At 51.7% G+C, this 115,343-nt stretch carries 96 protein-coding genes, 1 other RNA gene, 11 pseudogenes and 12 other annotated features (4 of these 120 running past the window's edge); of the genes and pseudogenes, 52 read left to right on the top strand and 56 right to left on the bottom strand.

The features are described 5' to 3' along the window. Both polA and spf read left to right on the top strand, forming a co-directional pair. On the top strand, positions 1 to 799 hold the final stretch of the coding sequence (gene polA, locus SF3934) for a DNA polymerase I (RefSeq protein NP_709662.1). Its footprint begins 1,988 nt before the window's first position; the window shows 799 of its 2,787 coding nt (coding positions 1,989–2,787); the start codon falls outside the window, past its left edge; it ends in the stop codon at positions 797 to 799. 147 nt (positions 800 to 946) lie between these two features. Then, positions 947 to 1,055, top strand: a non-coding RNA gene (gene spf, locus SF4562) — spot 42 RNA. Between the two features lie 125 nt (positions 1,056 to 1,180). Here the strand turns inward: spf and yihA are convergent. Then, on the bottom strand, positions 1,181 to 1,777 hold the full coding sequence (yihA, locus tag SF3935) for a hypothetical protein (protein NP_709663.4): 597 nt from the start codon (positions 1,775 to 1,777) through the stop codon (positions 1,181 to 1,183). A 617-nt stretch (positions 1,778 to 2,394) separates the two neighbouring features. On the opposite strand from yihA, the gene yihI reads away from it, so the two are divergent. Then, a complete protein-coding gene (yihI, locus tag SF3936; protein ID NP_709664.1) occupies positions 2,395 to 2,904 on the top strand; it encodes a Der GTPase activator in 510 nt (169 codons plus the stop codon). A 188-nt stretch (positions 2,905 to 3,092) separates the two neighbouring features. Beyond that, entirely contained in the window at positions 3,093 to 4,466 is a 1,374-nt protein-coding gene (gene hemN, locus SF3937) for a coproporphyrinogen III oxidase (protein NP_709665.2), read from the top strand. A gap of 450 nt (positions 4,467 to 4,916) precedes the next feature. Here the strand turns inward: hemN and glnG are convergent, their stop codons facing one another. From glnG to glnA, 3 genes are all read right to left on the bottom strand, one after another. Next, positions 4,917 to 6,326, bottom strand: coding sequence for a nitrogen regulation protein NR(I) (gene glnG, locus SF3938; protein ID NP_709666.2), 1,410 nt, complete (start codon positions 6,324 to 6,326; stop codon positions 4,917 to 4,919). Positions 6,327 to 6,337: 11 nt separating this feature from the next. Beyond that, positions 6,338 to 7,387, bottom strand: a complete 1,050-nt coding sequence (gene glnL, locus SF3939) for a nitrogen regulation protein NR(II) (RefSeq protein ID NP_709667.1) — start codon at positions 7,385 to 7,387, stop codon at positions 6,338 to 6,340. Positions 7,388 to 7,559: 172 nt separating this feature from the next. Then, complete coding sequence (gene glnA, locus SF3940) at positions 7,560 to 8,969, bottom strand: glutamine synthetase (protein NP_709668.1); 1,410 nt, start codon at positions 8,967 to 8,969, stop codon at positions 7,560 to 7,562. Between the two features lie 372 nt (positions 8,970 to 9,341). Between glnA and yihK the strand changes: the two genes are divergently transcribed. The 6 genes from yihK (at position 9,342) to insB (SF3946) (ending at position 14,966) form a co-directional block, all read left to right on the top strand. Then, positions 9,342 to 11,165, top strand: a complete 1,824-nt coding sequence (gene yihK / locus SF3941) for a GTP-binding protein (RefSeq protein ID NP_709669.1) — start codon at positions 9,342 to 9,344, stop codon at positions 11,163 to 11,165. Positions 11,166 to 11,381: 216 nt separating this feature from the next. Beyond that, positions 11,382 to 12,092, top strand: coding sequence for a transcriptional regulator (gene yihL, locus SF3942; RefSeq protein NP_709670.1), 711 nt, complete (start codon positions 11,382 to 11,384; stop codon positions 12,090 to 12,092). Between the two features lie 7 nt (positions 12,093 to 12,099). After that, positions 12,100 to 13,080 carry a hypothetical protein gene (yihM, locus tag SF3943; protein NP_709671.1) on the top strand — a complete coding sequence of 327 codons (981 nt, stop codon included), beginning with the start codon at positions 12,100 to 12,102 and terminating at the stop codon, positions 13,078 to 13,080. A gap of 101 nt (positions 13,081 to 13,181) precedes the next feature. Next, the gene (yihN, locus tag SF3944) at positions 13,182 to 14,240 is read left to right on the top strand and encodes a resistance protein (protein ID NP_709672.2); all 1,059 of its coding nucleotides are present in this window, start codon (positions 13,182 to 13,184) and stop codon (positions 14,238 to 14,240) included. Next, positions 14,214 to 14,980, top strand: a mobile genetic element. (Overlaps the previous gene by 27 nt.) Then, positions 14,269 to 14,544, top strand: coding sequence for an insertion element IS1 protein InsA (gene insA, locus SF3945; protein ID NP_709673.1), 276 nt, complete (start codon positions 14,269 to 14,271; stop codon positions 14,542 to 14,544). Its footprint overlaps the feature before it by 276 nt. Continuing rightward, a complete protein-coding gene (gene insB / locus SF3946) occupies positions 14,571 to 14,966 on the top strand; it encodes an insertion element IS1 protein InsB (protein ID NP_709674.1) in 396 nt (131 codons plus the stop codon). It lies within the feature at positions 14,214 to 14,980. Here insB (SF3946) and SF3947 read toward each other — a convergent pair. From SF3947 to yihU, 8 genes and pseudogenes are all read right to left on the bottom strand, one after another. Further along, positions 14,960 to 15,346, bottom strand: a complete 387-nt coding sequence (locus SF3947; protein ID NP_709675.1) for a hypothetical protein — start codon at positions 15,344 to 15,346, stop codon at positions 14,960 to 14,962. The two genes, insB (SF3946) and SF3947, sit on opposite strands and share 7 nt — an antisense overlap. 31 nt (positions 15,347 to 15,377) lie before the next feature. Beyond that, complete coding sequence (gene yihO, locus SF3948; RefSeq protein ID NP_709676.2) at positions 15,378 to 16,781, bottom strand: permease; 1,404 nt, start codon at positions 16,779 to 16,781, stop codon at positions 15,378 to 15,380. Positions 16,782 to 16,977: 196 nt separating this feature from the next. Beyond that, positions 16,978 to 18,198, bottom strand: a pseudogene (locus tag SF3949). 45 nt (positions 18,199 to 18,243) lie between these two features. After that, positions 18,244 to 20,280, bottom strand: a complete 2,037-nt coding sequence (gene yihQ, locus SF3950; protein NP_709678.1) for an alpha-glucosidase — start codon at positions 20,278 to 20,280, stop codon at positions 18,244 to 18,246. A gap of 198 nt (positions 20,281 to 20,478) precedes the next feature. Further along, positions 20,479 to 21,381 (bottom strand): aldose-1-epimerase, encoded by a 903-nt coding sequence (gene yihR / locus SF3951; protein NP_709679.2) that lies wholly within the window; start codon positions 21,379 to 21,381, stop codon positions 20,479 to 20,481. A 137-nt stretch (positions 21,382 to 21,518) separates the two neighbouring features. Beyond that, entirely contained in the window at positions 21,519 to 22,760 is a 1,242-nt protein-coding gene (gene yihS, locus SF3952) for a hypothetical protein (protein ID NP_709680.2), read from the bottom strand. Positions 22,761 to 22,776: 16 nt separating this feature from the next. Continuing rightward, positions 22,777 to 23,655, bottom strand: a complete 879-nt coding sequence (gene yihT / locus SF3953; protein ID NP_709681.1) for an aldolase — start codon at positions 23,653 to 23,655, stop codon at positions 22,777 to 22,779. 23 nt (positions 23,656 to 23,678) lie between these two features. Further along, positions 23,679 to 24,575 carry a 3-sulfolactaldehyde reductase gene (gene yihU, locus SF3954; RefSeq protein NP_709682.1) on the bottom strand — a complete coding sequence of 299 codons (897 nt, stop codon included), beginning with the start codon at positions 24,573 to 24,575 and terminating at the stop codon, positions 23,679 to 23,681. Positions 24,576 to 24,742: 167 nt separating this feature from the next. On the opposite strand from yihU, the gene yihV reads away from it, so the two are divergent. The 6 genes from yihV to yiiD all read left to right on the top strand — a co-directional run bounded on the left by yihV (position 24,743) and on the right by yiiD (position 29,442). Next, positions 24,743 to 25,639 (top strand): kinase, encoded by an 897-nt coding sequence (gene yihV / locus SF3955; protein ID NP_709683.2) that lies wholly within the window; start codon positions 24,743 to 24,745, stop codon positions 25,637 to 25,639. 33 nt (positions 25,640 to 25,672) lie between these two features. Continuing rightward, positions 25,673 to 26,458 (top strand): DeoR family transcriptional regulator, encoded by a 786-nt coding sequence (gene yihW, locus SF3956; protein NP_709684.2) that lies wholly within the window; start codon positions 25,673 to 25,675, stop codon positions 26,456 to 26,458. Positions 26,459 to 26,556: 98 nt separating this feature from the next. Next, positions 26,557 to 27,156, top strand: coding sequence for an alpha-D-glucose-1-phosphatase (gene yihX / locus SF3957; protein ID NP_709685.2), 600 nt, complete (start codon positions 26,557 to 26,559; stop codon positions 27,154 to 27,156). After that, positions 27,150 to 28,022, top strand: coding sequence for a hypothetical protein (gene rbn, locus SF3958; RefSeq protein ID NP_709686.1), 873 nt, complete (start codon positions 27,150 to 27,152; stop codon positions 28,020 to 28,022). Before yihX ends, rbn begins: the two co-directional genes overlap by 7 nt. Further along, positions 28,019 to 28,456 carry a D-tyrosyl-tRNA(Tyr) deacylase gene (yihZ, locus tag SF3959; RefSeq protein ID NP_709687.1) on the top strand — a complete coding sequence of 146 codons (438 nt, stop codon included), beginning with the start codon at positions 28,019 to 28,021 and terminating at the stop codon, positions 28,454 to 28,456. Before rbn ends, yihZ begins: the two co-directional genes overlap by 4 nt. Continuing rightward, positions 28,453 to 29,442, top strand: a complete 990-nt coding sequence (yiiD, locus tag SF3960) for an acetyltransferase (RefSeq protein NP_709688.1) — start codon at positions 28,453 to 28,455, stop codon at positions 29,440 to 29,442. The genes yihZ and yiiD overlap by 4 nt, the downstream gene beginning before the upstream one ends. Positions 29,443 to 29,968: 526 nt before the next feature. Further along, positions 29,969 to 30,736 (bottom strand) — a mobile genetic element. Here yiiD and insB (SF3961) read toward each other — a convergent pair. After that, the gene (insB, locus tag SF3961) at positions 29,984 to 30,379 is read right to left on the bottom strand and encodes an insertion element IS1 protein InsB (RefSeq protein ID NP_709689.1); all 396 of its coding nucleotides are present in this window, start codon (positions 30,377 to 30,379) and stop codon (positions 29,984 to 29,986) included. It overlaps the preceding feature by 396 nt. Continuing rightward, on the bottom strand, positions 30,406 to 30,681 hold the full coding sequence (gene insA, locus SF3962; RefSeq protein ID NP_709690.1) for an insertion element IS1 protein InsA: 276 nt from the start codon (positions 30,679 to 30,681) through the stop codon (positions 30,406 to 30,408). (Lies within the feature at positions 29,969 to 30,736.) Positions 30,737 to 30,739: 3 nt before the next feature. On the opposite strand from insA (SF3962), the pseudogene SF3963 reads away from it, so the two are divergent. The 3 genes and pseudogenes from SF3963 to yiiF all read left to right on the top strand — a co-directional run bounded on the left by SF3963 (position 30,740) and on the right by yiiF (position 33,738). Continuing rightward, positions 30,740 to 32,381, top strand: a pseudogene (locus SF3963). Positions 32,382 to 33,032: 651 nt separating this feature from the next. Continuing rightward, positions 33,033 to 33,278, top strand: coding sequence for a hypothetical protein (gene yiiE / locus SF3965; protein ID NP_709693.2), 246 nt, complete (start codon positions 33,033 to 33,035; stop codon positions 33,276 to 33,278). A 217-nt stretch (positions 33,279 to 33,495) separates the two neighbouring features. Continuing rightward, positions 33,496 to 33,738, top strand: coding sequence for a hypothetical protein (gene yiiF / locus SF3966; RefSeq protein NP_709694.2), 243 nt, complete (start codon positions 33,496 to 33,498; stop codon positions 33,736 to 33,738). 329 nt (positions 33,739 to 34,067) lie between these two features. Here the strand turns inward: yiiF and fdhE are convergent, their stop codons facing one another. The 4 genes from fdhE to fdoG are packed head-to-tail and all read right to left on the bottom strand — an operon-like array spanning position 34,068 to position 39,591. Further along, positions 34,068 to 34,997 carry a formate dehydrogenase accessory protein FdhE gene (gene fdhE, locus SF3967; RefSeq protein NP_709695.1) on the bottom strand — a complete coding sequence of 310 codons (930 nt, stop codon included), beginning with the start codon at positions 34,995 to 34,997 and terminating at the stop codon, positions 34,068 to 34,070. Further along, entirely contained in the window at positions 34,994 to 35,629 is a 636-nt protein-coding gene (fdoI, locus tag SF3968) for a formate dehydrogenase-O subunit gamma (RefSeq protein NP_709696.1), read from the bottom strand. Before fdoI ends, fdhE begins: the two co-directional genes overlap by 4 nt. Further along, a complete protein-coding gene (gene fdoH, locus SF3969) occupies positions 35,626 to 36,528 on the bottom strand; it encodes a formate dehydrogenase-O iron-sulfur subunit (RefSeq protein NP_709697.1) in 903 nt (300 codons plus the stop codon). Before fdoH ends, fdoI begins: the two co-directional genes overlap by 4 nt. 12 nt (positions 36,529 to 36,540) lie before the next feature. Then, the gene (gene fdoG / locus SF3970) at positions 36,541 to 39,591 is read right to left on the bottom strand and encodes a formate dehydrogenase-O major subunit (protein NP_709698.1); all 3,051 of its coding nucleotides are present in this window, start codon (positions 39,589 to 39,591) and stop codon (positions 36,541 to 36,543) included. Between the two features lie 193 nt (positions 39,592 to 39,784). Here fdoG and fdhD point away from each other — a divergent pair, with 193 nt between their 5' ends. Then, a complete protein-coding gene (fdhD, locus tag SF3971; RefSeq protein NP_709699.1) occupies positions 39,785 to 40,618 on the top strand; it encodes a formate dehydrogenase accessory protein in 834 nt (277 codons plus the stop codon). A 56-nt stretch (positions 40,619 to 40,674) separates the two neighbouring features. Beyond that, positions 40,675 to 41,442, bottom strand: a mobile genetic element. Here the strand turns inward: fdhD and insB (SF3972) are convergent. The 10 genes and pseudogenes from insB (SF3972) to rhaB all read right to left on the bottom strand — a co-directional run bounded on the left by insB (SF3972) (position 40,690) and on the right by rhaB (position 49,455). Next, a complete protein-coding gene (gene insB / locus SF3972; RefSeq protein ID NP_709700.1) occupies positions 40,690 to 41,085 on the bottom strand; it encodes an insertion element IS1 protein InsB in 396 nt (131 codons plus the stop codon). It overlaps the preceding feature by 396 nt. After that, complete coding sequence (gene insA / locus SF3973) at positions 41,112 to 41,387, bottom strand: insertion element IS1 protein InsA (RefSeq protein NP_709701.1); 276 nt, start codon at positions 41,385 to 41,387, stop codon at positions 41,112 to 41,114. Its footprint lies within the feature at positions 40,675 to 41,442. After that, positions 41,421 to 42,071, bottom strand: a sequence feature (Similar to Escherichia coli K12 frv operon regulatory protein gi: 1790331 (583 aa). BLAST with identity of 99% in 209 aa. This CDS has been truncated. The sequence has been checked and is believed to be correct.). Further along, positions 41,421 to 42,071 (bottom strand): annotated as a pseudogene (frvR, locus tag SF3974). Its footprint overlaps the feature before it by 651 nt. After that, positions 42,071 to 43,141 carry a peptidase gene (frvX, locus tag SF3975; RefSeq protein ID NP_709702.2) on the bottom strand — a complete coding sequence of 357 codons (1,071 nt, stop codon included), beginning with the start codon at positions 43,139 to 43,141 and terminating at the stop codon, positions 42,071 to 42,073. Before frvX ends, frvR begins: the two are co-directional and overlap by 1 nt. Then, positions 43,131 to 44,582, bottom strand: coding sequence for a PTS system transporter subunits IIBC (gene frvB / locus SF3976; protein NP_709703.2), 1,452 nt, complete (start codon positions 44,580 to 44,582; stop codon positions 43,131 to 43,133). Before frvB ends, frvX begins: the two co-directional genes overlap by 11 nt. Positions 44,583 to 44,592: 10 nt before the next feature. Then, a complete protein-coding gene (gene frvA, locus SF3977) occupies positions 44,593 to 45,039 on the bottom strand; it encodes a PTS system fructose-family transporter subunit IIA (RefSeq protein NP_709704.1) in 447 nt (148 codons plus the stop codon). A gap of 300 nt (positions 45,040 to 45,339) precedes the next feature. Continuing rightward, positions 45,340 to 45,654 (bottom strand): hypothetical protein, encoded by a 315-nt coding sequence (gene yiiL, locus SF3978; RefSeq protein ID NP_709705.1) that lies wholly within the window; start codon positions 45,652 to 45,654, stop codon positions 45,340 to 45,342. A gap of 9 nt (positions 45,655 to 45,663) precedes the next feature. After that, positions 45,664 to 46,488: pseudogene (gene rhaD, locus SF3979) on the bottom strand. 241 nt (positions 46,489 to 46,729) lie between these two features. After that, positions 46,730 to 47,989 (bottom strand): L-rhamnose isomerase, encoded by a 1,260-nt coding sequence (gene rhaA / locus SF3980; RefSeq protein ID NP_709707.2) that lies wholly within the window; start codon positions 47,987 to 47,989, stop codon positions 46,730 to 46,732. Further along, positions 47,986 to 49,455: a rhamnulokinase gene (gene rhaB / locus SF3981; RefSeq protein NP_709708.1), complete on the bottom strand. Its 1,470-nt coding sequence runs from the start codon at positions 49,453 to 49,455 to the stop codon at positions 47,986 to 47,988. The genes rhaA and rhaB overlap by 4 nt, the downstream gene beginning before the upstream one ends. A gap of 287 nt (positions 49,456 to 49,742) precedes the next feature. Here rhaB and rhaS point away from each other — a divergent pair, with 287 nt between their 5' ends. Next, positions 49,743 to 50,579, top strand: a complete 837-nt coding sequence (gene rhaS, locus SF3982) for a transcriptional activator RhaS (RefSeq protein ID NP_709709.1) — start codon at positions 49,743 to 49,745, stop codon at positions 50,577 to 50,579. Next, the gene (gene rhaR / locus SF3983; protein ID NP_709710.2) at positions 50,563 to 51,501 is read left to right on the top strand and encodes a transcriptional activator RhaR; all 939 of its coding nucleotides are present in this window, start codon (positions 50,563 to 50,565) and stop codon (positions 51,499 to 51,501) included. The genes rhaS and rhaR overlap by 17 nt, the downstream gene beginning before the upstream one ends. Here rhaR and SF3984 read toward each other — a convergent pair. Next, positions 51,498 to 52,532 (bottom strand): annotated as a pseudogene (locus SF3984). The gene rhaR and the pseudogene SF3984 overlap by 4 nt on opposite strands. Before the next feature lie 284 nt (positions 52,533 to 52,816). Between SF3984 and sodA the strand changes: the two are divergent. Both sodA and kdgT read left to right on the top strand, forming a co-directional pair. Beyond that, complete coding sequence (sodA, locus tag SF3985; protein ID NP_709712.2) at positions 52,817 to 53,437, top strand: superoxide dismutase; 621 nt, start codon at positions 52,817 to 52,819, stop codon at positions 53,435 to 53,437. Positions 53,438 to 53,696: 259 nt separating this feature from the next. Beyond that, positions 53,697 to 54,680 (top strand): 2-keto-3-deoxygluconate permease, encoded by a 984-nt coding sequence (gene kdgT / locus SF3986; RefSeq protein NP_709713.2) that lies wholly within the window; start codon positions 53,697 to 53,699, stop codon positions 54,678 to 54,680. Positions 54,681 to 54,698: 18 nt separating this feature from the next. Beyond that, positions 54,699 to 56,029 (bottom strand) — a mobile genetic element. On the opposite strand, the gene SF3987 is transcribed toward kdgT, so the two are convergent. Continuing rightward, positions 54,710 to 55,615, bottom strand: coding sequence for an IS2 transposase TnpB (locus SF3987; RefSeq protein NP_709714.1), 906 nt, complete (start codon positions 55,613 to 55,615; stop codon positions 54,710 to 54,712). Its footprint overlaps the feature before it by 906 nt. Continuing rightward, positions 55,573 to 55,983 (bottom strand): IS2 repressor TnpA, encoded by a 411-nt coding sequence (locus SF3988; RefSeq protein ID NP_709715.3) that lies wholly within the window; start codon positions 55,981 to 55,983, stop codon positions 55,573 to 55,575. It lies within the feature at positions 54,699 to 56,029. Before SF3988 ends, SF3987 begins: the two co-directional genes overlap by 43 nt. A 135-nt stretch (positions 56,030 to 56,164) precedes the next feature. Here SF3988 and yiiM point away from each other — a divergent pair. Then, positions 56,165 to 56,839, top strand: a complete 675-nt coding sequence (gene yiiM / locus SF3989) for a 6-N-hydroxylaminopurine resistance protein (RefSeq protein ID NP_709716.2) — start codon at positions 56,165 to 56,167, stop codon at positions 56,837 to 56,839. Positions 56,840 to 56,944: 105 nt separating this feature from the next. Here yiiM and cpxA read toward each other — a convergent pair whose 3' ends face one another. Continuing rightward, complete coding sequence (gene cpxA, locus SF3990; protein NP_709717.1) at positions 56,945 to 58,318, bottom strand: two-component sensor protein; 1,374 nt, start codon at positions 58,316 to 58,318, stop codon at positions 56,945 to 56,947. Beyond that, entirely contained in the window at positions 58,315 to 59,013 is a 699-nt protein-coding gene (gene cpxR, locus SF3991; RefSeq protein ID NP_709718.1) for a DNA-binding transcriptional regulator CpxR, read from the bottom strand. The genes cpxA and cpxR overlap by 4 nt, the downstream gene beginning before the upstream one ends. Positions 59,014 to 59,159: 146 nt before the next feature. On the opposite strand from cpxR, the gene SF3992 reads away from it, so the two are divergent. From SF3992 to cdh, 5 genes are all read left to right on the top strand, one after another. Next, positions 59,160 to 59,663, top strand: a complete 504-nt coding sequence (locus SF3992; protein ID NP_709719.5) for a hypothetical protein — start codon at positions 59,160 to 59,162, stop codon at positions 59,661 to 59,663. A 147-nt stretch (positions 59,664 to 59,810) separates the two neighbouring features. Further along, positions 59,811 to 60,713: a ferrous iron efflux protein F gene (gene fieF, locus SF3993; RefSeq protein NP_709720.2), complete on the top strand. Its 903-nt coding sequence runs from the start codon at positions 59,811 to 59,813 to the stop codon at positions 60,711 to 60,713. A gap of 198 nt (positions 60,714 to 60,911) precedes the next feature. Continuing rightward, positions 60,912 to 61,856, top strand: a complete 945-nt coding sequence (gene pfkA, locus SF3994; protein NP_709721.2) for a 6-phosphofructokinase — start codon at positions 60,912 to 60,914, stop codon at positions 61,854 to 61,856. A gap of 319 nt (positions 61,857 to 62,175) precedes the next feature. Next, the gene (sbp, locus tag SF3995; protein ID NP_709722.1) at positions 62,176 to 63,165 is read left to right on the top strand and encodes a sulfate transporter subunit; all 990 of its coding nucleotides are present in this window, start codon (positions 62,176 to 62,178) and stop codon (positions 63,163 to 63,165) included. A gap of 106 nt (positions 63,166 to 63,271) precedes the next feature. Continuing rightward, on the top strand, positions 63,272 to 64,027 hold the full coding sequence (gene cdh, locus SF3996; RefSeq protein ID NP_709723.2) for a CDP-diacylglycerol pyrophosphatase: 756 nt from the start codon (positions 63,272 to 63,274) through the stop codon (positions 64,025 to 64,027). A 54-nt stretch (positions 64,028 to 64,081) separates the two neighbouring features. On the opposite strand, the gene tpiA is transcribed toward cdh, so the two are convergent. Then, on the bottom strand, positions 64,082 to 64,849 hold the full coding sequence (gene tpiA / locus SF3997; RefSeq protein NP_709724.1) for a triosephosphate isomerase: 768 nt from the start codon (positions 64,847 to 64,849) through the stop codon (positions 64,082 to 64,084). Between the two features lie 107 nt (positions 64,850 to 64,956). Further along, positions 64,957 to 65,556, bottom strand: coding sequence for a hypothetical protein (yiiQ, locus tag SF3998; protein NP_709725.1), 600 nt, complete (start codon positions 65,554 to 65,556; stop codon positions 64,957 to 64,959). Positions 65,557 to 65,656: 100 nt separating this feature from the next. Then, positions 65,657 to 66,097 (top strand) — a sequence feature (Similar to Escherichia coli K12 conserved hypothetical protein gi: 1790355 (147 aa). BLAST with identity of 99% in 147 aa. This CDS ontains frameshift. The sequence has been checked and is believed to be correct.). Here yiiQ and yiiR point away from each other — a divergent pair. From yiiR to yiiT, 3 genes and pseudogenes are all read left to right on the top strand, one after another. After that, positions 65,657 to 66,097: pseudogene (yiiR, locus tag SF3999) on the top strand. It overlaps the preceding feature by 441 nt. Before the next feature lie 211 nt (positions 66,098 to 66,308). After that, the gene (gene yiiS, locus SF4000) at positions 66,309 to 66,608 is read left to right on the top strand and encodes a hypothetical protein (RefSeq protein ID NP_709726.1); all 300 of its coding nucleotides are present in this window, start codon (positions 66,309 to 66,311) and stop codon (positions 66,606 to 66,608) included. 26 nt (positions 66,609 to 66,634) lie between these two features. Further along, positions 66,635 to 67,063 carry a universal stress protein UspD gene (yiiT, locus tag SF4001; RefSeq protein NP_709727.1) on the top strand — a complete coding sequence of 143 codons (429 nt, stop codon included), beginning with the start codon at positions 66,635 to 66,637 and terminating at the stop codon, positions 67,061 to 67,063. A 4-nt stretch (positions 67,064 to 67,067) separates the two neighbouring features. On the opposite strand, the gene fpr is transcribed toward yiiT, so the two are convergent. From fpr to SF4005, 4 genes and pseudogenes are all read right to left on the bottom strand, one after another. Further along, positions 67,068 to 67,814 (bottom strand): ferredoxin-NADP reductase, encoded by a 747-nt coding sequence (gene fpr / locus SF4002; protein ID NP_709728.1) that lies wholly within the window; start codon positions 67,812 to 67,814, stop codon positions 67,068 to 67,070. Between the two features lie 96 nt (positions 67,815 to 67,910). Next, positions 67,911 to 68,921, bottom strand: coding sequence for a fructose 1,6-bisphosphatase II (glpX, locus tag SF4003; RefSeq protein ID NP_709729.1), 1,011 nt, complete (start codon positions 68,919 to 68,921; stop codon positions 67,911 to 67,913). 229 nt (positions 68,922 to 69,150) lie between these two features. Further along, entirely contained in the window at positions 69,151 to 70,509 is a 1,359-nt protein-coding gene (glpK, locus tag SF4004; RefSeq protein ID NP_709730.1) for a glycerol kinase, read from the bottom strand. Positions 70,510 to 70,680: 171 nt separating this feature from the next. Next, positions 70,681 to 71,526, bottom strand: a pseudogene (locus SF4005). A gap of 425 nt (positions 71,527 to 71,951) precedes the next feature. Between SF4005 and yiiU the strand changes: the two are divergent. Beyond that, complete coding sequence (yiiU, locus tag SF4006) at positions 71,952 to 72,197, top strand: septal ring assembly protein ZapB (protein ID NP_709732.2); 246 nt, start codon at positions 71,952 to 71,954, stop codon at positions 72,195 to 72,197. 84 nt (positions 72,198 to 72,281) lie between these two features. Here yiiU and menG read toward each other — a convergent pair whose 3' ends face one another. The 7 genes from menG to priA form a co-directional block, all read right to left on the bottom strand. After that, positions 72,282 to 72,767, bottom strand: a complete 486-nt coding sequence (gene menG, locus SF4007) for a ribonuclease activity regulator protein RraA (protein NP_709733.1) — start codon at positions 72,765 to 72,767, stop codon at positions 72,282 to 72,284. Between the two features lie 92 nt (positions 72,768 to 72,859). Beyond that, positions 72,860 to 73,786, bottom strand: coding sequence for a 1,4-dihydroxy-2-naphthoate polyprenyltransferase (menA, locus tag SF4008; protein NP_709734.2), 927 nt, complete (start codon positions 73,784 to 73,786; stop codon positions 72,860 to 72,862). A gap of 66 nt (positions 73,787 to 73,852) precedes the next feature. Beyond that, positions 73,853 to 75,184, bottom strand: a complete 1,332-nt coding sequence (hslU, locus tag SF4009) for an ATP-dependent protease ATP-binding subunit HslU (protein NP_709735.1) — start codon at positions 75,182 to 75,184, stop codon at positions 73,853 to 73,855. A 9-nt stretch (positions 75,185 to 75,193) separates the two neighbouring features. Next, the gene (gene hslV / locus SF4010) at positions 75,194 to 75,724 is read right to left on the bottom strand and encodes an ATP-dependent protease subunit HslV (protein ID NP_709736.1); all 531 of its coding nucleotides are present in this window, start codon (positions 75,722 to 75,724) and stop codon (positions 75,194 to 75,196) included. Between the two features lie 92 nt (positions 75,725 to 75,816). Next, complete coding sequence (gene ftsN / locus SF4011; RefSeq protein NP_709737.1) at positions 75,817 to 76,776, bottom strand: essential cell division protein FtsN; 960 nt, start codon at positions 76,774 to 76,776, stop codon at positions 75,817 to 75,819. 91 nt (positions 76,777 to 76,867) lie between these two features. Then, a complete protein-coding gene (gene cytR, locus SF4012) occupies positions 76,868 to 77,893 on the bottom strand; it encodes a DNA-binding transcriptional regulator CytR (protein ID NP_709738.2) in 1,026 nt (341 codons plus the stop codon). Between the two features lie 155 nt (positions 77,894 to 78,048). Further along, positions 78,049 to 80,247, bottom strand: a complete 2,199-nt coding sequence (gene priA, locus SF4013; RefSeq protein NP_709739.2) for a primosome assembly protein PriA — start codon at positions 80,245 to 80,247, stop codon at positions 78,049 to 78,051. 202 nt (positions 80,248 to 80,449) lie between these two features. Between priA and rpmE the strand changes: the two genes are divergently transcribed. After that, a complete protein-coding gene (gene rpmE, locus SF4014) occupies positions 80,450 to 80,662 on the top strand; it encodes a 50S ribosomal protein L31 (RefSeq protein NP_709740.1) in 213 nt (70 codons plus the stop codon). Between the two features lie 60 nt (positions 80,663 to 80,722). On the opposite strand, the gene yiiX is transcribed toward rpmE, so the two are convergent. Beyond that, positions 80,723 to 81,331 (bottom strand): hypothetical protein, encoded by a 609-nt coding sequence (gene yiiX, locus SF4015; RefSeq protein ID NP_709741.1) that lies wholly within the window; start codon positions 81,329 to 81,331, stop codon positions 80,723 to 80,725. 183 nt (positions 81,332 to 81,514) lie between these two features. Beyond that, positions 81,515 to 81,832: a transcriptional repressor protein MetJ gene (metJ, locus tag SF4016; RefSeq protein NP_709742.2), complete on the bottom strand. Its 318-nt coding sequence runs from the start codon at positions 81,830 to 81,832 to the stop codon at positions 81,515 to 81,517. 276 nt (positions 81,833 to 82,108) lie between these two features. Here metJ and metB point away from each other — a divergent pair, with 276 nt between their 5' ends. The 5 genes from metB (at position 82,109) to SF4021 (ending at position 90,451) form a co-directional block, all read left to right on the top strand. Then, the gene (gene metB / locus SF4017; protein ID NP_709743.2) at positions 82,109 to 83,269 is read left to right on the top strand and encodes a cystathionine gamma-synthase; all 1,161 of its coding nucleotides are present in this window, start codon (positions 82,109 to 82,111) and stop codon (positions 83,267 to 83,269) included. Positions 83,270 to 83,271: 2 nt separating this feature from the next. Continuing rightward, positions 83,272 to 85,704, top strand: coding sequence for a bifunctional aspartate kinase II/homoserine dehydrogenase II (metL, locus tag SF4018; RefSeq protein NP_709744.1), 2,433 nt, complete (start codon positions 83,272 to 83,274; stop codon positions 85,702 to 85,704). Positions 85,705 to 86,052: 348 nt separating this feature from the next. Next, a complete protein-coding gene (gene metF, locus SF4019; protein NP_709745.1) occupies positions 86,053 to 86,943 on the top strand; it encodes a 5,10-methylenetetrahydrofolate reductase in 891 nt (296 codons plus the stop codon). A 328-nt stretch (positions 86,944 to 87,271) separates the two neighbouring features. After that, positions 87,272 to 89,452: a catalase/hydroperoxidase HPI(I) gene (katG, locus tag SF4020; RefSeq protein ID NP_709746.2), complete on the top strand. Its 2,181-nt coding sequence runs from the start codon at positions 87,272 to 87,274 to the stop codon at positions 89,450 to 89,452. A 60-nt stretch (positions 89,453 to 89,512) separates the two neighbouring features. Then, positions 89,513 to 90,451 (top strand): hypothetical protein, encoded by a 939-nt coding sequence (locus SF4021; RefSeq protein NP_709747.1) that lies wholly within the window; start codon positions 89,513 to 89,515, stop codon positions 90,449 to 90,451. 26 nt (positions 90,452 to 90,477) lie between these two features. Further along, positions 90,478 to 91,085: a sequence feature (Similar to Escherichia coli K12 conserved hypothetical protein gi: 1790380 (206 aa). BLAST with identity of 95% in 202 aa. This CDS ontains frameshift. The sequence has been checked and is believed to be correct.), on the bottom strand. Here SF4021 and yijF read toward each other — a convergent pair. The 4 pseudogenes from yijF to ptsA all read right to left on the bottom strand — a co-directional run bounded on the left by yijF (position 90,478) and on the right by ptsA (position 95,281). Next, a pseudogene (gene yijF, locus SF4022) lies at positions 90,478 to 91,085 on the bottom strand. Its footprint overlaps the feature before it by 608 nt. Positions 91,086 to 91,359: 274 nt before the next feature. Beyond that, positions 91,360 to 92,500: a sequence feature ('Similar to Escherichia coli K12 glycerol dehydrogenase, (NAD) gi: 1790381 (381 aa). BLAST with identity of 97% in 380 aa. This CDS contains an in-frame stop codon. The sequence has been checked and is believed to be correct.'), on the bottom strand. Further along, positions 91,360 to 92,500 (bottom strand): annotated as a pseudogene (gene gldA / locus SF4023). (Overlaps the previous feature by 1,141 nt.) Then, positions 92,472 to 93,134: pseudogene (locus SF4024) on the bottom strand. The pseudogenes gldA and SF4024 overlap by 29 nt, the downstream one beginning before the upstream one ends. Positions 93,135 to 93,145: 11 nt before the next feature. Then, positions 93,146 to 95,281: a sequence feature (Similar to Escherichia coli K12 PEP-protein phosphotransferase system enzyme I gi: 1790383 (712 aa). BLAST with identity of 97% in 711 aa. This CDS contains an in-frame stop codon. The sequence has been checked and is believed to be correct.), on the bottom strand. After that, positions 93,146 to 95,281, bottom strand: a pseudogene (ptsA, locus tag SF4025). (Overlaps the previous feature by 2,136 nt.) A gap of 674 nt (positions 95,282 to 95,955) precedes the next feature. On the opposite strand from ptsA, the gene frwC reads away from it, so the two are divergent. From frwC to frwD, 5 genes are read left to right on the top strand one after another with little or no spacing between them, the layout of a single operon-like run. After that, entirely contained in the window at positions 95,956 to 97,035 is a 1,080-nt protein-coding gene (gene frwC, locus SF4026) for a PTS system fructose-like transporter subunit IIC (RefSeq protein NP_709749.2), read from the top strand. Positions 97,036 to 97,049: 14 nt separating this feature from the next. After that, positions 97,050 to 97,370, top strand: a complete 321-nt coding sequence (frwB, locus tag SF4027; RefSeq protein NP_709750.1) for a PTS system fructose-like transporter subunit IIB — start codon at positions 97,050 to 97,052, stop codon at positions 97,368 to 97,370. A 50-nt stretch (positions 97,371 to 97,420) separates the two neighbouring features. Then, positions 97,421 to 99,718: a formate acetyltransferase 2 gene (gene pflD, locus SF4028; RefSeq protein ID NP_709751.1), complete on the top strand. Its 2,298-nt coding sequence runs from the start codon at positions 97,421 to 97,423 to the stop codon at positions 99,716 to 99,718. Next, positions 99,684 to 100,562 (top strand): [formate-C-acetyltransferase]-activating enzyme, encoded by an 879-nt coding sequence (gene pflC / locus SF4029; protein NP_709752.2) that lies wholly within the window; start codon positions 99,684 to 99,686, stop codon positions 100,560 to 100,562. Before pflD ends, pflC begins: the two co-directional genes overlap by 35 nt. Before the next feature lies 1 nt (position 100,563). Then, positions 100,564 to 100,905, top strand: coding sequence for a PTS system fructose-like transporter subunit IIB (gene frwD / locus SF4030; protein ID NP_709753.1), 342 nt, complete (start codon positions 100,564 to 100,566; stop codon positions 100,903 to 100,905). Here frwD and yijO read toward each other — a convergent pair. The 4 genes from yijO to argE form a co-directional block, all read right to left on the bottom strand. Beyond that, positions 100,892 to 101,743, bottom strand: coding sequence for an AraC family transcriptional regulator (gene yijO, locus SF4031; RefSeq protein NP_709754.1), 852 nt, complete (start codon positions 101,741 to 101,743; stop codon positions 100,892 to 100,894). The two genes, frwD and yijO, sit on opposite strands and share 14 nt — an antisense overlap. 148 nt (positions 101,744 to 101,891) lie before the next feature. Next, positions 101,892 to 103,625, bottom strand: coding sequence for a hypothetical protein (gene yijP / locus SF4032; protein NP_709755.2), 1,734 nt, complete (start codon positions 103,623 to 103,625; stop codon positions 101,892 to 101,894). A 182-nt stretch (positions 103,626 to 103,807) separates the two neighbouring features. Then, positions 103,808 to 106,459 (bottom strand): phosphoenolpyruvate carboxylase, encoded by a 2,652-nt coding sequence (gene ppc, locus SF4033; RefSeq protein NP_709756.1) that lies wholly within the window; start codon positions 106,457 to 106,459, stop codon positions 103,808 to 103,810. 351 nt (positions 106,460 to 106,810) lie between these two features. Next, on the bottom strand, positions 106,811 to 107,962 hold the full coding sequence (gene argE / locus SF4034; protein NP_709757.2) for an acetylornithine deacetylase: 1,152 nt from the start codon (positions 107,960 to 107,962) through the stop codon (positions 106,811 to 106,813). 153 nt (positions 107,963 to 108,115) lie between these two features. Here argE and argC point away from each other — a divergent pair, with 153 nt between their 5' ends. The 7 genes from argC to insB (SF4042) form a co-directional block, all read left to right on the top strand. Continuing rightward, positions 108,116 to 109,120: an N-acetyl-gamma-glutamyl-phosphate reductase gene (argC, locus tag SF4035; protein NP_709758.1), complete on the top strand. Its 1,005-nt coding sequence runs from the start codon at positions 108,116 to 108,118 to the stop codon at positions 109,118 to 109,120. A 10-nt stretch (positions 109,121 to 109,130) separates the two neighbouring features. Next, positions 109,131 to 109,904, top strand: coding sequence for an acetylglutamate kinase (gene argB / locus SF4036; RefSeq protein ID NP_709759.2), 774 nt, complete (start codon positions 109,131 to 109,133; stop codon positions 109,902 to 109,904). A gap of 60 nt (positions 109,905 to 109,964) precedes the next feature. Next, positions 109,965 to 111,338, top strand: coding sequence for an argininosuccinate lyase (argH, locus tag SF4037; protein NP_709760.1), 1,374 nt, complete (start codon positions 109,965 to 109,967; stop codon positions 111,336 to 111,338). A gap of 116 nt (positions 111,339 to 111,454) precedes the next feature. Continuing rightward, positions 111,455 to 112,882 (top strand) — a mobile genetic element. After that, entirely contained in the window at positions 111,522 to 112,868 is a 1,347-nt protein-coding gene (locus tag SF4038; protein NP_709761.1) for an insertion sequence IS4 transposase InsG, read from the top strand. Its footprint overlaps the feature before it by 1,347 nt. A 393-nt stretch (positions 112,883 to 113,275) precedes the next feature. Further along, positions 113,276 to 114,490 (top strand): bifunctional D-altronate/D-mannonate dehydratase, encoded by a 1,215-nt coding sequence (locus tag SF4039; protein NP_709762.1) that lies wholly within the window; start codon positions 113,276 to 113,278, stop codon positions 114,488 to 114,490. 66 nt (positions 114,491 to 114,556) lie between these two features. Then, positions 114,557 to 115,343 (top strand) — a sequence feature (Similar to Escherichia coli O157:H7 transport protein ref: NP_313343.1 (453 aa). BLAST with identity of 59% in 687 aa. This CDS has been disrupted by insertion. The sequence has been checked and is believed to be correct.); it runs 1,275 nt beyond the window's last position. Then, positions 114,923 to 115,343: a mobile genetic element, on the top strand; it runs 347 nt beyond the window's last position. (Overlaps the previous feature by 768 nt.) Continuing rightward, positions 114,978 to 115,253 (top strand): insertion element IS1 protein InsA, encoded by a 276-nt coding sequence (insA, locus tag SF4041; RefSeq protein NP_709763.1) that lies wholly within the window; start codon positions 114,978 to 114,980, stop codon positions 115,251 to 115,253. It overlaps the preceding feature by 276 nt. Continuing rightward, a protein-coding gene (gene insB / locus SF4042; protein NP_709764.1) for an insertion element IS1 protein InsB crosses the window boundary here: on the top strand, positions 115,280 to 115,343 show its start. Its footprint extends 332 nt past the window's final position; the window shows 64 of its 396 coding nt (coding positions 1–64); it begins with the start codon at positions 115,280 to 115,282; the stop codon falls past the right edge of the window.

Genomic DNA, 115,343 nt, shown 5'->3' on the forward strand with positions numbered 1-115,343 from the left:
AACTGCAACGGGACGTTTATCGTCAACCGATCCTAACCTGCAAAACATTCCGGTGCGTAACGAAGAAGGTCGTCGTATCCGCCAGGCGTTTATTGCGCCAGAGGATTATGTGATTGTCTCAGCGGACTACTCGCAGATTGAACTGCGCATTATGGCGCATCTCTCGCGTGATAAAGGCTTGCTGACCGCATTCGCGGAAGGAAAAGATATCCACCGGGCAACGGCGGCAGAAGTGTTTGGTTTGCCACTGGAAACCGTCACCAGCGAGCAACGCCGTAGCGCGAAAGCGATCAACTTTGGTCTGATTTATGGCATGAGTGCTTTCGGTCTGGCGCGGCAATTGAACATTCCACGTAAAGAAGCGCAGAAGTACATGGACCTTTACTTCGAACGCTACCCTGGCGTGCTGGAGTATATGGAACGCACCCGTGCTCAGGCGAAAGAGCTGGGCTACGTTGAAACGCTGGACGGACGCCGTCTGTATCTGCCGGATATCAAATCCAGCAATGGTGCTCGTCGTGCAGCGGCTGAACGTGCAGCCATTAACGCGCCAATGCAGGGAACCGCCGCCGACATTATCAAACGGGCGATGATTGCCGTTGATGCGTGGTTACAGGCTGAGCAACCGCGTGTACGTATGATCATGCAGGTACACGATGAACTGGTATTTGAAGTTCATAAAGATGATGTTGATGCCGTCGCGAAGCAGATTCATCAACTGATGGAAAACTGTACCCGTCTGGATGTGCCGTTGCTGGTGGAAGTGGGGAGTGGCGAAAACTGGGATCAGGCGCACTAAGATTCGCCTGAACATGCCCTTTTTTCGTAAGTAAGCAACATAAGCTGTCACGTTTTGTGATGGCTATTAGAAATTCCTATGCAACAACTGAAAAAAAATTACAAAAAGTGCTTTCTGAACTGAACAAAAAAGAGTAAAGTTAGTCGCGTAGGGTACAGAGGTAAGATGTTCTATCTTTCAGACCTTTTACTTCACGTAATCGGATTTGGCTGAATATTTTAGCCGCCCCAGTCAGTAATGACTGGGGCGTTTTTTATTGGGCGAAAGAAAAGATCCGTAATGCCTGATGCGCTATGTTTATCAGGCCAACGGTAGAATTGTAATCTATTGAATTTACGGGCCGGATACGCCACATCCGGCACAAGCATTAAGGCAAGAAAATTATTCGCCGTCCTGCGTTTCTTCTACAGGCTGCATCTCGCTAAACCAGGTATCCAGTTTCTGCCTCAGCTTGTCTACGCCTTGTTTCTTCAACGAAGAAAACGTTTCAACCTGCACATCACCGTTAAACGCCAGTACAGCTTCACGCACCATATTCAATAGCGCTTTACGTGCGCCGCTTGCCAGTTTGTCCGCTTTGGTCAGCAGCACCAGAACGGCGATATTGCTGTCTACCGCCCACTCAATCATCTGCTGATCCAAATCTTTCAGCGGATGGCGAATATCCATTAGCACCACCAGACCTTGCAGGCTCTGACGTTTTTCGAGGTATTCGCCGAGCGCACGCTGCCATTTGCGCTTCATCTCTTCCGGGACTTCCGCATAACCGTACCCAGGCAAGTCAACCAGACGCTTGCCGTCAGCCACTTCAAACAGGTTGATAAGCTGGGTGCGCCCTGGGGTTTTTGAGGTACGAGCCAGGCTTTTCTGGTTAGTCAGCGTGTTCAGCGCGCTGGATTTACCTGCGTTGGAACGGCCTGCAAAAGCCACTTCAATTCCGGTATCGGAAGGTAGGTGGCGAATATCAGGCGCACTCATCACAAAATGCGTCTGTTGATAATTCAAATTAGTCAAAGCGGTCGTCTCCGTCAGTCAAAGCTTTGTGGCGATTATACCTGAACCATAATAAAAGGCGGATTTTTCGGCGTGAGCGTTGTAAGTAAAAGCCATACGCTTTGTGAGACATTGCCGATAGTCTTTATGCGAAATAGCAGAGAAAATTCTGCGATGCATGTCAAATAAGCTATATAAATCAGTGAATTGCTTTTATATAAAACTCTGAAAATGTGCAAATACTGATGGCGGTTGATTGTTTGTTTAAAGCAAAGGCGTAAAGTAGCACCCATAGAGCGAGGACGCTAACAGGAACAATGACTCAGGATGAGGGTCAGGAGCGCCAGGAGGCGAAGACAGAGGATTGTCAGGAAGACAAACGTCCGGAGACGTAATTAAACGGAAATGGAATCAACACGGATTGTTCCGGCTAATGGAAAAACAGGGTGTGTTGGCGGCCTGCAAGGATTGTAAGACCCGTTAAGGGTTATGAGTCAGGAAAAAAGGCGACAGAGTAATCTGTCGCCTTTTTTCTTTGCTTGCTTTCTGTTAGATTCCGCCGCAAATCTATACTGAATAAAACGGCTAAAAGACGAACCATTATGAAACCATCATCTTCAAACTCACGCAGCAAAGGTCATGCAAAAGCGCGTCGAAAAACACGCGAGGAGCTGGATCAGGAAGCTCGTGACCGTAAGCGTCAGAAAAAACGTCGTGGTCATGCGCCGGGCAGCCGCGCAGCGGGCGGAAACACCACGTCAGGCAGCAAAGGCCAGAACGCACCAAAAGATCCACGTATTGGCAGTAAAACCCCTATTCCATTGGGAGTGACTGAAAAAGTCACCAAACAGCACAAACCGAAGAGTGAGAAACCTATGCTTTCACCGCAGGCGGAGTTGGAATTACTGGAAACGGATGAGCGTCTGGATGCGCTGCTGGAACGTCTGGAAGCAGGCGAAACCCTGAGCGCCGAAGAGCAATCCTGGGTGGATGCTAAACTGGATCGTATTGATGAGTTGATGCAGAAACTCGGCCTCTCTTATGACGATGACGAAGAAGAGGAAGAAGACGAGAAGCAAGAAGACATGATGCGTCTGCTGCGGGGCAACTAACGGATTGCCGCCGTGGGCCTTCCCGTTCTGCTGATAACCCTTCCGGTTATATGTTATCTGGTGTGGTTATTCGTTAAACTACAGCGGTTGTCGCGGCGACAAAAGTGGCTGCGCAACCGGCTGATGACCCGAAACGGGCATCCGCCGGTACGCCGTAGCCGCCAGAGACGCCATCGGAAGGAGTGAGCATGTCTGTACAGCAAATCGACTGGGATCTGGCCCTGATCCAGAAATATAACTATTCCGGGCCACGATACACCTCGTACCCGACCGCGCTGGAGTTTTCAGAAGACTTCGGCGAACAGGCGTTTTTACAAGCCGTGGCGCGCTATCCTGAGCGTCCATTATCTCTCTACGTACATATCCCGTTCTGCCATAAGCTTTGTTACTTCTGCGGTTGCAATAAGATTGTTACTCGCCAGCAGCACAAGGCCGATCAGTATCTGGACGCGCTGGAGCAAGAAATCGTCCATCGTGCACCGCTGTTCGCCGGGCGTCACGTCAGCCAATTGCACTGGGGCGGCGGAACGCCGACGTATCTGAATAAAGCGCAAATCAGCCGTCTGATGAAGCTGCTGCGCGAAAACTTCCATTTCAATACCGATGCGGAGATTTCGATCGAAGTCGATCCGCGGGAAATCGAACTGGATGTACTCGATCATTTACGCGCCGAAGGCTTTAATCGCCTGAGCATGGGCGTGCAGGACTTCAACAAAGAAGTGCAACGTCTGGTTAACCGCGAGCAGGATGAAGAGTTCATCTTTGCACTGCTTAACCATGCGCGTGAGATTGGTTTTACCTCCACCAACATCGACCTGATTTACGGCCTGCCGAAACAGACGCCGGAGAGTTTCGCCTTTACCCTGAAACGTGTGGCGGAGCTGAACCCCGATCGTCTGAGCGTTTTTAACTACGCGCATCTGCCGACCATTTTTGCTGCTCAGCGCAAAATCAAAGATGCTGACCTGCCGAGTCCGCAGCAAAAACTCGATATCCTGCAGGAAACCATCGCCTTCCTGACGCAATCGGGCTATCAGTTTATCGGTATGGATCACTTTGCCCGTCCTGATGACGAGCTGGCGGTGGCCCAGCGTGAAGGCGTGCTGCATCGTAACTTCCAGGGCTACACCACTCAGGGCGATACCGATCTGCTGGGGATGGGCGTTTCCGCCATCAGCATGATTGGCGACTGCTACGCGCAGAACCAGAAAGAGTTGAAGCAGTACTATCAGCAAGTGTATGAACAAGGCAATGCGCTGTGGCGTGGTATTGCGCTAACGCGTGATGACTGTATTCGCCGCGATGTGATTAAGTCGCTCATCTGCAACTTCCGTCTGGATTACGCCCCTCTTGAGAAACAGTGGGATTTGCACTTCGCTGATTACTTTGCGGAAGATCTCAAGCTGCTCGCCCCGTTAGCAAAAGATGGGCTGGTGGATGTGGATGAGAAGGGAATACAGGTGACGGCGAAAGGTCGCTTGCTGATCCGCAACATTTGCATGTGCTTTGATACCTATCTGCGCCAGAAAGCGCGGATGCAGCAGTTCTCACGGGTGATTTAAAGAGTGAATGGCGCTTCGTTTACAAAGTAGAAAACGAAAGCGCCATCAATGTGCTGAGAACAAGATTGCCTGATGCGCTGGGCAACAAAACCTGTTGAAATTATTGCTTTTGTAGGCCGGATAAGGCGTTTACGCCGCATCAGGCATCTGAGCATGATGCCTGATGCGACGCTGGTCGCGTCTTATCAGGCCTACGACTTTCTCCGCATCCGGCATAAACAACGAGCTTCAGCTAAACAGCCCAATCATCGCGGCACACAGCACGGCAGCAACGGCAGTTTGCGGTGTGTGGCTGTCAACTGCGCCACTCGATACCAGATTAATTATTGATTCCAGCATAATGACTCTCCCCGTTTTCCGGGCAAGATCATACTGAACTTATCGGAACAGTAAAGCGCAAAATACCAGCAATTTGCGCTCAATAATCAATCTTTACACACAAGCCGTGAATCACTCCATCCCCAGCTCTTTTAACTTACGCGTCAGAGTGTTGCGGCCCCAGCCGAGTAGCCGCGCCGCTTCCTGTTTATGCCCCTGCGTATGTCGCAACGCGGTCGTCAGTAACGTCCGCTCCAGCTCTGGCTGCGCTTCGGAAAGCAGATTTTGATGACCGGAACGCAGCGCTCTGTCTGCCCACTGCGCTAAAAGTGTCGCCCAACTGTCCGGTTGCATTTGCGAAGTACTCTCCGCAACCGTTGATTCAAACAGTTCGCCGGGCAAATCCTGAATCAACACTTCCTGCCCGGCGGCCATCACCGTTAGCCAGCGGCAGGTGTTTTCCAGCTGGCGCACGTTGCCTGGCCACGCCAGACGCGTCAGAGCAGCTTCGGTTTCCGGATGCAGCAACTTCGCTTCTACGCCCAGTTCGCGCGCGGCAACCTGTAAAAAATGGCGCGCCAGACGGGGAATATCTTCCCGACGTTCGCGCAGCGGCGGCAGATGAACGCGGATAACGTTCAGGCGGTGGAACAGATCCTCACGGAACTTACCTTCCTGCACCCGCTGTTCAAGATTCTGGTGAGTGGCAGCGATAATCCGCACATCCACTTTCACCGGCGCATAGCCGCCAACGCGATAAAACTGACCGTCTGCCAGCACGCGCAGCAAACGCGTCTGCACATCCAGCGGCATATCACCAATTTCGTCGAGAAATAACGTGCCGCCATCGGCCTGTTCAAAACGCCCCTGACGAATGGTATTCGCGCCAGTAAACGCGCCTTTCTCGTGGCCAAACAGTTCTGATTCGATCAAATCTTTTGGGATAGCTGCCATATTCAGCGCGATAAACGGCGCTTTGGTGCGCGGACTGTGGCGATGCAGGGCATGAGCGACCAGTTCTTTACCGGTGCCGGATTCGCCGTTAATCAGCACGCTAATAGAAGAACGCGAAAGCCGACCGATAATACGGAACACGTCCTGCATGGCTTGCGCTTCGCCGATGATATCGGTCGTTGGGCCGTTAAGCTGAATATTACGCGGCTGCTGCTGTTCCTGGTAATGACTGATAGCGCGCTCAACCAGCGCCACTGCTTCGTCGATATCAAACGGTTTGGGCAGATAATCAAACGCCCCTTGTTGATAGGCGCTGACGGCAGCATCCAGATCGGAATGTGCGGTCATAATGATGACCGGAAGCATTGGATGGCGCTGTTTAATCTGCTTGAGCAGCGCCAGCCCGTCCATTCCCGGCATACGGATATCTGAAAGCAGCACATCCGGCGTTTTGCTCGCCAGCGCCTCCAGTACTTCCGCGCCGTTCTCAAATGTCGTACAGGTTAAACCCGCTCCAGCGAGCGCACGTTCAAGCACCCAACGGATGGAACTATCGTCATCGACTACCCAGACTATCCCTCGTTGCATAAACGTCACCTTTATTTCCTGATAGGCAGGTAAACCGAGAACTCGGTATGACCTGGCCAACTGGTAAATTCAATTTTGCCTGAATGCTGATCAATCAAATTACGGGCGATGGATAAGCCAAGCCCGGTGCCACCTTCGCGGCCGCTGACCATCGGGTAAAACAGCGTATCCTGCAAATGAGGCGGAATGCCCGGCCCGTTATCTTCCACATCAATCCGCGCCGCCAGCCGGTAGCGCTCGCCGTGTAAGGTCAGTTGAAACGCGGTGCGGGTACGCAGAATGATTTCACCGCCTTCCGGCCCCAGCGCCTGTAGCGCATTGCGCACAATATTCAGCAAGACCTGTTCAATTTGATCCGGGTCGTGCGCCAGTTCCGGCAGGCTGGGATCGTAATCACGAATCAACCGCACGTTGTCCGGCAGTTCCATCGACACCAGCGTTACCACGCGTTCAGCCACTTTGTGAATACTTTCGGTAACGCGCGTACCGGGCAGCTGCGGCCCCAACAGACGGTCGACCAAATTTCGCAGCCGGTCCGCCTGTTCGATAATCACTTTGGTATATTCGAGTAGTGATGGGTCAGGTAACGCTTTGCTGAGTAACTGCGCCGCGCCACGTAAACCGCCAAGCGGATTTTTAATCTCATGTGCCAGGCCGCGCACTAAATCACGGGCAGCTACTTGTTGAGCATGTTGTAGTTGTTCCTGGCTTAAGCGGCGCTGGTTATCCATCGGTGCCATCTCCAGCAGGATCATGCCGTCCGGCATACGCTGGGCCGTCACAGAAAGGATATGCGAGCGACCATCGATGACCAGCGTCACTTCGTTATCGGTAAAGCCTTGCCCCGCCTCCAGACTTTCTTGCATCAGCTCGATATTTAATGAGAAGTAGCTCAACAGTTCCGGTAACGGCGTACCAAACAATTTGCGGGAGCTTTGGGCGAGCAGTTGTTGCGCGGCGGGGTTGGCGTAATGGATCGCCAGATTGTCATCAATTAACAAAATACTGTTAATCAGCGAGTTGAGGATCTGCCCAGCATCGGGCTGCGTGCCTGTTGCCATAAAGCAGTCTCCTGAACAGGTTGCACCATTTTAGTGCATTATAGCTTTTTACGGATAAAAAGCGCGAAGCATCAGAGAATTGACGGAGAAAAAAGCCCATGCAGAGATGGGCTGAAAGTTTCCACGGCAACTAAATCCCGGCGTTGTGCGCCGGGTAGTACAACTTCAACTATTAGACGCTGTAGTACAGCTCAAACTCTACCGGATGCGGAGTCATACGCACGCGGTCATCTTCTTCGCGACGCAGAGCGATGTACGCATCGATCGCTTCATCCGTGAACACGCCACCGGCTTTCAGGAACTCGCGGTCCAGATCCAGTTCGTTCAGTGCTTCTTCCAGAGAGCCTGCAACCTGTGGGATCTCTTTCGCTTCTTCTGGCGGCAGGTCATACAGGTTTTTGTCCATGGCTTCGCCCGGATGGATCTTGTTCTTGATACCATCAAGACCGGCCATCAGCAGGGCAGCAAAGCACAGGTACGGGTTAGCTGCCGGATCTGGGAAACGTACTTCGATACGACGTGCTTTCGGAGAAGAAACCACCGGAATACGGATAGACGCAGAACGGTTACGCGCAGAGTAAGCCAGCATTACCGGTGCTTCGTAGCCCGGGACCAGACGCTTATAAGAGTTGGTGGTCGGGTTTGCCAGGGCGTTAATCGCTTTAGCGTGTTTGATTACGCCGCCAATGTAGTACAGCGCCTGCTCAGACAGACCTGCGTATTTGTCGCCTGCGAACAGGTTAACGCCGTTTTTAGACAGAGACATGTGGCAGTGCATACCGGAGCCGTTATCACCGAACATCGGTTTTGGCATAAAGGTCGCGGTTTTACCGAAGCGGTGCGCTACGTTATGCACGACATATTTGTAGATCTGAATTTCGTCAGCTTTTTTGGTCATGGTATTGAAGCGGGTAGCCACTTCGTTCTGACCAGCAGTCGCTACTTCGTGGTGATGGGCTTCAACCACCAGACCCATCTGTTCCATCACCAGACACATTTCAGAACGAATATCCTGAGCAGAGTCTACCGGCGGAACCGGGAAGTAACCGCCTTTCACTGCCGGACGGTGACCTTTGTTACCACCTTCGTATTGGGTGGAGGAGTTCCATGCGCCTTCGATATCGTCGATAGCAACGTGGGAACCGGAGATAGATGATCCGAAACGGATGTCATCGAACAGGAAGAATTCAGGTTCTGGCCCGAACAGTACGGTGTCGGCAATGCCAGTGGAACGCAGGTAATCTTCGGCGCGCTTCGCAATAGAGCGCGGGTCACGGTCATAGCCTTGCAGGGTGCCAGGTTCAAGGATGTCGCAACGGATAATCAGGGTGGAGTCGGCGAAGAACGGGTCAATCACTGCAGTGGATGCGTCTGGCATCAGCACCATGTCGGATTCGTTAATGCCTTTCCAGCCGCCAATCGAGGAGCCGTCAAACATTTTGCCTTCTTCGAAGAATTCAGCATTCACCTGATGAGCAGGGATAGTGACGTGTTGTTCTTTACCTTTGGTATCGGTGAAGCGCAAATCAACAAACTTCACTTCGTGCTCGTTCAGCATCGTCAGTACGTGTTCAGCGGACATACTTTAACTCTCCTGGATTGGTCATTGTCGTCGTGGTAACGAAATCTGCAATTATTTTGGCCGTGTCGCCGTAAAAAAGATAAAGCGAAATCTGTGCCAACTTTTAAATTGCCCCTAAAAGGCGTTATCATGCTTAACATCGTGCAAAAGGGCTGCACCATGATGTGAATGTTGCACCAATATAGTGCTTCAATGGAAACATTAAGCACCATATTGGTGCAATGACCTTTGGATAACCCTTTTTATGCTCCGTGAAAGCGATCACAAAGGGACTCTGCAATACTTGTTTGCGGAGGATGTTTGTGATCCTGTTTTGTAGTGCGATTAATCCGTGTACAATAACGCGCTATTTCTAATGCCTGAGGCAAAGTTGTGATCGAAAAATTGCGTAATATCGCCATCATCGCGCACGTAGACCATGGTAAAACCACCCTGGTAGACAAGCTGCTCCAACAATCCGGTACGTTCGACTCTCGTGCCGAAACCCAAGAGCGCGTGATGGACTCCAACGATTTGGAGAAAGAGCGTGGGATTACCATCCTCGCGAAAAACACCGCTATCAAATGGAATGATTACCGTATCAACATCGTTGATACCCCGGGGCACGCCGACTTCGGTGGTGAAGTTGAACGTGTAATGTCCATGGTAGACTCAGTGCTGCTGGTGGTTGACGCATTTGACGGCCCGATGCCGCAAACGCGCTTCGTAACCAAAAAAGCGTTTGCTTACGGCCTGAAGCCGATTGTTGTTATCAACAAAGTTGACCGCCCTGGCGCGCGTCCTGATTGGGTTGTGGATCAGGTATTCGATCTGTTCGTTAACCTCGACGCGACCGACGAGCAGCTGGACTTCCCGATCGTTTACGCTTCTGCGCTGAACGGTATCGCGGGTCTGGACCACGAAGATATGGCGGAAGACATGACCCCGCTGTATCAGGCGATTGTTGACCACGTTCCTGCGCCGGACGTTGACCTTGACGGTCCGTTCCAGATGCAGATTTCTCAGCTCGATTACAACAGCTATGTTGGCGTTATCGGCATTGGCCGCATCAAGCGTGGTAAAGTGAAGCCGAACCAGCAGGTTACTATCATCGATAGCGAAGGCAAAACCCGTAACGCGAAAGTCGGTAAAGTGCTGGGCCACCTCGGTCTGGAACGTATCGAAACCGATCTGGCGGAAGCTGGCGATATCGTGGCGATCACGGGCCTGGGCGAACTGAACATTTCTGACACCGTTTGCGACACGCAAAACGTTGAAGCGCTGCCGGCACTCTCCGTTGATGAGCCGACCGTTTCTATGTTCTTCTGCGTTAACACCTCGCCGTTCTGCGGTAAAGAAGGTAAGTTCGTAACGTCTCGTCAGATCCTCGATCGTCTGAACAAAGAACTGGTACACAACGTTGCGCTGCGCGTAGAAGAAACCGAAGACGCCGATGCGTTCCGCGTTTCTGGTCGTGGTGAACTGCACCTCTCTGTTCTTATCGAAAACATGCGTCGTGAAGGTTTCGAACTGGCGGTATCCCGTCCGAAAGTAATCTTCCGTGAAATAGACGGTCGTAAACAAGAGCCGTATGAAAACGTGACGCTGGACGTTGAAGAACAGCATCAGGGTTCTGTGATGCAGGCGCTGGGCGAACGTAAAGGCGACCTGAAAAACATGAATCCAGACGGTAAAGGCCGCGTACGTCTCGACTACGTGATCCCAAGCCGTGGTCTGATTGGCTTCCGTTCTGAGTTCATGACCATGACTTCCGGTACTGGTCTGCTGTACTCCACCTTCAGCCACTACGACGACGTACGTCCGGGCGAAGTGGGTCAGCGTCAGAACGGTGTACTGATCTCTAACGGTCAGGGTAAAGCTGTCGCGTTCGCGCTGTTCGGTCTGCAGGATCGCGGTAAGCTGTTCCTCGGTCACGGTGCAGAAGTTTACGAAGGTCAGATTATCGGTATTCATAGCCGCTCTAACGACCTGACTGTAAACTGCCTGACCGGTAAGAAACTGACCAACATGCGTGCTTCCGGTACTGACGAAGCTGTTGTTCTGGTTCCGCCTATCCGCATGACTCTGGAACAAGCTCTGGAGTTCATCGATGATGACGAACTGGTAGAAGTGACTCCGACCTCTATCCGTATTCGTAAACGTCACCTGACGGAAAACGATCGTCGCCGCGCCAACCGCGCACCGAAAGACGATTAATTTCGTTTTTTAGTCATAAAAAACCTGCCAGCGATGGCAGGTTTTTTTTTACCTGTCGTGAGCGCACACCAATGCGAGTATCTCCCTTATAAGTCTGTGATTACGTCAATAGAGAGCTTTGTCACAATTATCTGCAAAGTCATACACCGTTAATTGCTTTCTTTTTTGGCGTAAGCGTAAGATGCTTCATCTGGTTTAAACCAAAAGGATTAAACAATGGCGGAGAATCAATCCACCGTAGAAAATGCAAAAGAGAAACTGGATCGGTGGTTGAAAGATGGCATCACCACGCCGGGTGGAAAACTCCCTTCAGAAAGAGAGCTGGGAGAACTGCTGGGCATTAAACGTATGACGCTGCGCCAGGCGTTGTTGAACCTCGAGGCAGAATCCAAAATCTTCCGTAAGGATCGTAAGGGGTGGTTCGTGACCCAGCCGCGATTTAATTACAGTCCGGAGCTGTCGGCGAGCTTTCAGCGGGCCGCAATTGAGCAAGGGCGAGAGCCTTCTTGGGGGTTTACCGAGAAAAACCGTACCAGCGATATTCCCGAGACGCTCGCGCCACTGATTGCAGTGACGCCATCAACTGAACTCTATCGCATCACCGGCTGGGGGGCGCTGGAAGGACATAAAGTTTTCTATCACGAAACATATATTAATCCTGAAGTTGCTCCGGGTTTTATTGAACAACTTGAAAACCACTCATTTTCTGCAGTCTGGGAAAAGTGCTACCAAAAAGAGACGGTAGTAAAAAAATTGATTTTCAAACCCGTCAGAATGCCGGGCGATATCAGCAAGTATCTTGGCGGTTCTGCGGGTATGCCAGCGATCTTAATTGAAAAGCATCGCGCCGACCAGCAAGGCAATATTGTCCAGATAGATATTGAATATTGGCGATTTGAGGCCGTAGACCTCATCATTAATCTGTAGGTGTTTTATGGTGACAATAAATAACGCAAGAAAGATTCTACAACGTGTCGACACTCTTCCTCTTTATTTACATGCTTATGCCTTTCATTTAAATATGCGGCTGGAAAGAGTGTTGCCTGCTGATTTACTTGATATCGCAAGTGAAAATAATCTACGTGGCGTCAAAATCCATGTTCTGGATGGCGAGCGTTTTTCTCTTGGTAATATGGACGATAAAGAACTCTCTGCCTTTGGGGATAAAGCCCGCCGTCTGAACCTTGATATTCATATTGAAACCAGCGCTTCAGATAAGGCATCTATTGACGAAGCCGTCGCCATCGCGTTGAAAACTGGGGCAACGTCCGTACGTTTTTATCCACGTTATGAAGGTAATTTGCGCGACGTATTATCGATTATCGCTAACGACATTGCCTATGTACGGGAAACGTATCAGGACAGCGGCCTGACTTTTACGATTGAGCAGCATGAAGATTTAAAAAGTCATGAGCTGGTGTCGCTGGTCAAAGAAAGTGAGATGGAGTCTCTTTCCTTACTGTTTGATTTTGCTAACATGATCAATGCAAATGAGCATCCCATCGACGCCTTAAAAACGATGGCACCGCATATTACCCAGGTCCATATTAAAGATGCCTTGATCGTTAAAGAACAGGGTGGCCTGGGTCATAAAGCCTGTATTTCAGGTCAGGGTGATATGCCATTCAAAGCGTTATTAACGCACCTTATCTGCCTTGGCGATGATGAGCCGCAGGTGACGGCATATGGCCTGGAAGAAGAGGTTGATTACTATGCGTCGGCGTTCCGCTTTGAAGACGAAGATGATAATCCGTGGATCCCTTATCGCCAGATGAGTGAAACACCCCTACCAGAAAATCATTTACTGGATGCGCGGTTACGTAAAGAAAAAGAAGATGCAATTAATCAGATAAATCATGTGCGTAACGTACTACAACAAATCAAACAAGAGGCAAACCATCTTCTGAACCACTAATAAGTTTTAACTCATACGCAGTTAATAAAACCATTCCATATGAATGGTCGGTATCTTATTGCCTTTAAAACAGTGATTTTAAAAATCGCTTAGGGGATGTTATGCTCACGAAAAAGAAATGGGCGTTATTTAGTCTATTAACACTGTGTGGCGGTACAATTTATAAATTACCGTCGCTGAAAGATGCGTTTTATATCCCGATGCAGGAATATTTCCATTTGACCAATGGTCAAATTGGTAATGCTATGTCGGTAAACTCATTTGTCACCACAGTGGGCTTTTTTCTGTCTATTTATTTTGCCGATAAACTACCGCGCAGATACACCATGTCATTCTCACTCATTGCGACAGGATTACTGGGTGTTTATTTGACGACAATGCCGGGGTATTGGGGCATCCTCTTTGTCTGGGCGCTATTTGGCGTTACTTGCGACATGATGAACTGGCCGGTCTTGCTCAAGTCGGTAAGTCGATTGGGCAATAGCGAACAACAAGGTCGGTTGTTTGGCTTCTTCGAAACAGGGCGTGGCATTGTCGATACCGTGGTGGCATTTTCTGCGTTGGCAGTATTTACCTGGTTTGGCAGTGGCTTATTAGGTTTTAAAGCAGGCATCTGGTTCTATTCCCTTATTGTGATTGCCGTAGGCATTATTATTTTCTTTGTCCTGAATGACAAAGAAGAGGCACCGTCCGTTGAGGTGAAAAAAGAAGACGGAGCATCGCAAAACACCAGTATGACCTCAGTGCTGAGAGACAAAACCATCTGGCTTATCGCTTTCAACGTCTTCTTCGTTTACGCGGTTTACTGTGGCCTGACATTCTTCATTCCATTCCTGAAAAACATCTATCTATTGCCCGTTGCGCTGGTGGGGGCTTACGGCATCATTAACCAATACTGTCTGAAAATGATTGGTGGACCGATTGGTGGCATGATTTCAGATAAGATCCTGAAATCGCCGAGTAAATATCTATGCTACACCTTTATCATCAGTACCGCTGCGCTCGTACTGTTGATTATGCTGCCGCACGAAAGTATGCCGGTCTATTTAGGGATGGCATGTACGCTGGGCTTTGGCGCGATAGTCTTTACACAGCGAGCCGTATTTTTTGCACCTATCGGCGAAGCAAAAATTGGTAATGCTGCCAACTTACTGATTTAGTGTATGATGGTGATTTTAAGGTGCTTGCGTGGCTTCCATTTCCATCAGATGTCCTTCCTGCTCCGCTACTGAAGGCGTGGTGCGTAACGGCAAAAGCACTGCCGGACATCAGCGCTATCTCTGCTCTCATTGCCGTAAAACATGGCAACTACAGTTCACTTACACCGCCTCTCAGCCCGGTACGCACCAGAAAATCATTGATATGGCCATGAATGGCGTCGGATGTCGCGCCAGTGCACGCATTATGGGCGTTGGCCTCAACACGGTTTTACGTCACTTAAAAAACTCAGGCCGCAGTCGGTAACCTCGCGCATACAACCGGGCAGTGATGTGATTGTCTGCGCTGAAATGGACGAACATTGGGGCTACGTCGGTGCTAAATCACGTCAGCGCTGGCTGTTTTACGCGTATGACAGGATACGGAGGACGGTTGTGGCGCACGTCTTCGGGGAACGCACTCTGGCCACACTGGAGCGTCTTCTGAGCCTGCTGTCGGCCTTTGAGGTCGTGGTATGGATGACGGATGGCTGGCCGCTGTATGAATCACGCCTGAAGGGAAAGCTGCACGTTATCAGCAAGCGTTACACTCAGCGCATTGAGCGACATAATCTGAATCTGAGACAACATCTGGCAAGGCTGGGACGGAAGTCACTGTCGTTCTCAAAATCGGTGGAGCTGCATGACAAGGTCATCGGGCATTATCTGAACATAAAACACTATCAGTAAGTTGGAGTCATTACGACGTCCAGATACACTGCACCACCCGAACTGATACTCTTATCATTAATTAAGCCACCGGGCTGGATGGTTAATTTATCGGTTGGTTTGAATAAAGGATACCAACCTTCAATTTCATTATAGCCATGTTTTAGTTCATCTTCTCGCTGAAAGGTGTAGGTATTGGTTAACATAATACCCGCGCCCATATCGAAGTTATAACCCACACGTAGCATAACCTCGCCCTGATCGGAGGCAAGATTATATGCCTCCCTGTTTTCGACGTATGCGCCAGCAAATACCGAGGCAGAGGTCAGAGAAGATAATAAAATTATTGCATTAATCTTTTTCATAATAAGTCCATTTTTTAAACGTAGGGAGGCCGCCACCCACCAGGATGGAAATAGCGGCTATTGACATTTATAACGTTACGGAAGCCGTTTTTTTTTCTGTCGCCATCTCTTTATTTTTGCGTTGGTTGATTTCCTCAATAATCAATGCAAACCGTTTTTCATTGAGTGTGTAAAAGAATCCCATCGTCAATGCAGCAATAATTGCCAGTGCACAAGGCCAGATAAAAATGAGCTGACGCAAACCCTGTAATGTCGCATCGCTTTGCGCGATGTTGGGAACATAACCAATTTGCGTCAGCATAATGCCTGGCAAGAAGCCAGCAAGTGCGGCAGAAATTTTACGAAAGAAGGTATAACCGGTATAAACAGAACCTTCGGCACGAATACCGGTTTTCCATTCACCGTAATCTACGGTATCTGGTACCAGTGCCCAGTTCAGGCTGTTTACAAAGGCCGTGCCAAAAAAGGCGACACAAGAGAACATGACGAAAGTGAAAGAGTTACTTCCCCAGAAATAATTCAGTATATCACCCACCGCCCATAGCACCATGCCAGCTAAATAAACCTGTTTTTTACCAAAACATTTTACAGTTACTGGCACCAGTAATACGCCGACGAGGATGCATCCCATACTGAAGAATCCCATCCACGACAATAAATTAATATCATTCAGCACATACTGGGTGTAATAGACCTGAATCGCCAGTTTGATATTAAATGCCGCCAGAGTACACAGGTTAGCAATGCATAAAACCAGCAATGGTGGATTACGAAATATCGCGCAAAAAGATTTGAGAATACTGGCTTTATGTCCGGTTGGCGCTGTGTCCACATAATGCTCTTTGACGCCTCTGTAGCACAGCATCATAAAAATAAAGCCGCCAATGGAGAACATAAGTGCCGCACAGGCATAACCGACGGTTGAGTCAGAAAAAAGCGACTGCAACGGAATAAACGCCACGGTACAAATCAATAGCCCTATGGTTGCACCACCCTGGCGGTAAGCCGCGAGCTGCGCGCGCTCATTCGGGTTTTTGGTAATTGCCGGGATCATCGCACCATACGAGCAGTTCATCAGACTGTATGAAAGTCCAAACATCATAAACAGCGTGGTGGCAATCGTCGTTTTAACCGGCAAACAAAAGGTGGTGGCGATAAACTGGAGCGTTGCAATTAACGCCGCCGGAACTGCTGCATATAAAATAAAGGGACGAAATTTGCCTTTAGGCCCAATATTTTTCCGCGAGTCGAGTAAAAATCCGGTGAGCATATCGGTAAACGCGGTAAAAAACTTCGCGACCAGAAAGATAATCCCGCCATAGTAAGCAGGCATCCCTAATTCATCGGTATAAAGTTTGAGGAGATACAGAGTACCGATGCAGAGCATTAAATTCGAACCGACGTCGCCCATACCATAGGCGATTTTTTCCCGCAGATTCAGTTTTAATGTCAGTGGATTATGGTCAGACATAATCACTCCTTATAACGCCCCGCAGGGCGTCGTTTATTATTATTACGCCGTGCGTTTACGGGCTTCTATCTCTTCCACAATGCGGACATACATCTTCTCGTTCAGGCTGTAGAAGCAACCCATCGCCACAATGGTGACTACCGCCAGTGCGCTTGGGTAGATGAAGATCAACTGGCGTAACCCTTCAATGGTGTGGTCAGCCTGTGCGACGTTCGGCACATAGCCAATTTGCGTCAGCATCCAGCCGGGGAAGAAACCAGCCAGCGCCTGAGACACTTTGCGAAAGAAGGTGAAGCCGGTGTAGACCGTGCCTTCCGAACGCACGCCGGTGCGCCACTCGCCGTACTCGACGGTGTCGGAAACCAGCGCCCAGTTCAGGCGCTGAGCCGAAGAACGCCAGGCAGGAGAACGCCACAAAGCTGACCGAGCCGCCGCCGAAGAAATAGTTGAGCAGATCGCCCAGCACCCAAATCAGCAGGCCGCCGATATAGACCTTCTTCTTACCAAAACGTCTGACTGCGCCAGGCATCAGGAACACGCCGATGAAAATACAGCCCATGCTGAAAAATCCCATATACGACAACAGGATGGGATCGTTAAGTACGTACTGGGTGTAATAGACCTGAATGGCGAGCTTGACGTTAAACGCCCCTAAGGTGCAGAGGTTGGCAATACACAGAATGAACAGTGGGCGGTTACCGGCAATTGCGCGGAAAGATTGCAACAGGCCAGGCTTTTGCGCCGGATTGGTTGGTTGGGTTTCGACATAACGCTCTTTCACGCCTGAGTAGCAGATCCACATAAACAGCAGGCCGAACAGTGAAAACAGCGTGGCGGCGAAGATATAGCCAAGTTTCTGATTACCTTCGATAAGATTCATAACTGGCACGAATCCCACCGTGCACAGCAGCAGGCCCAGCGTAGCGCCGCCCTGACGCCATGCCGCCAGTGAGGCGCGTTCGTTGGGGTTTTTGGTGATTGCCGGGACCATTGCGCCGTAGGAGCAGTTCATCATGCTGAAAAACAGTCCGTAAAGCATAAACAGAATAGTGGCCATCACCGTTTTACCGGTGACATCAAACGGTGTGCCGACAAAGTTGGCGATCGCCAGTAAGGTGACCGGGAATGACGCATACAGAATAAAAGGACGGAACTTACCTTTTGGACCGATCTTGCGTCGGGAATCCAACATAATGCCGGTACCCATATCGGTAAACGCAGTAAAGAATTTTGAAATCAAAAAGATAATGCCGCCATAGGTGCCTGGCAGCCCCAGAACGTCGGTATAAAACTTCAAAAGATAAAGCGTACCGATATCCAGCAGGATGTTAGAGGCCAGGTCGCCAATACCGTAAGAGAGTTTCTCTTTAAAGGGCAGGCGTAAAGTTGCTGGATCTTCCGTTGTGATGTGACTCATCGATGTTCTCCCTTTGCCCATGAGTTTCCCCACGGGCGGATGTGATTAGATGCTGTTTAACGACGCGAACAGTGCCGCCCATTCGCTATAGGCGCGATAAAAGACCGGCGGCTTGCCGATGGGCGCATTAACGGTAACTTCCCCGCCCCGGAACGCTTCACCCGTCCAGGCATGTACCCAGTTATCCTCCGGCAGATAGAGCGTCCAGTCGCTGCGACCTTCTTCGTGTACCGGAGCGACCAGAATGTCGCGGCCTAACAGGTACTGATATTTCAGGGAATAGGTATGTGCATCGTCTTCGTAATGCAGGAACAGCGGGCGCATGACCGGCAGACCGGACTTCGCATTCAGCGCGACGGCCTCTTTCAGATAAGGTTTCAGGGTGGTGAAAACGGTAGTCATACGGGCAAAATGGGCGATAGTTTCCGCATCGCCGTCAAACTGCCAGTTGTCGCCAGGACGGTTACCTTCGTGGGTGCGCATCATCGGCGTGAAGGCGCTGAAATCGCACCAGCGCAGCAGCAGCTCTTTGCTGCGCTTCATCTCAAACAGGGTGGTGTAACCGCCAATGTCGCTGTGATGCAGACCATGTCCGGTCATTGCCAGCGACAGCGCCGCCGGGACTACGGACGCCAGGCCATCGTCGAGACTCCAGTCCACGTTCTGGTCGCCCGCCCACATCATGGTGGAGTATTTCTGGCTACCGGTAGAACCGGCGCGCATAAAGAAGAGGATCTCGCCGAGCTTGCCCGTTTCTTCAAGGGCTTCGTAGTTACACTTCGCCCACAGCGCAGGCCAGGCGTTATGCATAATTTCGGCACTGACGCCGTTATGCAGGTACGTGTCGGTGGGCAGATACTCGCCGAAGTCAGCCATCCAGCCGCCGCAGCCGAGTTCAATCATGTTCTTTTTGATCACTTCCTTGAACCAGGCGTAGGCTTCTGGATTAGTGAGATCGACAACGCCGCCGTAAAACTCGCCAAACTCCACCAGATAGTCACCGCCAGAGGCATCTTTTGCTAGATAGCCGTGTTGTGCCGCTTCTTCGCAGAGATCTTTATCGCTGGCAACATACGGGTTGATATAGGCCAGGAACTGCACGCCCTCCTGATACCACTGCTTAATGCGTGAATCCAGTTGCGGGTAGTTTTCGCTGTTCCACTTCCAGTTCCACATCACGCGCTTGCCAAAAGAGGTTATACGGATCCCAGACCAGTCCTGCGCCCAGATGCCGTTAACCTTCACGCCCGCGTTACGCATGGTGTCCAGTTTCTTCTGGCACACTTCCGTCCCGCCCTGAATGCCGAGCGTTACCCCGTCATAAATCCAGTCGGGCAGTTCTGGCTGGCGTCCCAGCAGGGCAGTTAATTTTTCCAGCAGGGAGATGTATGTGTCAGCACATTCAAAACGTAGCGTAGCTTTGTCTTCCCACAGCGCCAGTTCATGGTATTCCGGGGCGCTAAAGTCGAAGTTCATGTAGCAACTGTTATCAACATGGCAGTAATACTTCTGCGTGCTGACAAACGTAGGCTGTGGGAAGAAAGTCCAGTAATAGTCGCCGCCCGCATTTTCTTTGCAGTCGGCCTGCCAGGTGACATAGGTTTGTTTGTTGCGACCAACGCCTTGTTCACTGGTCCATAGCGGGAACGGTTTGCCGCGCAGATCGAAGTAGGAAAACTGTTCGCCGCAGCCGTAGATATGGTCCTCTGGTTGAGCGGCAAGGCGCAGCCAGATACGGTTGTGGTTAAGGTTGTCGTTTTGTAGTTCCAGCAATAAACGGCCCTGATCGTCGGCAGAGATATTCAGCGTGGCGCTAATGTCAGAACCACGGCTGAAATGAATTAACCAACCATCCGGTGACTGGCTGACGATGGCGTCGGTAAGCGCAATTTTCTCCTGTAGTTTATCTTTAATGCTGAAATTACCGCGGAACATATCGATATCCGCTATACCTGAGCCAATCCATAAACAAGGATTATCTTTGTTATGGGTTAAAATAAGACGTTGTTGAAAATGTAGGGTAAAACTGTCGTTATTCTGATGAAATTGAAAATCTAATAACTGTGGACGTGGCGTATCCATAACTAATCTCCATAGAGTTGAGAACGAGATTGTTGCCTTCCTGTTATTACAGGCTTATGTAAAATGATTCTCATAAAACTGATATATAAAAACTTTACAGAAGCTGAGCTGTTTTTAACTTAATAAATTGAAGATACATAATGTTGCCTTTAGCGAGTGAAATGTTCTTCAATGATTTTGACTGCTAATCAATACAAGTTATTTTCTCTGTCCGTAAATATTAAAAAACAGGCGGTGCGGTTTTCCTGGTTCCAGTAATAATAAGTCGATACCTGAATTAAAGGCGTTAGGCGGGCAACTCATAGGTTCAACTGCCAGTCCCTGACGCTGTAATTTTTCACCGCTATAAACCTGCACCCAGGGTTGATCGGAACAAAGGCTTACCGAAAGCGCCTGCTGTGGATGGGTAATGGTCATTTCCCACAAATCATTAGCGGTTTTAAAGGTGTGGTCGATTTTTGTCGCGGCTATTTTTTTCGCCTGCGTGAAATTTAAATCCAGCTCATCAACGTGGTGAAGCGTTGTCGGATTTACGTGTTCATCGACGGCATAAACCTGGTTTGCCGGAAGCTGGAACAGATATTCATCAACAGATGTTAAGTTGCAGGTTAAATAAGGATGAATACCCACGCCATAAGGCGCTGCGACAGTGCCGATATTCTGGCTTGCGATCTCAACGGAAAGACCCGTGTGTGCGTTGAGCGAATAAACAACTTGTGAAGCCAGCATAAACGGATAGCCGTAACTGGGCGGCAGAAAAGCTGTCAGGGTAACGCTGGTGGTGGTTAATTCACTAATTTGCCAGTCTCGCCAGGCAAGCAGCCCGTGAATAGCGGCTTTTGAACTATGTTCATTAATGGGTAACTGATATTCCTGCCCCTGATAACGGTAACAGCCGTTGGCGATCCGGTTCGGCCACGGAATAAGCACTTTACCCAGATGCGCCAGCGGCATCTCTTCGGGTTTGTGCGGGATGACTAAATGACAACCCTGAAAGGTTAATTCAGCCAGACCAGCACCGACGGTCACAATGGTCGCGTGATAATCCCCCGCGGCAAGTGAAACGGTCTGTCCACTGCAATGCATATTGGTGATTTGCATACAAGGCACCTTAATTAACGACATACAGCCTCCCGTGAGGCTGATGTCAAACCCAAAAACTGCACCGGACGGTCCCCTCGCCCCTTTGGGGAGAGGGTTAGGGTGAGGGGAAAACCCGCACCCTATTTTCAGATCAGTTATTTCGCATTAATATCCAGCAGACCCGCTGCAACCGCTGGAGCCATGCCGGGCGCTAACGGGATACGCGGGATCACCAGGCAATGCAGCAGGTGATAAATATCCTGTTTGCCGTCCCAGACTTTGGTGATGACCTTATTGTCCGCATCCAGCTCCTGCCACCAGGAACCATTTTCATAGTCCATCAGGTACTTAATGCAGTACTCCCACCATGTTTGATACCAGGTTTCATACTGGCGATCGCCAGTGACGGTGTAGAGCGCGTAGGCCGTACCCATTGCTTCGACGATAGGCCAACGTACACGTTCGCGGACCACCGGTTTTCCTTCCCAGTCAACGGTATAAACAATCCCGTCCGCTCCATCGGGTGCCCAGGCATCGCGCACGGTGGCGTTAAACAGACCTTTGGCATCTTCTAGCAGCCATGCTGGTGGTTGTTCGCAACGGGCTTCCAGGGCAGCATGGATGTGCAGCATTAAACGGCCCCATTCGATCCAGTGGCCTGGTGTACCTCCGAACGCGCGGAAGCGATGCGCCGGGTTATCTTTGTTGTAATCCGGCAGCGGATTCCACTGGGTATCGAAGTGTTCGTTAACGCGATAATGATTATTTCTGGCGACGTCGTGGATAATCACGGAAGCCACGCGAATCGCGCGATCCAGCCATTTTTTGTCGTGAGTGACGTCATAAACAATCAAGAAAGCTTCCACCGCGTGCATATTGGCATTGCCGCCGCGGTACTCTTCGGTTTTGCTGAAGGCTTCGTCCCAGGACTCCAGGCACATCTGCTCTTCTTCGCTCCAGAAATATTTCTCGATAATCTCAATGGTGTAATCGAGCAGCTTGCGCGCTTCCGGGTGACCCGTTGTGACGGCGCTGGCGGCACCCAGCAGAGCAAAGAAGTGTTGATAGCCCTGTTTGGAGGCATCCACCACGCCCTCGTCATTCACGCAGGCATACCAGCCGCCATATTTTTTATCACGCAGTGCGCCGTTCATGGCTTTAATACCGTGATCAACCAACGCGTAAGCGCCAGGTCGACCCATCGCCGCAGCAACGGAATAAACGTGCAACATACGAGCTGTGATCCACAGATGGGTGCCCATCTCTTCTTTGATTTGCCCTTTATTGCCTAACCAGCCAAAACCAGTCGGCACTACGGAATTTTTACCAAAATCAAAGATGCGGTCGGTTTCCTGTTCCAGCCAACGGTTGTGGCTTAGGGTGTTAAACCATTTCATTCCTTTTATCCTCATCTTAGCGGCGTTTAGCCATCATTTCGTCGACGATATCGCCAAGTTGTTGTAATTTCGGTGCGCAAACGTCACGGAGCATCAGCTCGTTGTCTGGTAAACCGACGACCGATGCCCAGACTGCACGGCCTGCCAGGAATCCCGATGCGCCCGCCGTCATTGCCACGCGTACGGCACGCGGGAACAGTTTTTCGTCGACACTGGAAGAGAGGATCACCCATGGCATATTGATATGGTCATTCAGACGTTGTGAAGCACAGAGAAGCTCTTGTTGCGGACCTTTGCCATAAAGCGGCATTTCAACTTTGTAGAGGTCAGCGCCACTGTCGCCCAGCTCTTTGGCGGCATCGATGATCGCTTGTTCGCGATCGAATTTATCGCCACGACGCGGTGGGCGGACGACTGGCTCAATGATGCTTACCAGACCGTGTGAGTGGCACAGTTCGTTGAACTCTTTCACCATATCCAGACGTTGCTGCGCATCTTCATCACTACGCCACAGCACCAGCAGTTTTAAGGCTTTGCCACCGTCTTGTTTGATCTGTAGCGGATTGATTTTGCGGTCAATAACCACGCTATCGACCGGAATACCGTTGCCAGGAATGAACTCATCGGCGGCGACAATCATGGCGCAACTTTTGGCAATCGCGTTTTGCTCAACCACCTGGCGGTAGCAGAATTGTTGATCTACCAGAATCGCCGAGGCATAAGGCGAGAGGGCCTTTGCAGCGTTAACTTTGAAATCAGTTAAAACGCTATCGGCTACCGGAGCGGGTGCCCCAGCCGCGGCAAACATCATGCGCATGGCTTCGCGCTGATCGACCGCCAGCATGGCAAAACCGCCCGATGCGCGCGTAATGTCGTTGATGGTGTACTTATTCATTCATTTATTCCTTTATCCAGTCGTTACATTTTTACTTTGGCAGTCATCCCGGCACTGACACGGACCTGTTCCAGAATGGCGGACCAGTCCTGGCGACCGCGACCCGCTGCGCGCGCCTGGCTATAAACCTCCCGTGAGGCGGCCCCCAGCGGCATTGGCACATGCAGCTGGTTGGCGACATCAAGGGCGATGCCAAGATCCTTATGGGCAAGATCGATCATGAAGGCGGGAGAAAGATCTCCGCTGAGGACTTTGTTTGGCCAGGAAGTGGTGAAGTGACCTTTACCGGCGGCGGTACCGCTCATCACTTTGACGGCAACATCGAAGGGAAGATTCAGGGCTTCGCACAAAACGGCGGCTTCTGCCGAAAGCGCATTGAGCGCGATGCTCATGTAGTTGTTGATGAGCTTAACGCGGATCCCCATGCCCGGACCGCCAGCGTTGATCAACTCACTGCCCATCGCCATCAGGATCGGTGTGGCACGTTCAACTTGTTCAGCGGTGCCGCCAGCCAGCAGTAACAGAGTACCGGTAATGGCATTTGCAGAAGTACGGCCTACCGGAACATCCATCATGCTGAAGCCTTTGGCTTGCATATCGGCAATCAATTTATCGGTTTGCAGCGGATGGATGGTGGACATATCAATGACCAGCGCATCGGTAGATAAGCCTTCGCAAACGCCGTTTTCACCGAACAACACGTTGCGCACCAGATCGCCATTCGGCAACATGGTAATGATAAATTCGGCATCTTTAGCGGCCTGCGCCGGGTTGGCGGCGGGAGTCGCACCTTTGTCTACCAGATGCCGCACAGCTTCGGCGTTCACATCAAAGACGCGAAGTTGATGCCCTTGCTGCAATAAATTGCTCGCCATTGGCGAACCCATTTGTCCTAAACCGATAAACGCGATTGCTGCCATAACCCTCTCCTGAATACAGTGATGTCACTTTTTGTCATTTATGACATGCTTTGCTTGTCTGTTTTTGATCGAATTTGTAATTTATCGTCAAAAAATTGACAGCCGTCACTTTTTAAACAATTGGTGAAATTAAAATGAACGCATCCCAAAATGTTTAAGGAATGACCATGATTCGTGTTGCTTGTGTAGGTATAACCGTGATGGATCGCATCTATTACGTGGAAGGGTTACCGACGGAGAGCGGTAAATACGTGGCGAGAAATTATACGGAAGTTGGTGGCGGGCCAGCGGCGACGGCAGCGGTTGCGGCGGCAAGGCTGGGGGCGCAGGTCGATTTTATTGGTCGCGTAGGTGATGACGACGCGGGCAACAGCCTGCTGGCAGAGCTGGAATCCTGGGGCGTTAACACCCGTTACACCAAACGGTATAACCAGGCGAAATCTTCGCAATCCGCCATCATGGTGGATACCAAAGGCGAGCGGATAATCATTAACTACCCCAGCCCGGATCTGCTGCCTGACGCAGAGTGGTTGGAGGAAATTGATTTCTCTCAGTGGGATGTTGTGCTGGCAGATGTACGCTGGCACGACGGCGCTAAAAAAGCCTTCACCCTGGCCCGTCAGGCGGGTGTGATGACCGTTCTGGACGGGGACATTACGCCGCAGGATATCAGTGAGCTGGTGGCATTAAGCGATCACGCGGCCTTTTCAGAACCGGGTCTGGCGCGCTTAACGGGCGTGAAAGAGATGGCCAGTGCGCTAAAACAGGCACAAACGCTCACAAATGGTCATGTCTATGTGACCCAGGGTAGCGCAGGCTGCGACTGGCTGGAAAATGGTGGGCGTCAGCATCAACCGGCCTTCAAAGTTGATGTGGTAGATACCACAGGTGCGGGTGATGTTTTTCACGGCGCTTTGGCGGTGGCGCTGGCAACAAGTGGGGATTTAGCGGAGTCAGTCCGCTTCGCCAGCGGTGTAGCGGCGTTAAAATGCACACGTCCCGGTGGACGAGCCGGGATCCCTGACTGTGATCAAACCCGATCTTTTTTGTCACTTTTTGTATAAAATGCCAGGGTGATGGTTTTTCGAGGAATTTTCATGAGCCTTACCGAACTAACCGGTAACCCGCGGCACGACCAACTCCTCATGCTGATCGCCGAGCGTGGGTATATGAATATTGATGAGCTGGCAAATCTGCTGGATGTCTCCACGCAGACGGTCCGCCGGGATATTCGTAAATTAAGCGAGCAAGGCCTGATTACGCGCCATCACGGTGGCGCGGGTCGGGCTTCCAGCGTCGTTAATACGGCGTTCGAGCAGCGTGAGGTTTCGCAAACCGAGAAAAAAAAAGCGATTGCCGAAGCGGTGGCAGACTATATTCCTGATGGTTCAACAATATTTATCACCATTGGTACGACTGTTGAGCATGTTGCCCGGGCGTTACTTAACCATAATCATTTGCGGATAATCACCAACAGCCTGCGTGTGGCGCATATTCTTTACCACAACCCGCGCTTTGAAGTGATGGTGCCCGGCGGTACGTTGCGCTCTCATAATAGCGGGATCATTGGCCCTTCAGCGGCGTCCTTTGTGGCTGATTTTCGTGCTGATTATCTGGTAACAAGCGTTGGGGCGATTGAGAGCGATGGCGCGTTGATGGAGTTTGATGTAAACGAAGCTAACGTGGTGAAAACGATGATGGCGCACGCGAGAAATATTCTGCTGGTCGCCGATCACACTAAGTATCATGCTTCGGCGGCGGTTGAAATTGGTAACGTGGCACAGGTCACTGCGCTCTTTACCGACGAGCTGCCGCCCGCTGCGCTAAAATCACGCTTACAAGACAGCCAAATTGAAATCATTCTTCCCCAGGAAGACGCGTAGATTTTTGTGACCGTTAACCTGGCTTCATACCTTGCCACATAGCCAAACCCATCCTTTCCCGCTACAGTTAATTTCTTGTGGCGCGAAAGGAGGCAAAAATGCTCTATATCTTTGATTTAGGTAATGTGATTGTCGATATCGACTTTAACCGTGTGCTGGGAGCCTGGAGCGATTTAACGCGTATTCCGCTGGCATCGCTTAAGAAGAGTTTTCATATGGGGGAGGCGTTTCATCAGCATGAGCGTGGGGAAATTAGCGACGAAGCGTTCGCAGAGGCGCTGTGTCATGAGATGGCTCTACCGCTAAGCTACGAGCAGTTCTCTCACGGCTGGCAGGCGGTGTTTGTTGCGCTGCGCCCGGAAGTGATCGCCATCATGCATAAACTGCGTGAGCAGGGGCATCGCGTGGTGGTGCTTTCCAATACCAACCGCCTGCATACCACCTTCTGGCCGGAAGAATACCCGGAAATTCGTGATGCTGCTGACCATATCTATCTGTCGCAAGATCTGGGGATGCGCAAACCTGAAGCACGAATTTACCAGCATGTTTTGCAGGCGGAAGGTTTTTCACCCAGCGATACGGTCTTTTTCGACGATAACGCCGATAATATAGAAGGAGCTAATCAGCTAGGCATTACCAGTATTCTGGTGAAAGATAAAACCACCATCCCGGACTATTTCGCGAAGGTGTTATGCTAAAAACCATTCAGGACAAAGCCAGGCACCGTACCCGTCCACTATGGGCCTGGCTAAAACTACTCTGGCAACGTATTGATGAGGACAACATGACAACCCTGGCAGGTAACCTTGCCTATGTGTCGTTGCTCTCATTAGTGCCGCTGGTTGCCGTTGTTTTTGCGCTTTTCGCCGCTTTTCCCATGTTTTCCGACGTCAGCATTCAGTTACGTCACTTTATTTTTGCCAACTTTCTGCCTGCTACTGGCGATGTTATTCAGCGGTATATCGAACAATTTGTTGCTAATTCCAACAAGATGACCGCCGTTGGGGCGTGCGGGCTGATCGTCACCGCGTTATTGTTGATGTACTCCATCGATAGCGCGTTGAATACCATCTGGCGCAGTAAACGAGCGCGACCAAAAATTTACTCGTTCGCCGTGTACTGGATGATTTTAACGCTGGGGCCGCTGCTGGCAGGGGCCAGTCTGGCGATCAGTTCCTATTTGCTCCCCCTGCGCTGGGCGAGCGATCTCAATACTGTCATCGACAACGTGCTGCGTATTTTTCCGTTGCTGTTGTCGTGGATCTCCTTCTGGTTGCTGTACAGCATTGTTCCTACCATCCGCGTACCTAACCGCGACGCGATTGTCGGCGCGTTTGTCGCCGCACTCCTGTTCGAAGCAGGAAAGAAAGGTTTCGCGCTTTATATCACCATGTTCCCGTCATATCAGCTCATTTACGGTGTGCTGGCGGTGATCCCCATTCTCTTTGTTTGGGTCTACTGGACATGGTGTATCGTCTTGCTTGGCGCGGAAATTACTGTCACTCTCGGGGAATACCGCAAACTAAAACAAGCAGCTGAACAAGAAGAAGACGACGAACCATGATTGCATTAATTCAACGCGTAACCCGTGCCAGCGTCACCGTGGAGGGAGAAGTGACGGGCGAAATTGGCGCGGGACTTTTGGTGTTATTGGGTGTCGAAAAGGATGACGACGAACAGAAAGCAAACCGTCTGTGCGAGCGTGTGCTCGGCTACCGCATCTTTAGCGATGCCGAAGGCAAGATGAATCTCAACGTGCAACAGGCGGGCGGCAGTGTACTGGTGGTTTCCCAGTTTACCCTCGCCGCAGATACCGAACGGGGGATGCGCCCAAGTTTCTCCAAAGGCGCATCACCGGATCGCGCAGAGGCGTTATATGACTATTTCGTCGAACGCTGCCGCCAGCAAGAGATGAACACGCAAACAGGACGCTTCGCTGCCGATATGCAGGTATCGCTGGTCAATGATGGCCCCGTGACATTCTGGTTGCAGGTATGAGCCAGCTTCCAGGGTTGTCACGGGAAACAAGAGAGAGTATCGCTATGTATCACCTTCAGGTTCCACAAACAGAAGAAGAGTTAGAGCGTTACTATCACTTTCGCTGGGAAATGTTGCGTAAGCCCCTGCATCAACCAAAAGGTTCGGAACGCGACGCGTGGGATGCGATGGCGCATCACCAGATGGTCGTCGACGAGCAGGGTAATCTGGTGGCGGTAGGCCGATTGTATATTAATGCCGACAATGAAGCGTCCATTCGCTTTATGGTCGTTCACCCGGACGTGCAGGACAAAGGGTTAGGAACGCTGATGGCGATGACCCTGGAGTCGGTGGCGCGTCAGGAAGGCGTTAAGCGCGTGACCTGTAGCGCCCGTGAAGACGCGGTGGAGTTTTTCGCCAAGCTGGGGTTTGTTAATCAGGGAGAAATCACCACGCCAACCACCACGCCGATTCGCCATTTTTTGATGATTAAGCCCGTCGCCACTCTGGATGATATTTTGCATCGCGGCGACTGGTGCGCGCAGCTGCAACAGGCGTGGTACGAACATATCCCGCTTAGTGAAAAAATGGGCGTGCGTATTCAACAATATACCGGGCAAAAATTTATCACCACCATGCCGGAAACCGGCAATCAGAATCCGCACCATACGCTGTTTGCCGGGAGTTTATTCTCGCTGGCGACGCTCACCGGTTGGGGGCTTATCTGGCTGATGCTGCGTGAACGCCACCTCGGCGGAACGATTATTCTGGCGGATGCGCATATCCGCTACAGCAAACCGATTAGCGGTAAACCCCATGCGGTAGCCGACCTTGGTGCCTTAAGCGGCGATCTCGACCGTCTGGCGCGCGGACGAAAAGCACGGGTGCAGATGCAGGTCGAAATCTTTGGCGACGAGACGCCGGGTGCAGTGTTTGAAGGCACGTATATCGTTCTGCCCGCGAAGCCATTTGGCCCGTATGAAGAGGGCGGGAACGAAGAAGAGTAGCTTATGGAGAGGGGCGGTGCTGCCTCTCTCATTCATTCCGGTCATTTACATCAGTCCCTGACTATTCCGGTTATATTGAATAAGAACTTTATAAATTTTTATTCTTCGTTGGCACCATACGTGTCTTGCTACATCACTGTTCAGGAGCATTTAAATATTATTTGTAGAGCTGAGTGGCAATTATTGCAGATAATGCTTAACTCATCATATTAGTTCAGGTTTGAGCGATTTTTGATAGTCAAAACCCCCTCTGGTGCCATACTTTTTTCATAAATATTTTTAAAATCTATAGCTCACAAATATTATGCAAAGATAATGGGCTGGCATACATTGTCAGTATCATTCATTTACTGCTCTGTATGTTATGAATCATTATGTTGTATGTTTGCTCTTAAACCGTGGGAAGGAGGCTATAATGGTTGCCAATATTAATCTCATTAAACAAGAAAGTTATTCTGTTGTTAATTTAGAAAAACAACTAATGAGTAATAAATCACCGAAGCAAACGCTATTAAATCAATTTTCAGGTAATGACTCCAACTTACTGATAGTGTTTTATGTTCAGATAATGCCCGATGACCTTGTCATGCAGCTCCACCGATTTTGAGAACGACAGTGACTTCCGTACCAGCCTTGCCAGATGTTGTCTCAGATTCAGATTATGTCGCTCAATGCGCTGAGTGTAACGCTTGCTGATAACGTGCAGCTTTCCCTTCAGGCGTGATTCATACAGCGGCCAGCCATCCGTCATCCATACCACGACCTCAAAGGCCGACAGCAGGCTCAGAAGACGCTCCAGTGTGGCCAGAGTGCGTTCACCGAAGACGTGCGCCACAACCGTCCTCCGTATCCTGTCATACGCGTAAAACAGCCAGCGCTGACGTGATTTAGCACCGACGTAGCCCCAATGTTCGTCCATTTCAGCGCAGACAATCACATCACTGCCCGGTTGTATGCGCGAGGTTACCGACTGCGGCCTGAGTTTTTTAAGTGACGTAAAACCGTGTTGAGGCCAACGCCCATAATGCGTGCACTGGCGCGACATCCGACGCCATTCATGGCCATATCAATGATTTTCTGGTGCGTACCGGGCTGAGAGGCGGTGTAAGTGAACTGTAGTTGCCATGTTTTACGGCAATGAGAGCAGAGATAGCGCAGATGTCCGGCAGTGCTTTTGCCGTTACGCACCACGCCTTCAGTAGCGGAGCAGGAAGGACATCTGATGGAAATGGAAGCCACGCAAGCACCTTAAAATCACCATCATACACTAAATCAGTAAGTTGGCAGCATTACCGGTTTGTCGAGTAATAATGAATATGACCTGTTTAAAAATAGAGAAACCTCACTGTGGAAACGCAAAGTACCAGAAAGCGCAGCGCTGGCAATGACGGGAACAGTATATAAATTATTTGGTAATCGCTTACTCAACGCCCGCAATCAGTTAGATAAAAATCTCCTCGAAATGGCTATGCAAATGGTTTATGGCAAAGATATGGTGACAAAGTCCGGGGATATATTGATTGATATACAATTAAATAAGGATGGCAGTCTCCAGAGTAAGCACTACACACTTGATGTAGGTGAAGTTATAAACAGTTATAATATTGACCCTCTTTGTGAATGCTTCAAGTATTAATCAAACTTACTTACATGATAAAAATCCTGGTGACGTTATTAGCCTGTATGGCACTTTAGATAACATTCCCCTTGTAGTTAAGGAATGCACGGGTAAAAATCATCAAATTAATGTTAAAGCCAAATTGCCACAAGAACGAAGTGAAAAAGTTGAGGATATGTGTGAAAGAATGAAAGGTGGCATCTCTATGTTTAACCACACCACAAAAACAGCTGATAATATAGAGCATAATTTGCAGCTAAGTTTTCTCGTGGGTTCACGTCCGTCGATCACCAATAAATACTCAGCAAAAGATGTAGGTCCAGATATACTTGCATTGCCCGTCAACGTATATCATGCGGATTTTAAAATTAAAATCAATAATGCAGTGGAGAAGGCTTCATCAATTGTGTTATGTGCTGTGCAAAAAAATCTCCATGCAGCAAGGAAGGTTCTTAGCGGGATAATAGGAAATGTGCCAAAAAATAATAAACCAAAAACAATTATTTTTGATTTGCGTTTTCTTAGTGCAATTAAGCAGAAAGTTTTTTTGGGCAGTGAAAAACCGTTGTTTGTAAAGCATACCGCAATGATGAGGGAGGCATGTAAGGAATTACCGCAGTCAGTGGAATATGTTCCTTTAGCCTGTGAAGCGCATAGCCATCGCAGCGTCGCCCTTGCCAAAACCGTGGCTGCGCCCATCATGGCGACAGGTGTGGGCTTGGCATTAATGTATGCAACATCATCAGGACCGTATTATGCGCAAAGTCTTTCTGGTTCGCCGGATATCGAGATGATAAAAAATCGCATGGCTGAATTGTTTAACCAGTCGGATATTTCTGTGCGCAACAAATATAGCCCGGCTTTTGATAAATGGAATGAACTGGTAGATAAATTAAATCACGAAAGAAATACAGTTCCGTTTGCGTGTTTGACCACCATTTTAGCGACGGCGATAAATGAAACTCTTGAGGGGGATACGAATGTTGCCGTTGTGATGGGGTGTAAATCTGCGAAAGATCGCACGATATCCATTGTCCTTGGCAACTCGATGTTGCAAACACTCCTTGAAAAACGCCTCGCCGATAGTGGAGAAATAGAAAATCTTTTTGATCAACAGGGATATTTTAGTTGCGATTCATTAACACCCGAAGAATTAATGATGTTAAAAGACCTTTTTGATATTCGAGTTCTTCATGTCTCTAACAAATTCAATGTTGGATTGCAAGGTAATATCAACACTGATGTTTTACAAGATTCGTTTTTTAAAAATGTCGATTTCATTCATGAATATAACTCGTATACCGTAGGGATGGGAGTCTGACGAGTAAAACTCATTAGGATTATCAGAATTCGGACAATGCATTGCAAAAATGACATACAAAGAGAGATGTGTGCAGGTACTTAGCCGCGAGGGGCATGGCGAAGCCATACAGAAAGTACCAGTATTCAGAACTCCAGTGAAAGCGGCATAGTGGCCGCCTGCTCAGGAGTTTTGCTATGACCCGTAATCGTGCTGAACGTCGCCACCCTATGATGCGATTAAAAAAACTCATCGTCGCGCTGATGATTGACGTCAATGCTATCGGATGATGCCGGGGGTGTTCCGGAAGGAATTCCTTGTTTCCCGAACTGTTACCAACAAAATTATAACGATGAGCAAGTAAAGACCGGTTGGTGGCAGTACTGACCGGTCTGTGATGAAAGATTAATTTCACCTTAAATCCTGGTGCTGTTAGGATGCTGACGTTTTTCGGCTACACCATTCAGATTATGTAAATAAATATCCCTGAATATAATATATTCATAGCACCCATAACTCATCCTGGGCGATAACTAAACCATTTTTGAGTAATAAATGAAACAACTGCAACGCTCTTATTATTTCTGGAAAACGCCTCGCAAAAACAAAATGACATGCAAAAATCCGCATTTTTTTAAATGCTTTTCCGGCGTAATTTTCGCACATACATTAATGAGTAATATATGTAAGGTGGTGGTAATGGCGATGAATACGGTTTTTCTTCATTTATCAGAAGAGGCAATTAAACGGCTGAACAAGCTTCGGGGCTGGCGTAAGGTTTCACGATCTGCAATTTTACGCGAAGCGGTTGAGCAATATCTGGAGCGGCAGCAATTTCCGGTGCGTAAAGCAAAGGGAGGCAGGCAAAAGGGGGAGGTAGTTGGTGTTGATGATCAGTGTAAGGAGCATAAGGAATGAAAAAAATTTTTCATTCTTGAATATAAAAAACAGATGCCCTTATTCTGGTATTAATACAAGGCTGTTTTACTTGAACTTATAATAACTGCAACTGTTACATCGTATCTGGAAAACGCCTCGCAAAAATAAAAAATGATGCGTAAATGAGCTTTCTTTAAAGATTCGGCAAGGGTACTTTTCTCTCCATAGATTCAAAAATGATATTGGCGAGATATTTATGAACTCTCTGGCAGGTATAGATATGGGCAGAATTTTACTCGATTTATCGAATGAGGTGATTAAGCAACTTGATGATCTCGAGGTGCAGCGTAATCTTCCTCGTGCGGACCTATTAAGGGAAGCGGTAGATCAATACCTGATAAATCAATCGCAAACAGCAAGAACCAGTGTTCCTGGCATCTGGCAAGGGTGTGAGGAAGATGGTGTCGAATATCAGCGTAAGCTGCGCGAGGAATGGTAATGGGAAAAAATGATGTCAATCAGATTGCTGACAACGTGCGCGTTGTTCATGCCGGATGCGGCGTGAACGCCTTATCCGGCCTACAAAGTCATGCAAATTCAATATATTGAAGTTTATTGGTAGGCCTGATAAGCGCAGCGCATCAGGCAATCATACGCTTGTCATCAGTGACATACCCATAACCTTATCGATGTGTTGGAGGGAAGAACGAGGCAAACAGACAATTGCGGCATGATCTTGAATGGGTAACGCGGAATACGAGAGATGGTGTCGTCACACCCTATGAGCTGTAATCCGGGCGACCTGCGCCACCCGGAAAACGTCAGAGATTACTCTCCTTCACCCGGAAACAGGAACGGGTTAATGGAACTACGGGCGTAGCCTTCTTGCTCCATTCGCGCGTCCAGTACCAGAGAGGCGAGGTCATCTGCCACGGCTTCAACTTTCGGTTCTTTTTCCTGATAAAGAATCTTCAGGTAAGTGCCGCAGTCATCGCAGCTTTCGGCTTTAATCGCGGCCTGTTCGTCATCCAGCGACCAGTAATGCAGTTTGCCGCTCTGCTCGCAGTTGCTGCATTTTACGCGCACTACGTGCCATTCGGTTTCACACAGGTTGCAGTGCAGGTAACGCAGACCCTGAGTGGTGCCAATTTGCACCATGCTGGACACCGGCATAGAGCCACATACCGGGCAATATTGACGTTGTTCGCCGTATTCAGCGCGGGCTTTGCCGGGGATCAGATTGGCCATCTGCGCCCAGTAGAGCGACAGCGCAGCCCAGATAAACGGCGCTTTATCGCTGCTGACGGACGAGAAATCAGAGGCAAACAGCGCGCTGGCCATATCTTCCAGCTCCTGAGTCGATGCCTTCTCCAGATTCTCAATCACTGCCAGCGCCGGGCCGCTCATTTCAGGTTTCAGCTCAGCAATTAGCGCCATCAGCAGCTTTTGCCAGTGCTTATCACGCGGCAGAACGTGAATATCCAGCGGGGGCTTGCCCTGTGCGCTGGCTTCTTTAATGCGCGCGGTCAGATCCATCTCCAGCGGATGGTCGTACAGCACCACTTTCTGGGCGTGGGCGATAAGCGCAGCAAAGCGCAGGTAATCACCCAGCGGATTATTTTCTGCCAGCTCGCGCAGACGCTCGGCGCGGCGGTTGTATAAATTCTTGAGCCGAGGGAACAATAACGGCGGAATCATATCCGCCGTACGTTTCTCGCTCGAACCCAGCTCATCTTGCGGGATTATGCGAATACTCATTCAGCTTTCTTTTCCGTTGTCTTGCGGACCTCACGGTACCAGCGCGGGTGATGTTTCTTCGCCCAGGCGCTGGTAACCCATCCTTCCACCATGGCGGTAATCGTGCCTTTCACCCAAAGGGCGGCGTAGATATGCACCATGATAACCACAATTAACGCCACTGCGGCAAATGAATGCAGCATTAACGCGAATCGGATCACCGGGATTGAGAAAGCAGGCGCAAAATAAGGACGCCAGATAATCACGCCGCTCACCAGCAGCAGAACCAGGAAAATAATCGCCGCCCAGAAAACGCATTTCTGACCGAAGTTATAACGCCCGGTGTCACCTACTTCCTCGTTGACGACGATCTTACGAATATTCTTCGCCCAAAAGATATCATCCCGATTGATTAGGTTTTGATGCCAGTAACGGAAAAACATGATGATGAACGAGGCAAACATAACCACGCCGACAAACGGGTGCAGAATTCGCGCCAGCTGCGGTGTGCCCATGATTTGCATCAACCAGTTGAAGGACGGGAACAAAAAGCCCAGCCCGCTCACCGCCGCCAGGATGAAGCAGAAGGCGGTGATCCAGTGGTTGATACGTTCCGGCGCGGTGTAGCGCACGATGGTGTCACGTCGTTTCATTTGCGCTCCTCGTCTTTCTCTTCGTGCAGATTATTCTCTTCCTCATCCGCACGGTTCGGACCGACACCCACGTAGTGGAAGATACTGGCCGCAAAGGTAGCCGCAAAGCCAACAGCCGCGAGCGGTTTCCAGATGCCTTTCCAGAATTTCACGGTTTCGCTGATTTCCGGGTTCTCCGGCAAGCCATGATACAGATTTGGCTTGTCAGCATGGTGCAGCACGTACATGACGTGTGTACCACCGACGCCTGCCGGATCGTACAGACCCGCATTGTCGTAACCGCGGGTTTTCAGCTCAGCAACGCGCTCGCTCGCCAGCGTTTTCATCGACTCTTTCGTGCCGAAGTGAATCGCGCCCGTTGGGCAGGTCTTCACGCAGGCTGGTTCTTGCCCAACCACCACGCGGTCAACGCACAGCGTACATTTGTAGACGCGGTTGTCTTCCGGGTTGAGGCGCGGAATGTCGAACGGACAGCCCGCAATGCAATAACCGCAGCCAATGCACTGCTCGGACTGGAAGTCGACGATACCGTTGGCATACTGAATAATTGCACCTTCCGCCGGGCACGCTTTCAGGCAGCCTGGATCGGAACAGTGCATACAGCCGTCTTTGCGGATCAGCCATTCCAGTTTGTCGTTCTGCTCCACTTCCGAGAAGCGCATTACCGTCCACGATTTGGCGCTTAAATCATTGGGGTTGTCGTACACCCCAATGTTATTGCCGACGGTATCGCGAATGTCGTTCCACTCTGAACACGCCACCTGACAGGCTTTACAGCCGATACAGGTGGTAACGTCGATGAGTTTCGCCACTTCTTCCTGGAAGTCCCGCGCCTGAGGCGCGGGGGTCAGACCGTTAGTCGCGGAACGACGAATGATATCTTGAGATTGATAAGCCATATGTCGTCTCCGTTACACCTTTTCCACATTCACAAGGAAGGACTTAAACTCCGGCGTCTGCGTGTTCGCATCACCAACGAATGGCGTTAAAGTATTGGCAATAAAGCCTTTTTTAGCTACGCCTTCATAGCCCCAGTGAATCGGAATACCGATGGTATCGATATCTTTGCCGTTCGCTTTCAGCGTGCGAATACGTTTGGTCACCACCGCTTTGGCTTTGATATAGCCACGGTTGGAGGAGACTTTCACGGTATCGCCCTGGGCAATGCCAAGTTTATTCGCCAGCGACTCCCCGATTTCCACAAACTGCTCTGGCTGCAAAATCGCGTTCAACAGCGCGTGTTTGGTCCAGTAGTGGAAGTGCTCGGTCAGACGATAGGTGGTTCCGACATACGGGAACTTATCGGCTTTACCCAATGCTTCGGCGTCGTCTTTAAAGATACGTGCAGCTGGGTTCGAGATAACGTTTGGATGCAGCGGGTTAGTTCCCAGCGGCGTTTCAAACGGCTCGTAGTGTTCCGGGAACGGACCTTCCGCCATCTTATCGAGGGCAAACAGACGCCCCATGCCTTCCTGCTGCATGATAAACGGCCCGACGCCGCTACCCGGAGGCGCTGCGCTGTAGTCCGGAATATCCCAGCCGGTCCACTTAGTGCCGTCCCATTTCAGCAACTGACGCTTCGGATCCCACGGGTTACCCTGCGGATCTGCGGAGGCGCGGTTATACAGAATGCGGCGGTTAAGCGGCCATGCCCATGCCCAGCCCAGCGTGTTACCGAGGCCAGACGGATCGGCGTTATCACGACGCGCCATCTGGTTGCCTTCCGGCGTCCAGCTACCGGCGAAAATCCAGCAGCCACAGGAGGTTGTACCGTCATCGCGCAATTGGGCGAACGAGCTAAGTTGTTGGCCTTTCTTGACGATAACCGCACCGGTTGCCGGATCGGTAATATCGGCCAGCGCCTTACCGTTGCTCTCCATCGCTACTTCTTCCGACTTCGGCTCATGCGGAATGGCGTAGTTCCAGGTCATGTTCAGCACCTGATCCGGGTTCGCGCCACCCTGTTCGGCATACATCTTGCGCAAGCGCAGGAAGATACCGGAGAGGATCTCACCGTCAGTCAGCGCAATCCCCGGGGCGTCCGCACCTTTCCAGTGCCACTGCAACCAGCGACCTGAGTTAACGATTGAACCGTTCTCTTCTGCGAAGCAGGTCGATGGCAGACGGAACACTTCGGTCTGGATCTTCGACGAGTCAACTTCGTTCAGCTCACCGTGGTTCTGCCAGAAGTTAGAGGTTTCAGTGTTCAGTGGGTCGATGGTGACGAGGAACTTCAGTTTCGACAGACAACCGATCACTTTGTTTTTGTTCGGGAATGAGGCAACAGGGTTAAAGCCCTGGCAGATATAGCCATTGACCTTGCCCTCTTTCATCATCTCGAAGTATTGCAGGACGTCGTAGCCTTTATCCCACTTCGGCAACCAGTCAAAGCCCCAGCTATTTTCCGCCGTCGCTTTATCACCAAAGAAGGCCTTCATCATAGAGACGAAGAATTTCGGGTAGTTGCCCCAGTAGTTTACCTGGCCTTCCAGCAGCGGTTTTGGCGTGTTGGCGGTAAGGTAGGTTTGCAGATCGGTCTGCTTCTCGCTTGGCAGCGTCATGTAACCTGGCAGACTCTGCGACAGTAGCCCCAGGTCCGTCAGCCCCTGAATATTGGAGTGACCGCGCAGGGCGTTAACGCCGCCGCCGGCCATCCCCATATTGCCGAGCAGCAGCTGGATCATCGCCATCGTACGAATGTTTTGCGCACCAACGGAGTGTTGCGTCCAGCCGAGGGCATACAGGAACGAGGCAGTTTTATCGTGAGCACTGGTTTCTGCGATGTATTCGCAGACTTTCAGGAACGCGTCTTTTGGCGTACCACAGATGTTTTCAACCACATCTGGCGTGTAGCGGGAAACGTGCTGTTTCAGCAAGTTCCACACGCAGCGCGGATGTTGCAGCGTGGTATCGCGTTTGGCGAAGCCGTTTTCGTCCAGTTCATAAGTCCAGGAGGATTTATCGTACTTGCGTTTTTCCGCGTCGTAGCCGGTGAACAGGCCATCTTCAAAGCCGTAATCCTCACGCACGATCAGGCTGGCGTTGGTATAGGCTTCGGTGTATTCGTGGTTGAATTTTTCATTGTTCAGCAGGTACAGCAATACGCCTGACAGGAAAGCAATGTCAGTACCGGAACGAATAGGGGCATAGTAGTCAGCTACCGCCGCCGTACGCGTAAAGCGAGGATCGATCACAATCAGCTTCGCGCCGTTGTGAATTTTGGCTTCCATCGCCCAGCGGAACCCGACCGGGTGAGCTTCAGCGGCGTTACCGCCCATCACCACGACGAGGTTGGCGTTCTTGATGTCGACCCAGTGGTTGGTCATCGCACCGCGACCAAATGTTGGAGCAAGACTTGCTACCGTTGGTCCGTGTCAGACACGCGCCTGGTTGTCGACCGCGAGCATACCCAGCGCGCGGGAGAATTTTTGCGTTAAATAGCCGGTTTCGTTACTCGACGCGGAAGCACACAGCATCCCGGTGGAGAGCCAGCGGTTAACAGTCACGCCTTCGGCGTTTTGCGCAATGTAGTTAGCATCGCGGTCTTCTTTCATCAGTTTGGCGATGCGATCAAACGCCTCTTCCCAACTGATTTGCTGCCATTTATCAGAACCTGGCGCACGGTATTCCGGAAACTTCAGACGGCTTTCGGAGTGGATGAAATCCACCAGGCCAGCGCCTTTCGGACAAAGTGCACCGCGGTTGACCGGGTGATCCGGATCGCCTTCGATATGGAAGATAGATGCTTTGGCGTTTTTTGCTCCGTCACCGAGGCTGTACATCAACAGCCCACAGCCTACGGAACAATAGGTGCAGGTATTACGGGTTTCGCGGGTGCGCAGCAGTTTATACTGCCGGGTTTCCGCGAGTGCTACGCTGGGTGCAAAACCCAGTGCCGCTGCCGTGGTGCCTGCCATACCGCCAGCGCAGATCTTAAAGAACTGCCTTCTGCTGACCTGCATGGATTGCTCCTTGTTTCGACATTGTCACGTCCCATTTACATTCGCTTGCTGCGTGTGCAGGGAGTGGGAGTTATTTTTCTTTGCGGAAGGGGCCGCAAAGGTCCAGAATTGGCTCAATTTCCCTCCATCTAGGAAGGGTTTGTAACAGAATACCATAATGTTGGTGTGTATGTTCTTATCTGGTTAAGAGAAAGTGAAAAAAACACAGCGAAAAGAAATCGAAAATGTGACAAATATCACAGGTGTTCGTCAAATTGAGTTATGGCGGCGTGATGATTTACAACACCCACGGTTAGATGAGGTCGCGGAAGAAGTTCCCGTTGCGCTGGTCTACAACGGCATTTCGCATGTGGTGATGATGGCGTCGCCCAAAGACCTTGAGTACTTTGCGCTCGGTTTTTCGCTTTCCGAGGGGATAATAGAAAGTCCGCGCGATATCTTCGGCATGGATGTCGTTCCTTCCTGTAATGGTCTTGAAGTACAAATTGAGCTTTCCAGCCGCCGCTTTATGGGGTTGAAGGAGCGCCGCCGGGCGCTGGCGGGACGTACGGGCTGTGGCGTATGCGGCGTGGAGCAACTTAATGACATCGGAAAACCGGTGCAGCCGCTACCGTTCACCCAGACGTTTGATCTCAACAAACTGGATGATGCATTACGTCATCTCAACGATTTTCAGCCAGTGGGGCGACTGACTGGTTGTACTCACGCCGCTGCCTGGATGTTGCCATCTGGCGAACTGGTCGGCGGGCATGAAGACGTGGGTCGCCATGTGGCGCTGGACAAACTGTTAGGCCGCCGGTCACAAGAAGGGGAAAGCTGGCAGCAAGGTGCGGTACTGGTTTCCAGTCGTGCCAGTTATGAAATGGTGCAAAAGTCGGCGATGTGCGGCGTAGAGATTTTGTTTGCGGTGTCTGCCGCGACCACGCTTGCTGTAGAAGTGGCTGAGCGCTGTAATCTGACACTGGTAGGTTTTTGTAAACCGGGTCGGGCAACGGTTTATACCCATCCGCAGCGTTTGAGCAATTAATTAAAATAAGTCCTGCGATATATATTAAATTGCAGGACTTATTCATTTCGTGAATTGGTAATGACTCCAACTTACTGATAGTGTTTTATGTTCAGATAATGCCCGATGACCTTGTCATGCAGCTCCACCGATTTTGAGAACGACAGTGACTTCCGTCCCAGCCTTGCCAGATGTTGTCTCAGATTCAGATTATGTCGCTCAATGCGCTGAGTGTAACGCTTGCTGATAACGTGCAGCTTTCCCTTCAGGCGTGATTCATACAGCGGCCAGCCATCCGTCATCCATACCACGACCTCAAAGGCCGACAGCAGGCTCAGAAGACGCTCCAGTGTGGCCAGAGTGCGTTCACCGAAGACGTGCGCCACAACCGTCCTCCGTATCCTGTCATACGCGTAAAACAGCCAGCGCTGACGTGATTTAGCACCGACGTAGCCCCAATGTTCGTCCATTTCAGCGCAGACAATCACATCACTGCCCGGTTGTATGTGCGAGGTTACCGACTGCGGCCTGAGTTTTTTAAGTGACGTAAAACCGTGTTGAGGCCAACGCCCATAATGCGTGCACTGGCGCGACATCCGACGCCATTCATGGCCATATCAATGATTTTCTGGTGCGTATCGGGCTGAGAGGCGGTGTAAGTGAACTGTAGTTGCCATGTTTTACGGCAATGAGAGCAGAGATAGCGCTGATGTCCGGCAGTGCTTTTGCCGTTACGCACCACGCCTTCAGTAGCGGAGCAGGAAGGACATCTGATGGAAATGGAAGCCACGCAAGCACCTTAAAATCACCATCATACACTAAATCAGTAAGTTGGCAGCATTACCGGATATTGCGGCCACTCATCGGTCAGTTGATTACGCAGGGCGTAAATCGCCAGAATCAGGCTGGAGAGATAATCACCCTGTATGAGCGGCCAGCGGTGTTGGTTGTCGCAGGCCGTGGATAAATGCTGAAGGTTGTCTCGTGTTATGCCCGCCAGCGGAATTAAAAACGGATCTTTGCGCAGCAAGTTCGCCAGCAAGATAACGAGTTTCTCTTCTGTCTCATCAATGAAATGGCCCAAACCAGGGCGGCTGGCCAGGCAACAAGTGCGTTCATAACGCTGTTTTAACTGGGGCAGACGCTCTGCTACCCACGTTTCTGGCAAATTAAGCGCCGAGGCGAGTTGCGCACGGGGAGTGAAAGTATTCAGTAATAACAGCGCCAGCAGCCGATCGTCGTTATCGTGCTTTTGCAGCAACTGAAAAAAGCTGCGGCGCTCGAAGATTTCCAGCTGATAGCCCGCACTGCCACTGGCGAAAATGCGGGCTTTGCCGTTAAGGGTAAAGTTGAGATAGTCAATATCACGCAGGATGGTCCTGCCTGAAACGCCAGTCTGTTGCGCCAGCTCACCAGGCGTGCGCGGCTGTTGCTCCAGCAGATCGACAATCTTTAACTGGCGTTCGTTTAGCATTAATCCACCTGACGGAACTGGCTAAACGCGTTGACTTTCTCCGCGGTTAAGGTCGTCAGAAAACCCCGTATCAACGTGAGCAGAGCATCGTAATCGGCTTTTGAAATCATGCCGCTGTTAGCGTGCAGATAGCGGGTTGGCAGGCACAGCGCAACAACCGGACGCCCGCCGCCCATCACGTTGTAGCGCCCGCCATCCGTCGCTCCGGTTTTCATGGTGGAAAATTGCAGCGGTAAATCGTTATGTGCGGCACAGTTTTTTAACGCTGCTACCAGTTTCTGGTTGGGGAAGTAGCGCTTGTCAAACAGCATCAGCCCCGGCCCCTGGCCCAGTTTCAGCGGGTATTTAATGTTATCAATGCCCGGAACATCGCCTGCGACAGCGGTATCCAGCACGATCACTACATCCGGTTTAATGTGTTCCGCCGAGGTTTGTGCCCCGCGTAGCCCAACTTCTTCTTCCACGCTGCCGACGCCATACAGCGTAATTTCGGGATTATTCACCGTCTGCAATAGTTCAGCCATCATTGCGCAGCCGATGCGGTTATCCAGCGCCTTGCCGACCACTTTATCTTCGCCCCAGCAGGCAAAATTGGCTTCCGGGCTAATAAAATCGCCCATCGCCACACCGCGTTTTTCCACCTCATCGCGACTGTTTGCGCCAATATCAATGAACATCTCATCAAATGACAGCGGCTGTTGCCTTTGCTTTTCCGTTAACGCATGAGGCGCGACGAAACCAATCACACCAGGGATTTTCACTCCCTTGTGTGTGCGTATGGTTACCCGATGGTTGAGCATCGACTGATTCCACCAGCCACCAATGGTGGTGAAACGCAGAAAACCGCTCTCGTCGATGTGGGTGACCATAAAGCCGACTTCATCCATATGCCCGACAACGGCAACTTTTGGACCTTTATTTCCCTTACGGGCAACAAAGCTGCCCAGACCATCAAAGGTGATTTCATTAACGCAAGGTTCCAGCGTGTTTATCAGGATGTCGCGAACTTCCTGTTCATCGCCGCTAACGGCGCTGGCTTCGCACAACTGTTGCAGTAACTCAATGTTCATGGACAAGCTCCTGTTGCGCGGCTTTCGCTTTGCGGCGTAACCACAATCCTTTCAGGACGATAATGAATGAAATGTTCAGCGCGAGGCCAATCGCCAGCACCAGATAAAACGAACCTACCGGCGACATCAGGCCGATCAGCGGGTCAAAGATACCCAAACCAGGTGCCAGACGTTTGATTCCGAAAGCGATCACCAGCACGCCGGTAATGCCGCCCGCCAGCGTATTGGCGGTAATCATCGGCAACGGAGCTGCCAGAGCGTAAGGTATAGCCGGTTCGGTTGCGACTGTGGCACCGACCACAATGGCACTACTGGCAGCCTCTTTTTCCTGTCGGGTAAACAGTTTGGGCGCAATGAACGTCGCAAGACCCGCCGCAACGGGCGGCATCAACGCGACAACGCCGACGATGGCGTACCAGTCATAAATGTGTTTTTCCAGCAGTGAGAAGCAGAAGAACCAGGCGGTTTTATTGATGGGGCCGCCCATATCGAACGCCAGCATCGCACCGACCAGAAACGCTGCCGCAAACTTCATTGATGGAGGAATGGTATTCAGGAAGTGGAGCAGCCCGCCCATGAGGTCGGACATCACCGGCCCGATAACGTAGTAAGTGAGCACGCCGAAAACCAGCAGAGTAACGAACGGGATCAGCATTGAACCGAGCAGCGGTTGTAATGCTTTGCCAAGGCGCACTTTGCGGAACCAGAAGACGAAATAGCCAATCGCCAGCCCCAGCACCACCGCGCCGAGGAATCCCGCACCCGACTGGGTGCCGAGCAGCGCTTTGTCGTTCGCCAGATAGCAAACCAGAAACGCCGGAGCGAAAGCCGGTTTATCGGCAATCGACGAGGCAATATAAGCGCCCATGATGGGGATCATAAAGGTGAAGCCAAGGTAACCGATGGATTCAACTACCCAGGTAAACGACGGCGCGCCTTTCGACATATCGGTATACGGCAAACCGAACTGCACCAGCATGTTGGCAAGCGCCACCAGGATACCACCGCCGATGACAAACGGCAGCGCCGCAGAGACGCCCGCCATCAGGTGGCTCATCACGCTGCCGCTTTGCACTTCCTGTTTGCCAAGCTTCACGCCGCTATCTGCGGCAAAAAGCTGCGAGTTTGTCGGTAATTCGCTGAAAATCTGGTCGATATTTTTCAACGCCAGGGAGATGGCAATCTCATAAACTTTCTTCCCGGCAAACCGCGCGCGATCATCACCGCTCAGGCCACGCCCGGTAGCAAGAATGACGTAATCGGCAGCGGCAATCTCTTCGCTGGATAAGCGGTTTTCAACGCCACTGGACCCTTGAGTTTCCACTTTTATGGTATGGCCGAGAGAACGGGCTTTCTGTTCCAGGGCTTCCGCCACCATGTAGGTGTGAGCGATCCCGGCGGGGCAGTTGGTGATCGCGACAATACGTAAGGATGACTCCATCGCCACTTCCTTATGAGCTGAGGGTTTGATTTAACAAGGCCAGCACCTGGTCGGTATCGCCCTGTTGCAGTTGATGAATAAATTCCTGGTGAATAATTTTGCGACACAGTGTGCCGATGATTTTGACCTGATCCTCTTCGCCGCTTTGCGGCACGCCGAGGCAGATCCAGCAATTGACGTCTTCGCCATCGCTGGCTTTCCAGTCAATAGCCTGCGCTTTGCGGGCGAATAATACGAACGGTTGTTTAACGCAGGCGCTTTTACCGTGCGGCACTGCGACACCGGAACCAAATCCAGTAGAGTGCATTTTTTCGCGCAGCAGCAGGGTTTGCAGGAACTGGTGTGAGTCGGTGATAAAACCGTTTTGTAACGCTATTGTCGCCAACTGCTTCAGAACGGAATAAGCGCCATTGCCCTGAATATTCAGGTCAATACAGCTTGCAGTAAGAGCTGCCATTAATCGGACTCCATAAAATATATTTTAATCAATTGTAATGGTGGAGCGATTAAGTGATGAGAGGCGATATGTCGGTAAACAATGACAATTTGAGACAGAGTGAAAGGTCAGATTTGCGGAGTAATGCACATAATGGTTATTTAAATAAACCACATGAATCATTAATGGGTTATTCATTATTTTTGTGATTTACTCACAATGTATCAGGGAAATATAACTTACCGGGAGATGTAATATGTTTAATTTTTCAAATCGAAATTTAAAATATTGTGCCGGAGGCATCTCCGGCACATTGGGCAATTACGGCAGGTAAAACACTTCTTGCAGCTCGCTACTCACCGGGCTGTTATCTGGGTTAGCGGGCATAACATCGGTCATATATTTCCACCAACGTTGGCAAACATCAGTACTGGCTACCGCATTCCACCGTTCTTCAGATTCAATCTCTACCATGGCAAACAGCAGATTACGCGCTTTGTCGAGGTAAATGGCGTAGTTATGCACACCGTGAGATTTCAACACTGCTTCCAGTTCCGGCCAGATGGGATTATGCCGACGCTGATACTCTTCGTGGGCGTCGGGGTTTACCTGCATGACAAAGGCTTTGCGGATCATGTTTGCTCCTTACAGCGCCAGCGCACTGGCTAGTGGTGTAACGCCGAAGCGCTTGCCGAGCGCTATCAACTCTTCACGGCTGATGGTCTGTTTCATGCCGCCCATCGAATAAACCTTCACTAATACTTGTGCTGATTTTTCTGCGGTGTCGATTAAACCAAAGGCTTCATCCAGCGTCGGTCCGGAACCGAACACACCGTGGAAGGGCCACAACACCAGCGAATGTTTTTGCATCTCTTGTGCGGTCGCCTGGCCGATTTCGTCCGTGCCGGGCACCATCCACGGCAGAATGCCAACGCCATCCGGGAATACTACCAGACATTCGGTGCTGCCTTCCCACAGTTGGCGAGTAAAGACCGCGGTGTCGTTTTCCAGTACATAGGTGAGGGCGATCAGGTTGGTGGCGTGGCAGTGCATGATCACCCGATCTTTACCGTTGGTGGCTTTAATGCGCTCGCAGTGGGAGAGAAAGTGAGCCGGAAGTTCAGAAGTTGGAACGGCTTCGTTGGTTAACCCCCAGAGAATATGGTAGCCCGCGCCATCGCTGTCGACTTTTACGACGCCTAAGTTAGCTGCAGGATCGAGCTGGACGTTACGGAAGAATTTGCCGGAGCCGGTGACAATAAACGGCGTATTTGCCAGTAAAGGCATGGGTTGGCTGAGCGGAATATAGCGCGGTTGTGGGTGGAAGTTGTCGTGATAAAGCGCGATATCGGCGTCATCCAGGCGCAGCGTCAGGTTGCCGCCGTTGCGCTCGTCCCAGCCTTTCAGCTAGGCATCGGTGGTGGCTTTGATCATTCCCTGGACAAACCAGGACTGGGTAATGTTTTGCATGTTCTGTGTTCCTGTAAATTAGGTTGCCTTGTTTAGACATGGTGCGGCTTGTTCCCCTCACCCTAACCCTCTCCCCGTAGGGGCGAGGGGACTGTCCGGAGCGGTGTTCAGCTCCGTTGCCGCACGAGGCTATGTTTTTCTCCCTCGCCCTTTCAGGGAGAGGGCCGGGGTGAGGGTGACAGCCCGCATGGACATTCGACCCGTAGGCCGGATAAGGCGCTCGTGCCGCATCCGGCAGTGTTTACCCACGCTGGCTCAAAATCGCTTTCTCATAAGCCCGCACGCTCTCCAGCCATTCGCTACCTGCTGGCGTATCGTGATGTTGGCAATACATTTCCCAGACCGCCTGCCGCGGCAACGATTTCTGCTCTTCCAGCAGTGCCAGACGCGCAGTGTAATCGCCCGCCGCTTCCAGCTTGCGCAGCTCAGCGGTAGGTTCCAGCAACGCACGCAGCAGGGCTTTTTTCATATTGCGTGTACCAATGACCCACGCGGCAATGCGGTTGATAGAGGCATCGAAGAAGTCAAGGCCGATATGCACCCGGTCAAACAGATCGTGACGCACAATCTCACTGGCAATTGCCTGGGTTTCATCATCCAGCAGCACTACGTGATCGCTGTCCCAGCGAACCGGACGGCTGACGTGCAGCAGCAACTGCGGTACATACAGCATGGCGGCGGAAATCTTGTCGGAAATCACTTCAGTCGGGTGGAAGTGCCCGGCGTCCAGGCACAGCGCAGTCTGGCGGCTGGTGGCATACCCCATGTAAAACTCATTGGAGCCAACCGTGTAGCTCTCTGCGCCAATGCCAAACAATTTGCTCTCAACGGCGTCGATATGGTGCGCAGGGTTTAGCTTCTCGCTGATCACCTCATCCAGTGCTGCCAGCAGACGCTGACGCGGGGCGAGACGGTCAACGGTGATATCTTTCATACCATCCGGGATCCAGATGTTCATCACCGATGGTGTGCCGAGTTGCTCGCCAAAATAGGCCGAAACGCGACGGCTGGCTTTGCAGTGATCAATCCAGAACTGGCGAATGCTGTCGTCGGGATGCGAGAGCGTAAAGCCATCGGCGCTTAGCGGATGCGAAAAGCAGGAGGGGTTAAAATCCAGACCGAGCTGATTGGCTTTCGCCCATTCAACCCAGTTTTTGAAGTGCTCTGGTTTGATCTGGTCGCGCGAGACTGGCGTATCTGATTCCAGATAGATGGCATGTAAATTAAGCCGTTTCGGCCCCGGAATCAGCCGCATAGCCTGTTCCAGATCGGCACGTAGCTCACTGGCATTACGCGCTTTGCCCGGATAATTGCCTGTGGCCTGAATCCCCCCGGTCAGCGAACCTTCCGGGTTTTCAAAACCGGAAACATCATCGCCCTGCCAGCAGTGCATTGAAACGGGTAAACGATCAAGTTGGCGCAGCGCCTCCTCGACATCAATCCCCACCGCCGCGAAACGCTGTTTCGCCAGCTCCCAGGCCTGTTCCAGTTGAGTGGTCATGCGCAAAGCTCCTTTGTCTGTCGTGTAGAGTGAATCTGCGCCACATAGTGGGCAATTTCACTGTCAGGATTAGGGGTAAAGGTGGTCAGATTCGCGGTGGTGCTGACGACCTGACGGAAATCATCCACATTGTTGAGTTCATCCAGCGTCATTAACTCGATGCCGATATTGCCGAGCGTTGAGGCTTCAACAGGCCCGGCGATCACCCGAATACCGCAGGCATCGGCGCATAGCTGGTTGAGCAGCGTGTTCTGGCAGCCGCCGCCGACAATATGCAGTTGCGAGAAATCTTCACCGCGCAGCTGCGCCAGCTCATGCAACACATCGGCATACAGCAGCGCCAGACTGTCGAAAATACAGCGCGCCAGTTCAGCATCACTTCCCGGGATCGGTTGCGCCGTTTCCCGACACGCAGCCTGAATTTCGCTGCACATCTCGTCAGGATTAATAAAGCGATCGTCATTGGGATTGATGATGAAGCGGCAGGCCGGAAGTGCCTGTGTCGCGGCGATAAGCGCCGGGAGATCGTTGATTTGCCGTTCCTGAAGCACTCGCTGAAGCAGCCATAAGCCCATAATATTTTTCAGCACCCGATAGCGACCTTCCGCCCCGCCTTCATTGGTGATGTTGGCTGCCAGCGCCGTGTCATTGGTAAATGGCGTCTGGCTTTCGAAGCCCATCAATGACCAGGTGCCAGAAGAGAGATAAGCGGCGCGTGAACCGTTTAACGGCGAGGCGATAACCGCGCTGGCGGTATCATGGCTGGCAACGGCGACCACCGGAATCTCATTACCCTGCGGGCAAATCCAGTGCCCAATGACATTACCCGGATGCGTCGGGCGACCAAACCAGGCTTTGTTGGCCCCGCTCCACGCCAGTAGCGACTCGTCCCAGTCGTCGCTATTGATATTGACCAGTTGTGTGGTGGTGGCATTGGTATATTCCCAGTTCATCTTGCCGGTCAGGCGATAACTGAAGTAATCCGGCATCAGCAGAGCGTGAGCAATGTGTGGAATAAGTTCAGGTTGTTGCTCCGTCAGCGCACGCAACTGATAAAGCGTATTGAAGGGTAGAAACTGGATGCCGCTACGCTGATAAATATCGCGTTTGCCGAGTTGCTGTTGTGCCTGCGGCATCAGGCCATTGGTGCGGCTATCGCGATAAGCAACGGGCAGGCCCACACGCTGACCCTGTTGGTCGAGCAGCACAAAGTCCACGCCCCAGGTATCAATCCCAATGCTATCGATACGAATCCCTTCCTCGCACACCTTGTTTAATCCAAGGCGAATGGCACTTTCCAGGCTATCCACATCCCAGGTGACATAACCGTTTTGGCTATGCAGCCCATTGTTAAAACGATGGATTTCGCGCAGCGTCAGGCTGCGGCATTCACGCTCGTAACGCGCCAGCATCACGCGCCCACTGGATGCGCCGAGATCGACGGCGACACAATTGCGAAAGGTCATAATGTGATCCTGCTGAATTTCATTACGACCAGTCTAAAAAGCGCCTGAATTCGCGACCTTCTCGTTACTGACAGGAAAATGGGCCATTGGCAACCAGGGAAAGATGAACGTGATGATGTTCACAATTTGCTGAATTGTGGTGATGTGATGCTCACCGCATTTCCTGAAAATTCACGCTGTATCTTGAAAAATCGACGTTTTTTACGTGGTTTTCCGTCGAAAATTTAAGGTAAGAACCTGACCTCGTGATTACTATTTCGCCGTGTTGACGACATCAGGAGGCCAGTATGACCGTATTACATAGTGTGGATTTTTTTCCGTCTTGTAACGCGTCCGTGGCGATAGAACCCCGGCTCCCGCAGGCGGATTTTCCTGAACATCATCATGATTTTCATGAAATTGTGATTGTCGAACATGGCACGGGTATTCATGTGTTTAATGGGCAGCCCTATACCATCACCGGTGGCACGGTCTGTTTCGTACGCGATCATGATCGGCATCTGTATGAACATACCGATAATCTGTGTCTGACCAATGTGCTGTATCGCTCGCCGGATCGATTTCAGTTTCTCGCCGGGCTGAATCAGTTGCTGCCACAAGAGCTGGATGGGCAGTATCCGTCTCACTGGCGCGTTAACCACAGCGTATTGCAGCAGGTGCGACAGCTGGTTGCACAGATGGAACAGCAGGAAGGGGAAAATGATTTACCCTCGACCGCCAGTCGCGAGATCTTGTTTATGCAATTACTGCTCTTGCTGCGTAAAAGCAGTTTGCAGGAGAACCTGGAAAACAGCGCATCACGTCTCAACTTGCTTCTGGCCTGGCTGGAGGACCATTTTGCCGATGAGGTGAATTGGGATGCCGTGGCGGATCAATTTTCTCTTTCACTGCGTACGCTACATCGGCAGCTTAAGCAGCAAACGGGACTGACGCCTCAGCGATACCTGAACCGCCTGCGACTGATGAAAGCCCGACATCTACTACGCCACAGCGAGGCCAGCGTCACTGACATCGCCTATCGCTGTGGATTCAGCGACAGTAACCACTTTTCGACGCTTTTTCGCCGAGAGTTTAACTGGTCACCGCGTGATATTCGCCAGGGACGGGATGGCTTTCTGCAATAACGCGAATCTTCTCAACGTATTTGTACGCCATATTGCGAATAATCAACTTCGTTCTCTGGCCGAGGTAGCCACGGTGGCGCATCAGTTAAAACTTCTCAAAGATGATTTTTTTGCCAGCGACCAGCAGGCAGTCGCTGTGGCTGACCGTTATCCGCAAGATGTCTTTGCCGAACATACACATGATTTTTGTGAGCTGGTGATTGTCTGGCGCGGTAATGGTCTGCATGTACTCAACGATCGTCCTTATCGCATTACCCGTGGCGATCTCTTTTATATTCATGCTGACGATAAACACTCCTACGCTTCCGTTAACGATCTGGTTTTGCAGAATATTATTTATTGCCCGGAGCGGCTGAAGCTGAATCTTGACTGGCAGGGAGCGATTCCGGGATTTAGCGCCAGCGCAGGGCAACCACACTGGCGCTTAGGTAGCGTGGGGATGGCGCAGGCGCGGCAGGTTATCGGTCAGCTTGAGCATGAAAGTAGTCAGCATGTGCCGTTTGCTAACGAAATGGCTGAGTTGCTGTTCGGGCAGTTGGTGATGTTGCTGAATCGCCATCGTTACACCAGTGATTCGTTGCCGCCAACATCCAGCGAAACGTTGCTGGATAAGCTGATTACCCGGCTGGCGGCTAGCCTGAAAAGTCCCTTTGCGCTGGATAAATTTTGTGATGAGGCATCGTGCAGTGAGCGCGTTTTGCGTCAGCAATTTCGCCAGCAGACTGGAATGACCATCAATCAATATCTGCGGCAGGTCAGAGTGTGTCATGCGCAATATCTTCTCCAGCATAGCCGCCTGTTAATCAGTGATATTTCGACCGAATGTGGCTTTGAAGATAGTAACTATTTTTCGGTGGTGTTTACCCGGGAAACCGGGATGACGCCCAGCCAGTGGCGTCATCTCAATTCGCAGAAAGATTAATTCGCCATGCCGATGCCGACGATGTTAGCGGCGACAATAATCACCACACAACCGAGGCTCAACACCGTTACCGGACGGCGTCCTGTATTGTTCCACTCTTTCAGCACCAGCCCGACGATACCGCCGCACAATACATAGAAACTCATATGCAGCATCCAACTGATGTAGTCATACTGCGCCGGAATGCGGGCGTGGCCCTAGGCATAGAAAAAGAATTGCAGATACCACATCAACCCGCCCAGTGCCGAGAGTAACACATTGTGAATGATCAGCGGTTTTGCCAGCGAGAAGTCGGCTTTTAGCGACAAATCCTTCACTTTTGCCAGACGAATAAAACAGAAACCGAGGTTAATGATCGCGCCGCCGCCCATGATGACAACATAGCTTGGCAGAGCAACATACAGTGGATCGACGCCAAGTGCGGCAGCGGCTTCATGCATCGGTTTTGCGGCGTTCATCGCAAAGGACATCCCGGCAGAGAAAATGCCGCACATCACCGCCAGCACCAGCCCTTTTTTCAGATTGAACTCTTCGGCTTTAATGCCCATCTTGCGCTCTTTCAACTGCCCGGCTCGAGTTACAATCCCTACGCCAATCAGCGCCACCAGAACGCCGAGTAACGTCATGCGTCCGCCTTCGGTGTTAATCAGCACATCGAAATTGCCGTTGATAATTGGCGTCATCAGCGTACCGACAATCAACGTAATGCCAATGGCGATGCCAATTCCCATCGACATGCCGAGATAACGCATGGTCAGGCCATAGTTGATATTACCGATCCCCCACATAGCGCCGAACAGAAAAACAGGCAGCAGCGTAGAGAGACTAAACGAGCTGTAATACGCCCAGAAATCCGGTAGTAACAGGGCGCTGATGGCCCACGGCAGAATAATCCACGAAACAATCCCACCGACTGACCACATGGTTTCCCATGACCATTTTTTTACTTTTTTGAACGGAGCGTAAAAACAGGCTGCACTGGCCGCGCCGATCAAATGCCAAAATATCCCCATCGTAATCGCGTTACTCATCTTCTTATCCTCATCATTTTTCGTCGCTTCACATCTCCGACGAGATGAGTGTAAAAATCGTGCTGTCGATTAACCTTTCGCCTGTTGCCGCCGTTGTCGATTTACTGGCAATCACGGCATTAAGTGGGTGATTTGCTTCACATCTCGGGCATTTTCCTGCAAAACCATACCCTTACGAAAAGTACGGCATTGATAATCATTTTCAATATCATTTAATTAACTATAATGAACCAACTGCTTACGCGGCATTAACAATCGGCCGCCCGACAATACTGGAGATGAATATGAGCTATACCCTGCCATCCCTGCCGTATGCTTACGATGCCCTGGAACCGCACTTCGATAAGCAGACCATGGAAATCCACCACACCAAACACCATCAGACCTACGTAAACAACGCCAACGCGGCGCTGGAAAGCCTGCCAGAATTTGCCAACCTGCCGGTTGAAGAGCTGATCACCAAACTGGACCAGCTGCCAGCAGACAAGAAAACCGTACTGCGCAACAACGCTGGCGGTCACGCTAACCACAGCCTGTTCTGGAAAGGTCTGAAAAAAGGCACCACCCTGCAGGGTGACCTGAAAGCGGCTATCGAACGTGACTTCGGCTCCGTTGATAACTTCAAAGCAGAATTTGAAAAAGCGGCAGCTTCCCGCTTTGGTTCCGGCTGGGCATGGCTGGTGCTGAAAGGCGATAAACTGGCGGTGGTTTCTACTGCTAACCAGGATTCTCCGCTGATGGGTGAAGCTATTTCTGGCGCTTCCGGCTTCCCGATTCTGGGCCTGGATGTGTGGGAACATGCTTACTACCTGAAATTCCAGAACCGCCGTCCGGACTACATCAAAGAGTTCTGGAACGTGGTGAACTGGGACGAAGCAGCGGCACGTTTTGCGGCGAAAAAATAATCATTTGCCGCCTGCTGCAATGAGGCGTATAGGCCGCATATCAGCTTAAAAAATGAACCATCGCCAACGGCGGTGGTTTTTTTGTGATCAATTCCAAAATAAAAACAATGGTCCTATAAAAATAAAACAGCGTTTCAATTGATGTGATTTTGATCACTTTTATTGATTAAATGAATGTCTATCTTCGTTTCCATCAACACTGATGCTCCATTGAGGAATTACGCATCAGCCCTTAAAAATATGCCGACAGGTGATGGAAATGCAGATAAAACGCTCGATTGAGAAAATCCCGGGGGGGATGATGCTCGTCCCGCTATTCCTTGGCGCACTGTGCCACACCTTCTCGCCGGGGGCGGGGAAATATTTTGGATCATTCACCAACGGGATGATTACCGGTACGGTGCCCATTCTGGCGGTGTGGTTTTTTTGCATGGGGGCGTCAATAAAATTAAGCGCGACGGGAACGGTACTGCGTAAATCCGGTACGCTGGTGGTAACTAAAATTGCCGTCGCGTGGGTGGTTGCGGCAATTGCCTCGCGCATTATTCCGGAACATGGTGTTGAAGTTGGATTCTTTGCCGGACTTTCAACGCTGGCGCTGGTGGCGGCGATGGATATGACCAACGGCGGACTTTACGCTTCCATCATGCAGCAGTACGGTACGAAAGAAGAAGCTGGGGCATTTGTGTTGATGTCGTTGGAGTCCGGGCCGCTCATGACGATGATTATTCTGGGCACTGCCGGGATTGCCTCGTTTGAACCGCATGTTTTCGTCGGCGCAGTATTACCGTTCCTGGTGGGCTTTGCCCTGGGGAATCTTGACCCTGAATTACGAGAATTTTTCAGCAAAGCGGTGCAAACGCTGATTCCATTCTTTGCCTTCGCGCTGGGCAATACCATTGATTTGACTGTGATTGCCCAGACTGGTTTGCTGGGGATCCTGTTGGGTGTGGCAGTAATTATCGTGACCGGTATTCCGTTGATTATCGCCGATAAATTGATTGGCGGTGGCGATGGCACTGCCGGAATTGCCGCTTCCAGTTCCGCAGGGGCCGCGGTAGCGACACCTGTGCTGATTGCAGAAATGGTGCCTGCGTTTAAACCGATGGCTCCGGCAGCAACTTCGCTGGTAGCGACGGCGGTCATTGTGACTTCGATTCTGGTGCCAATTCTTACCTCTATCTGGTCACGTAAAGTCAAAGCCAGAGCAGCGAAAATCGAAATTTTAGGTACGGTGAAATAAACCTGCTTCCTTAATCCCTGGATTTGCCCCTATATTTCCAGACATCTGTTATCACTTAACCCATTACAAGCCCGCTGCCGCAGATATTCCCGTGGCGAGCGATAACCCAGCGCACTATGCGGATGCCATTCGTTATAATGCTCGAACGCCTCTGCAAGGTTCTTTGCTGCCGTTAACCCGTCTGGTTTGGGCATGATACTGATGTAGTCACGCTTTATCGTTTTCACGAAGCTCTCTGCTATTCCGTTACTCTCCGGACTCCGCACCGCCGTGTTCTTCGGTTCAAGTCCCAACATCCGGGCGAACTGGCGTGTTTCATTAGCCCGGTAGCATGAACCATTATCCGTCAGCCACTCCACTGGAGACGACGGAAGATCGTTGCCGAAGCGGCGTTCCACCGCTCCCAGCATGACGTCCTGTACTGTTTCACTGTTGAAGCCGCCGGTAGTCACCGCCCAGTGCAGTGCCTCACGATCACAGCAGTCCAGCGCGAACGTGACACGCAGTCTCTCTCCGTTATCACAGCAGAACTCGAACCCGTCAGAGCACCATCGCTGATTGCTTTCTTTCACGGCTACTCTGCCTGTATGTGCCCGTTTCGATGGCGGTACAGCAGGTTTTCGCTCAAGCAACAGCGCATTCTGGCGCATGAGCCGGTAAACACGTTTGGCATTGATCGCAGGCATACCATCAAGTTCTGCCTGTCTGCGAAGCAGCGCCCATACCCGACGATAACCATACGTGGGCAGCTCTCCGATAACATGGTGTATACGGAGAAGCACATCCGTATCATCAGTGTGACGACTGCGGCGGCCATCCATCCAGTCATCGGTTCGTCTGAGAATGACGTGCAACTGCGCACGCGACACCCGGAGACAACGGCTGACTAAGCTTACTCCCCATCCCCGGGCAATAAGGGCGCGTGCGCTATCCACTTTTTTGCCCGTCCATATTCAACGGCTTCTTTGAGGAGTTCATTTTCCATCGTTTTCTTGCCGAGCAGGCGCTGGAGTTCTTTAATCTGCTTCATGGCGGCAGCAAGTTCAGAGGCAGGAACAACCTGTTCTCCGGCGGCCACAGCAGTAAGACTTCCTTCCTGGTATTGCTTACGCCAGAGAAATAGCTGGCTGGCTGCTACACCATGTTGCCGGGCAACGAGGGAGACCGTCATCCCCGGTTCAAAGCTCTGCTGAACAATTGCGATCTTTTCCTGTGTGGTACGCCGTCTGCGTTTCTCCGGCCCTAAGACATCAATCATCTGTACTCCAATGACTAGTCTAAAAACTAGTATTAAGACTATCACTTAAATAAGTGATACTGGTTGTCTGGAGATTCAGGGGGCCAGTCTAATCCCCACAGCCGGATGAACTAACGTTCGTCCGGTTTGCTATTGAGTTCCTGCCTGGATACTTACCGCGAAAACAGCACGGCTGACATAAAATAAATATGGTCTAATGGGGAAATTTCTCGTGGAGAGGGAACAGATGCGATATCCGGTTGATGTATACACAGGCAAGATTCAGGCTTATCCCGAAGGCAAACCCAGCGCAATTGCCAAAATCCAGGTTGATGGTGAGTTGATGCTGACGGAGCTGGGGCTGGAAGGTGACGAGCAGGCGGAGAAAAAGGTTCACGGCGGGCCAGACAGAGCGCTGTGTCATTATCCTCGTGAGCACTATCTCTACTGGGTGCGGGAATTTCCGGAACAGGCGGAGTTGTTTGTTGCGCCTGCGTTTGGCGAAAATCTCTCAACCGACGGTCTCACGGAAAGTAATGTTCATATGGGCGATATTTTCCGCTGGGGAGAGGCATTAATTCAGGTCAGCCAGCCGCGCTCGCCTTGCTATAAACTCAATTACCATTTTGATATCAGCGATATAGCGCAGTTGATGCAAAACACAGGTAAGGTGGGGTGGTTGTATAGCGTGATAGCGCCAGGGAAAGTGTCTGCGGACGCGCCGCTGGAGTTGGTTTCCCGTGTCAGCGATGTGACCGTGCAGGAGGCTGCCGCCATCGCATGGCATATGCCGTTTGATGACGATCAGTATCACCGTTTACTCTCCGCCGCCGGGTTATCGAAAAGCTGGACGCGGACGATGCAAAAGCGCCGACTGAGCGGCAAGATCGAAGATTTTTCCCGCCGGTTGTGGGGAAAATAACCCCCGGAGTGTAGGCCTGATAAGACGCTATCAGCGTCGCATCAGGCATCCTGCTCAAATGCCGGATGCGGCGTAAACGCCTTATCCTGCCTACAAATGCGGAGTTTAACTCCGCTTATACAGCGGCAACCAAATCACCAGCCGTAAACCGCCCAGCGGGCTGTCTTCTGCCTTCACCCAGCCACGATGCTGCTGAATGGCGGTTTCAACAATCGCCAGCCCCAATCCTGTACCGCCAGATTCACGATCGCGTGCTTCATCGGTCCGATAGAACGGACGGAAAATCTGTTCGCGATCTTCCGGGCTAACGCCAGGACCATCGTCGTCCACCGTAATGGTGATACCGTCTTTATCTACCGCAAAGCCCACTTCAATCTTCGTATGGGAATAACGCAGAGCATTACGAACAATGTTTTCCAGCGCACTTTCCAGGGCGTTCGGATTGCCGTACAGCGGCCACGGCCCAGGCGGGAAGTTAACTGTCAACGACTTGCCCATTTGCTCGGCTTCGAACGCCGCGTTATCCAGCACTTCACTCCACAACTGGTTGGCTTTGATGGTTTCGCTAACCAGCGCGTTTTTTTGCTGATTACGTGACATCACCAACAGATCGTTGATCATGCTGTCCAGACGTTGCGCTTCGGTTTCAATACGCTCGAGTTCCTTGCTTTCACCGCTACGACGGCGCAGTAACGCCGTACCCAGTTGCAGACGCGTCAGCGGGGTGCGCAGCTCGTGAGAGATATCAGAAAGCAGACGCTGCTGAGAGGTCATCATGCGCTCCAGCGCGGTGACCATCTGGTTAAAACTGGCACCTGCGGCAAGGAATTCCTGTGGCCCCGCTTCCAGTTCCGGGTGCTGGCGTAAGTTTCCCTGGGCAACTTCATCGGCAGCGTTTTTCAGCTTACGCGCCGGTTTTGCCAGACTCCAGGCCAACCACAACAGCAGCGGCGTACTGACCAACATGGTGACAATCAGCAGTAATAGCGGGCGGTCAAACAGTAAGTTAATGAAATCGGATTGAGAACTACTGGCCGGACGAATCAGATAAAGTTGGTAATTATCTTCGCCATCACGCACGGAGAACGGACCGACCAGTTCCACGCGGCCATACTTTTTCTTCTGCGGATGATCGGCGTTATCGGCCTGACCAATAAAGTTACGAATGATCTGCATTTCGCTGCGTTCAGCGCCGATCACGCGGCCTTCGGTGGTCACCAATAACAAACGCTGTCCTGGCGGTGCCCACTTATCAATCGCCCGGAACAGACGCCGCCACCACATTAAATCGTTGGGCGGATCGTTCGCCAGCTCCGCTTCGACATGCTGCTCAATCATCAGCCCCTGACGCTGTTCGCTATCCAGAAGCTCGGTCATCTGGCGTGAATCGAGCTTGGGTAACATCAAAACCAACATCAACACCAGCACCAGCGTCAGCCAGAAGATGGCGAAGATGCGCGCGGTTAAGCTGCCTATCATGAAGCAGAAACCATCAGATAGCCGCGACCACGCAAGGTTTTAAACCACGGGTGACCATCTTTACGATCCGGCAGTTTACGACGCAGGTTGGAAATGTGCATATCAATAGCGCGGTCGAAAGGCGTCAGGCGTTTGCCCAACACTTCCTGGCTTAAATGTTCACGGGAAACCACCTGACCCAGATGCTGTGCCAGCAAATAGAGCAGGGTAAACTCAGTACCGGTTAACTCCAGCGTTTGCCCGTCGAAGCTGGCTTCCTGACGGCCTGGATTCAGCACTAAGGCATCAACTTCCAGTGTCGGTGAACCGTTGTCGTTGTTTTGCTGTTGCTCGCTCCAGTGCGAACGGCGCAGGATTGCGCGAATACGTGCCACCAGCTCACGATCATTAAACGGTTTCGGGAGATAGTCATCTGCGCCCAGCTCAAGGCCGAGAACGCGATCAAGTTCACTGCCGCGCGCCGTCAACATAATGACAGGCGTCTGGTGTGTCTGGCGAAGTGCTTTTAATGTGTCGATACCATTTTTCTTCGGCATCATTACGTCAAGCAAAAGTAAATCAATGCTGTCGTCCAGAAGATCAAGCGCCTGTTCCCCATCGTGGGCAACAATCACGTTGAAGCCTTCCATCTCGAGCAGCTCCTTTAATAGGGAAGTCAGCTCTCGGTCATCATCAACTAACAGGATTTTATTCATTGTTTAAATACCTCCGAGGCAGAAATTACGTCATCAGACGTCGCTAATCCATGACTTTACGTTGTTTTACACCCCCTGACGCATGTTTGCAGCCTGAATCGTAAACTCTCTATCGTTGAATCGCGACAGAAAGATTTTGGGAGCAAATGATGCGCATAGTTACCGCTGCCGTCATGGCCTCAACGCTGGCAGTCAGTTCATTAAGCCACGCTGCTGAAGTCGGTTCAGGCGATAACTGGCATCCGGGTGAAGAACTTACGCAGCGCAGTACGCAGAGCCATATGTTCGACGGCATAAGTTTAACCGAACATCAGCGTCAGCAGATGCGAGATCTTATGCAACAGGCCCGGCACGAACAGCCTCCTGTTAATGTTAGCGAACTGGAGACAATGCATCGCCTTGTCACCGCAGAAAATTTTGATGAAAACGCTGTGCGCGCACAGGCAGAAAAAATGGCGAATGAGCAAATTGCTCGTCAGGTTGAGATGGCAAAAGTCCGCAACCAAATGTATCGCCTGTTAACGCCGGAGCAGCAAGCGGTTTTAAACGAGAAACATCAACAACGAATGGAGCAGTTGCGTGACGTGACGCAATGGCAAAAAAGTTCATCGTTGAAGCTATTGAGTAGTAGCAACTCACGTTCCCAGTAGTAAACCCTGTTTTCCTTGCCATAGACACCATCCCTGTCTTCCCCCACATGATGTGGGGTTTTTTTTATCCTCAATTTGCCTGCTGCTTAATGCATTGCAGATGATTTGCTTCCGTTATACTAGCGTCAGTTGATAGCGGGAGTATTTATGAATCAATCTTATGGACGGCTGGTCAGTCGGGCGGCGATTGCTGCGACGGCGATGGCTTCGTTGCTATTGCTGATTAAAATTTTTGCATGGTGGTATACCGGGTCGGTGAGTATTCTCGCCGCGCTGGTGGATTCGCTGGTGGATATCGGCGCGTCGTTGACGAATTTACTGGTGGTGCGATATTCCCTGCAACCTGCCGACGATAATCACTCGTTTGGTCACGGTAAAGCTGAGTCCCTCGCGGCGCTGGCGCAAAGTATGTTTATCTCCGGTTCGGCACTATTCCTGTTTTTGACGGGTATTCAACATCTGGTATCTCCAACACCGATGACAGATCCAGGCGTCGGGGTTATCGTGACAATTGTGGCGCTAATTTGTACGATTATCCTTGTCTCGTTTCAGCGGTGGGTGGTGCGCCGGACGCAAAGCCAGGCGGTGCGGGCTGATATGCTACATTACCAGTCTGATGTTATGATGAACGGCGCAATTCTGCTGGCGCTGGGGTTGTCTTGGTACGGCTGGCATCGCGCCGATGCTCTGTTTGCATTGGGAATCGGCATCTATATTTTATATAGCGCGTTACGCATGGGATATGAGGCGGTACAGTCATTACTGGATCGCGCATTGCCTGATGAAGAACGGCAAGAAATTATTGATATCGTGACTTCCTGGCCGGGTGTTAGCGGCGCTCACGATCTTCGCACGCGGCAGTCAGGGCCGACCCGCTTTATTCAGATTCATTTGGAAATGGAAGACTCTCTGCCTTTGGTTCAGGCACATATGGTGGCGGATCAGGTAGAGCAGGCTATTTTACGGCGTTTTCCGGGATCGGATGTGATTATCCATCAGGACCCCTGTTCCGTCGTACCCAGGGAGGGTAAACGGTCTATGCTTTCATAATCAGTATAAAAGAGAGCCAGACCCGCATTTTGTGTATAAAATACCGCCATTTGGCCTGACCTGAATCAATTCAGCAGGAAGTGATTGTTATACTATTTGCACATTCGTTGGATCACTTCGATGTGCAAGAAGACTTCCGGCAACAGATTTCATTTTGCATTCCAAAGTTCAGAGGTAGTCATGATTAAGAAAATAGGTGTGTTGACAAGCGGCGGTGATGCGCCAGGCATGAACGCCGCAATTCGCGGGGTTGTTCGTTCTGCGCTGACAGAAGGTCTGGAAGTAATGGGTATTTATGACGGCTATCTGGGTCTGTATGAAGACCGTATGGTACAGCTAGACCGTTACAGCGTGTCTGACATGATCAACCGTGGCGGTACGTTCCTCGGTTCTGCGCGTTTCCCGGAATTCCGCGACGAGAACATCCGCGCCGTGGCTATCGAAAACCTGAAAAAACGTGGTATCGACGCGCTGGTGGTTATCGGCGGTGACGGTTCCTACATGGGTGCAATGCGTCTGACCGAAATGGGCTTCCCGTGCATCGGTCTGCCGGGCACTATCGACAACGACATCAAAGGCACTGACTACACTATCGGTTTCTTCACTGCGCTGAGCACCGTTGTAGAAGCGATCGACCGTCTGCGTGACACCTCTTCTTCTCACCAGCGTATTTCCGTGGTGGAAGTGATGGGCCGTTATTGTGGCGATCTGACCCTGGCTGCGGCCATTGCCGGTGGCTGTGAATTCGTTGTAGTTCCGGAAGTTGAATTCAGCCGTGAAGACCTGGTAAACGAAATCAAAGCGGGTATCGCGAAAGGTAAAAAACACGCGATCGTGGCGATTACCGAACATATGTGTGATGTTGACGAACTGGCGCATTTCATCGAGAAAGAAACCGGTCGTGAAACCCGCGCAACTGTGCTGGGCCACATCCAGCGCGGTGGTTCTCCGGTGCCTTACGACCGTATTCTGGCTTCCCGTATGGGCGCTTACGCTATCGATCTGCTGCTGGCAGGTTACGGCGGTCGTTGTGTAGGTATCCAGAACGAACAGCTGGTTCACCACGACATCATCGACGCTATCGAAAACATGAAGCGTCCGTTCAAAGGTGACTGGCTGGACTGCGCGAAAAAACTGTATTAATGATTTCGGAAAAAGGCAGATTCCTTTAGCCTGAAACCGATGACAGAAGCAAAAATGCCTGATGCGCTTCGCTTATCAGGCCTACATGAATTCTGCAATTTATTGAATTTGCAAACTTTTGTAGGCCGGATAAGGCGTTCGCGCCGCATCCGGCATGGACAAAGCGCACTTTGTCAGCAATATGAGGCGGATTTCTTCCGCCTTTTTAATCCCTCAACATATACCCGCAAGTTATAGCCAATCTTTTTTTATTCTTTAATGTTTGGTTAACCTTCTGGCACGCTTTGCTCATCACAACACAACATAAGAGAGTCGGGCGATGAACAAGTGGGGCGTAGGGTTAACATTTTTGCTGGCGGCAACCAGCGTTATGGCAAAGGATATTCAGCTTCTTAACGTTTCATATGATCCAACGCGCGAATTGTACGAACAGTACAACAAGGCATTCAGCGCCCACTGGAAACAGCAAACTGGTGATAACGTGGTGATTCGTCAGTCACACGGTGGTTCAGGTAAACAAGCGACGTCGGTAATCAACGGTATTGAAGCTGATGTTGTCACGCTGGCTCTGGCCTATGACGTGGACGCGATTGCGGAACGCGGGCGGATTGATAAAGAGTGGATCAAACGTCTGCCGGATAACTCCGCACCGTACACTTCCACCATTGTTTTCCTGGTGCGTAAGGGCAATCCGAAGCAGATCCATGACTGGAACGATCTGATTAAACCGGGTGTTTCGGTGATCACGCCTAATCCGAAAAGCTCTGGTGGCGCACGCTGGAACTACCTGGCTGCCTGGGGCTACGCGCTGCATCACAACAACAACGATCAGGCAAAAGCACAGGATTTTGTTCGGGCACTGTATAAAAACGTCGAAGTTCTGGATTCTGGCGCGCGCGGCTCCACTAACACCTTTGTCGAGCGCGGGATTGGCGATGTACTGATCGCCTGGGAAAACGAAGCTCTGCTGGCAGCGAATGAACTGGGGAAAGATAAATTCGAAATCGTCACGCCGAGTGAGTCTATCCTCGCAGAGCCAACGGTGTCGGTGGTCGATAAAGTGGTCGAGAAAAAAGGCACCAAAGAGGTGGCGGAAGCCTACCTGAAATATCTCTACTCGCCAGAAGGTCAGGAAATTGCCGCGAAAAACTACTACCGTCCGCGCGACGCTGAAGTAGCGAAAAAGTACGAAAATGCGTTTCCAAAGCTGAAGTTATTCACCATTGATGAAGAGTTCGGCGGCTGGACGAAAGCGCAAAAAGAGCATTTTGCTAACGGCGGTACGTTCGATCAGATCAGCAAACGCTGATTTCCCTAGGATAATTATCAAACCCGGTGGTTTCTCGCGACCGGGTTTTTTATTTGTCACGATTTTGCGTTACCCTTGCATCTCTTTGAGGTACAGGGAAAAAAAGATGAAAAAAGCGGGTCTTCTTTTTTTGGTGATGATAGTTATCGCCGTTGTGGCTGCCGGTATTGGTTACTGGAAATTAACCGGTGAAGAGTCGGATACATTACGTAAGATTGTCCTTGAGGAATGTTTGCCCAATCAGCAGCAAAATCAAAATCCTTCGCCATGTGCGGAAGTCAAACCCAATGCCGGATACGTGGTTTTAAAAGATCTTAATGGTCCACTGCAATATCTGTTGATGCCAACGTATCGTATTAACGGTACTGAAAGTCCTTTGTTGACCGATCCTTCAACGCCGAACTTCTTTTGGTTGGCCTGGCAGGCGCGTGATTTTATGAGCAAAAAATACGGCCAGCCGGTTCCCGATCGCGCGGTTTCTTTGGCGATCAACTCCCGCACCGGGCATACGCAAAACCATTTTCATATTCATATCTCTTGTATTCGTCCTGATGTGCGCGAACAACTGGATAAAAATCTGGCGAACATCAGCAGCCGCTGGTTGCCACTGCCAGGTGGTTTGCGCGGGCATGAATACCTGGCGCGTCGGGTAACGGAAAGCGAACTGGTACAACGCAGCCCATTTATGATGCTTGCAGAAGAAGTGCCTGAGGCGCGGGAACATATGGGAAGCTACGGGCTGGCGATGGTACGGCAGAGTGATAATTCGTTTGTGTTGCTGGCGACACAACGAAATCTACTGACGCTGAACCGTGCTTCAGCCGAGGAAATCCAGGATCATGAGTGTGAGATTTTGCGTTAAGGCGAGGAGTTAAGGAAAGTAAGTGCCGGATATGAAATCCGGCACCTGTCAGACTTAAGCCTGTTTAGCCGCTTCTGCAGCTTTAACGATCACTGCGAAAGCGTCAGCTTTCAGAGAAGCACCGCCAACCAGCGCGCCGTCGATGTCTGGCTGAGCAAACAGTTCTGCAGCGTTAGACGCGTTTACAGAGCCGCCGTACTGAATGATCACTTGTTCAGCGATGTTAGCGTCAACTTTAGCGATGTGGTCACGGATGAATTTGTGAACAGCCTGTGCCTGAGCCGGAGTTGCAGATTTGCCAGTACCGATTGCCCATACAGGTTCGTAAGCGATAACCGCACCTTCGAATGCCGCAGCACCCTGAGTTTTCAGTACCGCGTCGATCTGACGTGCGCAAACTTCTTCAGTTTTTCCCGCTTCGTTTTCAGCTTCGGTTTCACCGATGCACAGAACCGGAGTCAGACCCTGCTCTTTCAGCACCGCGAATTTTTTCGCAATCAGTTCGTCAGACTCTTTGTGGTAAGTACGACGTTCAGAGTGGCCGATGATGATGTACTGAGCGCCGATGTCTTTCAGCATAGCGGCAGAAGTTTCACCGGTGAATGCGCCGGACAGGTTCAGGTCCACGTTTTGCGCACCCAGCATGATGTGGCTGCCTTCAGCTTCGCGCTTCGCCATATCGATGTACATTTCCGGTGGTGCGATTGCAACCGCACAGCCAGCAACACCTGCCAGCTCTTTACGCAGGTTAGAAACCAGCTCGTGAACCATGTGGCGGCTGCCGTTCAGTTTCCAGTTACCCATCACTAAAGGATGTCGCATTTTAATTCTCCACGCTTATAAGCGAATAAAGGAAGATGGCCGCCCCGCAGGGCAGCAGGTCTGTGAAACAGTATAGAGATTCATCGGCACAAAGGCTTTGCTTTTTGTCATTTATTCAAACCTTCAAGCGATTCAGATAGCGCCAGCTTAATCGGTTCAACAGCGAAGGTCAGCCCCTTTTCGCCGTTGTCCGCGACAACATAACGCAGTGCACCTTCTGTCTCGGTGTAATAACGTTTGTTTTTCCCCGCCGTTAGTAGCGACTGCAGTTTTTTCTGGCTTTGTGTTTTGGTCATTAATGGGGTGAGTGTGCGGATCACTGCTGCCATGTATTCCTGAGCTTTCGCTTTCGCTGCTTTTTGCTCTGGCCCCTGGATGGGTAGCCAGGTCATTTGAATGCTTTTGATTTTTAAGGTACCGCGCTCCAGCGCTGTAGAAGCATACAAGTTCTCGTTAATTTTACTTGCAGCACGAGTGAGATTGGCTTTGTCGGGACTGCTGTCGATGGCACGAAATTCGTTCAGTGGCAGGCTGGGATTCTGGCTGTTAAAGTCTTCTCGAAACTGGCTGATGGAGAGATCGAAAGTAGGGGCTCCAGCCAGCAGATAAGGCGCGGTCGTTGCCGTATCTGGTGTTTGTGCATGCGCCGTTGTTGTAACGGTTAATGCAGAACATAAGAGAAAAAACAGCGTACACCCTGGCTTCATTGACAGTACCTTTTGTTATGACTGGCTCCGATTAAAACGATATCTGTCGCCCTTGTCAAAAGGGTAGAATCCTGGAAAAGACAACCATCAAGGAACTTACATGACCATACAGCAATGGTTATTCTCATTTAAAGGGCGTATTGGACGCCGTGATTTCTGGATTTGGATAGGCCTGTGGTTCGCAGGCATGCTGGTGCTTTTCTCACTGGCGGGTAAGAATCTACTCGATATTCAGACCGCGGCGTTTTGCCTTGTGTGCTTGCTCTGGCCAACAGCGGCAGTAACTGTTAAGCGCTTGCATGATCGCGGGCGTTCCGGCGCATGGGCATTTCTGATGATTGTGGCGTGGATGCTGCTGGCGGGTAACTGAGCGATTTTACCGGGTGTCTGGCAATGGGCGGTGGGGCGTTTTGTCCCGACGTTGATTCTGGTGATGATGCTTATCGATCTTGGTGCGTTTGTTGGCACACAAGGCGAAAATAAATATGGTAAAGATACTCAGGATGTGAAGTATAAAGCCGACAATAAATCAAGTAATTAACCTTTAATATATCTCTTACTGCTATTTTTTTCCGGGATTGTTATTTCCACGATGCAAATGACAATACCCGGAAAATCCTTCTGAACTCTTCACCTTAAGCAATATCAAAAAAAATGGTAATCCATAAGATCATTACTTGTTTGTTCTTCCCTTAACGGCGCATTATTCTTAAGTCGTAATCGACAGAGAGGCGAATATACAGAGGTGCCCTATGAAAGATGTCGTAGATAAATGCAGTACTAAAGGATGTGCGATTGATATCGGTACGGTGATTGATAACGACAACTGTACCAGTAAGTTTTCGCGCTTTTTTGCCACCCGCGAAGAAGCAGAGTCTTTTATGACCAAACTGAAAGAGCTTGCCGCCGCTGCATCCTCTGCAGATGAAGGGGCCAGCGTGGCCTATAAGATTAAGGATCTGGAGGGGCAAGTTGAGCTTGATGCGGCCTTCACTTTCTCATGCCAGGCCGAGATGATTATTTTTGAGTTATCACTGCGTTCGTTAGCTTGATGGAGTTGCTTTAGAAGGAGTTAAACATGGCTTATAAACACATTGGCGTGGCAATTTCCGGGAATGAAGAAGATGCCTTACTGGTGAATAAAGCCCTGGAGCTCGCCAGACATAATGACGCTCACCTGACGTTAATTCATATTGATGATGGCTTAAGCGAGTTGTATCCGGGTATCTACTTCCCTGCAACAGAAGATATTCTTCAATTGTTGAAGAATAAGTCGGATAACAAGCTGTATAAACTGACGAAAAATATTCAATGGCCGAAGACAAAACTGCGTATTGAACGCGGAGAAATGCCGGAAACACTGCTGGAAATTATGCAAAAAGAGCAGTGCGACCTCCTTGTCTGTGGTCATCATCACTCATTTATCAACCGTTTGATGCCGGCATATCGCGGGATGATCAATAAGATGAGTGCGGATTTGCTCATCGTGCCGTTTATCGATAAGTAACCGCTTACCAGTAATGCTCCGCTGTCATATGGCCCGGTCGGCGACGTAAATGTTTCGTCATCTGCCGGGTCTCTTTCAGCAACTGTTGTGTATCGCGCACCATCTGTGGATTGCCGCACAGCATCACATGGCTGGTTTCTTTATTCATCGGCAGGCCAATCGCGCTTTCCAGTTCCCCACTTTCAATTAATGCCGGTATCCGTCCGGTGAGCGACCCCGCTGCCGTTTCCCGACTGACCACCGTCTGAATGCGCAGTTTGCCTTCGTAGCGTTTTTCCAGTTCTTGCATCAGTGGCAAATAGCTTAAGTCGGCGGCATAACGTGCGGCGTGAACCAGGACCAGATTTTTGAAGCGATCTAAATCTTTGCCTAGTTGCAGAATCGATAAATAAGGGCCAATCGCTGTACCGGTTGCCAGCATCCATAGCGTTTCGCAGTCCGGTACTTCATCCAGAACAAAGAAGCCAGCTGCTTCGCTAACCACCTGCACTTCATCGCCCGGTTTCAGTGCCGCCAATCGTGGGCTTAATTTGCCATCGGGGACGGTGACCAGGTAAAACTCCAGATCGGGATTATCGGGCGAGTTAACATAGGAGTAGGCGCGCTGGACGCGTTCGCCGTCGATTTCAAGGCCAAGCTTGGTAAATTGCCCGGCGGTAAACGGAAGCACGGGGGCGTGAACGGTGAGACTAAACAGGGCGTCGGTCCAGTTCTGCACTTTAGTGACTTTGCCTGTTACCCAATCAGCCATGTTTTTCTCCTGTTTTGATTGACTTGCCTTATCTTCGTTCTCCGAACAAAAAAATTCCAGTCCCGAAGGACTGGAAGGCTCAATCGATCAAATCACTCAGAGAATGTGCACCTGCATTTCCGGGTCTTTGCGATCCAGATAGTGGATGGACTGAATGCGGCGAATGGTGCGTGACTTGCCGCGGATCAGCAGCGTTTCGGTAGTCGCGATATTGCCTTTGCGGCTAATACCTTCCAGCAGATCGCCTTTGGTAATACCGGTGGCAGAGAAGATGACGTTATCGCTGCGCGCCATATCGCCCAGACGCAATACTTTACCGGCTTCGATGCCCATCGCTTTGCAGCGTGCCAGCTCCTGCTCGCCAATGCGACGATTCTCTTCGTTGTCGCCTTTGACGTCATGACGCGCCAGCAGACGACCGTTCATGTCGCCATCTAATGCGCGGATCACCGCCGCAGAAACCACGCCTTCCGGCGCGCCACCAATACCGTACAGCACGTCAACTTCGCTGTCTGGCATACAGGTGAGAATTGAGGCCGCAACGTCGCCGTCCGGAATAGCAAATACGCGTACGCCGAGTTGCTGCATTTCAGCGATAACGGCATCGTGGCGTGGTTTAGCCAGAATCGTTACCGTCAGTTCGCTCAACGGTTTGCCGAGCGCCGCCGCTACATTGCGCAGGTTATCCGCCAGCGGCAGGTTCAGATCAATGGTGCCTTTGGCTCCCGGCCCGACAATCAGCTTCTCCATATACATATCCGGCGCATTGAGGAAGCAGCCTTTATCGCCTACTGCCAGCACCGCCAGCGCGTTAGCCTGGCCCATCGCCGTCATGCGCGTGCCTTCAATCGGATCAACAGCAATATCTACCGCGTCGCCGCGACCAGTACCGACTTTTTCACCAATGTAGAGCATCGGTGCTTCGTCGATTTCACCTTCACCAATGACGATGGTGCCGTCAATGTTGACCTGGTTGAGCATAATACGCATGGCGTTTACCGCCGCGCCGTCCGCGGTGTTTTTATCGCCGCGTCCTAACCATTTGTAGCCAGCCAGCGCCGCAGATTCGGTGACGCGGGAAAATTCGATGGCAAGTTCTCGTCTCATAGCAAACTCTAAGCAGTAAGGAATGGCGCGAAGTGTAGCACAGGGGAAGGGTGGGATTATTGATGTGTGCGGGGTTGCCCCCGCACGGTTTCAGAGTCTGCGTGATGCCGGATGCGGCGTGAACGCCTTATCCCGCCTACACAAAATGGCATTGGCTCGTAGGCCTGATAAGACGCGTAAGCGTCGCATCAGGCGATCAGCATCAGGCAATCGATTCAGGTGCCTGACATTACTCGTCGTGTTCTTCCCACGCCATCGCGCGTTTGACCGCTTTTTTCCAGCCTGCGTAACGGTAATTACGCTCAGTGGTTTCGATGCCTGGACGGAACTCGCGCTCAATCACCGCTTTCTCTTGCAGCTCGTCGAGGTTCTGCCAGAAGCCAACCGCCAGGCCTGCGAGATAGGCCGCACCCAATGCGGTGACTTCGCGCACTTCCGGGCGCTCAACGCGGGTGCCGAGAATATCGGACTGGAACTGCATCAGGAAATTGTTTGCTACTGCGCCACCATCCACGCGCAGGGCGTGCAGACGGATACCAGAGTCGGCCTGCATCGCTTCCAGCACGTCACGCGTCTGATAAGCAATAGACTCCAGCGTCGCGCGTATAATGTGGTTAGCGTTCACCCCACGAGTCAGACCGAAAATCGCCCCGCGCGCATACGGGTCCCAGTACGGCGCACCCAGCCCGGTAAATGCCGGAACCACATACACACCATTGGTGTTTTGCACTTTGGTGGCGAAATATTCGGAATCGTAGGCGTCGTTAATCAACTTCATCTCATCGCGCAGCCACTGAATGGATGCGCCTGCCATAAACACCGCACCTTCCAACGCATAGTTCACTTCGCCAGTCGGGCCGCAGGCGATGGTGGTCAGCAGGCCGTTTTCTGATTTCACCGCTTTCTCGCCAGTGTTCATCAGCATAAAGCAGCCAGTGCCATAGGTGTTCTTCGCCATCCCTTCTTTCACGCACAACTGACCAAACAGCGCGGCCTGCTGGTCACCGGCGATCCCGGAGATTGGAATACGCGTGCCGCCTTTGCCGCCAATGTTAGTCTGACCGTATACTTCGGAAGAACGACGCACTTCTGGCAGCATCTCGCGCGGAATATCCAGCACTTCCAGCATTTTGTCGTCCCAGTCCAGGGTATGGATGTTGAACAACATGGTACGAGAGGCGTTGGTGTAATCGGTCACATGGACACGGCCCTGAGTCATTTTCCAGATAAGCCACGTATCAACCGTACCAAACAGCAATTCACCACGACGTGCACGCTCGTGAGAGCCTTCCACATGGTCGAGGATCCACTTCACTTTGGTGCCAGAAAAGTACGGGTCAAGCACCAGACCGGTATTGCTGCGGATATAATCTTCTAAACCGTCACGTTTTAAATGCTCGCAGATTTCTGCGGTACGACGGCACTGCCAGACAATGGCGTTATAGATAGGCTTGCCGGTTTCTTTTTCCCAGACAATAGTGGTTTCACGCTGGTTCGTAATACCGATAGCTGCAATTTGATCGGAACTGATATCGGCTTTCGCCAGCACTTCTACCAGCGTGGAGCTTTGGGTGGCCCAGATTTCCATTGGGTCGTGTTCTACCCAACCTGGTTTTGGGTAGATTTGCTCAAATTCGCGCTGCGACACGCTAATGATATTGGCATCGTGATCCATTACGACCGCGCGGGAGCTGGTGGTGCCCTGGTCGAGCGCAACGATATATTTTTTTCAGTCATGTTTAATTGTCCCGTAGTCATATTACAGCGAAGCTTTTTGTTCTGAAGGAGTTGTGGTTTCCTTTTCTTCCACAACACAGATATCGCAAGGCAAATGGCGACCAATCAGTTTGCGGTAGGCAAATGCACCTACAATCGCGCCAACGATAGGGCTGAAAAGCGGCACCAGGAAGTAAGGAATGTCTCTGCCGCCGGTAAAGGCGACATTGCCCCAGCCCGCCAGCTAGGCAAAGACTTTCGGACCGAAGTCACGCGCTGGGTTCATGGCAAAACCTGTCAATGGGCCCATAGATGCGCCAATGACCGCAATCAGTAGACCAATCAGCAAGGGAGCCAAAGGGCCGCGTGGTACACCGTTGCCATCGTCCGTTAACGCCAGGATCAGCCCCATCAGAATAGCGGTAATCACCATCTCAACTGCGAAAGCCTGCACAAAATTGATATGAGGATTAGGGTAAGTAGAGAAAGTGCCAGCCAGATCAACACTTTCAACGCTGCCGCGAACAATGTGATGAGTCTGCTCGAAGTCGAAAAATAAATTGTAGTAAAGCCCGTAAACTAAAGCCGCAGCGCAGAAAGCGCCGGCAACTTGTGAAACGATAAAAGGAATAACTTTGCGCTTGTCGAAACAGGCAAACAGCCACAATGCAATGGTAACAGCGGGATTAAGATGCGCGCCGGAAACTCCTGCGGTCAGGTAGATGGCCATTGCCACCCCCAGTCCCCAAATGACACTGATTTCCCACTGACCAAAAGACGCACCAGCGACTTTTAGTGCTGCAACGCAACCCACACCGAAAAAAATCAACAACCCGGTACCGAGGAATTCAGCAATGCACTGGCCTTTCAAGGTTGATGTTTGACTCATAATCGGATCCTGAAGAGTTAATGTTTGTTGTATGCGTGAAAGTCACGGACCTCCACGATGCTTGTAGGCATGCTGTTAACTTATCGTTAACGAGCAAAAACGAGAAATATCGAACTTAAAATGTGTGTGCTTCGTCATAAAATGAGCGTTATCGCGCCATTTATTCCATCTGATTGTACATGATGCATGTTTGTTAGATCATTCGCGCAACAAATTTATTAACATTTTCGATTGATGTGGATTATGTCACTAGGAGAAGGATGAAAAGTGTGGCAAACCGTAATCTGCAAGGCGTGCCGCTGGACAGCGATGGCGCGGCTTCATACAATCGGAGCTAACTAAAGTGCGCTCGTATTTATTAAGGCGTCACCGGTAATCGGGACGAGGATTTTTTATCCATCAACGCCTTGCAATTCAGGAGAGGTATGACAATGTCATTAGAAGTGTTTGAGAAACTGGAAGCAAAAGTACAGCAGGCGATTGATACCATCACTCTGTTGCAGATGGAAATCGAAGAGCTGAAAGAAAAAAACAACTCACTGTCGCAGGAAGTTCAAAATGCCCAGCATCAGCGCGAAGAGCTGGAGCGTGAGAACAACCATCTGAAAGAACAGCAGAACGGCTGGCAGGAACGTCTGCAGGCCCTGCTGGGTCGCATGGAAGAGGTCTGATTACGCTTCATCTTTCGCGTAATTTCTTTACTGTGTAGGCCAACAGGTAACGCAGAAAAAAGGCACCTTGCGGTGCCTTTCTTATCATTCAATATCCAGCGGATCTTCTGAAAGAATAATCCCGGTATTGTCGGCATAAAGATGGTCGCCGGAGAAGAAGGTGACACCGCCAAAATTGACGCGGACATCGCTTTCGCCAATGCCTTCGCCAGCGGCACCAACCGGAATTGCCGCCATCGCCTGGATGCCGATATCCAACTCTTCCAGGTCATCTACCTGACGCACCGCGCCGTAAATGACCAGACCTTCCCATTCATTTTGTACTGCCAGACGCGCCAGTTCAGCATCGACCAGTGCGCGACGAACAGAACCACCGCCATCGACGACAAGAACACGACCACGGCCATTCTGTTCGAGCAGATCGTACAGCAACCCGTTGTCCTCGAAACATTTTACCGTGATTATTTGTCCGCCAAACGACGCCCGTCCGCCAAAGTTGGAGAACAGCGGTTCCACGACGTTAACATCTTCTTGATAGATGTCACAAAGCTCGGAAGTATCGTATTTCATAGGCTTAACATTCAGTTGCTGCGAGAATTTTCAGTATATCGCGCTATGTGGGCTGTTGGCAAAATCATCAATTGTTAATTGATATTTGTCAGTTATGCTGCCCACTGGCTTAGGAATATCCCTAAAACAAACAGCAGGTTAGTCAGTAACGCTCCCTTGACAGTACGTTCCAGCATTGGTCGCATCGCCACCGGGTCCATTTCCCGCATCACATAACGGGCTTGCTTCACCAGTAATGGTGCCGCCAGCAGGAACAGCCAGCCCCACAGGCTATGCAGCGAAAAGAGATTAAACAGCGCCAGACACACCAGCGAGCCCATCAGCAGGCAGGCATGATAACGACGCGCGTTCACTTCACCTAAGCGCACCACCAGCGTGTTTTTGCCATTTTCGCGGTCGCTATTGATATCACGCAGGTTATTAATATTCAGTACTGCCGTTGCCAGCAGGCCGCATGCGGTCGCCGGAAGGATCAGTGCCGGAATCAATGTATGAGCCTGTAAATACCAGCTCCCCATGACACTCAACCAGCCAAAGAAAACCAGTACGGAAATATCACCCAGACCGATATAACCATAAGGACGATTGCCCACGGTGTAGGTGATAGCGGCAATGATCGACAACCCGCCAAGAATCAGGAAACCGACAAAATCGGCCAGCGTATGGCATGCCACTGCAACCAGTGCCAGCCCGGAGAGACAGATGAGCACGACGGTAATAATGAGCGCCCGTTTCATCTTTTGCTGGGTAATGACCCCTTTTTGCATGCCGCGTAGCGGCCCAATGCGGTCAGGTTTATCGCTGCCTTTTACCGCATCGCCGTAATCATTGGCGAGGTTAGAAAGGATCTGTAATAGCCCGGCGGTAATTAGTGCCAGCAGGGCGACCAGCGGATCGAAGTGACCTTGCCACCATGCCAGCGCCGTCCCGACGATAATTGCAGCAAAGGCGAGGGGGAGGGTTTTAGGTCGTAAACTTTCCAGCCACGCCTGAGTTCGGCTAATTTGTTGTTCAGTCATAATACGCGCCAATAAAAATGGGGCCTTTCAGCCCCATCAAACAATGATGAAAATGATTGAACGCGATTATAGGATAAAACGGCTCAGATCTTCATCTGCCACCAACGCATCCAGATGTTTGCTCACATAATCTGCGTCAATAGTGATATTTTGACCGCTTAAATCGCTGGCGTCGTAGGAAATCTCTTCCATTAAACGCTCCAGAACAGTGTGTAAACGACGAGCACCGATGTTTTCGGTAGATTCGTTCACCTGCCATGCCGCTTCCGCGATGCGTTTAATACCGGAGTCGGTAAACTCGATATTTACGCCTTCAGTCGCCATCAGTGCTTTGTACTGCACGGTGATAGAGGCATTCGGCTCGGTCAGAATACGCTCGAAGTCGCTGGTGGTCAGTGCCTGCAGTTCAACGCGGATTGGCAGCCGACCTTGCAGTTCCGGGATCAGGTCAGACGGTTTCGCAATCTGGAACGCGCCAGAAGCGATAAACAGAATGTGGTCAGTTTTGACCATCCCGTGTTTGGTGGAAACGGTGCAACCTTCTACCAGCGGCAGCAGGTCACGCTGAACGCCTTCACGAGAAACATCCGGACCGGAAGACTCGCCGCGCTTACAGATTTTGTCGATTTCGTCGATAAACACGATCCCGTGCTGCTCAACAGCGTCGATAGCGTCTTGCTTCAGCTCTTCCGGGTTCACCAGTTTCGCCGCTTCTTCTTCAATCAGCAGCTTCATGGCGTCTTTGATTTTCAGCTTACGCGCTTTTTGCTTCTGGCCGCCCAGGTTCTGGAACATGGACTGCAGCTGGCTGGTCATCTCTTCCATGCCCGGAGGAGCCATAATTTCAACGCCCATCGGTGCTGCGGCAAGATCGATCTCGATTTCTTTGTCATCAAGCTGGCCTTCACGCAGTTTTTTGCGGAATGCCTGACGAGCAGCGGAAGGTTCCTGCTGCTGTTCAGTCTGTCCCCAGTTGTTTTTAGCAGGTGGGATCAGCACGTCGAGAATACGTTCTTCTGCCAGTTCTTCAGCGCGATAACGGTTTTTCTCGATAGCCTGGACGCGTACCATTTTCACGGCGGCATCGGTCAGATCGCGAATAATAGAATCAACTTCCTTACCGACGTAGCCCACTTCGGTAAATTTGGTCGCTTCAACTTTGATGAACGGCGCATTCGCCAGCTTAGCCAGACGACGGGCGATTTCAGTTTTACCGACACCGGTCGGGCCGATCATCAGGATATTTTTCGGGGTCACTTCATGGCGCAGCTCTTCGTTGAGCTGCATGCGACGCCAGCGGTTACGCAGAGCAATCGCCACAGAACGCTTGGCGTTGTCCTGGCCGATGATGTGCTTATCCAGTTCGCTGACGATTTCGCGTGGGGTCATTTCAGACATGGGAGATCCTTACGCTTTGTAGCTTAATTCTTCGATGGTGTGGAAATGGTTGGTATAGATGCAAATGTCGCCTGCAATATCCAACGCCTTTTCAGCAATTTCACGGGCGCTAAGTTCAGTGTTTTCTAACAGCGCGCGCGCCGCAGCCTGGGCGTAAGGGCCGCCGGAGCCGATAGCAATAAGATCGTTTTCTGGCTGCACCACGTCACCGTTACCGGTGATGATAAGCGATGCAGTTTCATCCGCGACTGCCAGCAGTGCTTCAAGTTTGCGCAGCATGCGATCGGTACGCCAGTCTTTTGCCAGCTCAACGGCGGCTTTAACCAGATGGCCCTGATGCATTTCCAGTTTACGTTCAAACAGTTCGAACAGCGTAAAAGCATCCGCAGTACCGCCCGCAAAGCCCGCGATGACTTTGTCGTTGTACAGACGGCGGACCTTTTTCACGTTGCCTTTCATTACGGTATTGCCCAACGTGGCCTGACCATCACCAGCGATGACCACATGGCCGTTACGGCGTACGCTTACTATAGTTGTCACGAGCTGACCCCTTGGTTACGAATACAGAGTACAAACCCCGTACAAAAGTACGGGGCATAATGCAATTATAGATGGGGGGGATTTTGAGGGTTTCAACCCCCGGCGGCGAGCCGAATGCAGTTTGTATGACCCGCCATCTTCAACCGATTGAGGGTGCTGTCTGCGTTCTCTTTGCCTTTCACCGGGCCAATGACCACACGATTCCAGCCATTGTTGGTGGTGATTTTCGAGTCAAATCCTTCGAACGCCAGCTGAGCACGTACCGTCTCTGCCTGTTCCGCGCCTCTGAACGAACCGCACTGCACCATCCAGCGGCGTTCGTCTTTTTTCTCCGCCGTCGGTTTTGGCGCGTCAGCGGCACGAGCAACCGGCGCAGCTTGCTGCGGCTTCGACTGCGCGGTCGTGTGCGCAGGGGTTTGCAGCAGATCCTGGTACGGCTGCTGAGTAGAAGCTGGTTTAGACTGGCGCGGTTGCGCCTGTACCGGCGCGGCTTGCGACGTACGCGTCTGCTGCTGCCAGCTTTGTTCAGTCGTACGCGACTGCTGAGCCAGGCGTTGCTGCTCCGCTAATTGCTGCGCCTGACGCTGGCGTTGTAGCGTTTGCTGACGCTGTTCCGGCGTCTGTTCATTCCACGGAACCTCAACCAGCTGCGTTGGCTGCTGGCGCATATCAGCCTGCATTTGTTCAAGAAGCTGACGTTGTTCTGGTGTCAGTTGCTCCGGCGTTTTCACTTCACCACCGGCAGAAGGTTCTGTGGGCGCACGCACACCCGGCTGGCGACTTTCCAGCTCTTTAATGTAGCGCCAGCGTTCTTCTGGTTTTGGTGGTAGTCCGTTTCCGGTCACTTTCTGGCTTTGCAGCGTCTCGGACTCTTCTTTCTTGTGATGCGTAATGAAGTACAGACCACCGATAAAGGTCACAAGAACGGCGGCAGCAATAGCGACCATAGCGGGAGAAACCGCAGGCAGATTTCGTTGCTTTTTCCGTGAGGTGCTCTTTTTTCGCCGCGAAGGTGCCGGTTGGCTGCGGCGTACATAATCTCGTTGTGCCACTATCGTTTCGCTGTATTTATTCGTTCGTCAGCCCGCCATGTTACTTAAGCGGCGGGCCTTTGACCAGTCACGGCAGTCTTAAAGGTTTACTTTAAGGTAACGCGCGTGTTGATCCCCGGATGATAAGTTCGCAGTCCATTAAACGAGAGCCACTGCCAACGTGTTGCCCCTGCATTTGATCAAGCAATAACAGCATAGCTTCCCGACCGATTTCGTAACGCGGCTGCGCGATGGTTGTCAGCGGCGGATCACAAAATTGCGTCAGGTCGATGTTATCAAAACCGATTATGGAAAGGTCTTCCGGGACTTTCAGCCCCTGGCGTTTTGCCTGAGAAAGTGCGCCGAGCGCCATCACATCGCTATGGCAGAAGACTGCAGTAGGCGGTTGTGGAAGATCAAGCAGCTGTTGCATTGCTTTGCTTCCGGCTTCGAAGGTGAAGTCGCCACGGGCGATGTATTGTGGATCAACCATAATTCCGCAGCGACGCAGCGCCTGAACATAGCCTTGCAGGCGGTAGTGACACAGTGGCATCTCTTCGGGACCGGCTATACAGCCAATCCGTTTATGCCCTTGCTCATATAAATAATTTACTGCATCAAATGCGGCGGTCAGATTGTCGATATGAACGGTAGGCAGCTCCAGTTCCGGTGCAAATTCGTTCGCCATCACCATCGGCGGCAGATTACGCTGTTCCTCAATGCTGGCATCAAACGGCAGCCTTGAACCCAGCAGCAACATGCCATCAATTTGCTTGGTGATGATCAAATCGATAAAGGTTTTTTCCTGCTGATTTTGATGCGCACAGTCGCCAATCAGCACCAGATATCCGTGATTTGCCGCCGTAACTTCGATACCGCGAATAATTTCGCTAAAGAAGGGATCGCAGATATCCGGGACAATCACCAGAATGGTGCGGGATTCATTACGCTTGACGTTGCGCCCCATAGGCTGCGGTAAATAACCCACTTCCCGGGCCGCTTTTTCAACCCGATTACGGGTGGCCTGGGAGACTTTATCGGGATTCATTAATGCTCGGGAGACAGTCGCTGTAGAGACTTTTGCCTTGAGGGCAACGTCTTTCATGGTCGCGGCAGTTTCCTGCTTCTTCGCTTTCACACTCACTCCTCGCCTGGCACGTCAGGCGTACTACATCCATGTTTACTTCACATCGGCAACATTTTTAGCAGATAGCGCGTGAAAACGGTTACAGAATTTTCATGAAAAGTGTGATGAATATTGAATTTTTCGATCCGCCTCGCATCGTAAGCGGTTTAACCCTCAATCGGATCAACATCCAGTACCCATTTCACCTTGCGGGAATCCGGTATTGTATTGATGAGCGCCAGCGTACCACTAATGATGTGTTGCAAGCGCACGCGGGAAGGGTGCTGCAACAATATCTGCCAGCGCCAGCGACCGCCACGTTTAGGTGCCAGTGCCGGAACCGGACCGAGAACCCACAGTTTGTCGTCTGCCAGCGGGCTGGAGAGGATCAGATTACGCAGTTGTTGCAGGAACAGCGGCGCATGCTGATTGTTATGATCTTCCGCACGCACAATCACATGGCTGGTCCATGGCGGCAGTTGCATCATCCGTCGCTCAGCCAGCGCCTGTTCGGCAAAGGCGTCGTAGCCTTTATAGAGCAACGTTTGCAACAGAGGATGTTCCGGATGGTGCGTTTGCAGCACCACTTCGCCTTGTTTACCCGCACGCCCGGCACGACCAGCGACCTGGGTGTAAAGCTGAGCGAAACGCTCTGCCGAGCGAAAATCGGCAGAAAACAGCGCGCCGTCCACATCCAGTAACGCCACCAGCGTCACATCCGGAAAGTGGTGACCTTTCGCCAGCATTTGTGTGCCGATCAAAATCCTCGCACCGCCGCGATGTACTTCCGCCAGTTGCTGTTCCAGCGCCCCTTTGCGGCTGGTGGTATCGCGGTCGATACGAGAAATGGGCACATCAGGGAACAGCGGCGCAAGCGTCTGTTCAAGCTGTTCGGTGCCCAGCCCCACGGGTACCAGGTGCGTGGAACCGCAGGAAGGGCACTGGCGCGGCACCGGACGCTGACTGTCACAGTGGTGACAGCGCAAATGCTGTTGCGCCTGATGCAGCGTGTAGTAGTGATCGCAACGTGGGCATTCGGCAATCCAGCCGCAGTCGTGGCACAGTAGCGCAGGCGCAAAGCCACGGCGGTTAAGAAAGAGGATAACCTGATTGTTGGCCTGTAAATGCTGGCGCATACGGGTGATTAACGCCGGAGCCAGACCTGCCTGCACCTTCTGACCTTTTAAATCCAGCACGTGTTGAATTGCCGGACGCGCATTCCCCGCCCGGCGCGTCAGGCGCAGCAGGCGGTATTTTTTCTGCTGGACGTTGCACAACGTTTCCAGCGCGGGCGTTGCGGAGCCAAGAATAATCGGGATTTGCTCGCTATGCGCACGATACACCGCCAGGTCGCGGGCATGATAGCGCCAGCCTTCCTGCTGCTTGTAGGAACTGTCGTGCTCTTCGTCAATGACAATCACGCCGAGATTTTTAAACGGCGTAAACAGCGCGGAGCGGGTGCCGATCACAATCGCCGCCTCGCCATTTTTCGCTTTCAGCCACGCCGAAAGACGCTCGCTGTCGTTCAGACCGGAATGCAGAACTTCCACGGGCGCATTAAACCGTTCACGAAAACGGGCGATAGTTTGCGGTGTCAGGCCGATTTCCGGCACCATCACCAGCGCCTGTTTGCCCTGAGCGAGCACGTTTTCCAGTACACTGAGATAAACCTCCGTTTTACCGGAACCGGTAACGCCCGCCAGCAGCCAGGCAGAAAAAGTATCTGCCGCGCTATGAATTGCGCCAACGGCGGTGGCCTGTTCGGTATTCAATCGCAACCGCTCACCAGAAACGGCATAGTTCGTTCGCCAGTCGCTAAACTCTGGTGTTTCACTTGCTAAATCACACAGACCTTTTTTGCGCAGCGCCTGCAACGCGGCATCATTAAATTCGAGCGTGGCAACCTGGTCGCGCCAGATTTTGCCTTGCCGTAACGCTGCCAGCGCCTGTTGTTGCTTGGGTGAGCGTTTCAGGCTGTTCAGATCCACCGCCTGACCTTGTTCAGTGGCAAACCAGTACCACATCGGCGCGTTCGCCGCAGGCCGCCCCTGGCGTAGTAAAATCGGCAAGGCATGAAACAGCACATCGCCAATCGGATGATGATAGTAATCTGCCGCCCATAGCAGCAATCGCCAGACGGAGTGAGTAAACACCGGCTCACCATCCAGCACTTCGACTACCGCTTTTAGCTCAGTGAGCGGCAGTTCGCTGGCATCGCTAACTGATACCACAATCCCGATGCGCTCCTGCTGTTTGCCAAACGGCACGCGCACGCGACACCCAGCTTTAACCGTCATGCCTTCTGGCAGCAGATAGTCAAAGGTACGAGGAAGCGGAACGGGCAAGGCAACGTGGGCAACGGGCATAGCATCATCCTGACTTGAAATTCGGTGGGTTAGTATACACATTGCCGTAGAAGAGTGCGGATCAGTTTGCATACGCTGGTTAATTTCTGTATGATTTCGCGCCTTCGTACGAAATGATCGTATTGAAGCTATACTTTTAACATCGCGTGGTGTCTGGCGTTAGGGCTGGAAGAGCGACGCGGCCTTAAACCGAGGTTTTCCCATGAAAAAAGATATTCACCCGAAATACGAAGAAATTACTGCTAGCTGCTCTTGCGGTAACGTAATAAAAATCCGCTCCACCGTTGGTCATGACCTGAACCTCGACGTGTGCAGCAAGTGCCACCCGTTCTTCACTGGCAAACAGCGTGATGTTGCTACCGGTGGCCGTGTTGACCGCTTCAACAAGCGTTTCAACATCCCGGGCAGCAAATAAGACCGGATTTCCGAAAAAAGCGCCGCACGGCGCTTTTTTTGTGCCTGAATTTTGGTCGTATCACCACGAAAACAGCGGCCACTCTTTGGCAACCGTGGTGAGTTGTGGCGCGTCGAAAACGGCTTGTGGTGAAACTACCGTTTCCTCAAGCGGAATATTTTTACCGTAGCGTTCTTTGAGCTTCGCCTGGACCAGCGGGTTGCTGAGATCAAACTCTTTCAACTTCTGCTGTTCGCCCACGCGCATTCCCAGCGCGTTCTGGTAAACCTTCCACACCACTTCCGAACAGTACTGGCGATCGTCGCTCCATGAGAAGCTGAAATCATACGGTTTACCGAGATAACGTTTTGCCGTTTGCGTCAGTTTTTGCTGTTGTTCAACACTCAGTCCGCCTTCAACGCGGCGAACAACGTAGTTGCCCTTTTCACCATGGGCAATCCACTGCTTGAGCGGGGTGTATTTCACCGGGCCGACCGCTTCAAAAACGTAGGGCTTTTTGTTACGCATCACCAGCATACCGGTGTGGCTGTAATCGGAATGGGTTGCCAGTTGGATCGCTTTACTTTGCGATGAGCGAGAGATTTGAAAGATGATGTCGCCAGTTTGCGGCTGCCAGGCAAAGGCAGGTACAGAAACCAGCAGGCTGAGGATCAGCAGCCTGTTTTTCATAGTTAAACGTCCATGTATAAAAAGCGGTGGGTCGCAGACAACGTGCTCGTTGTTTATGCCGGATGCGGCGTGAACGCCTTATCCGGCCTACAAGTTCGTGCAAATTCAATAAATTGCAATATGACGTAGGCCTGATAAGCGTAGTGCATCAGGCGATTCCACTCCGCGCCGCTCTTTTCCGCTTTAGTATTCCCACGTCTCCGGGTTAATCCCCATCTCACGCATGATCTCTTTTGCCGCTTCCGGGATTTCGTCGCTGCGCTCTTTACGCAGATCGGCATCATCCGGCAAAGGTTGCCCGGTAAAGGCATGCAGAAACGCTTCGCACAGCAGCTCGCTGTTGGTAGCGTGACGCAGGTTGTTCACCTGACGACGCGTGCGTTCATCGGTGAGGATTTTTAACACCTTAAGAGGAATGGAAACCGTAATCTTTTTGACTTGTTCACTCTTCTTGCCGTGCTCAGCGTATGGGCTGATATATTCGCCGCTCCATTCAGCCATGAGATACTTAATCCTCTTCGTCAATAAATTGAGACCAGACCCCACAATTTATGTGGGTACTGACCGTAAACCCGCATAGTTTACCGTACAGGCGTTACCGTGACATCGTGTAATGCACCTGTCGGCGTGATAATGCATATAATTTTAACGGCTATTTGGGATTTGCTCAATCTATACGCAAAGAAGTTTAGATGTCCAGATGTATTGACGTCCATTAACACAATGTTTACTCTGGTGCCTGACATTTCACCGACAAAGCCCAGGAAACTTCATCACATGACGCGTAAACAGGCCACCATCGCAGTGCGTAGCGGGTTAAATGACGACGAACAGTATGGTTGCGTTGTCCCTCCCATCCATCTTTCCAGCACCTATAACTTTACCGGATTTAATGAACCGCGCGCGCATGATTACTCGCGTCGCGGCAACCCAACGCGCGATGTGGTTCAGCGTGCGCTGGCAGAACTGGAAGGCGGTGCTGGCGCAGTACTTACTAATACCGGCATGTCCGCGATTCACCTGGTAACGACCGTCTTTTTGAAACCTGGCGATCTGCTGGTTGCGCCGCACGACTGCTACGGCGGTAGCTATCGCCTGTTCGACAGTCTGGCGAAACGCGGTTGCTATCGCGTGTTGTTTGTTGATCAAGGCGATGAACAGGCATTACGGGCAGCGCTGGCAGAAAAACCCAAACTGGTACTGGTAGAAAGCCCAAGTAATCCATTGTTACGCGTCGTGGATATTGCGAAAATCTGCCATCTGGCAAGGGAAGTCGGGGCGGTGAGCGTGGTGGATAACACCTTCTTAAGCCCGGCATTACAAAATCCGCTGGCATTGGGTGCCGATCTGGTGTTGCATTCATGTACGAAATATCTGAACGGTCACTCTGACGTGGTGGCTGGCGTGGTGATTGCTAAAGACCCGGACGTTGTCACTGAACTTGCCTGGTGGGCAAACAATATTGGCGTGACGGGCGGCGCGTTTGACAGCTATCTGCTGCTACGCGGGTTGCGAACGCTGGTGCCGCGTATGGAGCTGGCGCAGCGCAACGCGCAGGCGATTGTGAAATATCTGCAAACCCAGCCGTTGGTGAAAAAACTGTATCACCCGTCGCTGCCGGAAAATCAGGGGCATGAAATTGCCGCGCGTCAGCAAAAAGGCTTTGGCGCAATGTTGAGTTTTGAACTGGATGGCGATGAGCAGACGCTGTGTCGTTTCCTGGGCGGGCTGTCGTTGTTTACGCTGGCGGAATCATTAGGGGGAGTGGAAAGTTTAATCTCTCACGCCGCAACCATGACACATGCAGGCATGGCACCAGAAGCGCGTGCTGCCGCCGGGATCTCCGAGACGCTGCTGCGTATCTCCACCGGTATTGAAGATGGCGAAGATTTAATTGCCGACCTGGAAAATGGCTTCCGGGCTGCAAACAAGGGGTAAAAATGAGTGTGATTGCGCAGGCAGGGGCGAAAGGTCGTCAGCTGCATAAATTTGGTGGCAGTAGTCTGGCTGATGTGAAGTGTTATTTGCGTGTCGCGGGCATTATGGCGGAGTTCTCTCAGCCTGACGATATGATGGTGGTTTCCGCCGCCGGTAGCACCACTAACCAGTTGATTAACTGGTTGAAACTAAGCCAGACCGATCGTCTCTCTGCGCATCAGGTTCAACAAACGCTGCGTCGCTATCAGTGCGATCTGATTAGCGGTCTGCTACCCGCTGAAGAAGCCGATAGCCTCATTAGCGCTTTTGTCAGCGATCTTGAGCGCCTGGCGGCGTTGCTCGACAGTGGTATTAACGATGCGGTGTATGCGGAAGTGGTGGGCCACGGTGAAGTGTGGTCGGCGCGCCTGATGTCTGCGGTACTTAATCAACAAGGGCTGCCAGCGGCCTGGCTTGATGCCCGTGAGTTTTTACGCGCTGAACGCGCTGCGCAACCGCAGGTTGATGAAGGGCTTTCTTACCCGTTGCTGCAACAGCTACTGGTACAACATCCGAGCAAACGTCTGGTGGTGACCGGGTTTATCAGCCGTAACAACGCCGGTGAAACGGTGTTGCTGGGGCGTAACGGTTCCGACTATTCCGCGACACAAATCGGTGCGCTGGCGGGTGTTTCTCGTGTAACCATCTGGAGCGACGTCGCCGGGGTATACAGTGCCGACCCGCGTAAAGTGAAAGATGCCTGCCTGCTGCCGTTGCTGCGTCTGGATGAGGCCAGCGAACTGGCGCGTCTGGCGGCTCCCGTTCTTCACGCCCGTACTTTACAGCCAGTTTCTGGCAGCGAAATCGACCTGCAGCTGCGCTGTAGCTACACGCCGGATCAAGGTTCCACGCGCATTGAACGCGTGCTGGCCTCCGGTACTGGTGCGCGTATTGTCACCAGCCACGATGATGTCTGTTTGATTGAGTTTCAGGTGCCCGCCAGTCAGGATTTCAAACTGGCGCATAAAGAGATCGACCAGATCCTGAAACGTGCCCAGGTGCGTCCACTGGCGGTTGGCGTGCATAACGATCGCCAGTTGTTGCAATTTTGCTACACCTCAGAAGTGGCCGACAGTGCGCTGAAAATCCTCGACGAAGCGGGATTACCTGGAGAACTGCGCCTGCGTCAGGGGCTGGCGCTGGTGGCGATGGTCGGGGCGGGTGTCACCCGTAACCCGCTGCATTGCCACCGCTTCTGGCAGCAACTGAAAGGCCAGCCGGTCGAGTTTACGTGGCAGTCCGATGACGGCATCAGTCTGGTGGCAGTACTGCGCACCGGCCCGACCGAAAGCCTGATTCAGGGGCTGCATCAGTCCGTCTTCCGCGCAGAAAAACGCATCGGCCTGGTATTGTTCGGCAAAGGCAATATCGGCTCTCGCTGGCTGGAACTGTTCGCCCGCGAGCAGAGCACGCTTTCGGCGCGTACCGGCTTTGAATTTGTGCTGGCAGGCGTGGTGGACAGCCGCCGCAGTCTGTTGAGTTATGACGGGCTGGACGCCAGCCGCGCGTTAGCCTTCTTCAACGATGAAGCGGTCGAGCAGGATGAAGAGTCGCTTTTCCTGTGGATGCGCGCCCATCCGTATGATGATTTAGTGGTGTTGGACGTTACCGCCAGCCAGCAGCTTGCTGATCAGTATCTCGATTTCGCCAGCCACGGTTTCCACGTCATCAGTGCCAACAAACTGGCGGGAGCAAGCGACAGCAATAAATATCGCCAGATCCACGACGCCTTCGAAAAAACCGGGCGTCACTGGCTATACAACGCCACCGTTGGTGCGGGCTTGCCGATCAACCATACCGTGCGCGATCTGATCGACAGCGGCGATACCATTTTGTCGATCAGTGGGATCTTCTCCGGCACGCTCTCCTGGCTGTTCCTGCAATTCGACGGTAGCGTGCCGTTTACCGAGCTGGTGGATCAGGCGTGGCAGCAGGGCTTAACCGAGCCTGATCCGCGTGACGACCTCTCCGGCAAAGACGTAATGCGCAAGCTGGTGATTCTGGCGCGTGAAGCGGGTTACAACATTGAACCGGACCAGGTACGTGTGGAATCGCTGGTGCCTGCTCATTGCGAAGGCGGCAGCATCGACCATTTCTTTGAAAATGGCGATGAACTTAACGAGCAGATGGTGCAACGGCTGGAAGCGGCCCGCGAAATGGGGCTGGTGCTGCGCTACGTGGCGCGTTTCGATGCCAACGGCAAAGCGCGTGTGGGCGTGGAGGCGGTGCGTGAAGACTATCCGCTGGCATCACTGCTGCCATGCGATAACGTCTTTGCCATCGAAAGCCGCTGGTACCGCGATAATCCGCTGGTGATCCGTGGGCCTGGCGCTGGGCGCGACGTCACCGCCGGGGCGATTCAGTCGGATATCAACCGGCTGGCACAGTTGTTGTAATTTCAGAAATTTAATAATGCCCGGTACTCATGTTTTCGGGTCTATGGTTTCTAATGAAATATATTGAATTATCATAGAATTAGGCCGGATGAAGCGTTTACGACGAATCCGGCAAGAAGCAATAAGTACATGGTTAGTTTATATTTGCAGTCCGGTTTGCTTTGCATATCGGATTTTCTTTTTCTTACCATCCTGAAGTTTTTTCATCTTCCCTGATTTTTCCTCACCATCATTGGTCATTTTTCGGTTGACGCCCTTCGGCTTTTCCTTCATCTTTACATCTGGACGTCTAAATGGATAGATGTGCACAACACAACATATAACTACAAGCGATTGATGAGGTAAGGTATGAGCTTTTTTCACGCCAGCCAGCGGGATGCCCTGAATCAGAGCCTGGCAGAAGTCCAGGGGCAGATTAACGTTTCGTTCGAGTTTTTCCCGCCGCGTACCAGTGAAATGGAGCAGACCCTGTGGAACTCCATCGATCGCCTTAGCAGCCTGAAACCGAAGTTTGTATCGGTGACCTATGGCGCGAACTCCGGCGAGCGCGACCGTACGCACAGCATTATTAAAGGCATTAAAGATCGCACTGGTCTGGAAGCGGCACCGCATCTTACTTGCATTGATGCGACGCCCGACGAGCTGCGCACCATTGCACGCGACTACTGGAATAACGGTATTCGTCATATCGTGGCACTGCGTGGCGATCTGCCGCCGGGAAGTGGTAAGCCAGAAATGTATGCTTCTGACCTGGTGACGCTGTTAAAAGAAGTGGCAGATTTCGATATATCCGTGGCGGCGTATCCGGAAGTTCACCCGGAAGCAAAAAGCGCTCAGGCGGATTTGCTTAATCTGAAACGCAAAGTGGATGCCGGAGCCAACCGCGCGATTACTCAGTTCTTCTTCGATGTCGAAAGCTACCTGCGTTTTCGTGACCGCTGTGTATCGGCGGGCATTGATGTGGAAATCATCCCGGGCATTTTGCCGGTATCTAACTTTAAACAGGCGAAGAAATTTGCCGACATGACCAACGTGCGTATTCCGGCGTGGATGGCGCAAATGTTTGACGGGCTGGATGACGATGCCGAAACCCGCAAACTGGTGGGCGCGAATATTGCCATGGATATGGTGAAGATTTTAAGCCGTGAAGGAGTGAAAGATTTCCACTTCTATACGCTTAACCGCGCTGAAATGAGTTACGCGATTTGCCATACGCTGGGTGTTCGACCTGGTTTATAAATAGTGTGGCTTTTGTGAAAATCACACAGTGATCACAAATTTTAAACAGAGCACAAAATGCTGCCTCGAAATGAGGGCGGGAAAATAAGGTTGTCAGCCTTGTTTTCTCCCTCATTACTTGAAGGATATGAAGCTAAAACCCTTTTTTATAAAGCATTTGTCCGAATTCGGACATAATCAAAAAAGCTTAATTACGATCAATTTGATCTACATCTCTTTAACCAACAATATGTAAGATCTCAACTATCGCATCCGTGGATTAATTCAATTATAACTTCTCTCTAACGCTGTGTATCGTAACGGTAACACTGTAGAGGGGAGCACATTGATGAGCACGTCAGACGATATCCATAACACCACAGCCACTGGCAAATGCCCGTTCCATCAGGGCGGTCACGACCAGAGCGCGGGGGCGGGCACAACCACTCGCGACTGGTGGCCAAATCAACTCCGTGTTGACCTGTTAAACCAACATTCTAATCGTTCTAACCCGCTGGGTGAGGACTTTGACTACCGCAAAGAATTCAGCAAATTAGATTACTACGGCCTGAAAAAAGATCTGAAAGCCCTGCTGACAGAATCTCAGCCGTGGTGGCCAGCCGACTGGGGCAGCTACGCCGGTCTGTTTATTCGTATGGCTTGGCACGGCGCAGGTACTTACCGTTCAATCGATGGACGCGGCGGCGCGGGTCGTGGTCAGCAACGTTTTGCACCGCTGAACTCCTGGCCGGATAACGTAAGCCTCGATAAAGCGCGTCGCCTGTTGTGGCCAATCAAACAGAAATATGGTCAGAAAATCTCCTGGGCCGACCTGTTTATCCTCGCAGGTAACGTGGCGCTGGAAAACTCCGGCTTCCGTACCTTCGGTTTTGGTGCCGGTCGTGAAGACGTCTGGGAACCGGATCTGGATGTTAACTGGGGTGATGAAAAAGCCTGGCTGACTCACCGTCATCCGGAAGCGCTGGCGAAAGCACCGCTGGGTGCAACCGAGATGGGCCTGATTTACGTTAACCCGGAAGGCCCGGATCACAGCGGCGAACCGCTTTCTGCGGCAGCAGCTATCCGCGCGACCTTCGGCAACATGGGCATGAACGACGAAGAAACCGTGGCGCTGATTGCGGGTGGTCATACGCTGGGTAAAACCCACGGTGCCGGTCCGACATCAAACGTAGGTCCTGATCCAGAAGCTGCACCGATTGAAGAACAAGGTTTAGGCTGGGCGAGCACTTACGGCAGCGGCGTTGGCGCAGATGCCATTACCTCTGGTCTGGAAGTAGTCTGGACCCAGACGCCGACCCAGTGGAGCAACTATTTCTTCGAGAATCTGTTCAAGTATGAGTGGGTACAGACCCGCAGTCCGGCTGGAGCAATCCAGTTCGAAGCGGTAGACGCACCGGAAATTATCCCGGATCCGTTCGATCCGTCGAAGAAACGTAAACCGACAATGCTGGTGACCGACCTGACGCTGCGTTTTGATCCTGAGTTCGAGAAGATCTCTCGTCGTTTCCTCAACGATCCGCAGGCGTTCAACGAAGCCTTTGCCCGTGCCTGGTTCAAACTGACGCACAGGGATATGGGGCCGAAATCTCGCTACATCGGGCCGGAAGTGCCGAAAGAAGATCTGATCTGGCAAGATCCGCTGCCGCAGCCGATCTACAACCCGACCGAGCAGGACATTATCGATCTGAAATTCGCGATTGCGGATTCTGGTCTGTCTGTTAGTGAGCTGGTATCGGTGGCCTGGGCATCTGCTTCTACCTTCCGTGGTGGCGACAAACGCGGTGGTGCCAACGGTGCGCGTCTGGCATTAATGCCGCAGCGCGACTGGGATGTGAACGCCGCAGCCGTTCGTGCTCTGCCTGTTCTGGAGAAAATCCAGAAAGAGTCTGGTAAAGCCTCGCTGGCGGATATCATCGTGCTGGCTGGTGTGGTTGGTGTTGAGAAAGCCGCAAGCGCCGCAGGTTTGAGCATTCATGTACCGTTTGCGCCGGGTCGCGTTGATGCGCGTCAGGATCAGACTGACATTGAGATGTTTGAGCTGCTGGAGCCAATTGCTGACGGTTTCCGTAACTATCGCGCTCGTCTGGACGTTTCCACCACCGAGTCACTGCTGATCGACAAAGCACAGCAACTGACGCTGACCGCGCCGGAAATGACTGCGCTGGTGGGCGGGATGCGTGTACTGGGTGCCTACTTCGATGGCAGCAAAAACGGCGTCTTCACTGACCGCGTTGGCGTATTGAGCAATGACTTCTTCGTGAACTTGCTGGATATGCGTTACGAGTGGAAAGCGACTGACGAATCGAAAGAGCTGTTCGAAGGACGTGACCGCGAAACCGGCGAAGTGAAATACACAGCCAGCCGTGCGGATCTGGTATTTGGTTCTAACTCTGTCCTGCGTGCAGTAGCGGAAGTTTACGCCAGCAGCGATGCCCACGAGAAGTTTGTTAAAGACTTCGTAGCGGCATGGGTGAAAGTGATGAACCTCGACCGTTTCGACCTGCTGTAATCTGACCTTCTTCAGCGACTGTCTTTCAGGCAGTCGCTGAAGTTTCTTTACCGGCGTATAGTGTCCACAGGAAAACTACACACTGGATCTCTCATGTCTGCCGCAGGAAAGAGCAACCCACTGGCAATCAGTGGCTTGGTTGTGCTCACACTTATCTGGAGTTATAGCTGGATTTTCATGAAGCAAGTCACCAGTTACATCGGTGCCTTCGACTTTACCGCCTTACGCTGCATTTTCGGCGCTCTCGTTTTATTCATCGTCCTTTTATTACGTGGTCGCGGAATGCGCCCGACGCCGTTTAAATACACCTTAGCCATTGCCCTGTTACAAACCTGCGGGATGGTTGGTCTGGCGCAGTGGGCGTTGGTCAGCGGAGGTGCGGGGAAGGTGGCGATCCTGAGCTATACCATGCCGTTCTGGGTGGTGATTTTCGCCGCGTTGTTTCTCGGTGAACGCCTGCGACGTGGGCAATATTTCGCGATTCTGATTGCCGCTTTCGGCTTATTTTTGGTGTTGCAGCCGTGGCAACTCGATTTCTCTTCGATGAAAAGTGCCATGCTGGCAATCCTCTCCGGTGTTAGTTGGGGGGCGAGCGCGATTGTTGCTAAACGCCTATACGCCCGTCATCCGCGCGTGGATTTATTATCGTTAACATCCTGGCAGATGCTGTATGCGGCGCTGGTGATGAGTGTGGTCGCTTTACTGGTGCCGCAACGTGAAATTGACTGGCAGCCCACCGTGTTCTGGGCGCTGGCCTACAGTGCGATTCTGGCGACGGCGCTAGCGTGGAGCTTATGGCTGTTTGTGCTGAAAAACTTGCCTGCCAGTATTGCCAGCTTAAGCACACTGGCCGTTCCCGTTTGTGGCGTACTCTTTTCCTGGTGGCTGCTCGGTGAGAATCCGGGGGCCGTTGAAGGTAGCGGTATTGTGCTGATTGTGCTGGCACTGGCGCTGGTGAGCCGTAAGAAAAAAGAAGCTGTCAGTGTAAAAAGCATCTGAATTTTTTCTTCATGTGGGGCGATCTCTTATTTAACAAAATAACGATAATGCCCCACCATCCGCCAGCTAAACAGCACATCTTCTTCCTGCGCGCCTGCGCCAATGTTATGTATCACCAGCGGCGTACCGTCGCGGGCGAAGCCATCTGACGCCACCCCAATATGCGCCAGCCCGTTATCTAATCGCCAGGAGACAATATCGCCCGCTTGATAGTCACCGGCATTTTTACTGATGGGGCGTGTTTTGTTGTGGCGGCTAAACCAGGTTTCCAGATTAGGCACCCGACGGTGATCGATGTTGCTGTCCGGGCGCTTTAACTTCCATTTTTGCGGGTACTCAGCAAAATTCTTCGCCATATCTTCGTGAACCAGTTTCTGCAAATCGACCTTCTGGCTGCGCAATGCGCGGATCACCACATCGGAACATACACCGCGTTCTTGCGGAACATCACCGCCAGGATAGGTAAGCTGCGATCGTAAAATAGCGTGCTGCCAATTTGCTGTCTGGCACCGTCTGCGATGGCAAGGTTGGTATTGGCCTGGATTTGTACCACGGTTGGTGGAACGGCGGGAGATTTTAAGGAGTGGCTGGTAAATGCCGTTAGCAGGCTGAGCAGCGCCAGTGAAGCTTTCATCTGGTTCGTCCGTGAAAATAAGAGTCACAGATTCGACCTTCCGGGCTAACGATTGTTCTGTGGAGAAAATGTCCAGAAGCGGATAAAAAACTCCTGAACAACGTGGGAGTTTCAGATTACTGGCACAGAGTGCCGGATGCGGAGTGAACGCCTTATCCGGCCTACAAAAGCACGCAAATTCAATATATTGCAGAGATTGCGTAGGCCTGATAAGCGTAGCGCATCAGGCAATTTTGCGTTCAAACTCCCGGACAAGCCGGGAGTTTGGAGTAGGTTATTCCCACTCTTGCAGGAAACGCTGACCGTACTGGTCAGCTACCAGCAGTGCGGCGTAAACCTGATCTGGCGTCGCGCCGCCAGGCATGTTGTGGATGGTTTCACCTTCTGCACAAGATGCTTTTGCAACAATGCGCATTTTCGCCGGGACATCTTCTTTAATATCCAGTTGAGCGAGAGTTATTGGCAAACCTACCGCATGGCTAAGTGCAGCTACGGTTTCGATTTCCTCCACCGGCGCGTTTTCCAGTACCAGCTGCGTCAGCGTACCAAATGCCACTTTTCACCGTGATAATAGTGATGCGCGTCCGGGATAGCGGTCAGGCCGTTATGCACCGCGTGAGCCGCCGCCAGCCGCCGCTTTCAAAACCAACGCCGCTCAAATAGGTGTTCGCTTCAATCACGCGCTCCAGCGCCGGGGTTACTACATGCTGTTCGGCGGCAAGCATCGCTTTTTCGCCTTCTTCCAGCAGGGTGTTGTAGCACAGTTCAGCCAGTGCCAGCGCCGCCTGGGTGCACTTGCCGCCCGCCATGGTGGTCGCGCCGCTACGAGAGCAAGCACGCGCTTCAAACCAGGTTGCCAGCGCATCGCCGATACCCGCTGCTAACAGACGTGCAGGTGCGCCCGCGACGATTTTGGTGTCGACAATGACCATATTCGGGTTATTTGGCAACAGCAGATAGCGGTCAAACTCACCCTCATCGGTGTAGATAACAGACAATGCGCTGCACGGTGCATCGGTCGAGGCGATAGTCGGTGCGATCGCTACCGGAACACCCATGAAATGTGCCAGTGCTTTGGCAGTATCGAGGGTTTTTCCGCCACCGATACCGAGAATTGCGCCACACTGCGCAGTCTCCGCGATGCCACGCAGACGGTCGATCTCATTTTGCGAACATTCACCGCCAAACGGCGTAATTTCTACTACCAGTCCAGCATCTTTAAAGCTTTTCTCGACAGTGGATTGAGCAAAAACTAAAACAAATTTGTCACCCACCACTAACCAGCGTTCTGCCAGCGGCTTCAGGTATTCGCCCAGACGATTAATCACATCAGCGCCCTGGATGTATTTACCCGGTGATTGAATAATGCGGTCCATAATTGCTCCTTTAGAGATGAGTAGTGCCAAATGCGGCATTCCAGTCGTGTTCGAACTTCTCTATAGCTGACTCTACCGCAGGGGTGTTGAGCATTTGTTGCGCTACATCTAAGGGCAGGGTGATGGATTCACATCCTGCCAGTAAACAGTCCAGCGCCTGACGCGGCGTTTTAAAGCTGGCTGCCAGCACCATGCTTTCTGGCGCGTGCATTTCTAACAGCGTTTGCAGCTCCTGAACCGTACGAATGCCGTCCCCGCCCTGGGCATCTACGCGGTTAACATACGGAGCAACGTATTTTGCCCCTGCCAGTGCGGCTAATAACCCTTCTGCGGCGCTATATACAGCGGTGCCAAGTGTAGTAATACCCTATTTTTTCAGTATTTTAATTGCTGCCAGACCTTCGGAAGTCACCGGGATTTTCACCACAATACCCGGAATAGCGTCGCGCAGGCGCTTCGCTTCTTCCACCATCCCCTGCGCGTCGCGGCTCATGGTCTGAGCAAACAGAATGCCCTCATCACCAATCGCTTTTTGCAGACGCGGCAGCACTTCCCAGATGGACTCCTTGCTGGCAGCGATAATGCTCGGGTTAGTTGTCACCCCGGCAATCGGGAATATGCGTGCCAGACGTTCGACTTCTGCGACGTTAGCGGTGTCCAGATACAGTTCCATGATGTTTCCTTTTACAGTTCCAGTTCATGTTGCAGCAGGCTGGCGATAGCGTCGGCAGAGGCGGCGTTAACCAGCGCGTTACGGAATTCTTCGTGCATGATGCGGCGAGCGAGGCGCGAGAAAATGCGCATGTGCTGATCGCCCGCAGCGTGTTTGTTCAGGGTTAACATAATGATGAATTGCGCTTCATCATCGCCCCAGCGCACCGGCGCTTGCAGACGCGCCACGCTGATGGTGGATTGCTCAATGTGTTCTGATTTGCTGTGTGGAATGGCAAAACTAAAGCCCAGACCGGTAGAGAAAACGGCCTCGCGCGCCCATAAGTCGGCTTCCAGTTTACGCGGATAGCGGCAGCGGCCCGCCAGCAGCAGGTTATCGGTCATGCCTTTGAGCACTTCTTCTTTGCTGCGCCAGTCACTTTCCAGCGTGATGCACTCGGCGGTGACCAGCGGTGCGTCCTGTTGGGTCATGCGGAATTGCGCCAGCAGGTGTTCCACTTCCAGCGAAGTACGGCAGGCCATTGCCTGGTTGAGCAACTTGCGGCACTCACGGCTATCAAGTTGCGCCATCCGCGCTTTCGCCGCCGGAATTGATGGTGCGCTCATGCTGAGTTCATCCAGCCCTAAGCCGACCAGCAACGGCAGCACGGAACCTTTCGCTCCCAGCTCACCGCACAGACCAATCCATTTACCCTGGCGATGCACCGCCTGCACGTCGTAATCGAGCGCCCGCAAGAATGCCGGATTCAGGCTGTTGTAGTGACGAGTAACCTTAGCGTTATCGCGATCCACTGCCAGCAGATATTGCGTCAGGTCATTACTACCAATACTAAAGAAATCAATCTCTTCGCAGCATTGATCGATGATGAACATCACCGACGGCACTTCCAGCATAATGCCGAGCTGGATCTTCTCATCAAACGGAATGTGTTCGTTACGTAGTTGCTGTTTGGCTTCTGCCAGTTTTTCTTTCACCCATAAGATCTCTTCCATTGAGGAGATCATCGGGATCATGATTTTCAGGCTGCCGTGAGCGGAGGCGCGCAGGATCGAGCGTAGTTGTGTGGTAAATAACGACGCGTATTCTTCATAAATACGCACGGCGCGATAACCGAGGAACGGGTTTGCCTCTGCGGGAATGTTTAGATAATCAACGGGTTTGTCGCCGCCAATGTCCATAGTGCGCACAATAATGCTGCGTCCGTTGGCAGACTCCAGCGCCTGACAAAAAATGTTGTACAGCTCGCTTTCGCCCGGTGCACTGGTGCGATCCATATAGAGCATTTCAGTGCGGAACAAACCAACGCCTTCCGCACCATTGCCGAATGCGGCCTGCGCTTCCACGGAGTGAGCGATGTTAGCGGCAATTTCAATGCGGATACCGTCAGCGGTACGGGCTTGTTGGGTCAGCTAGACACGCTGTTGCTCACGCAGGGCGTCCTGTACGCGGGCTTCTTGCTGATAATAACGAGCTACGGCTTCTCCTGGCTCAACCACAATCGCCCCGGCGTTGCCGTCGATATAAATCGTTTGATGCTGCCACGGAGTGAGGGCATCAATATCCACACCAACCAGCGTCGGAATGTTGAACGAACGGGCAAGGATCACCGTATGTGAGGTGGTGCCGCCGCTTTTCAGTAACAATCCTTTGAGGTGATTTTTATCCAGTTCGAGGAACTGGCTGGGGGTCAGTTCATCAGCCATACAAATGGCGGACTGCGTCAGTTTGCCCGGTGCCGGGAAGCGTTGCTCACCGTAGATTTGCTGGAGTAACTGGAAGCAGACGTCGCGTACGTCCAGGGCACGTTCTTGCAGGTATCTGCTGCTGGAACGGGCAAACTCTTCGCAAAAGTGATTCGCACTGGCGACAATCGCTTCGGCGCAGCTTAATCCGGCGCTGACGCCTGCCAGTAAATGTTCGTGCAGGGAAGTATCGCCAGCCAGGGATCGGTGCGCTTCCAGAATCGCGCTGGTAGCACCGTCGCTATCCAGCAGACGAAACTCAATGTTTTTCAGTACCAGCGTCAGGCCGTTTTCCAGTGCGGATTGCTCGGCGTCAACGTCTTTGGCTGCGGGAAGATTACTCAGCGCATTGAGATCTAAAGAAGAGATCGGCGTCAGAATGCCGCCTGCACTACCGCTGCACACGGTGCGGGCGCGGATAATTTGCGGATTCAGATTGGTCAGTGAAACCGGCAGTGGTTCCAGTTCGTCAGATTTAACTTCCGCCAGCGGCGCATCGCAGTGGGGGAATTCATCGCGCAGCCATTGGCTTAAACGCTGGTGCCCTTCCTGTTCGTCGGCCCCGGAAATCAGTAGCTGGCAGTTATCACCCACCAGCGTATCGGTGCCAATCAGCGCCAGAGCGCTTTTGGCGTTGCCTTTACGGTCAGTACGCAGGTTATGCCACTCAATTTGAGATGAAAAAGTATTACACAGCGTTTCAACGTGGCTTGCCGGACGCGCATGTACGCCGTTAGGTAGCTCACAAATAAATTCCACAATCAGGGCCATTGCCTTTCTCCCGGTACGGTTTTCTGTTTACAGGATAAGAGCGCACGGTAACGGCCTGCCATGTGACAAATCTGCCAAAAGCTGGACAAATGTAATGTAACCGTCAATTTGCGACGCGTCTCACAAGACGCCGTTTTGCGGCATGCTTCCGGATTATCGCAAGTTATGAGGCGGATCGCATTTTTGTACTGATATTACAAAAGTCCAGTAAATGGCCTTTTTATCCACTGTTTGCTCCGCCTGCGATTGCCTATTGTTTCCTCCATCAAAAATATGGACATGGGCTTTTGCAAGCCCGGGAGCAGCTTATGAATGAGTTGGTGCAGATCCTGAAAAATACCCGTCAGCATTTAATGACGGGCGTTTCACACATGATTCCCTTCGTGGTATCGGGCGGTATTTTGCTGGCGGTTTCCGTCATGTTGTATGGCAAAGGCGCAGTGCCGGATGCCGTAGCCGATCCGAATTTGAAAAAACTGTTTGATATCGGCGTTGCAGGTTTGACGCTGATGGTGCCTTTCCTCGCCGCTTACATTGGTTACTCCATTGCAGAGCGTTCTGCGCTGGCTCCGTGCGCTATCGGTGCCTGGGTTGGTAACAGCTTTGGTGCGGGCTTCTTTGGTGCGCTGATCGCCGGGATTATCGGCGGCATCGTGGTGCATTACCTGAAGAAAATTCCGGTGCATAAAGTTCTGCGCTCGGTGATGCCCATCTTCATTATTCCTATCATCGGCACACTGATTACCGCAGGCATCATGATGTGGGGCTTGGGCGAGCCTGTAGGGGCGTTGACCAACAGCCTGACTCAGTGGCTTCAGGGGATGCAGCAGGGCAGCATTGTTATGCTGGCGGTGATCATGGGGCTGATGCTGGCGTTCGATATGGGCGGTCCGGTTAACAAAGTGGCCTATGCCTTCATGCTGATTTGCGTTGCTCAGGGTGTTTATACCGTGGTGGCCATTGCTGCCGTGGGTATTTGTATCCCGCCGCTGGGGATGGGGCTGGCGACGCTGATTGGTCGTAAAAATTTCTCCGCAGAAGAGCGCGAAACCGGCAAAGCGGCACTGGTGATGGGCTGTGTTGGCGTTACTGAAGGGGCGATTCCTTTCGCCGCTGCCGATCCGCTGCGTGTCATTCCTTCCATTATGGTCGGTTCAGTTTGTGGTGCAGTAACTGCGGCGCTGGTCGGTGCGCAGTGCTATGCAGGCTGGGGTGGTCTGATTGTGCTGCCGGTGGTTGAAGGTAAGTTGGGTTATATCGCAGCAGTGGCTGTCGGAGCAGTGGTGACGGCTGTTTGTGTGAACGTGCTGAAAAGTCTGGCGCGTAAAAATGGGTCTTCGACTGATGAAAAAGAAGACGACCTGGATTTGGATTTTGAAATTAATTAATTGAGGAACGAGCCATGACGAAAATTATTGCAGTAACCGCATGTCCTTCAGGTGTTGCCCATACCTATATGGCAGCAGAGGCGCTGGAAAGTGCCGCGAAAGCGAAAGGCTGGGAAGTGAAAGTAGAAACCCAGGGGTCAATTGGTCTGGAAAATGAACTGACTGCGGAAGACGTGGCGAGCGCTGATATGGTGATTCTGACCAAAGATATCGGCATCAAGTTTGAAGAGCGTTTTGCTGGCAAGACCATCGTGCGCGTCAACATCAGCGATGCAGTAAAACGTGCTGACGCCATTATGAGCAAAATTGAAGCTCACCTGGCGCAAACCGCTTAAGTTCTTCTCCCGCTCGCAAGGGCGGGTTCGCTTTCCCACAGGAGTTCCTCATGACGAATCGTATCTCTCGCCTCAAAACTGCACTGTTTGCCAATACCCGTGAAATCTCGCTGGAGCGGGCGCTGCTTTATACCGCCAGCCATCGGCAAACCGAAGGCGAACCGGTGATATTGCGCCGGGCGAAAGCAACAGCGTATATCCTTGAACATGTTGAAATTTCGATTCGTGATGAAGAACTGATTGCCGGTAACCGCACCGTAAAACCGCGCGCCGGGATTATGTCGCCGGAAATGGACCCTTACTGGCTGCTGAAAGAGCTGGATCAATTCCCGACGCGTCCGCAGGACCGCTTTGCTATCAGCGAAGAAGATAAACGTATCTACCGTGAAGAGTTGTTCCCGTACTGGGAAAAACGTTCGATGAAAGATTTCATCAACGGGCAGATGACAGATGAAGTAAAAGCCGCGACCAACACGCAGATTTTCAGCATCAACCAGACGGATAAAGGCCAGGGGCACATTATTATTGATTACCCACGCCTGTTGAATCACGGTCTGGGTGAGCTGGTGGCACAGATGCAGCAACATTGTCAGCAACAGCCGGAGAATCACTTTTATCAGGCCGCGTTGTTACTGCTGGAAGCCTCGCAGAAACACATTTTGCGTTACGCCGAACTGGCGGAAACGATGGCGGCAAACTGCACAGATGCCCAGCGTCGCGAAGAGCTGCTGACTATTGCGGAGATCTCCCGCCATAACGCGCAACATAAGCCGCAGACGTTCTGGCAGGCGTGCCAGTTATTCTGGTACATGAACATCATTCTGCAATACGAATCCAACGCCAGTTCGCTGTCTTTAGGGCGCTTCGACCAGTATATGTTGCCGTTCTATCAGGCATCTTTAACCCAGGGCGAAGATCCGGCGTTCCTGAAAGAACTGCTCGAATCTTTATGGGTGAAATGCAACGACATCGTGCTGTTGCGCTCCACCAGTAGCGCGCGTTATTTCGCCGGTTTCCCGACCGGCTATACCGCACTGCTCGGCGGGTTAACCGAGAACGGACGTAGCGCGGTGAACGTGCTTTCGTTCCTTTGCCTTGACGCCTATCAAAGCGTGCAATTACCGCAACCGAACCTCGGCGTGCGCACTAACGCCTTGATCGACACGCCGTTCCTGATGAAAACCGCCGAAACCATTCGCCTCGGCACCGGTATTCCGCAAATCTTTAACGATGAAGTGGTGGTGCCAGCGTTCCTCAACCGTGGCGTTTCGCTGGAAGATGCGCGCGACTATTCCGTAGTGGGCTGTGTGGAATTATCTATTCCCGGCAGAACCTACGGCTTGCATGACATCGCGATGTTTAATCTGCTGAAAGTGATGGAAATCTGCCTGCATGAAAATGAAGGCAATGCTGCGCTGACTTATGAAGGTTTACTGGAGCAGATCCGCGCCAAGATCAGCCACTACATCACCCTGATGGTTGAGGGCAGCAATATTTGTGATATCGGCCATCGCGACTGGGCACCTGTACCGCTGCTCTCGTCTTTTATCAGCGATTGTCTGGAAAAAGGTCGCGATATTACCGATGGCGGCGCGCGTTATAACTTCTCCGGCGTACAGGGAATTGGTATCGCCAACCTGAGCGATTCTCTCCATGCGTTGAAAGGGATGGTTTTTGAGCAACAGCGTTTAAGTTTTGACGAATTGCTGTCGGTATTAAAAGCCAACTTTGCAACGCCAGAAGGCGAAAAAGTCCGCGCTCGCTTAATTAACCGCTTTGAGAAATACGGTAACGATATCGACGAGGTGGATAACATTAGCGCCGAACTGTTGCGCCACTACTGCAAAGAAGTGGAAAAATACCAGAACCCGCGCGGCGGTTACTTCACGCCGGGATCGTATACCGTTTCTGCTCACGTTCCGTTGGGATCGGTGGTTGGCGCGACGCCAGACGGTCGTTTTGCCGGGGAACAACTGGCAGACGGCGGCTTGTCACCTATGCTGGGTCAGGACGCACAAGGGCCAACGGCGGTACTGAAGTCAGTCAGTAAGCTCGATAATACGCTGCTGTCTAACGGTACGTTGCTGAACGTGAAATTCACTCCGGCGACCCTGGAAGGTGAAGCGGGATTACGCAAACTGGCCGACTTCTTACGGGTGTTTACCCAGCTTAAGTTGCAGCATATTCAGTTTAACGTGGTGAACGCCGACACGTTGCGGGAAGCGCAACAGCGCCCACAAGATTATGCCGGGCTGGTGGTGCGCGTTGCCGGATACAGCGCCTTCTTTGTCGAACTGTCGAAGGAGATCCAGGATGACATCATCCGCCGGACAGCGCATCAGCTGTAACGTTGTGGAAACGCGCCGCGATGATGTGGCGCGCATTTTCAACATTCAGCGTTATTCACTGAATGACGGCGAGGGCATTCGTACGGTGGTCTTTTTTAAAGGCTGTCCGCATCTTTGCCCGTGGTGTGCTAATCCGGAGTCGATCTCCGGCAAAATCCAGACGGTACGCAGAGAGGCGAAATGTCTGCACTGTGCGAAATGTTTGCGTGATGCGGATGAATGCCCCTCCGGGGCGTTTGAACGGATTGGTCGCGATATCAGCCTTGACGCTCTGGAACGGGAAGTGATGAAAGATGACATTTTCTTTCGCACGTCCGGCGGCGGCGTCACGCTTTCTGGCGGCGAAGTGTTAATGCAGGCGGAGTTTGCTACCCGTTTTTTACAGCGACTGCGGCTGTGGGGTGTCTCATGCGCCATTGAAACTGCCGGAGACGCGCCAGCAAGCAAGCTGTTACCGCTGGCGAAATTGTGCGATGAAGTGCTGTTCGATTTAAAAATTATGGACGCGACTCAGGCGCGGGATGTGGTGAAGATGAACCTGCCACGCGTGCTGGAGAATCTGCGTTTGCTGGTGAGTGAGGGTGTCAACGTGATCCCGCGTTTACCGTTGATCCCTGGTTTCACGCTCAGCCGGGAGAATATGCAGCAGGCGCTGGATGTACTGATCCCGCTGAAAATCAGGCAGATCCATCTGTTACCGTTTCATCAGTACGGCGAACCGAAATACCGCCTGCTGGGGAAAACATGGTCGATGAAAGAGGTGCCTGCGCCGTCGTCAGCCGATGTGACAACGATGCGCGAAATGGCAGAACGGGCCGGATTTCAGGTTACCGTGGGAGGTTAAAATGGCATACCTGGTGGCAGTAACCGCCTGCGTAAGCGGCGTGGCGCATACTTATATGGCGGCGGAACGGCTGGAAAAGTTGTGCCAGTTAGAGAAGTGGGGCGTCAGCATTGAAACTCAGGGCGCGCTGGGAACGGAGAATCGTTTAGCGGACGAGGATATCCGTCGGGCGGATGTTGCTCTGTTGATTACGGATATCGAGCTTGCCGGTGCCGAGCGATTTGAACATTGCCGCTATGTGCAATGCAGCATCTACGCATTCCTGCGTGAGCCGCAGCGGGTAATGAGCGCGGTGCGCAAAGTGCTTTCTGCGCCGCAGCAAACCCATCTTATTCTGGAGTAGTCGGTTTTTCTGTCAGTTGGCTGTGGTACTGCCGGCGATATTCCGACGGCGAGTGTTCGGTGTTTTTACGAAACAGACGGCAGAAGTAGTTGCTGTCGACAAAGCCGCAGGCGTGCGCCACTTCTTTTACCTTCAGGTCATAGCCTTTCAATAACGTCTTAGCGTGCTCCAGTCGCGTGTGATTCAGGTATTCGTTAAAACCAATGGCCCCCGTTTTTTGAAACAGGTGCGAGAGATAGTTTGGTGAAATATAGAATGCCTGTGCGACAGATTCGCGGGTAAGCGCGGAGGCATAGCGTTCGTCGATATAATCGCGAATAGCTTCAAATAGTGCCTGGCTGCGTGAGGCGGTCTGGATTTGGCTGCCGAGCAAATCGCGGCAGTGGCTAAGCAGGCTGGCTACGATAAGCCTTGCCGTTTGCTGCTCCTGCGGCTGCATTTGCATTTCATTGAGCGTTTGTAGCAGAAAAGAACCTATGCGTGGGCCGCGTCGGGCGACGTGTTGCTTCGCCAGATTTTGATATTGTTTGCCATCCCATTGCACGACGCTGAAGCCGAGTTGCTGTTTGCCAAACAGCACGCTAAAGGTGGTAGCGGGTGTTTTCCATTGTGGGAAATTCCAGCCACCAGCGGCAACGTACAGCACATCGCCGGGAACTAACGTTGCTCCAGCGCCGGTATCAACAAACTCACCTTCCAGCACAATTTCCAGCCGTGGAAAATCGACCTGATACGCAAGATCGGGCACCGGGCCGTTACTGCTGGCAAAGTAAATCTGGCGCAGGGACAGCGGGCCGTTGATCAGGCGGGAGAGCAGATAGCTGACGTCGTGATACATGTTATTCCCTTAGGTATGTAGACGGGAAAACAGTAACTGGCATTATTAAAAAAGGCCACCTGAAAAGTGTGGCCTGAGGGGAGTTCGATGTAAACATTGCGGCAGTATCGCATCCGGCAAATAGCGCCAGACGCGATACAAAGGTCATCTACTGATTACCCACCTGATCGCCATACGGCAGAGTGTCGTAATCGATCAGCGCGTTTTTCTTGTACGGGTTACCAATCCAGCGGGTAGTTTCTTTGAACTGCGGATTCACCACTGAACGGGTTGGATCGTAACCGTCGTAAGATAAGCCCGCCAAATCTGACCAGGTGTGGATCAGTTCCGCCAGGCTGTATTTACGATCGACATCCTGTGAGAAATCACGGGGATGAGTCGCTTGCCATTTTTCCGACGTCCACAGCAGGAACGGAATGGTGTACATGTGGCGCGTCGGGTTGTCTTCGTTACGCCCCTGAGTTTTGTGCGGCGGCGTGTCGTAAACCTCTTCACCGTGGTCAGAGAAGTAAACCAGGAATCCGTTCGGGTCTGCCGCTTTAAAGTCTTTAATCAGGCTGGCAACCACATGATCGTTATACAGGTTAGCGTTGTCATAATCGTTATATGATTCCAGCTCTTCTGCGCTTAATCCTGGCGGAACATGATCGGTATTGCCATCAAACTTGCCCTGATTTTCCGGGTAGCGGTATTTGTATTTGATATGCGTACCCAGCAGATGAACGATGATCAGTTTCTTCGGCGCAGGGTCATTCAGCACATCCTGGAACGGCTTCAGCACGTTGGTGTCGTATTCACGCGCACTCTGCGTACGTTGCTGGTTCATGTAGTACTGCTTGTCGGTCTGGCGCGAAAATACCGTCAGCATGGTATTGCGGGCGGTCATCGTCTGCTGGTTGGTGATCCAGAAGGTTTTATAACCCGCCTGTTTCATCATGTTCATCAGCGACGGCTGCGTCAGATACAGATCCGGGTTCTTTTCATTGGCAAAGGTCAGCGCCTGTTGCAGGATTTCAATGGTGTACGGACGAGACGTAACTACGTTATTAAACACGGTCAGATTCGGATCGGTTTTATGCAGCGCATCCAGCTCCGGCGTGGTTTCACGCGGATAACCGTACAGACTCATGCGTCCGCGCTGGGTCGACTCGCCAATCACCAGCACTAAAGTGCGCGGTTCGTTACCCGATTCATCTTTGAAATTAGCCAGTGGCGGCAAGGCATTATTTTCATTCAGTAACTTTGTTAGCGAGTTTAGTTGCTGACGATACTGATAATAGCCGGTCAGGAATTGCCACGGTGCGGCAGGCTCCATACGCGAGGCTAGGTTATCCAACGTTTTCTCAAACGGCTTGTTTTTGATAAACGTATTCATGGCGATCGGATGCAGAATCAAGCCATAAAGCAGGGCAAAAGAGACAACATAACGCCACGGCTTTGGAATATAGACCGGGCGCAGGCGTGTCCACAGCAGAACTGCCACCGCCGTATAGGCCAGCGCGATAAGCACAATTTTCAGGCTGAAATACTGGCTTAAATACTCGCTGGCTTCGTTGGTGTTGGTTTCGAACATCACAAACAGAACGCTCTGCGAGAACTCCTGCCCGTAGATGACGTAGTAGCACAGCGCCGCCAGAGAGGCCGTCCATAGCACCACGCCGATCACTGCGGCAATAATTTTAATCCGCTTCGGAAAGAGGAATACCGGGATCAACCACAGCGAGCTGAATAACAGCGAGTCGCGAATGCCGTTGGTGCCACTATAACCACTGATGTAAATAATGGCCTGTAGCAGAGTAGAGAAAAACCAAAAGTAGAGCAGTGCCCAACCCAGGGCTTTCCAGCTAGAAAGGGGTTTAGCCTGGACTTCTGTGGAATGCATAGTAAGAACCTGTCTTGAAAAAAATATCGCCGAATATAACGACAATTCCTTAAGGATATCTGAAGGTATATTCAGAATTTGAATAAAATGCAGACAGAAATATATTGAAAACGAGGGTGTTAGAACAGAAGTATTTCAGAAAACCCTCGCGCAAAAGCACGAGGGTTTGCAGAAGAGGAAGATTAGCCGGTATTACGCATACCTGCCGCAATCCCGGCAATAGTGACCATTAACGCTTGTTCGACGCGAGGATCCGGTTCCTGGCCTTCTTTTTCTGCCTGGCGGGAGCGGTGCAGCAACTCGGCCTGCAATACGTTCAGCGGGTCGGTGTAAATATTCCGTAGCTGAATAGACTCTGCAATCCACGGCAGATCGGCCATCAGATGGGAATCGTTGGCAATCGCCAGCACCACTTTGATGTCTTCTTCTTGCAGGTTGCGTAACTCTTTACCTAACGGCCACAGTGCTTTGTCTACCAGACGTTGATCATAGTATTCCGCCAACCACAGGTCTGCTTTGGCGAAGACCATCTCCAGCATGCCGAGACGCGTCGAGAAGAATGGCCAATCGCGGCACATGGCTTCCAGCTCGCTCTGTTTGCCATCTTCGACCACTTTTTGCAGCGCCGTACCTGCACCCAGCCAGGCGGGGAGCATCAGGCGGTTTTGCGTCCAGGCAAAAATCCACGGTATGGCGCGCAGCGACTCGACGCCGCCGGTTGGGCGACGTTTCGCCGGACGTGAACCCAACGGCAGTTTGCCCAATTCTTGTTCCGGCGTAGCGGAGCGGAAGTAAGGCACAAAATCTTTGTTTTCACGTACGTAGCCACGGTAGAGATCGCAGGAGATGACTGACAGTTCATCCATAATGCGACGCCAGCTCTCTTTCGGCTCAGGTGGTGGCAGCAGGTTGGCTTCCAGAATCGCCCCGGTGTAAAGCGACAGGCTGCTGACGGTGATTTCTGGCAGACCATATTTAAAGCGGATCATCTCGCCCTGTTCAGTCACGCGCAGGCCACCTTTCAGGCTTCCTGGCGGTTGTGACAGCAGCGCCGCATGGGCAGGTGCGCCGCCGCGACCAATGGAACCGCCGCGACCGTGGAACAACGTCAGCTCAATACCCGCTTTTTCGCAGGTTTTGATTAATGCATCCTGTGCCTGATATTGCGCCCAGGAAGCTGCCATCACGCCCGCATCTTTTGCTGAGTCGGAATAGCCAATCATCACCATCTGTTTGCCCTGAATCAGGCCGCGATACCAGTCGATATTGAGCAGCTGGGTCATGACATCGTTGGCGTTGTTCAGGTCATCGAGGGTTTCAAACAGCGGAGCAACCGGCATCGCAAACCCGATACCCGCTTCTTTCAGCAGCAGGTGGACAGCCAGTACGTCGGACGGCGTTTTCGCCATCGAGATCACGTAGGCGGCAATGGAGCCTTGCGGCGCTTCGGCAATCACCTGGCAGGTATCGAGCACTTCGCGCGTTTCGGCGCTTGGTTGCCAGTTGCGCGGCAGAAGCGGACGTTTGGAGTTCAGTTCGCGGATCAGGAACGCCTGTTTGTCGGCCTCTGACCAGCTTTCGTAGTCGCCGATACCGAGGTAGCGGGTCAGCTCGCCCAGCGCTTCGGTATGGCGGGTGCTCTCCTGACGGATATCAATACGGACCAGCGGTACGCCGAAACATTTCACGCGGCGCAGGGTGTCGAGCAGATCGCCGTTGGCGATAATACCCATGCCACACGCCTGAAGTGACTGGTAGCAAGCGTAGAGCGGTTCCCACAGTTCTTCGTTTTGTGTCAGCAGCCCTTCTGGTTTTGGCAGTTCTTCGCCTTTCAGGCGCGCTTCCAGCCATGCCTGTGTCGCCATCAGGCGAGAACGCAGGTTTTTCATCAGATAGCGATACGGTTCTGCGGCACCTTCTTCGCCAACCAGCGCCAGCAGTTCAGGGGTCGCTTCAACCATCGACAGTTCAGAAACCAGAACCTGAATATCTTTCAGGAACAGATCGGTGGCTTTCCAGCGGCTGAGCAGCAGGACGTGGCGGGTGATATCGGCAGTGACGTTCGGGTTGCCGTCGCGGTCACCGCCCATCCACGAGGTAAAACGTACCGGAACAAATTCGACGGGCAGTTTGTAGCCGAGATTCTCTTCCAGTTGTTCGTTCAGTTCGCGCAGGTAATTCGGTACGCCTTGCCACAGGCTGTTTTCTACTACGGCAAAGCCCCATTTGGCTTCATCTACCGGGCTTGGACGCAGCTTACGGATTTCATCGGTATGCCATGACTGGGCGATCAACTGGCGCAGGCGACGCATCAGCTGGTTGCGTTCGTAGTCAGCGATATCTTTGTTATCGAGCTGTTTTAAACAGGCGTTCACTTCCACCATTTTGTGGATCAGTGTACGACGGGTAATTTCGGTTGGGTGAGCCGTGAGGACCAGTTCCAGCGACAGCGATTCCACTGCTTTTTTGATGGTGTCTTCGCTCAGTTCCGGCTGGTTTTTCAGTTTACGCAGGGTGCGGGCGATCACTTCCGGGTTGCTGGCAGCTTCGCCTTTCGGCGAAATGCTGTGGTATTGCTCGGCGGTGTTGGCCAGGTTCAGGAACTGACTAAACGCACGCGCAACGGGCAGCAGCTCGTCGTTCGACAAATTTTGTAAGGTGGTGAGCAACTCCTGGCGGTTAGCATCATTGCCAGCGCGTGAAGATTTCGACAACTTACGGATAGTTTCTACGCGTTCAAGAATGTGTTCTCCCAACGCATCCTTGATGGTTTCTCCCAGCACTTTGCCGAGCATACTGACATTACTACGCAATGCGGAATATTGTTCGTTCATATTACCCCAGACACCCCATCTTATCGTTTGATAGCCCTGTATCCTTCACGTCGCATTGGCGCGAATATGCTCGGGCTTTGCTTTTCGTCGTCTTTTATAAAGCCACGTAAAAGCGGTGACGTCAAATGCTGCGAAATCGCTTCAGCAAACGAATAAATAGCAGGAATTTACGCCATTAAATTCACGACGCTTTAAATAAGCGTAACTTATGGAAATGTTAAAAAATCGCCATACATAACACCAAAGGTGTAGGTCGGATAAGATGCGCAAGCATCGCATCCGACATTATTGCGGCACCGGAGTTTGGCAACGGTGCCGGATGCGGCGCGAGCGCCTTATCCGGCCTACGTTTTAATGCCAGCAAAAATGGTGAATTACCTGGATAATCAACTCACGGGTGGGTTTAATAAACCGCGTCTCCAGATATTCATCAGGCTGATGAGCTTGATTGATGGAACCCGGACCGAGCACCAGCGTCGGGCATAACGTTTGAATAAACGGCGCTTCGGTACAGTAATTCACCACTTCGGTTTTTGCTCCGAGCAATTTCTCAACCACTTCAACCAGTTGATGATTCGGTGGGCATTCATAGCCAGGGATCGGCGGATGCAGCTCGTCGACCGTCAGACGACCCGGCCAGCGTTCGCTCACCGGAGCCAATGCATCGTTGAGCAAACCATTAAGTTCATTGAGTGTCATGCCAGGCTGCGGACGAATATCCATATGCAACTCACAGCAAGCGCAAATACGGTTAGAAGCGTCGCCACCGTGAATATGCCCGAGGTTGAGCGTAGGGTATGGCACGGTAAATGCTTCGTAGTGATAACGTTCTTTCAGGTTATCGCGCAATTGCAAAATATGCCCGATGGCGTCGTGCATTAGTTCGATAGCGTTAATTCCGCGTGCTGGATCGCTGGAGTGCCCCGACTGGCCCTGAATACGGATGGCGTTAGAGATATGACCTTTATGTGCGCGTACCGGTTGTAGTGACGTCGGTTCGCCAATGATGGCGCAATCCGGGCGCAGGGCGGTAGTTTCGGCAAAATAACGCGCTCCGGCCATACTGGTTTCTTCATCAGCAGTCGCCAGAATGTAGAGCGGTTTTTTCAGTTTCGTGACGTCGACATCGCGTAGCGCATCAAGGATAAACGCAAAAAAGCCTTTCATGTCGGCGGTGCCTAAGCCGTAAAGCTTGCCGTCATGCTCCGTCAGTGTAAACGGATCGCGCGTCCAGCGACCGTCATCAAATGGCACCGTATCGGTATGCCCCGCCAGCAACAAGCCGCCAGCCCCCTGTCCGTAACTGGCCAGCATATTAAATTTGTTGCGAGTTCCTGGAACAGGCTGCACTTCCACATTGAAGCCCAAATCTTTAAACCAGTCCGCCAGCAGAGTGATTAAATCTGCATTGCTTTGATCGAGTGCCTCTTCCGTAGCGCTTATTGAAGGTGTGGCAATCAGAGCGCGGTAAATCTCGATAAATGGCGGTAATTTGTTTTTCATTGTTGACACACCTCTGGTCATGATAGTATCAATATTCATGCAGTATTTATGAATAAAAATACACTAACGTTGAGCGTAATAAAACCCACCAGCCGTAAGGTGAATGTTTTACGTTTAACCTGGCAACCAGACATAAGAAGGTGAATAGCCCCGATGTTGAATACGCTGATTGTGGGTGCCAGCGGCTACGCTGGCGCAGAGCTAGTGACCTATGTAAATCGCCATCCGCATATGAACATAACCGCTTTGACTGTTTCAGCGCAAAGCAATGATGCGGGAAAGTTAATCTCCGATTTGCATCCGCAGCTAAAAGGCATCGTTGAGCTGCCGTTGCAGCCGATGTCGGATATCAGCGAGTTTAGCCCAGGGGTGGACGTAGTGTTTCTCGCCACCGCCCATGAAGTTAGCCACGATTTAGCGCCGCAGTTTCTTGAAGCGGGCTGCGTGGTGTTCGACCTTTCCGGCGCGTTTCGTGTTAACGACGCCACCTTCTATGAAAAATATTACGGCTTTACCCATCAATACCCGGAACTGCTGGAACAGGCAGCCTACGGTCTGGCGGAGTGGTGCGGTAATAAATTAAAAGAAGCGAATTTGATTGCGGTGCCAGGCTGTTATCCGACGGCGGCACAGCTGGCGCTGAAACCGTTGATTGATGCCGATCTTCTTGACCTCAATCAGTGGCCGGTGATCAACGCCACCAGCGGCGTGAGCGGTGCAGGACGTAAGGCAGCGATTTCAAATAGTTTTTGTGAAGTTAGCCTGCAACCGTATGGCGTCTTTACTCATCGCCATCAACCAGAGATCGCCACACACCTCGGTGCTGACGTTATCTTCACCCCACATCTGGGCAATTTCCCGCGCGGCATTCTCGAAACCATTACCTGCCGCCTGAAATCGGGTGTGACCCAGGCGCAAGTCGCGCAAGCGTTACAGCAGGCGTATGCCCATAAACCGCTGGTGCGGCTGTATGACAAAGGCGTTCCGGCGCTGAAAAATGTCGTTGGGCTGCCATTTTGCGATATCGGGTTTGCCGTTCAGGGCGAGCATCTGATTATTGTGGCGACCGAAGACAACTTACTGAAAGGCGCGGCGGCACAAGCGGTACAGTGCGCCAATATTCGTTTCGGCTATGCGGAAACGCAGTCTCTTATTTAAGGGTGCAATGATGAATCCATTAATTATCAAACTGGGCGGCGTACTGCTGGATAGTGAAGAGGCGCTGGAACGTCTGTTTAGCGCATTGGTGAATTATCGTGAGTCACATCAGCGTCCGCTGGTGATTGTGCACGGCGGCGGTTGCGTGGTGGATGAGCTGATGAAAGGGCTGAATCTGCCGGTGAAAAAGAAAAACGGCCTGCGGGTGACGCCTGCTGATCAGATAGACATTATCACCGGAGCACTGGCGGGAACGGCAAATAAAACCCTGTTGGCATGGGCGAAGAAACATCAGATTGCGGCCGTAGGTTTGTTTCTCGGTGACGGCGACAGCGTCAAAGTGACCCAGCTTGATGAAGAGTTAGGTCATGTTGGACTGGCGCAGCCAGGTTCGCCTAAGCTTATCAACTCCTTGCTGGAGAACGGTTATCTGCCGGTGGTCAGCTCCATTGGCGTAACAGACGAAGGGCAACTGATGAACGTCAATGCCGACCAGGCGGCAACGGCGCTGGCGGCAACGCTGGGCGCGGATCTGATTTTGCTCTCCGACGTCAGCGGCATTCTCGACGGCAAAGGGCAACGCATTGCCGAAATGACCGCCGCGAAAGCAGAACAACTGATTGAGCAGGGCATTATTACTGACGGCATGATAGTGAAAGTGAACGCGGCGCTGGATGCGGCCCGCACGCTGGGCCGTCCGGTAGATATCGCTTCTTGGCGTTATGCGGAGCAGCTTCCGGCACTGTTTAACGGTATGCCGATGGGTACGCGGATTTTAGCTTAAGTTTTGTTAGCCGGAGGCGCAGCTTTCCGGCATTGAATTTCAAAATAAGGAAACAGAGTTATGGCACTTTGGGGCGGGCGTTTTACCCAGGCAGCAGATCAACGGTTCAAACAATTCAACGACTCACTGCGCTTTGATTACCGTCTGGCGGAGCAGGATATTGTTGGCTCTGTGGCCTGGTCCAAAGCCTTGGTAACGGTCGGCGTGTTAACCGCAGAAGAGCAGGCGCAACTGGAAGAGGCGCTGAACGTGTTGCTGGAAGATGTTCGCGCCAGGCCACAACAAATCCTTGAAAGCGACGCCGAAGATATCCATAGCTGGGTGGAAGGCAAACTGATCGACAAAGTGGGCCAGTTAGGCAAAAAGCTGCATACCGGGCGTAGCCGTAATGATCAGGTAGCGACTGACCTGAAACTGTGGTGCAAAGATACCGTTAGCGAGTTACTGACGGCTAACCGGCAGCTGCAATCGGCGCTGGTGGAAACCGCACAAAACAATCAGGACGCGGTAATGCCAGGTTACACTCACCTGCAACGCGCCCAGCCGGTGACGTTCGCGCACTGGTGCCTGGCCTATGTTGAGATGCTGGCGCGTGATGAAAGCCGTTTGCAGGATGCGCTTAAGCGTCTGGATGTCAGCCCATTAGGCTGTGGCGCGCTGGCGGGAACGGCCTATGAAATCGACCGTGAACAGTTAGCAGGCTGGCTGGGCTTTGCTTCGGCGACCCGTAACAGTCTGGACAGCGTTTCTGACCGTGACCATGTGTTGGAACTGCTTTCTGCTGCCGCTATCGGCATGGTGCATCTGTCGCGTTTTGCTGAAGATCTGATTTTCTTTAACACCGGCGAAGCGGGGTTTGTGGAGCTTTCGGACCGCGTGACTTCCGGTTCATCATTAATGCCGCAGAAGAAAAACCCGGATGCGCTGGAGCTGATTCGCGGTAAATGCGGCCGGGTGCAGGGTGCGTTAACCGGCATGATGATGACGCTGAAAGGTTTGCCGCTGGCTTACAACAAAGATATGCAGGAAGACAAAGAAGGTCTGTTCGACGCGCTCGATACCTGGCTGGACTGCCTGCATATGGCGGCGCTGGTACTGGACGGCATTCAGGTGAAACGTCCGCGTTGTCAGGAAGCGGCGCAGCAGGGGTATGCGAACGCCACTGAACTGGCGGATTACCTGGTGGCGAAAGGCGTACCTTTCCGCGAGGCGCACCATATTGTGGGTGAAGCGGTGGTGGAAGCCATTCGTCAGGGCAAACCGCTGGAAGATCTGCCACTCAGTGAGTTGCAGAAATTCAGTCAGGTGATTGGCGAAGATGTCTATCCGATTCTGTCGCTACAATCGTGCCTCGAAAAGCGTGCGGCAAAAGGCGGCGTCTCACCGCAGCAGGTGGCGCAGGCGATTGCTTTTGCGCAGGCTCGGTTAGAGTAATTTGTTTATATTGCTCCCCTGAAAATGGGGAGTTTACCACGCCTACAAAGTGCGACACTTCGTAGGCGGATAAGGCGTTTACGCCGCATCAGGCAGAAATTTGTCAGCATTCTGGTGTAATGCCGATCAGTTAAGGATCAGTTGACCGATCCAGTGGCTGTGTAAGAATCCGGAAACGCTCACTTGTTTCCGGATTTTTTTATGCACATTGGACAGGCTCTTGATCTGGTATCCCGTTACGATTCTCTGCGTAACCCACTGACTTCTCTGGGGGATTACCTCGACCCCGAACTCATCTCTCGTTGCCTTGCCGAATCAGGTACTGTAACGCTACGCAAGCGCCGTCTTCCCCTCGAAATGATGGTCTGGTGTATTGTTGGCATGGTGCTTGAGCGTAAAGAACCTCTTCACCAGATTGTGAATCGCCTGGACATCATGCTGCCGGGCAATCGCCCCTTCGTTGCCCCCAGTGCCGTTATTCAGGCCCGCCAGCGCCTGGGAAGTGAGGCTGTCCGCCGCGTGTTCACGAAAACAGCGCAGCTCTGGCATAACGCCACGCCGCATCCGCACTGGTGCGGCCTGACCCTGCTGGCCATCGATGGTGTGTTCTGGCGCACACCGGATACACCAGAGAACGATGCAGCCTTCCCCCGCCAGACACATGCCGGGAACCCGGCGCTCTACCCGCAGGTCAAAATGGTCTGCCAGATGGAACTGACCAGCCATCTGCTGACGGCTGCAGCCTTCGGCACGATGAAGAACAGCGAAAATGAGCTTGCTGAGCAACTTATAGAACAAACCGGCGATAACACTCTGACGTTAATGGATAAAGGTTATTACTCACTGGGACTGTTAAATGGCTGGAGCCTGGCGGGAGAACACCGCCACTGGATGATACCTCTCAGAAAGGGAGCGCAATATGAAGAGCTCAGAAAACTGGGTAAAGGCGATCATCTGGTGAAGCTGAAAACCAGCCCGCAGGCACGAAAAAAGTGGCCGGGACTGGGAAATGAAGTGACAGCCCGCCTGCTGACCGTGACGCGCAAAGGAAAAGTCTGCCATCTGCTGACGTCGATGACGGACGCCATGCGCTTCCCCGGAGGAGAAATGGCGGATCTGTACAGTAATCGCTGGGAAATCGAACTGGGATACAGGGAGATAAAACAGACGATGCAACTGAGCAGGCTGACGCTGAGAAGTAAAAAGCCGGAGCTTGTGGAGCAAGAGCTGTGGGGTGTCTTACTGGCTTATAATCTGGTGAGATATCAGATGATTAAAATGGCGGAACATCTGAAAGGTTACTGGCCGAATCAACTGAGTTTCTCAGAATCATGCGGAATGGTGATGAGAATGCTGATGACATTGCAGGGCGCTTCACCGGGACGTATACCGGAGCTGATGCGCGATCTTGCAAGTATGGGACAACTTGTGAAATTACCGACGAGAAGGGGAAGGGCCTTCCCGAGAGTGGTAAAGGAGAGGCCCTGGAAATACCCCACAGCCCCGAAAAAGAGCCAGTCAGTTGCTTAACTGACTGGCATTACAGCATTCTGGTGACCTTAAATTTAACGCCCAACCAGAACCATTATTTGTCACATTCCTTTTTATTATTGTGTCTTCTTTACCTCCACTCTCACCATGAAAATAATATTTTTAAATACATCAAGCAATACACATTTTAATTAATTGAATATAATTAATTTCTATTTCTGTGCTCATTTTCAATGATTAATGGAGTTTGTTATGTGATTATTTAACGTGTTGTTTTAACAATAATGGTTAATTATTCAGGTGGTTTTTGAGGGTATTTTTTCTCCTCGGTAGAAATTTTTGTTTTTAATGTGATCACGGTTGAATAATCGCTTTTTCTCTCTTGTATGGTAGTAGGCGTAAAATTAGGTTTGAAACGTCTATTTACAACACAGGAGATTGCAATAATGAAAATTATTGCTGCAGATGTTTTTGTTACTTGCCCAGGGCGTAATTTCGTTACGCTTAAAATAACCACTGAAAGCGGACTTTGTGGATTAGGAGATGCCACGTTAAATGGTCGCGAATTGTCGGTCGCTTCTTATCTGAAAGATTATCTTTGTCCACAACTAATTGGCCGCGATGCCAGCCGTATCGAAGATATCTGGCAATTCTTTTATAAAGGTGCTTACTGGCGACGTGGCCCCGTCACGATGTCAGCCATTTCTGCCATTGATATGGCGTTGTGGGATATCAAAGCTAAAGCGGCAAATATGCCATTGTATCAACTGCTTGGTGGTGCTTCTCGTGAAGGCGTGATGGTTTATTGCCACACCACCGGGCGTACGATTGATGAAGTCCTTGAAGACTATGCAAAGCACCAGCAGATGGGCTTTAAGGCGATTCGTGTGCAGTGCGGTGTACCGGGTATGCAAACCACTTATGGCCTGGCGAAGGGCAAAGGACTGGCGTATGAACCGGCAACCAAAGGCCTGTGGCCAGAAGAGCAGTTGTGGTCTTCAGAAAAGTATCTCGATTTTACGCCGAAGTTATTCGAAGCGGTGCGTAATAAGTTCGGTTTTAACGAACATCTGTTGCATGACATGCACCATCGCCTGACCCCCATCGAAGCGGCGCGCTTTGGGAAGAGCATTGAGGATTACCGCCTGTTCTGGATGGAAGATCCGACGCCTGCCGAGAACCAGGAATGTTTTCGTCTGATTCGCCAGCATACCGTGACGCCGATTGCGGTCGGTGAAGTGTTTAACAGTATCTGGGACTGCAAGCAGTTAATCGAAGAGCAGCTGATTGGCTATATTCGCACGACGATCACCCATGCAGGCGGCATTACCGGGATGCGGCGGATTGCCGATTTTGCATCGCTTTATCAGGTACGTACCGGTTCGCATGGCCCTTCAGATTTATCGCCTGTTTGTCATGCGGCGGCGCTGCATTTTGACCTATGGGTACCAAATTTTGGCGTTCAGGAGTACATGGGCTATTCCGAACAAATGCTTGAAGTTTTCCCGTACAGCTGGCGCTTCGAGGAAGGTTATATGCACCCAGGCGATGAACCGGGGCTGGGTATTTCTTTCGATGAGAAACTGGCGGCGAAATATCCGTATGACCCGGAGTATCTCCCCGTCGCACGACTGGAAGATGGCACATTGTTGAACTGGTAATAACGGTTCGCTTAATTATTTTCTGAATAGTCATCAAATCGATTAATTCCGCTCAAGGAGCTAAAAATGGACGTTGATGTGTCAACCAGTGTTGCGGGTAATAAACCGCAACGGATTCGTCGTATTCAGACAGTGACCCTGGTTTTATTATTTATGGCGGGGATCGTTAATTTTCTCGACCGTTCGTCATTGAGCGTGGCAGGCGAAGCGATTCGTGGCGAGTTAGGATTATCGGCGACAGAGTTTGGTGTTTTGCTTTCTGCATTTTCTCTGTCTTATGGTTTTTCACAACTACCTTCCGGTATTTTGCTAGACCGCTTTGGCCCACGAATAGTTTTAGGCGCAGGCTTAATATTCTGGTCATTAATGCAGGCATTAACAGGAATGGTTAATTCTTTTAGCCACTTTATTTTAATGCGTATCGGTCTGGGGGGTAATGCTGCCAACTTACTGATTTAGTGTATGATGGTGATTTTAAGGTGCTTGCGTGGCTTCCATTTCCATCAGATGTCCTTCCTGCTCCGCTACTGAAGGCGTGGTGCGTAACGGCAAAAGCACTGCCGGACATCAGCGCTATCTCTGCTCTCATTGCCGTAAAACATGGCAACTACAGTTCACTTACACCGCCTCTCAGCCCGGTACGCACCAGAAAATCATTGATATGGCCATGAATGGCGTCGGATGTCGCGCCAGTGCACGCATTATGGGCGTTGGCCTCAACACGGTTTTACGTCACTTAAAAAACTCAGGCCGCAGTCGGTAACCTCGCGCATACAACCGGGCAGTGATGTGATTGTCTGCGCTGAAATGGACGAACATTGGGGCTACGTCGGTGCTAAATCACGTCAGCGCT

Source organism: Shigella flexneri 2a str. 301 (genome assembly GCF_000006925.2).
Classification (GTDB): Bacteria; Pseudomonadota; Gammaproteobacteria; order Enterobacterales; family Enterobacteriaceae; genus ECMA0423.

What these genes read in the sequence shown, in the direction of transcription:
- glnA (NP_709668.1), bottom strand. Translation starts at nt 8,969, where the DNA reads ATGTCCGCTGAACACGTACTGACGATGCTGAACGAGCACGAAGTGAAG.
- yijP (NP_709755.2), bottom strand. Translation starts at nt 103,625, where the DNA reads ATGCATTCCACAGAAGTCCAGGCTAAACCCCTTTCTAGCTGGAAAGCC.
- glpK (NP_709730.1), bottom strand. Translation starts at nt 70,509, where the DNA reads ATGGAAATCTGGGCCACCCAAAGCTCCACGCTGGTAGAAGTGCTGGCG.
- argB (NP_709759.2), top strand. Translation starts at nt 109,131, where the DNA reads ATGAATCCATTAATTATCAAACTGGGCGGCGTACTGCTGGATAGTGAA.
- yihT (NP_709681.1), bottom strand. Translation starts at nt 23,655, where the DNA reads ATGAATAAGTACACCATCAACGACATTACGCGCGCATCGGGCGGTTTT.
- pflD (NP_709751.1), top strand. Translation starts at nt 97,421, where the DNA reads ATGACGAATCGTATCTCTCGCCTCAAAACTGCACTGTTTGCCAATACC.
- yiiT (NP_709727.1), top strand. Translation starts at nt 66,635, where the DNA reads ATGGCTTATAAACACATTGGCGTGGCAATTTCCGGGAATGAAGAAGAT.
- SF4039 (NP_709762.1), top strand. Translation starts at nt 113,276, where the DNA reads ATGAAAATTATTGCTGCAGATGTTTTTGTTACTTGCCCAGGGCGTAAT.
- cpxR (NP_709718.1), bottom strand. Translation starts at nt 59,013, where the DNA reads ATGAATAAAATCCTGTTAGTTGATGATGACCGAGAGCTGACTTCCCTA.
- katG (NP_709746.2), top strand. Translation starts at nt 87,272, where the DNA reads ATGAGCACGTCAGACGATATCCATAACACCACAGCCACTGGCAAATGC.
- fdoI (NP_709696.1), bottom strand. Translation starts at nt 35,629, where the DNA reads ATGAAACGACGTGACACCATCGTGCGCTACACCGCGCCGGAACGTATC.
- kdgT (NP_709713.2), top strand. Translation starts at nt 53,697, where the DNA reads ATGCAGATAAAACGCTCGATTGAGAAAATCCCGGGGGGGATGATGCTC.
- yijO (NP_709754.1), bottom strand. Translation starts at nt 101,743, where the DNA reads ATGTATCACGACGTCAGCTATCTGCTCTCCCGCCTGATCAACGGCCCG.
- yiiF (NP_709694.2), top strand. Translation starts at nt 33,496, where the DNA reads ATGAACTCTCTGGCAGGTATAGATATGGGCAGAATTTTACTCGATTTA.
- fpr (NP_709728.1), bottom strand. Translation starts at nt 67,814, where the DNA reads ATGGCTGATTGGGTAACAGGCAAAGTCACTAAAGTGCAGAACTGGACC.
- rbn (NP_709686.1), top strand. Translation starts at nt 27,150, where the DNA reads ATGCTAAAAACCATTCAGGACAAAGCCAGGCACCGTACCCGTCCACTA.
- frwC (NP_709749.2), top strand. Translation starts at nt 95,956, where the DNA reads ATGAATGAGTTGGTGCAGATCCTGAAAAATACCCGTCAGCATTTAATG.
- yihW (NP_709684.2), top strand. Translation starts at nt 25,673, where the DNA reads ATGAGCCTTACCGAACTAACCGGTAACCCGCGGCACGACCAACTCCTC.
- rhaS (NP_709709.1), top strand. Translation starts at nt 49,743, where the DNA reads ATGACCGTATTACATAGTGTGGATTTTTTTCCGTCTTGTAACGCGTCC.
- fdoH (NP_709697.1), bottom strand. Translation starts at nt 36,528, where the DNA reads ATGGCTTATCAATCTCAAGATATCATTCGTCGTTCCGCGACTAACGGT.
- hemN (NP_709665.2), top strand. Translation starts at nt 3,093, where the DNA reads ATGTCTGTACAGCAAATCGACTGGGATCTGGCCCTGATCCAGAAATAT.
- yiiD (NP_709688.1), top strand. Translation starts at nt 28,453, where the DNA reads ATGAGCCAGCTTCCAGGGTTGTCACGGGAAACAAGAGAGAGTATCGCT.
- yihR (NP_709679.2), bottom strand. Translation starts at nt 21,381, where the DNA reads ATGCAAATCACCAATATGCATTGCAGTGGACAGACCGTTTCACTTGCC.
- hslU (NP_709735.1), bottom strand. Translation starts at nt 75,184, where the DNA reads ATGTCTGAAATGACCCCACGCGAAATCGTCAGCGAACTGGATAAGCAC.
- sodA (NP_709712.2), top strand. Translation starts at nt 52,817, where the DNA reads ATGAGCTATACCCTGCCATCCCTGCCGTATGCTTACGATGCCCTGGAA.
- yiiL (NP_709705.1), bottom strand. Translation starts at nt 45,654, where the DNA reads ATGATCCGCAAAGCCTTTGTCATGCAGGTAAACCCCGACGCCCACGAA.
- yihA (NP_709663.4), bottom strand. Translation starts at nt 1,777, where the DNA reads ATGAGTGCGCCTGATATTCGCCACCTACCTTCCGATACCGGAATTGAA.
- metF (NP_709745.1), top strand. Translation starts at nt 86,053, where the DNA reads ATGAGCTTTTTTCACGCCAGCCAGCGGGATGCCCTGAATCAGAGCCTG.
- yihU (NP_709682.1), bottom strand. Translation starts at nt 24,575, where the DNA reads ATGGCAGCAATCGCGTTTATCGGTTTAGGACAAATGGGTTCGCCAATG.
- yihL (NP_709670.1), top strand. Translation starts at nt 11,382, where the DNA reads ATGGCGGAGAATCAATCCACCGTAGAAAATGCAAAAGAGAAACTGGAT.
- tpiA (NP_709724.1), bottom strand. Translation starts at nt 64,849, where the DNA reads ATGCGACATCCTTTAGTGATGGGTAACTGGAAACTGAACGGCAGCCGC.
- SF3992 (NP_709719.5), top strand. Translation starts at nt 59,160, where the DNA reads ATGATGCGCATAGTTACCGCTGCCGTCATGGCCTCAACGCTGGCAGTC.
- ppc (NP_709756.1), bottom strand. Translation starts at nt 106,459, where the DNA reads ATGAACGAACAATATTCCGCATTGCGTAGTAATGTCAGTATGCTCGGC.
- cpxA (NP_709717.1), bottom strand. Translation starts at nt 58,318, where the DNA reads ATGATAGGCAGCTTAACCGCGCGCATCTTCGCCATCTTCTGGCTGACG.
- yihI (NP_709664.1), top strand. Translation starts at nt 2,395, where the DNA reads ATGAAACCATCATCTTCAAACTCACGCAGCAAAGGTCATGCAAAAGCG.
- glnL (NP_709667.1), bottom strand. Translation starts at nt 7,387, where the DNA reads ATGGCAACAGGCACGCAGCCCGATGCTGGGCAGATCCTCAACTCGCTG.
- yihZ (NP_709687.1), top strand. Translation starts at nt 28,019, where the DNA reads ATGATTGCATTAATTCAACGCGTAACCCGTGCCAGCGTCACCGTGGAG.
- sbp (NP_709722.1), top strand. Translation starts at nt 62,176, where the DNA reads ATGAACAAGTGGGGCGTAGGGTTAACATTTTTGCTGGCGGCAACCAGC.
- yihS (NP_709680.2), bottom strand. Translation starts at nt 22,760, where the DNA reads ATGAAATGGTTTAACACCCTAAGCCACAACCGTTGGCTGGAACAGGAA.
- rpmE (NP_709740.1), top strand. Translation starts at nt 80,450, where the DNA reads ATGAAAAAAGATATTCACCCGAAATACGAAGAAATTACTGCTAGCTGC.
- yihV (NP_709683.2), top strand. Translation starts at nt 24,743, where the DNA reads ATGATTCGTGTTGCTTGTGTAGGTATAACCGTGATGGATCGCATCTAT.
- yiiU (NP_709732.2), top strand. Translation starts at nt 71,952, where the DNA reads ATGACAATGTCATTAGAAGTGTTTGAGAAACTGGAAGCAAAAGTACAG.
- glnG (NP_709666.2), bottom strand. Translation starts at nt 6,326, where the DNA reads ATGCAACGAGGGATAGTCTGGGTAGTCGATGACGATAGTTCCATCCGT.
- priA (NP_709739.2), bottom strand. Translation starts at nt 80,247, where the DNA reads ATGCCCGTTGCCCACGTTGCCTTGCCCGTTCCGCTTCCTCGTACCTTT.
- yiiX (NP_709741.1), bottom strand. Translation starts at nt 81,331, where the DNA reads ATGAAAAACAGGCTGCTGATCCTCAGCCTGCTGGTTTCTGTACCTGCC.
- yihO (NP_709676.2), bottom strand. Translation starts at nt 16,781, where the DNA reads ATGTCTGACCATAATCCACTGACATTAAAACTGAATCTGCGGGAAAAA.
- argC (NP_709758.1), top strand. Translation starts at nt 108,116, where the DNA reads ATGTTGAATACGCTGATTGTGGGTGCCAGCGGCTACGCTGGCGCAGAG.
- frvA (NP_709704.1), bottom strand. Translation starts at nt 45,039, where the DNA reads ATGGCAGCTCTTACTGCAAGCTGTATTGACCTGAATATTCAGGGCAAT.
- yihM (NP_709671.1), top strand. Translation starts at nt 12,100, where the DNA reads ATGGTGACAATAAATAACGCAAGAAAGATTCTACAACGTGTCGACACT.
- yiiE (NP_709693.2), top strand. Translation starts at nt 33,033, where the DNA reads ATGAGTAATATATGTAAGGTGGTGGTAATGGCGATGAATACGGTTTTT.
- glpX (NP_709729.1), bottom strand. Translation starts at nt 68,921, where the DNA reads ATGAGACGAGAACTTGCCATCGAATTTTCCCGCGTCACCGAATCTGCG.
- cdh (NP_709723.2), top strand. Translation starts at nt 63,272, where the DNA reads ATGAAAAAAGCGGGTCTTCTTTTTTTGGTGATGATAGTTATCGCCGTT.
- frvB (NP_709703.2), bottom strand. Translation starts at nt 44,582, where the DNA reads ATGGAGTCATCCTTACGTATTGTCGCGATCACCAACTGCCCCGCCGGG.
- argH (NP_709760.1), top strand. Translation starts at nt 109,965, where the DNA reads ATGGCACTTTGGGGCGGGCGTTTTACCCAGGCAGCAGATCAACGGTTC.
- fdhE (NP_709695.1), bottom strand. Translation starts at nt 34,997, where the DNA reads ATGAGTATTCGCATAATCCCGCAAGATGAGCTGGGTTCGAGCGAGAAA.
- metJ (NP_709742.2), bottom strand. Translation starts at nt 81,832, where the DNA reads ATGGCTGAATGGAGCGGCGAATATATCAGCCCATACGCTGAGCACGGC.
- rhaB (NP_709708.1), bottom strand. Translation starts at nt 49,455, where the DNA reads ATGACCTTTCGCAATTGTGTCGCCGTCGATCTCGGCGCATCCAGTGGG.
- frvX (NP_709702.2), bottom strand. Translation starts at nt 43,141, where the DNA reads ATGAACATTGAGTTACTGCAACAGTTGTGCGAAGCCAGCGCCGTTAGC.
- yihN (NP_709672.2), top strand. Translation starts at nt 13,182, where the DNA reads ATGCTCACGAAAAAGAAATGGGCGTTATTTAGTCTATTAACACTGTGT.
- rhaR (NP_709710.2), top strand. Translation starts at nt 50,563, where the DNA reads ATGGCTTTCTGCAATAACGCGAATCTTCTCAACGTATTTGTACGCCAT.
- yiiQ (NP_709725.1), bottom strand. Translation starts at nt 65,556, where the DNA reads ATGAAGCCAGGGTGTACGCTGTTTTTTCTCTTATGTTCTGCATTAACC.
- rhaA (NP_709707.2), bottom strand. Translation starts at nt 47,989, where the DNA reads ATGACCACTCAACTGGAACAGGCCTGGGAGCTGGCGAAACAGCGTTTC.
- metB (NP_709743.2), top strand. Translation starts at nt 82,109, where the DNA reads ATGACGCGTAAACAGGCCACCATCGCAGTGCGTAGCGGGTTAAATGAC.
- yiiS (NP_709726.1), top strand. Translation starts at nt 66,309, where the DNA reads ATGAAAGATGTCGTAGATAAATGCAGTACTAAAGGATGTGCGATTGAT.
- menA (NP_709734.2), bottom strand. Translation starts at nt 73,786, where the DNA reads ATGACTGAACAACAAATTAGCCGAACTCAGGCGTGGCTGGAAAGTTTA.
- yihQ (NP_709678.1), bottom strand. Translation starts at nt 20,280, where the DNA reads ATGGATACGCCACGTCCACAGTTATTAGATTTTCAATTTCATCAGAAT.
- pflC (NP_709752.2), top strand. Translation starts at nt 99,684, where the DNA reads ATGACATCATCCGCCGGACAGCGCATCAGCTGTAACGTTGTGGAAACG.
- frwB (NP_709750.1), top strand. Translation starts at nt 97,050, where the DNA reads ATGACGAAAATTATTGCAGTAACCGCATGTCCTTCAGGTGTTGCCCAT.
- menG (NP_709733.1), bottom strand. Translation starts at nt 72,767, where the DNA reads ATGAAATACGATACTTCCGAGCTTTGTGACATCTATCAAGAAGATGTT.
- metL (NP_709744.1), top strand. Translation starts at nt 83,272, where the DNA reads ATGAGTGTGATTGCGCAGGCAGGGGCGAAAGGTCGTCAGCTGCATAAA.
- yiiM (NP_709716.2), top strand. Translation starts at nt 56,165, where the DNA reads ATGCGATATCCGGTTGATGTATACACAGGCAAGATTCAGGCTTATCCC.
- frwD (NP_709753.1), top strand. Translation starts at nt 100,564, where the DNA reads ATGGCATACCTGGTGGCAGTAACCGCCTGCGTAAGCGGCGTGGCGCAT.
- fieF (NP_709720.2), top strand. Translation starts at nt 59,811, where the DNA reads ATGAATCAATCTTATGGACGGCTGGTCAGTCGGGCGGCGATTGCTGCG.
- yihX (NP_709685.2), top strand. Translation starts at nt 26,557, where the DNA reads ATGCTCTATATCTTTGATTTAGGTAATGTGATTGTCGATATCGACTTT.
- argE (NP_709757.2), bottom strand. Translation starts at nt 107,962, where the DNA reads ATGAAAAACAAATTACCGCCATTTATCGAGATTTACCGCGCTCTGATT.